Source organism: Salana multivorans, from assembly GCF_003751805.1.
Taxonomy (GTDB): Bacteria; Actinomycetota; Actinomycetes; order Actinomycetales; family Beutenbergiaceae; genus Salana; species Salana multivorans.
In genome coordinates this window covers 1,489,344-1,604,686 of sequence record NZ_RKHQ01000001.1, presented here as the reverse complement: position 1 = coordinate 1,604,686, position 115,343 = coordinate 1,489,344, and the positions used below count along the sequence as shown (strand labels likewise).

The window sequence follows — 115,343 nt, the reverse complement described above, 5'->3', positions numbered from 1 at the left end:
CGCGCTCGGCTGCGTCGTCACGCTGCCGTTCGTGCGGTCGTGGACGACGGCCGGCGTCACCCTGCTGGTCGGCCTGGCCGCCGGCGCGCTGTGGTGGTGGCGCTCGGACGCGCGGTCGGTGACGGTGGTCCTCGTCGTGGCGGCGGTCCTCGTGCTCGGCGCCTGGCGGCACTGGGCGGCGGTCGCGCCGTCCCCGCGCGGCAGCGACCCGGCGGAGCTCGCCCGTCAGACCGGCTGGCCCGGATGGTTCTGGGTGGGGACGCAGCTCGTCGTCATCGCGGCCGCGACCGCGCTCGCCGGCTGGCTCCTCTGGCGCTCCTTCGCCTGAGCGCCCCGGGACGACGGGCCGGAGCGCCGCGAAGCGGCCGGAAAGAACGAAACGCCCGGCCCCACGACGGGGACCGGGCGTCGACGACGTCAGGAGCCGTCGTGCGGAGCGGGTGACGGGAATCGAACCCGCGCTGTCAGCTTGGGAAGCTGAAGTTCTACCATTGAACTACACCCGCGCGGCGCCGCTCGGGGCGACGCCGGAGACCATCCTACCCGAGCTCGAGCCGCGACACGCTCGCGTACTGCACCTGCGCGACGCCGGACGGTCCCTGCTCGATCGTCCCGTACCCGCCGTCGTCGTACACGGCGATCTGCTCCCCGGTGTTCCAGTCGATCGCCGCGAGATCGCCGGCGATCTGGACGAGGACGACCTCGCGTCCGTCGGACAGGGTGACGACGGGCGGCATGGCGGGGTATCCGTCGCCCACCAGCGACCAGAGCGGCCGCCCCTCGTCGTCGAGCGCCGTCAGCCGCATCAGCGACGGGTCGTACCACGTCTCGACCAGCACGGGCCGGCCGGGCGAGCCGGAGGACCAGTACCAGGAGTCCGGGTCGTCGTCGGACGCGAGCAGCTCCACCCCGGTCCCCGTGACGGAGCCCGTCGACCAGTCCATCGCCAGGGTCTCGTCGGCGGGGTACTCGTTCCCGTCGCCGACGACGACCGGCGACGGCGTCGAGCTGTAGGGGTAGACGAGCTCGAGGCCCGTCGCCAGCCAGCGCTGCTCGGCCCGCGAGTCGTAGCTGACCACGCCCTGGTCCGGGTAGTACGACCGGCAGTAGAGCGCCTGCCCGTCGCTGGCCAGGAGCGGGCACGAGACCGGCGGCGCGACCGGCCCCGTCGCCGGGTCGACCGACACGAAGGCGCTCGTGGTCGTGAGCGCGACCGCCGAGTCCGCCAGCTCGAGCCAGGAGAAGGAGGTGACCTCGCTCTCGCTCAGGGTCGTCGGCTCGTCGCCGGCCAGCACCGGCGTCGACCACAGCACCTCGCCCGTCGGCGAGACGAGGCTCATCATCGCGTCGGCCCCCTGCGTGGAGTCGGAGTAGACGAGGAGCCCCTCGTCGGTCCGGTGGACCGAGCGGACGGACCCGAGATCGACGTCGTGGGACTCGGTGACGCCGTCGTCCATCCCGACGGCGACGAGCGACATCGCGGTGCTCCGCCCGCCCTGCGGCCCGAGGCCACCGGGCGCGTCGAGGCAGAGGATCTGCTCGAACCCGTCCTCGTCGGCGCACACGGCGCCCTCGAGCGTGGCCGACCAGACCTGCTCGCCCGTCGCGGCGTCGAGCCCGACGAGCGTGTCGACCGGGGTGTCGTACTCGCCGATGCCCACGACCCAGGTGCTCTCGCCGAGAATGATCTGCGGCTTCCACTCGGTCGAGCCGTCCAGCGCGTAGCGGATGGCTCCGTCGAGGTCGGTCGTCCACGACGGCTCGAGGGGGACGGGGTCGAGGAGCTGGTCCGCCGTCGGTCGCGTCGCGTCCCGGTCCTGGCTGTAGGTCGGCGCGGGGTCCGGGTCGACGACGGTCGTCGAGTCGCTGCCGCAGCCCCGCACCATGCCGCCGATGAACAGCATCGCGACGACCGCCATCCCGACGTAGAAGCCGACACCGGGCTTGCCGCTCCGCGGCTTGGACGTCGTCGCGTAGCCGGTCGTCGTCCCGGCCGTCGACGTCGCCGTCGACATCGATCGGGGGGCGCTCGACGACGGGCGGGAGGAGGGCGTGGGCGCACCCGTCCTCGGGGCCGGCCCCGGCGTCCCCCACGAGGGGACCGACGACGGGGCGGCGGGGCCCGGCGACGCGGGAAGCGGTGGGGTCGCGGGAGGCGGCGTCGGACTCACCGGCGACGACGGAGCGCTCGGCGCGAGCGGCGCTGCGCCGGCCGGGAACACGGGGGTTGGCCCGGGCGGGTCGGCGTCCGGGGCAGGGTCGAGGGCGGCCTGGTCCCACCAGTACAGGGGGTCGCTGCCACCCCCCGGCGTCTCGTCGCGCGGCTCCGTCATCCCGCTCCCCCTCTCGAGAAGAACGTTCGACCGTACCTCATCGGGCCGCGATGGCTCGACACCCGCGAACCCGTGGTGCCCGCAGCCGGGCCCCACTACCGTTGACCCGTGCTGCTCTCCGACCACGACATCCGCGCCGAGATCGAGTCCGGCCGGGTGGCCCTCGACCCCTACGACCCGGCGATGGTCCAGCCCAGCTCCGTCGACGTGCGGCTCGACCGGTTCTTCCGGCTGTTCGACAACCACAAGTACCCGGTCATCGACCCGGCGCAGGACCAGAGCGACCTGACCCGCCTCGTCGAGGTCGGGCCGGACGAGCCGTTCGTCCTGCACCCCGGGGAGTTCGTGCTCGGCGCGACCCACGAGCTCGTGACGCTCCCCGACGACGTCGCGGCGCGCCTCGAGGGCAAGTCGTCGCTCGGCCGCCTCGGCCTCCTGACGCACTCGACGGCCGGCTTCATCGACCCGGGCTTCACGGGGCACGTGACGCTGGAGCTGTCGAACGTCGCGACGCTGCCGATCACGCTCTGGCCCGGGATGAAGATCGGTCAGCTCTGCTTCTTCCGCCTGTCCTCCGCCGCCGAGCGCCCCTACGGCTCGGGCGCGACGGGCTCGCGCTACCAGGGCCAGCGCGGCCCGACGGCGAGCCGCTCGCACGTCGACTTCCACCGCACGCAGGTGCCGTGACCGGACCGCTCCCGGCGTCCGGGCCGTCCGGGTCGACGGAGCCGGGCGAGCCGACCGACCGGTCGCCCGGCGGACCGGCGTGGCCGCGGCTCACCCGCACCGCGGCCGGGGGTCACCACCTCCTCCTGCTCGACGACGACGTGACGTGGAGCGACCTCGACGCGCTCGTGGGCTCCAGCGTCGTCGGCGCCACGTGGCGGCCCGCCCCGACCGACGGCCCCCCGGGGCTGCCGGGCGTGCTCGACCTGCTCGCGGCCGAGCACGCCGAGATCCTCGCGGCGGGGCACGCCGTCCCGACCCTGCCCGACGGCACGCTGGAGCGCGCGACCCTGACCGGCCCCTGGCGCGTTGACATCGTCAACCGGGCCGACCTCGGCCTTCCACCCTGGGCGAGCACGGCCTTCGTCGTCGACGTGGGCGCGGAGCGGTCGGGCGCCGTCCCGCGGCTGCCCGACGGCTACGGCGACCTGCTCGACGCGTTCGGCGACCACCACCCGACCGGGCTCGAGCGTCAGGTGCTCGACGTCCTCGCGGCCTGCGCCCGACGCCTCGCCGGCGGGCTGCGCACGAGCGAGGGCGTCGTCGTCGAGCCCGACCCGGCCAGCGCCGTCGACATCACGCTCTACTCCCCCACCTGGCTCGAGCCCGCCGCCACCGCGGCGATCCTCGAGCCGCACCTGCCCGGTCTCGTCCTGCTGCGCGGCGTCGAGGAGGCGGCGGCCGCCGGCCTCGACGGGTACGGGGCGGACTGGCCGGTCCCGACCGCGACCCCGTCGAGCGTCACGCTCCACGTCGAGGCGGCCGAGGTGATCCCGGCGGCGCTCGCCGACTGCGCCTGGACGGGCGGCGGCGTCATCGCCTACCGGTTGCAGTGGCTCGCCGACCCCGCGGTGCGGGCGGCGGCGGCCGGCCGACTGCCCGGCGAGACGGCGGCGGCGCTCGAGACGCGCGAGCACGCGCGCGCCGCGATCTCCGAGGCGGCCCGCGCGCTCCACGCCGCCGCCGGGGGTGAGCTGGTCGACGAGGACGAGCTCCTGCTCGACCCGACCGACCTCGCCTGATCCACCTCGGGGGAGCTGATCCAGCTCAGGGCAGCTCGACGAGACGCACCCCGTCGTAGGCGAGCGAGAGGACCTGACGACCCTCGACCGGCCAGAGCGTGCCCTCGGTGATGCGCGCGACCTCGTGTCCGTCGGCCGCGTCCAGCACGACGTCCTGCCGCGGCGACGGGGAGTAGTCGGGCAGCACGACGCGGTCGCCGGCCACGAAGAGCCCGAGCCCGCCGTAGTCGCTGTCGAAGCCGCGGCGCCAGAGCGCCGAGCCGCCGTCGGGAGCCAGGACGACGAGGGCGTCGCTCCCGCGCAGCACCGGGACCTCGCGGGTCCCGTGGAGCCGGATGTAGTAGCCGCGCAGCCGGGCCAGCTCGGCGCCGGCCGCCCCGGTCGCCGGGTCGAGCGTCATGACGGCGGTGACGTCGTCCTCGGAGTCCTCCCCCAGCAGGAGCGGCGCGAGCAGCCGCTCCGCACCGACGGCGCCGACCTCCGAGACCCATCCCTCGCGCCAGTCGCCCGTCGCGGGGTCGGCGACGACCTGCGTCGCCCGCCACCCGTCGGCACACACGAGCGACGGACCAGCAGGCGCGAGCGTGCCGCAGGTCAGCTCGCGGTCGCCGTCGTCGAGCAGGACGTGCGGGCCGGCGGCGTCGAGCACGAGGGCGTTCCAGCTCATCGCGACGAGCAGCGCGTCGCCGTACCTGGTCCACTCGGTCTTGTAGAGCTTCGGCTCTGGGTCGTCGGGATCGGGGTCGTCGGGGACGAACCGGTCGGCCAGCTCACCGCTCACCTCGACCGCGTCGGCCGCCCAGAGCTCGCGGCCCGTCGCGTCGAACCAGTGCAGCCCGAGCACGGCCCCCTCGCCCGCGGCGGGGGCACCCGCGGTGCCGGGGAGCGCGAGCCGGTCCTGGACCACGAGACCCTGCGTGGCCGTCGCGATGCTCGCCGGGGGCGCGTCGAGCTCCTGGTCGAGGCCGATCCGGCCCGTCGTCGGGTTGAGGAACAGGAGCCGCTCGCCCGCGGGGGCGCCGTCCGTCGCGGCGTCGGCCGGCCGGTTGCCCGCGCACACGACCACCTCCTCCGCCTCGGACGCGTGCGCGACGGCGCCCGAGACGTGCAGGAGCTCGGTGGCGCAGATCACGCCGTCGAGCTCCAGCTCCCACGCGATGTTGCCGTCCTCGCGCCACAGCGCCATCAGCGCATAGGCCTCGGAGTCCTCGAACAGGTCCTCGCCGCGGCGCACGACGACGGTCTCCGGCGTCACGACGAACGGCGACGTGTCGTAGGACCCGCCGCCGATCCCGCCGTAGACGACGTCGCTCGGATACGCCTCCCAGACCGGGTCGAGGTCGACCAGCTCCGCGCGGGTCGGGTCGGCGTTCGGCACCGCCGGGCCGCCGAGGTCGCCCGGCGGACGGTCGCGGTTGGCGAACCAGATGCCGCCGCCGATGAGCGCGAGGACGAGGGCGACGACGACGAGGTACCCGGACGTCGGCCTCCGTCGGGCCGTCGCGGGGCCGCTCGCCGCGGCCGTCGGGGACGACGTCGACGGGCGTGACGACGCGGGCGTCGGCCGCGGCGCGGACGAGCTCGCCCCCGCCCCTCCGCTCGCCCCTCGCGCGCGGCGCTTCGACGCGCCGCGTCCGCCGTCGGTCCCCGACGGCTCCGGGTTCCGCTTGCCGCGACGCCGACGCTTCGACCCCCGCGATCCGGCCCCGAGCAGCGCCTCGTCGGACGCCTCCGCCCACGTCGGCGGGGTGCCGGGCGGCAGATAGGGGTTGGGCTCGTCGTCACCCTCGACGGCGGGCGAGGAGCTCTCGAGCCAGTCGGAGATCTCCCGGGCACCGGGCGAGCCGGTCGGATCGCCGCGACGGGAGCTGCGCTTGCCGATCCCCCACTGCCGCCAGCCCATCGTGCGATCGTAGACGGCCGCGGCCGGCGCAGGGGCCCTGGGCCCGGCCGCCCGCGACGGCCCGCAAGGGCTCAGCCCGCGGCGAGCACCTCGTCGATGCGCGTCGCGACGAGCGGGTCGGCGAGGTAGTACTCGACGGCGTGCCGGCCGTCGTCCGGGTTGACGATCCCGTCCTCCTCCAGCACCTCGGGCAGCCCGGGGCCGCCGGGGAGGAACGCGCCGACCAGCCGGCCACCGATGGCGACGGCGTCGAGCGGGTCGCGCGCGTTGACCCAGGTCCCGACGCACGCGGGCACGCGCGGCGTCTCGAGCCGGGCGAGCGCCCGCGCGACCGGGCGCCACGCCAGCGGCGCGCCCATCGTGACGAACAGCGGCACGTCCCACGACGCGGCCGAGGGGTGGGCCCGCAGCACGTGGTAGGCGATGACGGCGCCGAGCGAGTGCCCGAGCACGACCGACGGACCGCCGGCGTCGAGCACGCTGGCGACGCCGTCGTCGATCGTCTGGCGCAGCCGCGCATCCGTCAGGTAGCCGAAGCACTCGCGCGCGACGAACGCCACCGTCGCGCCGCTCATCCCCGGGACGAACCGGTCGACGGCGCCGAGCACGTTGCGCACGTATCCCCAGGAGCCGCGGGGCGCGCGCTCGTCGGCGGGCTCGGCGACGGCGTCGAGCTGCTCCTGGGTGAACCGGTAGGCCTCGGCCACCTGCTCGACGACGGCGAGGACGAAGGCCCGCTCGTCGTGCGGCAGGTCACCGCTGAGGGAGACGCGCTCGGCCTCGCCGCGGGTCACGCCGCCGACGAGGTGCGTGAGCGCGTCGCCGTACCAGGGCAGCTTCACCTCCTCGTCCGTGAACGGCGGGGTGAGCTCGGCTCCGGCGAACGCGCTGTCGAGCGCGACGAGCCACTGCTCGCGCATCTCCACGGGGCCGAACAGGGGTCGGCTGCGACCGTGGACGATGAGGACGTTGACCATCTGACACCACCTCTCCCGGTCGGCGCCGCAGGGGGAGGGGACGCCGACCTTGGCTCGCCCATGGTGCCACGAAAGGCCAGCGCTGACACCCCGTTGGCCGCGCCTTGAGAGTAGGCGGACCGATGAGGGACGACCCGGCGAGGCCCGGCGGCCGTCCGGCGGCCCGCGGACCCGTCCGGATGTCCACAGCCTCCGGCGAGCGCCCGTGACGTTCCGTAGAATGTGATCGCCCGCCACCGCAACCGACGACGGGACCATCCCTTGATCCAGATCCTGCTGCTGCATGGCGTGGCCGCCATCGTGAGCCCGCTCGCCATGCGCCAGTGGGGACGGCGGGTCTTCGCGGTCCTCGCGCTCGCCCCCGCGAGCGCCGCGGTCTACGCCCTCACGCTCACCTCCCGGATCACCTCGGGCGAGGTGGTCGAGCAGCGCTGGTCCTGGGTTCCGGGCCTCGATCTCGACATCGTCTTCCGGATCGACACGCTCTCCTGGTTCATGCTCCTCATCGTCGGGGGCGTCGGGGCGCTGGTCCTCCTGTACTGCTCCTGGTACTTCGCCGCGTCCTCGACGGGCAAGGGTCGGTTCGCCGGTGTGTTCGTCGCGTTCGCCGGGGCCATGCTCGGCCTCGTCGCGACCGACAACACCCTCATGCTCTACCTGTTCTGGGAGCTGACGACCGTCTTCTCCTACCTGCTCATCGGGCACTACTTCGACCGCAAGGTCTCCCGCCGGGCCGCGATGGAGGCGATCATCGTCACCACGTTCGGCGGCCTCGTGATGCTCGGCGGCATCATCGTGCTCGGGCAGATCCCCGGCGGGTCGTACTCGTTCCACGAGCTGACGACGTCGCCGCCGGAGCTGACGACCCTCAGCGGTGTCGCGATCGTCTGCGTGCTCGTCGGGGCGATCAGCAAGTCGGCGCTCGTCCCCTTCCACTTCTGGCTGCCGGCCGCGATGGCCGCGCCGACGCCGGTGAGCGCCTACCTGCACGCGGCCGCGATGGTGAAGGCCGGCGTCTACCTCGTCGCGCGCCTCGCGCCGGGGTTCGCGACGTGGGACGCGTGGCAGGTCCCGCTCCTCGTCCTCGCCTGCGTCACCATGCTGCTCGGCGGCTGGCGCGCCCTGCGGCAGTGGGACCTCAAGCTCGTCCTCGCTTACGGGACGGTCTCGCAGCTCGGCCTGCTCGTCATGCTCGTCGGCCAGCCGGACCGCGGGGTCGCGCTGGCCGGGATCGCGATGCTCGGCGCGCACGCGCTGTTCAAGGCGTCGCTGTTCCTCATCGTCGGGATCGTCGACGCCGCCACCGGCACCCGCGACATCCATCAGCTCTCCGGCCTGCGCCGCTCGATGCCGACCCTGTCGGTCGTGGCCGCGCTCGCCATCGCGTCGATGATCGGCCTGCCGCCGTTCGCCGGGTACGTGGCGAAGGAGGCAGCGCTCGAGTCGCTCCTCCACGCCGGGGGCCACGGGTCGTCCTCGGCCGGCTGGCTGCTGGCGGTCCTCGTGATCGGCTCGATCCTCACCGTCGCCTACGGGCTGCGGTTCTGGTGGGGCGCCTTCTCGGACAAGGACGGCCTGTCGGACACCGAGGTCGACCGCGAGGCCTGGCAGATGTACGTCTCGCCCGTCGTGCTGGCGCTCGGCGGCCTCGCGGTCGGGCTCGTGCCGTGGCTCGGCGAGCGGCTGCTCCTGCCCCACGCCGACCGGTACCCGGAGGGCACGGCGGGCCACCTCGTGCTGTGGGGCGGGTTCGGCGTGCCGCTCCTGCTGACCGGCGTCGTGCTGGTGGCCGGCATCGCGCTGTTCTGGCTGGGCGGGCGCTCGTCGTGGGTGCAGCGCCACGCGGGTCTCGGCGTCTCCGCCGACGAGGCGTACCGCCACTTCATGCGCCGGCTCGACCGGTTCGCCGGGTACACGACCTCCCTGGTGCAGCGCGGTTCGATCCCGTTCTACGTCGCGATCGTGCTCGTCACGACGACCGTCTTCGTGTCCTGGGCCTGGATCTCCGGGGAGGCCGCGCAGACCGCCGGCGGTGCCGCTGGCCCGGCGTTCGGCCCCGTCCGCCTGTGGGACTCCCCCGTGCAGGCCGTCGTCGGCGCGTTCGTCGTCGCCGCCGGCATCGCGGCCGCCAGGTCCCGCCGCCGGCTCAAGGCCGTCCTCCTGCTCGGCATCTCCGGGTACGGCGTCGCCCTGCTGTACGAGCTGCAGGGGGCTCCCGACCTCGCGCTGACCCAGGTGCTGGTCGAGACCATCACGCTCGTGGTGTTCGTCCTCGTGCTGCGCCGCCTGCCCGCGTACTTCTCCAACCGGCCCCTCACCGAGAGCCGCTGGCTGCGCGCCGGGCTGGGTCTGGCGGTCGGGACGCTCGTGAGCCTCGTCGCGATCCTCGCGATCTCCGCCCGCGTCGAGCAGCCGGTCTCGACGTACTTCCCGCAGGAGGCCTACGACTACGGGTACGGCAAGAACATCGTCAACGTGACGCTCGTCGACATCCGCGCCTGGGACACGATGGGCGAGATCTCCGTGCTCCTCGTCGCGGCGACCGGCGTCGCCTCGCTCGTCTTCCTCCGGGTGCGGACGGCGCGCGTCGAGCGCGCGGCCGACGCCGGCCCCGTCGCCGTGTGGACCGACGGCGCCGCCGGCGGCCCGACCCTCGTCACCCTCCAGCGCGCCGGGGCGCCCGAGCGCGCCGCCGCCCACCGGCCGGCCGAGGGGACGCGCGACGCCGACGTGGTCGGCGCCGGAGCCGGCGCCCCCGTCGTCAACCCCGTCCGCGACGACGCGGGCCACGCCGCGTTCAACGAGGCGCCGGCCAGCTCCGACGCGATGACCGAGCACTGGGTCACCCGGATGACGCGGCAGGCGAGCACGGCGCTGCGCAACCAGCGCTGGATCTCGGCGGCGGCGACGCTCGCGCCCCAGCGCCGCAGCGTCATCCTCGAGATCGCGACGCGGCTGCTGTTCCACACGATGATCGTGTTCTCGATCTTCCTGCTGTTCTCGGGCCACAACGCCCCGGGCGGCGGCTTCGCCGGCGGGCTCGTGGCCGGCATCGCGCTCACGCTGCGCTACCTCGCCGGGGGCCGGTACGAGCTCGGCGAGGCCGCGCCGGTCAACGCCGGTGTGCTCATGGGGCTGGGTCTGTTCCTCTCGGCCGGCGCCGGCGTCGTCCCGCTCCTGTTCGGCGGCACCGTGCTCCAGTCCGCGGTCGTCCAGTTCGACGCCGGACCGCTGGGGCACGTCAAGTTCGTCACGACGCTGTTCTTCGACATCGGCGTCTACCTCGTCGTCATCGGGCTCGTGCTCGACGTGCTGCGCACGCTCGGCGCCGAGCTCGACCGGCAGGCCGAGGCCGCCGGCACCGCGCGGCCCGAGATCGGGCACGACGAGCCGCGGCGGCCGGTCGGCGCGGGCGTCGCGGCCGGCGGTGCAGGGATCGGCGCCGAGGTGGGCGCCGGCGTCAGCATCCGGCCCGGTCGCGGGACGCCACCGACGGAACCGGCGCCGTCGGCCGGCACACCCGGCTCCGGCTCCACCGCACCGACACCACCGACGACCGAGGGAGGCGCATCGTGATCGTCACCGACCACACACCGTCGCTCGTGCTCGTCATCGTCGTCGGCGCGCTCGTCGCGACGGGGGTCTACCTGCTGCTCGAGCGCAGCCTCACCCGCGTGCTCATCGGGATCGCCCTCATCGGCAACGGCGTCAACCTGCTCATCCTCGTCATGGGCGGCGCGGCCGGCGCACCCCCGCTCATCGGGTCGTCCGACGAACCGATGAGCGACCCGCTCCCGCAGGCGCTCGTGCTGACGGCCATCGTCATCACGCTGGGTTTCACCGCCTTCATCCTCGCGATGGCCTACCGCTCCTGGCAGCTCACGGGTCACGACGAGATCCAGGACGACGTCGAGGACCGCCGCATCGCCCGTCGCGCCGAGCGCGGCGAGCTGGACCTGCGCTCGGACGAGGAGGGCCGGCGCAACGCCGCCCTCGAGGCCGCGCAGGTCCGCGACGAGACCGAGGACGACGACCTCCCGACGACACCAGCTCGGGACACGACGGACGAGGGGGGCGAGCGATGACCCAGTCCCTCTGGCTCGTGCCGCTGCCCGTCGTCGTCCCGCTCGTCGCCGCCGGCCTCGCGCTCACGTTCGCGCGTCGGCCGCGGCTGCAGGCCGTCATCTCGGTGTCCGCGCTCACCATCGTGCTCGGCGTCGCGATCGCGCTGCTGTTCCAGGCGGACGGCGGCCCGCTCGTCGTCAACGTCGGCGAGTGGTCGGCCCCGGTCGGGATCGCGCTCGTGGTCGACCGGCTGGCCGCGCTCATGCTGCTCGTGTCCAGCATCGTGCTGCTCGGCGTGCTCGCGTACTCGATCGCCCAGGGCGCGAGCGACGAGGCGAACACCGACGAGAAGGCCCCCATCTCGGTGTTCCACCCGACCTACCTCGTGCTGGCCGCCGGGGTGGCGGACGCGTTCATCTCCGGCGACCTGTTCAACATCTACGTCGCGTTCGAGATCGTGCTCGGGGCGAGCTTCGTCCTCATCACGCTCGGCGGCACGCGCGAGCGGATCCGGTCGGGCACGATCTACGTCATCGTCTCGCTGCTGAGCTCGGTCATCTTCCTCGTCGCGATCGCGCTCATCTACGGCGCGACCGGCACGCTCACGCTGGCCCAGCTCGCCGAGCGCCTGCCGGCCGTCGACCCGACGACGCAGCTCGTGCTCCAGACCATGCTGCTGCTCGGGTTCGGGATCAAGGCCGCCATCTTCCCGCTGTCGGCCTGGCTGCCGGACTCCTACCCGACCGCGCCCGCGCCCGTGACCGCCGTGTTCGCCGGGCTCCTGACGAAGGTCGGGATCTACGCGATCATCCGGACCCAGATGCTGCTCTTCCCCGGCGGCCGGCTCGACGACGTCCTGCTCGTCCTTGCCATCCTCACGATGCTCGTCGGGATCCTCGGCGCCGTCGCGCAGGACGACCTGAAACGTCTGCTGTCGTTCACCCTCGTCAGCCACATCGGCTACATGCTGTTCGGGATCGCGCTCGCCTCGGACGTGGGGCTCGCGGCGACGATCTTCTACGTCGCCCACCACATCACCGTCCAGACGGCGCTGTTCCTCGTCGCGGGGCTCGTCGAGCAGCGCGGCGGGACGACGTCGCTCGACCGGCTCGGGTCGCTCGCGAAGCTCTCGCCGGCGCTGGCGATCGTGTTCTTCGTCCCGGCGCTCAACCTGTCCGGCATCCCGCCGCTGTCCGGCTTCCTCGGGAAGGTCGGCCTGCTCCAGGCGGGCATCGACCGGGCGACGCCGCTCGCCTACGCCGTGGTGGCCGCGGGTCTCGTGACGTCGCTGCTCACGCTCTACGCCATCGTCAAGGCGTGGAACAAGGCGTTCTGGCAGCCCGCGCCGGAGCCCCTGCCCGAGGTGCGGACGCCGCGCTCGATGTTCGCCGCCGCCACGTCGATCGTCGCGGTCTCCGTCTCGATCACGGTGTTCGCCGGCCCGCTCTACGCCTACGCCGAGAGCGCCGCGGCCGATCTCACGGCCCGCTCGCCGTACATCTCCTCGGTGCTCGTCAACGGGGACCGCGGGGACGGGGTGTCCGACGGCGACTCGGCCGACGCCTCCGACTCCGCCGACGCGTCCGACTCGGCCGACGGCACCGCTGACGATGCGGGCACGGCGGGCACGGGGGGTGAGGACTCGTGACCGCGAAGGGCCACGTCGTCGACGGGGCGCACCGCATCGCCGTCGACCAGCTCCCGCCCGCGGCACAGCCGGCATCCGCGCCACGGCGCCGGCCGTCGGTCTCGGCGACGATCTGGCTCACGCTCGTGTGGATCCTGCTGTGGGGCGACCTGACGTGGGCGAACCTGCTCGGGGGCGTGGTCGTGGCGTTCGTCGTGTCGTGGGTGTTCCCGATGCCGCGGATCCCGTTCGCCGGACGGGTCTCGGCGCTCGGGTCGCTGCGGCTGCTCGGCCGGCTGGCCTGGGACATCCTCGTCGCGAGCATCTACGTGGCGCGGATGGCGCTCAGCTTCGGCAGGATCCCGCACGGCGGGGTGATCCGCGTGCCGCTGCGCTCGCACAACGACCTCTACCTGACGCTCACGGCCGACCTGTGCTCGCTCGTCCCCGGGTCGATCGTGGTGGAGGCGCACCGCGCGACGTCGACCCTCTACCTCCACGTCTTCGACCTGCCGGACGAGGCCGCCCTCGCCGCGGCCCGCGCCGCCGTCTACGAGCAGGAGACCATCGTGCTGTACGCGCTCGGCTCGCCCGAGGAGATCGCCGAGGCCGGGCTGCCGCCGCGGCGCTGGTGGGGCGGGCCGACGGGCGGCGTGTCCCGGGCGTCCGACGAGGCGGGGCAGGTGCCCTCATGAGCATCGTGGTCCTGGCGATCTGCGGCGTCTTCGTCGCGGTCGGCGCGGCGTTCGCGTTCTTCCGAGTCGAGCGCGGCCCGAGCATGCTCGACCGGGTCGTCGCGCTCGACGTCGTGACCGCCGCGGTCCTGGCGACCGTCGCGCTGGTGTCGGCGCACACGAAGCGGACCGACCTCGTGCCCGTGCTCGTCGTGCTCGCGCTCGTCGGGTTCATCGGATCGGTGACGATCGCGCGGTTCGCGGCGCAGGAGTCCGACGACGAGCGCCGCATCCTCACCCGCGAGGAGGCGCGCGCGCTCGAGGAGCAGCGACGTCGCGAGGAGGAGGACGAGGCCGCGCGCGAGCATCCCGACCGCGCCGGCTCGCGGCCGACCGGCCGACCGGCCGACGCGCGCGGCACGCGCGACGGGGTGCGGCCGGCGCGGGAGGTCTCGCGCGAACGAACGCTGCGCCGCCGGGACGGGGGGACCTGATGGACGCCTTCGCCATCGTGCCGGGCTCGACGCTCGCGCACGTGCTCGACACCGTCGCCGCCATCCTGTTCCTGGCCGGCTCGTTCCTCGTCATGGTCGCCGGCATCGGCATCGCCCGGTTCCCCGACCTGCTCGCCCGGATGCACGCGGCGACCAAGCCCCAGTCCCTCGGCCTCGCGATGCTCATGACCGCGCTCGCGCTCGAGATCCGGACCGGGAACGTCATCTGGACGCTGCTGCTGGTCGTCATGTTCCAGCTCTTCACGGCGCCCGTCTCGGCCCACATGGTGGGTCGCGCCGGGTACCGGACGCGCCGCGTCCGCGAGGACCTGCTCCGGATCGACGAGCTGACCGTCGACCTCGACGCGATCAACGCCGAGCGCGAGGCCCGCGACGCCGAGCTCGAGGCGGAGGCCGTGCGTCGCGCCAACGAGGACGAGGCGGTCCGCCGGGCCGACGACGAGACCGTCCGCGACTCCTAGCCCGCCGCGCGGGGACGGCGTACGGTCGAGGAGTGGGAGAGATCAGGCTCGAGCGCATCTACGCGCCCGCCGGGCCCGACGACGGCTACCGCATCCTGGTCGACCGTCTCTGGCCGCGCGGCATCAGCCACGAGCGCGCCGCGCTCGACCTGTGGCTCAAGGACGTCGCCCCGAGCAGCGACCTGCGCGAGCGCTGGCACCACGACCCCGCGACGTGGCCGACGTTCGTCAGCGAGTACGAGGCCGAGCTCAGGGACGACGACCACCGCGAGGCCCTCGCCACGCTGCGCTCGGCCGCGGTCGACCACCCCGTCGTCACGCTTCTCTACGCGGCCCGCGACACCGAGCACAACGAGGCCGTCGTGCTCCGGTCGGTCGTGCTCGACGAGCCCGTGCCGGGGGTCAGCTGACGATCGCCACCGGGCCGGCGAGCGTGAGCACGACCTCCGCGCTGACCGACCCCTGGAGGAACCGCCTCAGCACCCCGAGACCGCGGCTGCCCACGACAACGAGCGACGCCGTCGCACCCGCCTCGGAGAGCGCAACCACCGGCAGCTCCGACGTGATCCGGCCGGTGATCTCCAGGTCCGGGTGCGCCTCGCGCACGCGAGCGGCGATCGCGTTGACGGTGTCCCGCGCGGCGGCGACCACCGCGTCCTGCACCTCGTCGGCGTCGGCGTAGGCGGGAACGGCGCCAACCGGCAGCGCGGCCGCGTTGAGGAGCACCAGCTCGTCGCCGCTCGCCGCGGCCTCCGCCGCCGCCCACGGCACCGCCGGCGCGTCCTTGTCCGTCCCGTCGACGCCGACGACGATGCCGCGGCGCCCGCCCAGCTCGACGTCGGGGACGATGACGACGGGGACGGGCGCGTCGTCCGCCAGCTTGAGCGCCCGGGTGCCGCGGAGGCGGCCGACGACGCTCGGCGTGTAGTTCGTGCCGATGACGAGCAGGTCGGCGGTCGCGGCGCGAGCGAGGAGCGAGCCGACGACGTCGCCGTGCAGCAGCTCGGCCTCCAGCGCGGGCCGGGCGGGAGCGTCCGGGTCGTCGGTGTCCGGGCGGTCCGGTCGCGGCCCGGGGTCGGCGGCGTCGAGCGCCTCGACCGCGACGCGCGCCTCGCGGAGCCGCTCGGTCAGGGCGCGCTCGGCGTCGTCGTCGCTCTCGTGCGACGTGACCGTCCACGCGGCGACGACGCGCGCGCCGGTTCGGGCCGCGCGCCGCAGTGCCCACTCGAGCGCGCGCAGGCTCGGGGTCTCGGCGTCGACGCCCACGAGGATCGTCCCGGCGGTCGCCACGGTGGCCGGCGCGTCGGCGGTGCTCGCGGGGGTCGCGGTCGGATCCGTCATGATGCCCCTTCCGTCGGCTCCGACCGTACCCGGCGGACCTGGCCGGAGCGTGACGGCGCGCTTGCCGGGAGGTGTCCGGCGGGCGACCGGTGACGCCGCGGACGCTCGGGGGTGCCGGCCGACGTCCCGAGCGCGGCGTCGGCTGCGGCGACCGGCGGCGACCGGACGGGTCGGCCGGAGCTGCCGGCGACCCCGGCCGGCTACCGGACGATCGCGACCGGGCCGGTGAGGCTGAGGACGACCTCGGAGCTGACCGAGCCCTGGACGAACCGTCGGATCGCACCGAGCCCGCGGCTGCCGACGACCACGAGCGACGCGGTCCGGCCGGCCTGCGAGAGCGCCTGGACGGGCCACTCCGTCGTCACGTTGCCGCGCACGCGCAGCCCCGGCTCGTGCTCCGTCAGCTCGGTGGCGAGCCGGTCGACCGCCTCGCGCGCCTCCTCGACCAGCTCCGTGTGCAGGTTCCCGACCTCGACGTAGGCGGGGACCGAGCCGACCATGAGCGGCGTCGCCTGCAGGAGGACGAGGGTCTGCCCGCTGGCCGCGGCCTCGGCGGCCGCCCACAGCACGGCCTGGTCGGCGTGACCGGCGGCATCGACGCCGACGACGACGTCCGCGCGGCCGTCGAGCTCGACGTCCGGCACGACCACGACGGGCACCGAGGCGTCCGCGGCGAGGGTGAGGGCGCGGGTGCCCCTGAACCACCCGATGACGCCGTGGTGGAAGTTCGTCCCGATGACGAGGAGGTCGGCCTCGCTCGCGCGGCGGCGCAGCTCGTCGACGACGTCGCCGCTGACGAGCTCCTGCTCGACCGTCGGGGTCGACGCCGGCGTCAGGCCCGCCGCGGCGGCGGCGCGCTCGAGCTGATAGGCGAGTGCCTTGGCCGTGACGGGCTCGTCGGAGTGGCCCCGCTCCTCGTCGACCCACACGGCGCGGACCAGCGCACCCGTGTGACTCGCCCGTCGCAGCGCCCACTCGAGCGCGCGGCACGCGGGGACTCCCCCGTCGACCCCGACGAGGATGGTGCTCACCGATGCGGTGGGTGCGGACTCGGACATGTCGATCCCCTCCTTGGGTTCGCTCCGTCGGTCTCACCTCGACCGTACCGCCGTCGGGAGCTGGCCGGTGGGGCCTTCCGTCCCGGACTAGGCCGGCTCGGCGCAGGTGTCGACGCGATGACACCAGGGGGTCGCGCCCGGGAGACGGCGCCGGTTGGCCGCGACCCACCGGTACCCGCGCTCGATCACCCGGCCGAGCAGCGGCGCCCCGGCGATCGGCTCGAACAGGCGGATGCCGAGGGCCGTGTCGAGCGCGGCGCCGACCGCGCGGGCACCGCCGACCGGACGGGCGGTCCGACCGCCGCCGCGCCCGCCGTCGGCCGGGCGCGGCAGGAACCAGACCGAGGCGGCGACCTGCCCCGGAGTCAGCCCGTACCGGTCGAGGGCGCCGAGCTCCTGGGAGGGGACGATCGTGAGGTGCGCGCGACGGTCGAGGCGCACGAGGAGGTCGGCGCTGCGGGCGCAGACGCCGCAGTACCCATCGATGACGACGACTCCGGCCCGTGCGCTCATGCCCCCAGCATGCCGCGCCGCGGTCGCGAGGTCACGGAGTGGTGACCGAGCCCACGTCGACGGGACCGTCCCGGGCGGGGCGGACAATGACGGGATGACCGAGCCCACGCCCTCCCCCGACACCTCACCCACCACGCCGCCGACCACGCCGCCGCCGGACGGCAGCGTCCTCGTCTACGGTGCCGACTGGTGCGGGGACTGCCGCCGCACCAAGGCCCAGCTCCGGGCGCTCGACGTCCCGTTCACCTGGGTCGACCTCGTCGCCGAGCCCGAGCGGGCCGAGGAGGCGCGGGCCATCTCGGGGCGGACGAACATCCCCGTCGTCGTCTACTCCGACGGCAGCCACCAGGTGGAGCCGAGCAACGCGGACGTCGCGGCCAGGCTCGGCGAGCTCGGGATCCGCTTCTGGGACTGAGCCCGGCGGCTAGGACGCGCGGTCCGCGGCCGCGCCGCCGACCGCGGTCTCGCGGGCCAGCCGCGCCCGGCGGGCACTCCACGCCCCGAGCTGGACGACGATGCCGACGACGGCGAGCGCGAGCGTGACGAGCGACCACAGGACGCCGTGGTCGAGGGCGGCCGCGCTGCCCGCCTCCTCGAGCTGCGCCAGGTCGATGACGCCCGCCAGGACCATGACGCCGGCGACCGCCGCCTCGGCGCCCGCGAACGACGTGACGACGATGAGAAGGACCGCCGGCAGGTCGCCGATCATGCCGATGACGACGAGCACGAGCGCGAGCCCGATGCCGACCACCCACAGCAGCCAGTCCGGCGCGCCGCCCCAGAACACCTGGACGAGACCGACGCCGAGCGCGAACCCCATGACCGCGAGGACGACGAGCACGGCGACCTGGTAGAACGCGAACGCCAGCGTGCCGAGGATCAGCGCGCCGACGATCGCGGTGATCCAGACGGCGGTGGTCGCGAGGAAGCCCGTGCCGGTGATCGAGCCCATCAGCGCGGCCCCGAGGACGAATCCGAGCAGCGCGCCGTAGAGCGCGATCGCGAACCGGAGCACGGCGTAGCCGAAGAACGTCAGCACGAGGCCGACGACGATGGCGACGACGGACGTGGCGAGGACGTCGGCGGCGAGATCCATGGCCCAACGGTACGCGGCAGGCCCCCCGCGGGGACAGGGGGCGAGGGCCGGGCTGGGTCCGGGGAGATCACGGGGGATCCCGGCGAGGTCCGACGACCGGCGGGCACGGCCGTGCGGGCAGCCGCGTCGGCGGCGGGCGGCCTAGGGTTGTGAACGTGGACAACTTCCCCCGGTACACCCCGGCCCCCGACCGCTACGACCACATGCCGTACGCCCGCTCGGGCGCGAGCGGGCTCAAGCTCCCCCGCGTGAGCCTCGGCCTGTGGCACAACTTCGGCGACGACGCCGACCGCCGCACCCAGCGCGACATCCTCCGCACGGCCTTCGACCTCGGCGTCACGCACTTCGACCTCGCGAACAACTACGGCCCGCCGTACGGCGCGGCCGAGGAGAGCTTCGGACGCCACCTCGCCGCCGACTGGCGGCCGTTCCGCGACGAGCTCCTCATCTCCTCCAAGGCCGGCTACGACATGTGGCCCGGTCCGTACGGCGACGGCTCCTCGCGCAAGTACCTCGTCTCCTCGCTCGACCAGTCGCTCGCGCGGATGGGCCTGGAGTACGTCGACATCTTCTACTCCCACCGGCGCGACCCGGAGACTCCGATCGACGAGACGATGCGCGCGCTCGACCAGATCGTCCGCTCGGGCAAGGCGCTCTACGTCGGCATCTCGAGCTACAACGCGCAGGACACGGCGGAGGCCGCGCGAATCATGCGCGAGCTGGGCACGCCGCTGACCATCCACCAGCCGCGCTACTCGATGCTCGACCGCTGGATCGAGGAGCCCGGCGCGCACGACTCGACCGACTCCCGCTCGCTGCTGCGCGTCCTGGAGGAGGAGGGCATCGGCTCGATCGCGTTCTCCCCGCTGGAGCAGGGGCTGCTCACCGACCGCTACCTCGACGGGATCCCGGCCGACTCGCGCGCCGGGCACGACGGACGGTACTTCTCCGAGCGCAACATCACGCCGGAGCGGCTCGCGAAGGTCCGGGCGCTGGCGCCGACCGCGAAGGAGCGCGGGCAGACGATCGCGCAGCTCGCGATCACCTGGATCCTCCGTCCCGGCGGCGTGACGTCGGCGCTGGTCGGCGCCTCGTCGGCCGCGCAGCTCCGCGACACCGTGACCGCGGCGACGGCCCCCGAGCTGACGGCCGAGCAGCTCGCCGCCGTCGAGGAGGCGCTCGCCGTCTAGCGCGCCGGTGCCCGCGCGGGCGTCGGGCTCGACCTAGACGCCGACGCCCGCGCGGGCGCACAGGACCGCGAGCTGGACCCGGCCCTCGACGCCCGCCTTGAGGCAGGCGCTCTGGATGTGGGTCTTCACGGTCGCCTCGCTGACGAACAGGCGCCGGGCGATGTCCGGGTTCGACAGGCCCTCGGTCAGCGCCGTCGCGACGTCCCACTCGCGCTGCGACAGCCCGCGCAGCCGGGCGGCCGCCTCGCGTCGCACGACCTCGTGGGTCGAGTCCTGGATCGACCCGAGCACGACGCGGGCGGCCCGCGGCGAGAGCGCCCCGGCGCCCGAGGCCACCTGTCGCACGGCCTCGACGATCTCCTCCGGCGCCGCGTCCTTGGCCAGGAACCCGGCGACGCCGGCCGCGACGGCGTGGAGCACGGCCGTCGGAGCGTCGAACGACGTGAGCGCGATGACGCCGGGCGCCCCGGGCAGCTCGCGGACGAGGCGGGTCGCCTCGATCCCGTTCAGCCGAGCCATCCGCAGGTCCATGAGCACGACGTCCGGGTGGTGCACGCGAACCGCCTCGACCGCCCCGTCGCCGTCGTCCGCCTCACCGACCACCTCGATGCCGGCCGCGCCGAGGATGCGGGTGAGGAGCGTGCGCACGAGGGCGTCGTCGTCGACGATCACGACGCGGGTCGGCGCCACCGGCCCGCGCGCCGGTCCTGCGTCCTCAGCCATCGATCCGCCAGGGCAGCCAGGCGCGGACGACCCATAGGTCGGCGTGACGACCCGCGGCCAGCGAGCCGCCGAGCGCCGTCGCGCGCTCGCGCATGCCGACGATCCCGGCACCAGCCCCGGCTCCGAGCGACGGCCGCGAGGCGAGGCGCGAGGCATCGTCGACCCCGGCGTCGCGCGCCCCCCGGTCGACGGGCAACCAGCTCACCACCGCGACGCTGACCCCGCGGCCCGGCGCCGCCTCGACCTGCACGCTCACCCCCGAGCCCGACGCGTGCTTGAGCGCGTTCGTGAGCGACTCCTGGACGATCCGGTAGACCGCCCGCGTCACGGCGACGGGCACCTCGGGGACGCCGGCGCCGGGGGCTGGGACGTCGATCGAGGCCGCGATCTCCACCCCGGCCGCCCGCGCGTCGGCCACGAGCCGGCCGAGGTCGGCCAGCGTCGGCGGTGCGCCGGTGTAGCCGCCGTCGGCGGAGTCCCGCAGCGACGTGATGAGCCCGCGCATCTCCTCCAGCGCCTGGTGCGCAGAGGAGCGCATCGACCGCGCGGCGTCCGGGACGAGCGGGTCCTGCGACGTCACCTCGAGCGCGGCGGCGTGCAGCGACAGCAGCGAGAGGTGGTGCGCGACGGTGTCGTGCATCTCGCGCGCGATGTGCTCGCGCTCCTCCTGGCGGGTCAGCTCCCGCCGCAGCTCGACGGAGTGCTGCACCGCCTCCTGCGCGACGTCCTGCGCGACGCCGACCGCGGCGAGCGAGCGCCGCCAGAGACCCGCGAGCACCGCACCGCCCAGGAGCAGGACCCCGATGACGGCGTAAGCGACGGCGGACGGGGTGACCGGAGCCCCCGCCTCGTCGTTCAGCGCGAGCAGCGCCGAGTCCCCGGGACGCACCGCGTCGTAGCCGAGCGCGACCGCCACGGCAACGCCGGTGAGCGGGATCGCCCACGCGATCGTCCGGCGCGAGCCGCGCGCGAGGACCCAGGGCAGCGCGACGACGGGGGCCAGCGGCCCGATCGGCAGGACGAGGGTGGCCGCCGCCGTGGCCAGCAGCACCGGGACGGGACGGGACGAGCGCCACACCATCGCGACGGCGGCCCCGACCGCCGCCGCGGCGCCCGTCATGTGCCAGAGCAGGAGGGGCGGGAGATCTCCGTCGGTCGGCGGTGCGGGGACGACCGCGAACGACAGTCCGAGGAAGCCGACCAGCACGACCGCCGCGACCGTCCCCGCCACGCTCAGCACTCGGCGCACCGGCGACGGTGGGATCACGTCGCGCGCGCCGGAGGGGACGGCGACGAGCCCCGGCCCCGGCTGGTTCATCGTCATGCCGGAACCCTATGAGCGCGGACCGACCCTCTGCCTCCCCCGACCGGGCAGCGCGCTCCAGCCGGTCGAGGGAGGCGCCGGGCGGCGATCCGCCGGGAGGCTCGAGGACGTCACAGCCCGGCCGACCGGCCGGGGCCACACCGAGAAGACGAGGAGCCCCGCGATGACGGCGCAGCCTCCCCCCAGCGGACCCGACCATCCCCTCACGCCGCCCCTGACGCCGCCGCCCGGCGGGCCGCCGACGCGTCAGCCCGAACCGGCCCCGACCCCTGCCCGCAGCACGATCGGTCGGATCGCACTCGTCGCGGCGATCGTCGGCCTGGTCTTCGCGTGCATCCCCGGCGCGCTCATCGTCGGCTGGGTGCTCCTGCCGGTCGGGTTCGTCCTCGGCGTCGTGAGCCTGTTCCAGAAGGGGTCGAAGAAGCCGGGGACCTGGGCGATCGTCCTGTCGATCGTCGGCACGATCATCGCGACGATCGTGTTCCTCGTCGTCGTGAGCGCGGCGGTCGACGACGCGCTCGGCGGCACGGACTCCTCCGTCTCCCCGGCGGAGACGTCGCACGAGTCGGACGCGCCCGCGTCGCCGGACGGGGAGGAGAGCGGCGACGAGGCGGGCTCCGAGGACGGCGACGGGGCGGGGGGCGACGACGCGCCGGCCGCCGAGGTCGGGACGCGCGAGAACCCGGCGCCGCTCGGGTCCGTCGTGTCGGGCTCGGAGTGGGACGTGACGATCACGTCGTTCGAGCTCGACGCCACCGAGGCCGTGCTGGCCGCCAACCAGTTCAACGAGCCACCGGCCGACGGGATGGTCTACGCGGTCGTCGGCGTCTCCGCGACGTACACCGGAGCTGACTCGAGCACCTCGCTCATGGTCGGCGTCGACTACGTGACGGCGACCGGCGAGGTCGTCACGCGGGCCGACTCGATGGCGGTCGCGCCCGACCCGATGTTCGGCATGGCCGAGCTGTTCCAGGGCGGCACCGACACCGGGAACGTCGTGCTCCAGGTCCCCGCCGACGGCGGCGGCGTCCTGCGGGTCTCCCCTGGCATGTTCGTCGACCCGGTCTTCGTCGCCACGAGCTGACCGCCGCGGCCGCCCGGCGGTCGGCGGTGCCGTGGTCATCGGCCACCGCACCGCCGGCCGTCATCGACCGCCGGGAGAGCCGGGCGGGGGCAGCCGGATCCGTCGGCCCGCCGGCAGGAGGGCGACGACGACGAGGGCCGCCCCCAGCCCAGCGAACGCCCCGCCGACGAGGTCCGTGGCCCAGTGGATGGACAGGATCAGCCGACTGGTCGCCATCACCACGACCCACAGCGCCCCGACGAGCGCCGTCCACCGGCGCCAGGCCGGCGGGACGAGCACGACCGCGAGGACCGCGAGCGTCGCCGCGTTCGCCGTGTGGCCGGACGGGAAGGAGCCGTGGTCGCTCGTCACGAGCGTGGTCTCGGGTCGGACCCGGTCGAACGAGTTCTTGACGAGCTGAACCGCCCCGGCGCTGACGATCAGCGCGACGGCGGTCGTGACGGCCCCGCGCCACCGGCGGGCGAGCAGGAGACCGACGAGGATCGCGGCCGGCACGACCCAGATGGCGACGAAGCCGCCCCCGACCCAGTTCAGCCACAGCGCGACGGTCTCCGTCCACGGGGCGGCCGCCCGCACCGAGGCCGCCCACGTCGACGCCCCGAGGTCGAGCGCGACGGGCGCGCCGTCGTGCAGCCGGAGCTGGAGCCCGAGCAGCACCGCGAGCGCCAGGAGGACGGCGCCCGCCGTGCCGGCAACCCGACGGACCGACCCGACCGGAGCGCTGGGAGCGCTGGGAGCCGTCGGCGACACCGGTGCCGTCACGGGCGGCTCCGACGCCGCGGGCGATGGCACGTCGGCGGGCGCGGCGAGGGCGCCGGGAGGTGGTGAGGAGGACGACATGGAGCCACCGTAACCGCGGCCGCGCGCCTCGCGGACGGCCTGTGGACGGACGCCTGTGGACGACCGGTCGATGTCGGTCGGGCCGCCTACCCTCGAACCGTGCGCCAACTCATCGAGCTCCTCGGACTGGTCGGACCCGGGTCCTACCAGCGTGGGCTGGCGTACGCCCAGGAGCACCGCGCGACCGTGACGGAGTACGACCCGGTCGAGGGCTGGGTCGCCGGGGTCTGCCGGGGCAGCGGCGGCACCGTCTACCAGGCCAACGTCTACTTCACGATGAGTCGCAACGACGTGCTGCAGGAGTTCGACGGCGTCTGCTCGTGCCCCGTGCGGATGGACTGCAAGCACGCGGTCGCCCTCCTCCTGACGGCGCTCGAGGAGGACTCCATCGCTCGCGACGCCGGCGGGCCGACGGGCGGTCGCGCCGGGCCGCAGTGGCGCGCGGTGCTCCAGCGGGCGCTGCCGACGGCCGAGCCGGCCGAGGTCGAGCTGGCCCTCGCGATCCAGGTGACGCCGCCCGGGCAGGGGGGTCGGCTCGGGTACGGGTTCGCCACCGGCCGGGTCACGGCCCGACCGGTCCGCTCGGGCAAGCGCACCCGCTGGGTCCAGTCGGGCGTCACGTGGTCGACGATCCGGTCCGGTCACCTGCCCGGTGCAGACCGCGCCCAGCTCACCGCCCTCGAGCGGCTGCGCCGGCTCACGACGGTCGAGGACCGCTACCACGCCGACCCGAACGTCCTCGAGCTCGACCAGGTGGCGCTCGCGGAGCTGTGGCCGGCGCTGCGCGAGGTCGTGGCGAGCGGCGTGCAGCTCGTCGACGCGCGCGCGGTCGGGCAGGGGGCGCGGCAGGACGTCCCGGGCGTCGTCCTCGAGACGCGACCGGGACGGGCCGACCTCGCGGTGATGGAGGACGACGACGCCGACCTCACCCTCCACGCGGCGCTGGAGCACCCGGCGGCGGGTGAGATGAGCACGTCGGTGCTCGTGGGCGATCCGCCGCACGGCCTGGTGTGGGTGGACGAGCGCGGCACGCACCTGGCGGCGCTCGACCAGCCGGCGAGCCAGACCTGGGCCGCGCTGCACGAGGGCGGCGCCGTGCGCGTGCCGGCGCACGAGCGCGAGGAGTTCGAGCGCGAGTTCGCCCCGCGGCTCGCGGCGCACGGCTGGCGCTCGCCGGACGGGTCGTACGAGCCACCCCCGCCGCCGACGCCGACGCTGCACCTCGGGGTGCGGCTGACCGAGCGGGGCGATCCCGCGACGCCGCCCCGGGCGGTGCTCGGCTGGGGCTGGGTCTACGGGCAGGATGACGAGGCACCGGCCGAGACCTGGCTCCCCGTGGTCGCGCAGCCCCGGTTCGCGCCGGAGTCGGGGCGGGACGGTGCCGCCGAGGCCGACGTGCTGGCGCGGGTGTGCGCGGTGCTCGCCGGCTCGGACGAGGACGCCGACGACGCGGCCGGGCCGGACCGGACCGGCGCCCGGCCGAGCACCACCGTCGGGCCGAGCACCGAGCCGCAGCCGACCACCGCGGCGCAGGACGCGGCGACCGGCGGCCTGCCGGAGCTCCTGCTGGTGCCCGAGGGTCGCCGCGGCACGCCCGCGCTGCTGCCCGAGGCCACCGTCACCGGGATGGCGGTCGTCCGGCTCCTCGAGCTCCTGCCCGCGCTGACGGACGCGGGCGTCGTGATCCACCACGACGACCTGCCCAGCTACCGGTCCGGCGGCGCCCCGAGCGTCACGATCGCCGTCGCGCGCGAGAGCCGGGACTGGTTCGAGCTCGAGGTCATGATGGAGGTGGCCGGTCACCAGGTGCCGATCGGCCAGGTGATCGCCGCACTCGGGACGCGGCAGAGCACGCTGTTCCTTCCCGACGGCAGCTACGTCTCCCTCGACGTCCCGGAGCTCGAGCAGCTCCGGCAGCTCATCGCGGAGTCGCGGGCGCTGGCCGACGGGCGGCGCGCCGCGCTGCGCGTGCCGCGGATCAACTCCTCGTGGTGGGAGGAGCTGCTGGCGCTCGGCGTGGTGCAGGAGGCCGAGCACGCGTGGCTGCAGGCGGTCCGGCGTCGGGCGCTCGGCCCGGCCGCGGGCGGCGCGGACCACGCGGACGGCGAGCGCGAGCCGGAGCCCCCGCCACCCGTGCCCGCGGGCCTCGCCGCCACGCTGCGGCCCTACCAGCGCGAGGGCTACGAGTGGCTGGCGACGCTGCGCCGAGCGGGGCTGGGCGGCGTCCTCGCCGACGACATGGGCCTGGGCAAGACCGTCCAGACGCTCGCGATGATCCTCGACGAGCGCACCGACCCCGGCGCGCCGGCCGGCCGGGACGACGACGCCCGCGGGGAGGGTGCGGCCGCGTCGCCGGCCGGGCCGGCGAGACCGCGCGGGCCCTGGCTCGTCGTCGCGCCGACGTCCGTCGTGCCCAACTGGGCCGCCGAGTCGGAACGGTTCACGCCGGGGCTGCGCGTCGCCGTCGTCAGCTCGACGGGGGCCCGCCGCGAGGAGACGCTGGCCGAGCTGGCCGCGGACGTCGACGTCCTCGTGACGTCGTACGCGCTGCTGCGGCTGGAGGCCGAGGAGTACGCCGCGCTCGACCTCGCGGGGGTCGTGCTGGACGAGGCGCAGAACGTGAAGAACTACACGTCGAAGGCGTTCGCGAGCGCCCGTCGGCTGGGCGCGCCCGTCACGTTCGCGATCACCGGCACGCCGATGGAGAACGACCTCTCCGAGCTGTGGGCGATGTTCACCCTGACGGCGCCCGGCCTGCTCGGCAGCCCGCAGCAGTTCGCCGAGGTGTACCGGCGGCCGATCGAGCGGGAGTCGCCGGACGCGAGGTCGCTGCTGGCCCGGCTGCGTCGGCGGATCCGGCCGTTCCTGCTGCGCCGGACCAAGGAGCAGGTCGCGCGGGACCTCCCGCCCAAGCAGGAACAGGTGCTGCACGTCGACCTCGCGCCGGCGCACCGGCGGCTGTACGACCGTCACCTCCAGCGCGAGCGGCGCCGCATCCTCCGGCTGGCCGACGACCTCGAGGGCAACCGCGTCGAGGTCCTGGCGGCGCTCACCCGGTTGCGTCAGCTCGCCATCGACGCCTCCCTGGTCGACGACCAGGCGGACGACGTCCCCTCCTCCAAGCTCGACGTGCTGCTGCCGCTCCTGGAGGAGGCGGCGGCCGAGGGACACCGCGTGCTCGTGTTCAGCCAGTTCACCCGGTACCTGCGGATGATCGGCGCGCGCCTGGACGAGGCGGGGCTCGGCTACGCCTACCTCGACGGGGCGACTACCCGGCGGGCCGACGTCATCCGAGGCTTCGCGGAGGGCGACGACCCGGTGTTCCTCATCAGCCTCAAGGCGGGCGGGGTCGGGCTCAACCTCACGATGGCCGACTACGCGATCCTCGCCGACCCGTGGTGGAACCCGGCGGCCGAGGCGCAGGCTGTCGACCGCGCGCACCGGATCGGCCAGGAGCGACCGGTCATGGTCTACCGCCTCGTGTCGTCCGACACGATCGAGGAGCGCGTGATGGCGTTGCAGGAGGCGAAGCGGGCGCTGGTCGCCGGGGTCCTGGACGAGACCGGCGACGACGTCAGGCCCGGCGCGGGCCGGAGCACGGGTCAGGGCGCACGCCGCGGCGCGGGAAAGCTCAGCGCGGAGGACCTGCGCGGGCTGCTCGCCTGACGTCCACCCCGCCCGCCGGTCAGCCCTGTCGGCCGTCCCGCGGCCGGTCGCCCAACCAGCGACGTGCGCTCAGCGAGGGGCGGGGGCGATCGCCTCGGCGTAGGCCGCGAGGGTCAACCGCGCGGCCCCGGTCCAGCTCCGACCGAGCGCGAGCCTCCGGCCCGCCGCGCCGAGCTGCTCACGCAGCTCACGATCCGCGAGCAGCCCTCCCACGGCCTCCGCCCACGCCCGCGGCGACCGGGTGGCCAGCAGCACCCCCGTCTCACCGTCGATGACCGACTCGCGCAGCCCGCCGGCATCGCTCGCCAGGACCGGCACCCCGCTGGCGGACGCCTCCAGCGCGACCAGACCGTACGTCTCGAAGTGCGACGGCACGAGCACCAGCGTCGCCGCCCGCATCTCCTCCGCCAGCTCGACGCGGTTGCGCGGACCGAGCAGCTCGACGTCGTCGGCCACCCCCAGCCGGCGCGCCAGCTCGACGAGCGAGTCGACGAACGCCTCGTCGGCCGTCGCGCCGCCCGCCACGCGCAGGACCGGTCGCCTGCCCCCGGCCGGCCACGCCGCGAGCTCCCGCAGCTCGGCCAGCGCCTCGATCGCCAGGTCGACACCCTTCAGCGGCTCGAGCCGAGCCGCGATCAGCAGCCGCGGCCGATCCCTACCCCCGCCCTCGTCCACAGCCCCGCACTCGTCCGCGTGCCGCGGTCGGAACAGCTCCGCGTCGACCCCGGGGTGGACCACCAGGACCCGCGACGGATCCGCGCCGAGCCGCGCGACCGCGGTCGCCTGCTCGGCGTGGCTGACGGCGATGATCCCGTCGCTCCCCCGCGCGAGCATCGCCTCGCCCGCGAGCCGTCCCGGCGACTCCGGGCGCTCACCGTGCGCGAGCGACTCCCCGACGGGCGCGGCGATCGAGTGGAACGACTGCAGGTGCGGGACGCCCCAGTCCCGGGCCACCGGGAGCGCCGCGGCCCCGGAGAACCAGTGCTGGGAGTGCACGACGTCGAAGGGTCCGAGCTCCGCCAGCCGCTCGCCGAACTCCGCGACGAACGCCTCGTGCTCCCCCTTCGGCACGGCGCGCGCCGGTCCGACGGCGAGCCGATGGACGGTCACGCCGTCGATCACCTCGCGCCGCGGAGCAGCCGCGTCGGCGAGGCGCGTCACCACCTCGACGCCGACGTCCAGCTCCGCACCGAGCCGCGCCATCGCCGCGGCCGTCTGCCGCACGACGACGTTCATCCCGCCGACGTCGCCCGAGCCGGGCGCCGCGTAGGGATCGGTGTGCAGACAGACGAGCCCGATGCGGGTGCCGGGGGCGAGCTGGACGGCCATGGTGCCCCCATTGTCGGCCACTAGCCTGGCAGCGTGAGCAGCAGCGGTGCGGACGGGACAACGCGCACGGTCGCGCGCGTCCAGCAGACGGCCGCCCAGCAGACGGCCGACCGACAGACGGCCGACCCGCAGGGCACGACGCACCGCCGGAGGGCCGACCACGGCGCCGCGACCCCGGCGACCCTCGCGCTCACGGCGGCCGGCGTCCCGTTCGTCGCGCACACCTACGCGCACGACCCCCGCGCCACGAGCTTCGGCAGCGAGGCCGCGGTCAAGCTCGGCGTCGCCCCGGAGCGGCTGTTCAAGACGCTCCTCGCGGAGGTCGACGGCGAGCTCGTGGTCGCCGTCGTGCCGAGCTCGGGCAGCCTCGACCTCAAGGCGCTCGCCGCGGCGGCCGGCGGCAAGCGGGCCGCGATGGCCGACGCCGCGCTCGCGCAGCGGCGCACCGGCTACGTCGTCGGCGGGATCTCGCCGCTCGGCCAGCGGACGCGACACCGCACCTTCCTCGACCTGTCCGCCGTCCTCGCCCCGACGATCCTCGTCTCGGGCGGGCGGCGCGGGTTCAGCGTCGAGCTGGCGCCCGACGACCTCCTCACGCTCACCGGCGGCGAGTACGCCGAGATCGGAGCCCCGTGACCTCCTCCGACGACCCCACCCGCGCCATCCCGTTCGACGAGCTCCCCGGCCACCCGTCGCCCGGGCGCTCCACCGGCCGCTCGCCCGGGCGGTCCGTCGACCCCTCGCCCGGACGCTCCACCGACACCCGCACCGGCCAGCGCGCACCCCGTGGCCACCGGCGCGGCCGCACGGTCCTCGCCGTCGTGGTGAGCATCGTCGTGCTCCTCACGCTGGCGATCGGCGCGGACCGCGCGACGCTCGCCTGGGCGACCAGCAAGGCCGAGTCGCTGGTGACGCAGGAGCTCGGCGCGCGCGAGGTCGACGTCACGCTCCACGGCTTCCCGTTCCTCACCCAGGTCGCGTCCGGATCGCTCGACGACGTCGACCTGCGCGCCGCGAGCCTCACGGTCGACGGGCTCCTGCTCACCGACGTCACGGGTCGGGCGCACGGCGTGCCGACGAGCACCACGGGCACGATCACGAGCGTCGAGGCGGAGGCGGTCATCCCGACGGCCACGCTCCAGACGCTGCTCGACCGCGAGCTCGCCGAGCGCGACCTGAGCGACGTCGCCGAGGCGCTGACGGTCACGGTCGACGGCGGGCGCGTCGCGGTGGACGCGGACCTGGGCCTGGTCACGATCGGGGTCGACCTGGTGCCGTCGGCGGCGGAGCGGGCGATCGACCTCGACGTCGCGACCGTCCGCCTGGCCGGCGTCGTCATCGCCCCGAAGGACATCCCGTTCGGGCTGGGCGACCGGCTGCTGGAGATGCTCGGCGAGCTGTCCGTCCCGCTCGACGCGCTGCCGGCCGGCGTCTCGCTGGACGACCTGGAGATGATCGACGGGGGCGTTCGCGTCCGGCTGTCCGGATCGCAGGTCCAGCTCCCGCTGGGCTGACCGCTCGGCAACGCCCGCCCCCCGAACCACCGGCCATCGGCCATCGGCCCCCCTGGGCTGGGCGGCGGCAACCCCACCGCCGCCCAGCCCACCGCCCCGTCGCCTGACCGCGACGGGGCGGTGCGCCGGGGTCCCGGCCCGAACGGGCCGCGAACCCCAGAGAACCCCGCCTCGTGAGACGGGGCCGCCGGCCGAGCTTCCTCGACCGGCGTGGGGGGCCGGTCGAGGATGGGTCGTCAGGGGGGACTACGACCCGTGGCGCGCGCTCCCCCGAGCGCTGCCCCACCAGCTCGGCCGACGGGCCCGGCGGACCGGGCGGCTCAGCCGCCCGGTCCGGACCTCGTGGCCGTCACGACCTCAGTGCTGCCGCCTCGGGCGGAGCACCATGGTCGCGCCTGCCGCGAGCAGGAGCAGGGCCAGCCCGAGCAGCCCGAGCATCCCGCTGGAGCCGAGCGCCGGGATGAACGGCGTGGGCGGCGGGTTGATCGTGTGCGTGGTGGTGCAGGTGCCGGAGCACTCGCCACCGGGACCGACCGGGGCGACGACGTTCTTGAGCGTCGTCGTCTTCGTCACCGAGCCGACCGTCACCTTGTAGCTGACCGTCGCGGACTCACCCGGCGCCAGGTCCGGGATCGACCAGGTGAGCGTCGAGCCGGACACCGTCACCCCGCTCGGCAGGGTGCCGAGGGTGGCGTGGGGCAGGACGCCGGAGAGGTCGTCGACGCCCTTCGCCCCGGAGACCACGGCGTCGGAGACGTTCGTCGCCGTCAGCGTGTAGGTGATCGTGCGGCCCTTCGTCACGGTGCTGCCCGAGACGGGGTCGGACGTCTTGCTGATCGTCCACCGCGGCGTCGGGTGGTCGGTCGTGCAGCTCTCGATGCACTCGCCGCCCGTCCCCGGGGTCGCGACGTTGACCAGCGTGACACCGATCGCGTCCTTCGCCACCGTCACCGTGTAGCTGACCGCGGCCGACTCCCCGATGGGCAGGTCCGGAACGGTCCACGTGAGCGTCGAGCCGTCGAGCGTGAGACCGGCCGGGAGCGGCTGGGTCAGCTCGGCGTGGTCGAGCACGCCCGTGAGGTCGTCCAGCGCCACGGCGCCCACGACGGGTCGCTGACCCGTGTTGGTCGCCGTGAGCGTGTACGTCACGGTGGCGCCCGGCAGGACCGTGGAGCCGGAGGCCGGGTCCGAGGTCTTGGCCAGGGCCCACGCCTGCGGCGGGAGCACGGTCGTGCAGCCGTCGTCGTCCGCCTCGTAGGCGCCCGACCCGACGATCCCCACGTTGCGCAGGACGATCCCGCCGCCGCCCTCGACGTCCGGGCACTCGCCGAGCTCGTACGGGTCGCTGCCCGTGGCGACGGGTGCGACCGTGACGTCGGCGCTCACCCGGTAGGTGTAGCTCTGCCCCGGCTTCAGCGACCCGGTCGCGATCGTCCAGTCACCCGAGGCCGGTCGGTCGGCGTCCACCACGGCGGGCGCGTCGTCGGACTCGGCCGCCGCGTGCCAGGTGCCGGGGACGAGCGTGACGCCGGTCGGCAGGGTCACCGGGCTGTCCTTCAGCGTGAACACGACGTCGGGGTCGCCCGCCTCGCCCTCGCCGCCGGGCTCACCCTCGTGCGAGACCGTCACCAGGTAGGAGATCGTCCAGGACCCGTCCTCGTGCTCGACGGCCTGCTGGCCGGTCTTCTGGATGGTCGGGGCCTTCGGCTCCGAGCACGCCTCCTTCTCCACGTCGACGCCGCCCGAGGACAGCTGGACCGTGTTGAGGAAGCCGGAGCCGCCCTCGCCCTCGCCGCCGACGCACCGGTCGAGACCCGCGTCGAACACCGACGCCGGGACGGTGGCGCGCACCGTCACCTGGTAGACGTGCGGGGTGTCGCCCGGCGTGATCGTCACACCGGTCGCGAGGGTGGCGCTGCCGCCCTCGAACTCACCCGCCGCGTCGCCCGGGCCGGTCCACTCCGCCGACTCGATGTCGATGCCGTCGCCGAAGTCGAGCGTGTCGACGAGGTCGTAGGCCGCCGCGAGACCCTTGGGGTTAGTCTCCTCGTCGGTCGGGAGCGTGACCGTGACGTCGTACGTCACCGTCCAGACCCCGTCCTCGCCCTCGGTCGTGCTCGTCGCCGTCTTGGTGACGCTCGGGACGACCAGCTCGTCGATCGGGCCGCAGTCGGTGTCGTCGATCACGACGCCGCCGACCGTGATGGCCGCCTCGTTGAAGAAGCCGTGGCCCTGCGTCGGCACCTCGCCGCACTCGGCGAGGCCGGGCGCCGGGTCGCGCACGATCGTCACCGGCCAGAGCACCCGGTAGGTGTGGACCTCGCCGGCCGCGAGCGCCACGTCCGTCGCGATCGTCCCGTCACCCGCGATGGTGACGACGGGACCGTCGGGCAGGAGCTGCGCGGTTCCGGTGCCCAGCGTGACGCCGGCCGGGAAGCCCGGGACGTCGGCCAGGTCGTACACCGTGTCCTGGTCGCCGCCGGTCACCGTCACCGTGTAGGCGACGGTCCACCTCGTCGCGTCCGTCGTCGACTGGGTCGCGGAGACGAACTCCTTCTCGATCGTCGGCAGCGTCGGCGTCCCGCAGTCCTCGCCGTCGTCCGAGCCGCCGGGCCAGCTCACCGTCGCCCGGTTGAGGAACCCGCCGACGCGACCCTCCTCGGTCCGGGTGCACTCGAGCTGGCTGTCCTGCGACGTCCAGGCGGCCGGGTCGATCGTCGCCGTCACGGTGACGACGTAGGAGTCGAGGCCACCCGCGGCGAGCTGCCGGTCGGTCGCCAGCGTCGCGCTGGTCGCGCCGTCGGCGAACGCACCGCCGTCCTCGTCGCCCGGGCCCGTCCACGACGCGCCGGTGACCGTGATGCCGTCACCGAACTCGAGCGTGTCGACCAGGGAGTAGAGGGCCGTGTCGCTCTCGTGGCCGTTCGTCACGTCGACGTCGTAGACGACCGTCCAGACGCCGTCGGCGTCGAGCGAGGAGGAGACGTAGGTCTTGTCGACGTCGACCGGGACGGACCGGATCGGGTTGGTCACGACCGCGGCGACGCCGGTGTCGGCCGGCACCTGGAAGGTGACGCTGCCGTCCTCCGCCGGGGTGGTCGACACCCCGTCGAGCGTCCAGGTCGGCGTGCCCCACGAGCCGCCGGGCACCGCGCCGGGCGCGGTCTCCCAGACGGTCACGTCGACCAGCGTCGGGACGGTGATCGCGGCGGAGGTCGCCCCGGCCGCCAGCGGCACCTCGACCGGCTCGGCGCCGTCGATGCTGTACCAGAGGCTGTAGCTGCCCGGCAGGTTGCCGACGCCGTCGGGGTTGCTCACGACCTTGCCGACCGTGAACGTGCCCTTCTCCCGCTCGAGGGTGTTGGTGACGACGGCCTCGGCCGCCGTCTCCTCGGCGACCACGAACGTGTCAGCGGTCTCGCCGCCGATCGTGAACGTCGGCGTCCCGGTCCACCGCCACCCGGCAGGCGCCGTGTCGACCGAGGTCTCCGCGAGCGTCACCTCCGTGTCGATCGGGAGGGTCGGGCCGGAGACCGGCGTGCCGTCGCCCGGGATCGTGAGGATCTCGGACTGCGCGTCCCCGGCGAGGTCGGTCCACGACGCGGTGACGTCGAAGGAGAGGCCGTCGACGTCGGGCAGGACCTCGTCGCCGGCGGAGACGATGGACTTGCTCACCGTGAACGTCCCGGTGTGCTGCGTCAGCGTGTTGGTGAACGCGGCGAGCGTGACGTCGGTCGCGACGTCACCGAGCTCGAAGGTCGTGCTCGCGCCGTCCGTCGGGTCGGCCACGACACCGTTCTCGGTGAGCTGCGCCGAGGTGCTCCACGTGTAGGACGTGTGCGACGGGTCGGGCAGACCCACCTCGGTCACGGTGCACTCGCTCGAGACGGGGATGCCGTCCGGAGCGCTGAACGTCCCGCCGTCCGCGAGCGTGAAGGAGCCCGGGCCGTCCGCGGGGTAGAGGTCCCCGTTGTCGGCCGTGCACCGCCACTCGAAGTCGAACGTGCTGTCGGCGACGTAGCCGCCGTCCGGCTGGCTCACGGTCTTGGAGACCGTGAACGCACCCGCGAGCCGCACGAGCGGGTTGGTGACCCTCGAGACGGGCCGCTGGTCGACGGACTCGACGACGACCTCGTTCGCGGACCACGGGAGCCACTGGACCGACACGTCGCTGGCCACCGGGGCGATGCGCTCGCCCTCGGCGACGGTGCACGTGGCGCCCAGCGGGATGTCGCTGGCCACGACGGAACCGCCGTCGGGGATCGGCCCCCAGGTGCCGTTCCAGCTCTCGTCGCCGAGCTCGCAGGTCCAGGTCCCGGAGTAGCCGAGGCCGGCGTCGAGCGTGACGGTCTGCGAGCGCGTGTCGCGCTGGACCTGCTTGACGATGGTGAACGCGCCGAGCACACGGCTGGTGTCGTTCGTCACCGTCACGTCGGCCGTCTCGTCGACCGCCGTCGTGACCTCGCCGCTCGCGCCGCCGGTCGCGGCCGGCTCGTAGGCCGGGGTGGCCCACGCCCACGAGGAGTTGACGAGCAGGTCGTCGGACAGGGTGTCCTCGGTGACGGTGCACCGGGACTCGGCGGGGACGTCGTCGCCGTCGTCGGCCGGGTCGGCCGTCGCCAGCGTCACGGTCCCGCCGGAGGCCGGCAGCGACCACGTGCCGCCCGCCACCCGCGTGTCGGAGTCGGCCGGGTAGTAGCAGGCCCAGGCCCCGGTGACGGTGGCGTCGTCGGCGAGGGCCGCTGCGTCGCCCGCGTAGACCTTCGTGACCGACAGGTCGGTGAACACGCGGTGCGCGGCGTTGGTCACGGTGATCGTCGGCGTGACGCCGGCGGCGACCGTCACCTCCTCGCCGAGGTCCGGCGCGTCCCACGCCCACGACGTGTCGGGCAGGAACTCGTTCGTGCCCAGCTCGTCCTCGGACGTGACGGTGCACGTCGTGCCGAGCGGGAACGACGTCACGCCCGCCGGCGTGACCGGCGTGAGGGTCGCGGCGCCCGTCCCGTCGACGGACCAGGTGCCCGTGAACGTCGTGTCGGCGTCGTAGGTGCACAGGTACGCACCGGAGAAGGTGGCGTCGGAGGGCTCCGGCGTCCCCTCGCGCAGCGTCTTGGCGATGCCGAACCGGCCGAGCACCCGCTCGACGTCGTTGGTCACCACGACCTGCTGGCTCCGACCGACCGCGACCGTGACCGAGGAGGGCTCGATCGTGGTGTCGCCCCAGGCGAAGGACGCGTCCCGCAGGGCCGGTCCGTCGGGGTTGGTCGCGGCACCCTCGGTGATCTCGCACGTCCAGCCGCCGGGAACCCCGGAGATCAGGGTGACGAAGTCACCGCCGGCGGTCAGGTTCTGGCTCCCGGTGAAGGTCTCCGCGAGGTCGCCGAACCGGCAGATCGCGTTGACGGGGAACGTCGTGCCGGACGTGACGCCCGCGACCTCGCCCGTGAGCACCTTCTTGACGACGACGTCGCCCGTGTCGCGACGCAGCGTGTTGACCACCGTCATCGTCGCGATCCCGTCGCCCGTCACGGTGGCGGGCGTCAGGGTCGCGTCGTCCCAGGCGTAGGAAGGGTCGGTGGAGGGAGCGCCGAGCGTCGACTCGGTCGGCGTGCAGACGGAGCCGACGAGGACGTCGGTCGTCGTGGCGGACGTGCCGCCGCGGGTGAGGGTCTGGGCGGACCCGCCGTCGTTCACCGTCGCGTCGGTGCCGGCCCAGGTGCCGGTGACGCTCGTGGTGCCGCCGGCGCCCGTGTAGACGCAGGTCCACTCGCCGTCGAACTGCGTCGTCGGGTCGACGACGTCGACGAGGTCGCCGACCTGGAGGTCCTTGGTGAGCTGGACCGGGGCGTAGACGCGCCGGATCGGGTTCTTCACCGCGATGGTCCCGGAGGACCCGTTCTCCGTCGTCACGGTGACGTCGTCACCGATCACGGCCAGCTCCCAGGCGAACGAGCCGTTCGCCAGGCCACCCGAGAAGGCGAGCTCGCTCGCCGCGCAGCTCGCGCCGAGCGGGATGCCGGAGAAGGTGGTCGAGCCGCCGTTGGCGATGGTCTCGGGGCCGTAGGTGACGCCGTCGCAGACGAGCACCACCGGGAACATGGCCGTCGAGCCGCCGGTGAAGCCGGCCGTCTCGCCCGTGACCTGCTTGGCGACCGCGACGCTGCCGAAGCGCTTGGAGATCGCGTTGGTCGCGGTGACCGTGACGCTGGCGCCGTCGGTTGGCGTCGTGAAGCTCCACCCGCCGTCGGAGGCGCTGCCCCCGGCGCCGGCGAACGTCACGCCGTCCCAGCGGTAGGGGTCGATCGGGTCGGGCGTCGAGGTCTCCTTGACGACGCAGGTGCTGCCGTTCGGGATGTCGGCGACCGACTGGGACTGGCCGGCCTTGAAGGCGAGGCTGCCCGAGATCGGCTCACCGGTCTGCGGGGTGCAGACGTAGGAGAAGCCGAAGCTGTCGTCGGCGAACGCCGTGCCGGCCGCGCCGCCGGTCACGCTCTTGGCGACCGAGAACGATCCCGTGCCGTGGTTGAGCGTGTTCGTCACCGTCGCGGTGCCGCCGGCCGTCGTCGTGACGGGCGTGCTGCCCGGCTGCTGCACCGTCCAGGTGTAGGCCGGGTCGGTCGGGTTGGTCGGCGTCGTCTCGACCGCGGTGCAGACCGAGCCGAGCAGGACGTTGGCGGCCGGCGAGAGGGTCGCGGCGCCGCCGCCGGCGGGCGCGGTCCACGTGCCGGTCACCGGGCCGTCCTCGCCGTACACGCAGGAGTACGTGCCGGAGAAGCCACCGGTGGTGGGAGCGCCGGCGGGCTTGTTCACGACCTTCTGGATGGTGAACGGGGCCCGGACGCGGGTGATGTCGTTCGTCACGGTGACGAGCGTCGGCTGGGTGCTCTGCGGGACTGCGACCTGCTGGGCGGCGGGGGCGGGCGTCCACGCGTAGCTCGCGTCGACCAGCCCACCGCTCGGGTTGCTCTCCGTCACGGTGCACTGCGTGCCGACGGGGAGCAGGTCCGAGGTCCAGGTGTCCGAGGCGCCACCGGTCCAGGTGAGGGTCACGGGGATCGCCGGCGAGGTGCCGCAGGCGACCTGGACGGCGAACGTCGTGCCGTTCGCGACCGCCCCGGCGTAGTGCGCGATGTCCTTGGTGACGGAGATCCGGCCCTTGTCGATGAACGACGTGTTGGTGACGCCGACCGTGCGGGACTGCCCGACGGGGACGGTCACGACGCCGGACGTGAGGCCGGTGTACGTCGGAGCCTGCCAGGAGTACGCGTCCTCGAGCAGGGTGTCGGCCGGGGTCTGCTCGACCACCGTGCAGGCGACGCCGGCCGGGACCTGGACGGTCTTCGAGCCGCCGGAGGCGAGGCTGACCGTGCGGGTGACCTCGCTCGCGCCCTGGCCGCAGGTGACGACGACCGAGAACGGCTCACCCGTGCCGATGTAGCCGCCGCCCTGGACCGTCTTCGTGAGCGTCAGGTTCTGGTAGACCCGCTTGACGTAGTTCGTGATCGTGCCGGTCCGGGAGCCGTTGACCGGGATCGGGTCGAGGGTGACCGCGCCCGAGCTGCCGTCCCAGGCGTAGGAGCCGTCGGCGAAGTCGCCGCCCGCCGTCGACAGCGCGCCCTCCGTCACGACGCAGACCGAGGTGGCCGGGACGCCGGTGACGGTGATCGGCGTGCCGATCGAGAACGTGCCGCTGCCGGACTTGGTCTCGACGCCGCCGATCGTGCAGACGTAGCTGTAGGGGAACTGGCGGGTGTTGCCGCCGGTGTAGCCGGCCGCCGGGACGTCGGCCCGCGGCGAGACGACCTTGTTCACCGTGAAGGAGCCCAGGTTCTGCGACGTCGGGTTGGTGACGTTGACCGAGGCCGTGCCGCCCGCCGGAATCACGACGACGGCCGGGTTGGGGTTGAAGGCGGCCGTCGCCCAGACCCACGAGGAGTTGACGAGCCCGCCGGTCGGCGGCGTCTCGGTGACCGTGCAGGTGGCGCCGGCCGGGAGGTTCGTGACGACCACCGCGGAGCCGGCGGTGCCGTTGGCGCCGGCCGGGAACAGGGTGCGCGTGCCGCTGACCGTCCGGCCGTCGGCGACGCAGCTGTACTGGACGTCGAAGCCCTTCGTCGTGCCGCCGGTGTACCCGCCGCCCGTGACCGTCTTGGTCAGGCTGAGCGAGCCGGTCTGGTACTTGTTCTTGACGGTGCAGGTGGCGCTCTGGCCGTGGCTGAGCGTCACGCTCGTGACGCCGCCCGTCGTGCTGACGGTGCCGGCGGTGCAGATCCAGTCACCGTCCTGGACGTAGCCGCCGGTGTTGGCGGGGTTGTTCGGCGTCTCGCTGAGCACGTAGGTGCCGGCGATGACGCTCTGGCTCGTCACGGCGGCCGAGTTGCCCGGGCCGGAGATGGACTGGCTGGAGATGGTGCCCTGACCCTGCGCCCGCAGCGTCCAGTCGGCCGGGACGGCCTGCGGGGTGGGCTGGCCGGTCGCGGTCACGTTCTTCACCAGGGTCAGCGTCGCCCGGGGCGTGTACGTGTTCGTGTAGGTGCAGGTGATCGGGGCCGCGGCGGCGCTGCTCGCCGTCGATCCCCTCGGGATCGTGACCGTCTGGCCGCTGACCGTGCCGATCGCGGCGCCCGTGCCGTCGACGCAGCTCAGGCTCGTGAACGACCACGGAGCGCTCTGCGCGCCCTCGGAGATGGTGATCTGCTCGCCGGAGTTGTAGGCGCGGGTGAACGTGCCGTTGCTCGTCAGGCTCGCGGTGCCGGGGGCCGACCAGGGCGAACCGGCGAGGGTCGAGGTGCTGGTGAAGGCGAAGCTCTGGTTGGGCGCGGTGCCGTAGGGCGAGGCGACGACCTTCTTGACCGTGACCTGGCGGACCTGCTCGAGGGACGCGTAGAGGCACCCGTAGGTCCGGGTGCCCTCGACGGTGCGGAACTGGTTGATCGGGTTGACCGTGGTCGGGTTGGCCTGACACCCGGTGCTGCCCGAGTTGGGCGCCGTGAACCCGCGGACGACCAGGGTGTAGGTGAGACCGCCGCTGGTCACGGTCTGGTTGCTCACCTGGTTGAGGAAGTCCGTGAGGTCGTCGGAGCAGTTCGCGCCGGAGCAGTTGTTGGGCGTCTCGTTCATCCGCCACCGGTAGGACATGTCGGCACCCATGAACCGGATGTCGAGGTCGCCCTGGAACCAGTCGTTCGTGACGGTCACCGGGTTGTTGCTGTGGACCATCCGGCCGAGGTTGAAGATCTGGCCGGTCTCGACCTGCGTGAGGCTCGCCGGCTCGAAGCCGATGGCGCTCTGGTCGCTCAGGTGGAGGCGGGTCTCGGAGGCGGAGGGGTTGTTGTCGTAGCCGTGCGCCGTCCACGCGGTCGTGCCGTTGGACACCCACGCGGTGTTGCCGTCGGCGTAGTAGGGCGAGGTCCCGCCGAAGCCGCCGTTGCTCCCGTTCCCGGCGAAGCCGCCGGTGTTGCTGATGAAGCCGGTGGTCGTGCTGGTCGGAGCCGAGCCGAAGCGGTACCGGTCACCGTTCGCGGCGTTCGACGACCCGGTCGCCCCCGTCCACCCGTAGTGGGTGTCCATCCGCGCCTGCGGGGCCGAGACCGTGATGGTCGCGGCCTCGGCGGGCGCGGGCGCACCCAGCAGGCTCAGGGCCGTCACGACGGGCGCGGCGCCGAGGATGAGTGCCGCCGTCGTCAGTATCGAGACCCATCGATGGGGACGCGCTCCGATGCGCGAACGCAGGGATGGGGCCGATGTGGCGTGTCTCATGATTCTCCCTCAGCAACGACGTGATGCCGCGCCAAGGCCGTCGACAGGCCGGTCAGAGTCCCCCGTCGCCGTCCTCCCCCAAGGACGCTGCGCTCAGCATCCGAGGGCCCTCAGAGCCCAGTCAACGAGAACCCCGTAAAACCACCCCTGAGACCTGCGTGTGACCTGGGGTGGGTGAAAGGGTGGGTGAATCACCCGAATCTGAGCACACACCTTCATCTTTCCCAAATCGGCTCGCAACTTTTTTTCACGGCGCCTCTTTGCCATTTTTGGAGGGGATCTCATCGCCGAACGACGACGTTTCGATCGGGAGTTCCGGGGCTACTGGCGTCGCCCGAGAGGCATCGCGGGAGCCCGTCGCGGGGCAGGGATGCTTCGAGGCGCGCTCGGGCGGTCTGCGGGCTGATACCACGACGACGAGACCCCCGCATCTCGACGCGGGGGTCTCGGTGGTCTGGTGGTCGTCCGGGGCGGTCGGCGGCGGTCCGGCGCCGGGTGCGACCGGGGCAGCCCCTGCGCCGGTCAGTCGCCGGTCAGTCGTAGGTGATGAGCGACGTGATGAGGTCGACGTCGCGCCACTCCAGCCGCTCGCGCGGGGCGAGGAACGCGAGCTCCATGAGCACGGTCACGGCGACGAGCGAGCCGCCGAGCCGGTGGACGAGGTCAGCCGTCGCGGCGACCGTGCCGCCCGTGGCCAGGACGTCGTCGACGATGAGCACCCGGTCGCCAGCGCGGATCGCGTCGGTGTGGACGGCGAGGGTCTGCGTTCCGTACTCGAGGTCGTACGTGCTCTCGACGGTGTCCCGGGGCAGCTTGCCCGACTTGCGGACCGGGACGAACGAGGCGCCCAGCGCCAGCGCGACGGGGGCGCCGAAGATGAATCCGCGCGCCTCCATCCCGCAGACGACGTCGATCCCCTCCGGGGCCGAGGCCACCATCGCGTCGACGACCGCCTGGAACGCGTCCGGACGCGCGAGGACGGGCGTGATGTCCTTGAACGTCACCCCCGGCTTGGGGAAGTCGGGGACGTCCTGGATGAGCGCGGCGATTCCGTCGATGGTCACGACCCGAGTCTGCCGCACTCCCGACGGCGCGACCGGACCGAACGTCACGCGTCGGGCGTTGCCCGGTGGGCCGCGCTCGCGTCCGGCGTCGCCCCGTCGGACACGTCTTCACCGGGCGCTCCCCCACCGGGACCGGACCGCGCGGCGAGCATCGCGTTGTAGGCGGCGAGGTCGGCGTCCCCGTCGCGGTCGGCCTTGCGGTCGAGCCGGCGGGCCGTGCGGTCGTCGTCGCGGATCCACGCCGTCCCGAGCGCGATCGCGAGCAGCAGCGACGGGACCTCCCCGAACCCCCAGGTGAACCCGCCACCGAGCTTCTGGTCCGCCAGCGCGTCGACGCCCCACGGCAGACCGAGCGCGCCGTACCAGGGTGCCGCGAGCAGCTGCGTCCCCTCCATGAGCGCGAGCCCGAAGAACGCGTGGAACGCCATCGTCGCGAAGAGCAGGAGGAGCCGGAGCGGGTACCCGGGGCGCCTCGGCCCGGGGTCGATCCCGATGAGCACGTTGACGAACATGTACCCGGCCAGCGTGAAGTGCACGATCATCCACAGGTGCACCCAGTGGTTGGTGAGGGCGAGCAGCAGGAGCGGGGTGTAGTAGAAGAGGATCATGCTGCCGACGATGTTGACGGCGGCCACGACCGGGTTGGCGAAGAAGCCGGCCCAGCGCGAGTGGACGAGCCCGAGCAGGAGCTCGCGCGGGCCGCGGGAGCCGTCGTCGCGTGCGGGAAGCGCCCGGACGGCCAGCGTCACCGGAGCCCCGAGCACCAGGAAGATCGGCGCGAGCATGACGAGCACCATGTGCTGGACCATGTGCGCGCTGAACAGCAGGTGCCCGTACAGCGCCGGCCCGCCGCTGCTCACCCACGCGATGAGGAGGAGGCCGACGGCGAGGCTGACGACGCGCAGCACCGGCCAGTGGTCCCCGCGCGCCCGCAGCCGGCGGTACCAGGTGAGGACGACGACGAGCGCGCTCACCACCCCGATCAGCACGAGCAGGTCGGGGCGCCAGGTGGTGAACCAGTCGAGGCCGCTCGGTCCGTGGTCGGGCACGGGGTAGCCGGTGATCCACTCAGCGGGCGGGACGTCGACGAGGGGAGTGTCCGGGACGGGCGGCGCCGTCGAGGACAGCGCGACGGCGAGGCCCATCACCCCACCGGCCAGGAGGACCTCGCCGACCACGAGCCGCCAGAACGCTGCCGTCCGTCCCTGCGTGAGGCGCGGGATGGTCCGTCGCCGGTGCCACCAGCCGGCGACCCCGAGCGCGAGCGTCGCGGCGGCCTTCGCCAGCACGAGACGGCCATACGGGGTCGCGAGCCCGTCGAGGCCGCCCAGCCGGATGGCGGCGTTCGCGACGCCCGAGACCGCGACCAGCGCGTACGCCCAGATCGCCAGGCTCGAGTAGCGCGCGGCCGCCGGACGCAGGTCCCGCCCGAGGGCCCCGGCGACCGCGACGAGGATTGCGAGCCCGCCGATCCACAGCGTCACCCCGGCGAGGTGGAGCCACAGGCTGCTCACGGCCACCTCGTGGTTCGCCGCGCCCGACGCGTGCCCGGTCGAGGCGACCGGGGCGAGCGCCACCATCGCGAGGACCACCGCGAACGTGGCGCTCAGCGTCCCGCCGACCGCCACCGCGAGGAGCGCGACGAGCGCCGTCAGCACGAGTCCCGTCAGGAGGAGCCGGCCCAGCTCGATCTGGCCGAGGAAGACGGAGATCTCCTCGCCGAAGGTCGGCCCGCCGATCGGCCGGCCGGACACCCGCGCGTAGGTGAGGACGAGCTGCACCGCGAGCGCGAGCGTCCACACCACCCCGGCCGCCGCGGCGATCCGCTGGCTCAGCCGCCACGCGGCACCGACGGGACGGACCCGGGCCGGGCGCCCTGACGGCGGGGCGTCCGGCGGCGGGGGTGGCAGGATCACCGCGCACAGGACGAGGGCGCCGACGGTCGTGGCGGCGGCGAGCTCGACGACGAGGTCGACGACGGGCAGACCCCAGCGCACGAGGGGGCCGGGGTCCGCGAGCAGCGTCGGGGTCGCGGCCCCCGTCAGCGCGATCGCGACGACGAGCGCGACGACGCCCACGACGGCCGACGCCGCGAGGATCCGCCACCGGCCGACCGGGGTCGCGATCCACCGCGGCGGGCCGTCGGCGCGGACGGCCCCGGGACGGGTGTCGACGGCCGTTCGAGTCACCTCATCACCCTAGTTCCGGCGCGCGCCCGCGGCCGGCGTGCCGGCGGGCCTACTGACGGTCCGCGGGGTTCGTTCCCGTGCGCCGCCCCGTCTCCAGCCCGGCGATCGCCGCCATGTCCTCGCCGGTGAGCGCGAAGCCCTCGAGGTCGATGTTCTGGGCCAGGCGCTCGCGGTGCGTCGACTTGGGGACGGCCGCGCCGCCGAGCTGCAGGTGCCAGCGCAGCACGACCTGCGGCACGCTCACGCCGTGCTCGGCCGCGATCCGCAGGAGCACCGGGTCGTCCATGAGGCGGCCGCGACCGAGCGGGCTCCACGCCTGGGTGAGGATGCCGTGGGCGTCGTGGAACTCGCGCAGCCCGTGCTGCGGCAGCCACGGGTGCGACTCGACCTGGTTGAGCGCCGGCACGACGCCGGTCTCGTCGATGAGCCGGGTCAGCTCGGTCTCGCCGAAGCTGCAGACGCCGATGGTGCGGACGCGGCCCTCCTCGCGCAGGCGGATCAGCGCGCGCCACACGTTGACGTACTCGTTGCGCGACGCGCGGGGCCAGTGGATGAGGTAGACGTCCGGCGAGAAGCCGAGGTCGCGCTCGGTGGCGTCGAACTCGCGCAGCGTCTCGTCGTAGGACATGACGGGGTCGCCCCACGCCTTGCTCGTCACGCGCAGCTCCCCACGCAGCCCCGACTCGCGCACGGCATCGCCGACCTCGCGCTCGTTTCCGTAGAAGGCCGCGCCGTCGATGAGGCGGTAGCCGACGTCGAGGGCGTCGAGCACCACCCGCTCCGTGTCGGACGGCTCCACCTTGTACAGGCCGAGCCCGATGAGCTGGAGGGCGGTGCCGTCGTTGAGGAGCGCGGAGCCGGGGGTGTCGGGCAGCATGCCGACCAGTCTCCCAGGGGAGGCGCTGCTCGGCGGCCCGGACGGCCGAGCCTCGCAAGCACCGTCCGTCCAAGACGCGTCGTACGCGTCGCGTCTCTCGCGAGCGGGCAGGGCCGTGACCAGCGGAGACGCGTGGAGGAGACGCGTCGTACACGAACGTCACCCACCGCGGCCCCGGCTCCCCGACGAGCGCGGTCGCACCCGCCGCGCACGCGCCCGGACGCCAGGGAGGCGTCCAGCGCGGGCCCGATTCGTCCACGTCGCTTCCTCGACGACCCCCACGGGTCGCCAACCTGCGACGATGCCGCAGGCGCCACCATCACGATCCGACGCACGCGATGCATCTCTCGTCGCGGGTGCCCTCAGCCCTGGCACGGCCCGGTTCGCCTCGTCCCGCCTCGTCCCGGCTCGGCCCCCGTGACCGCTGCGACCACCGCCCGGACCGAGCCCACCGGTCCGACCCCGGAAAGAGCTGGACCTCCCGCCGCGCGACCCTGGGAGAATGGTCGGCGATGTCCGACGAGCGCCCACCCGAGCCACGCCGCGCCCGCGGCCGTCGCGGCTCCGGTCGGCCCGGTCGGGGCCCCCGGCGCGGCGACCAGCACAAGCCCCGCGGGCCCAAGCAGCTCACCCCCGAGCAGGTCGAGGCCCGGCAGGCCACCCGCGACGCGCTCCGGATCAGCTACCCCGACCTGCCCGTCAGCGACCGCCGCGACGACATCGCCGCCGCCCTCGCCTCGCACCAGGTCGTCGTCGTGGCCGGCGAGACCGGGTCGGGCAAGACCACCCAGCTCCCGAAGATCGCGCTCGAGCTCGGCCGGGGCGTCGCGGGGACGATCGGTCACACCCAGCCGCGCCGGATCGCCGCCCGCGCGGTCGCGGACCGGATCGCCGAGGAGCTGGGCGTCGAGCTGGGCCAGGCCGTCGGCTACCAGGTCCGGTTCACCGACCGGGTCAGCGCGACCAGCCTCGTCAAGGTCATGACGGACGGCATCCTGCTCGCCGAGATCCAGCGCGACCCCGAGCTGCGCCAGTACGACACGATCATCGTCGACGAGGCCCACGAGCGGTCGCTCAACATCGACTTCATCCTCGGCTACCTCCGCCGGCTCCTGCCACGCCGCCCCGACCTCAAGGTCGTCATCACCTCGGCGACCATCGACACCGAGCGGTTCGCCGGCCACTTCCGCCTCGGCCCCGACGGCCTCGCCGTCCCGGACGGCAGCGACTCGGGCGAGCCCGCGCCGATCATCGAGGTCTCCGGGCGCACCTACCCGGTCGAGATCCGCTACCGCCCGCTCGTCGCCGACCAGCTGACGGACGCGGAGGCCGACGACGACGGCGCCGGCCCCGCTCCGGCTTCCCCCGCGCCCGCCGGCCGGGCGAAGCCGGCCCCCGCCGCGGCGCCGGAGGAGGACGTCGACCAGCCGACCGCGATCTGCCTCGCCGTCGACGAGCTCGTGCGCGAGGGCCCGGGCGACATCCTCGTGTTCTGCTCCGGTGAGCGGGAGATCCGCGACGCGGCGGACGCCCTGCGCGAGCACCTCGGCCCACGGTTCACCCACCCGGGCGAGACCAGCACGACCCCCGGCGCCGTCGAGGTGCTCCCGCTGTACGCCCGGCTGTCGGCGGCGGAGCAGCACCGCGTCTTCGAGTCGCACCGGTACCGGCGGGTCGTGCTCTCGACGAACGTCGCCGAGGCCTCGCTCACCGTCCCGGGCATCCACTACGTCGTCGACACGGGCTACGCGCGCGTCTCGCGCTACTCCCACCGCACGAAGGTCCAGCGGCTGCCGATCGAGCCGGTGAGCCAGGCGAGCGCGAACCAGCGCTCCGGCCGCTCGGGCCGCGTCGCCGACGGCATCGCGATCCGGCTCTACTCCGAGAACGACTTCGAGCGCCGTCCCGAGTTCACCGAGCCGGAGATCCTGCGCACCTCGCTCGCGAGCGTCATCCTGCAGATGGCCGCGCTCGGGCTGGGACGGATGGAGGACTTCCCGTTCGTCGAGCCGCCCGAGCTGCGGGCCATCCGCGACGGTGTCACCCTGCTCACCGAGCTCGGCGCGATCGACGACGACGCGGACGGGTCGGACGCGCGAGGCGGCGAGGTCAGGCTGACCCGGACCGGACGCGTCCTGGCCCAGCTCCCGATCGACCCGCGGCTGGGCCGCATGCTCATCGAGGCCGACCGGCTCGGCGTCGTCGACGAGGTCATGGTCATCGTCTCGGCGCTGTCGGCGCAGGACGTCCGCGAGCGCCCGCTCGACGCGCAGCAGCAGGCCGACGAGGCGCACCGCCGGTTCGTCGTGCCCGGCTCCGACCTGCTCGCGCTCGTCGTGCTGTGGGACTACCTGCAGGACCAGCAGTCGGTCATGGGCTCGAGCGCGTTCCGGCGGACGTGCCGGCGGGAGTACCTCCACTTCCTCCGCGTCCGGGAGTGGCAGGACGTCCACGCCCAGCTCCGACAGCTCGCCGCGGCCGCCGGCATCCGGGGCCGGGGGGCGCGTCACCTCGACGGGACGGCGGAGGCGGGCGTCGTGCGCCGGCGGCGGATGGACGCCGACGGCATCCACCAGGCGGTGCTGTCCGGCCTCCTGTCCCACGTCGGGAGCTGGGACGAGCGGCGCCGCGAGTACGCCGGCGCACGCGGGGCGCGGTTCGTCCCGTGGCCGGGGTCGAGCATCGCGCGCAAGCCGCCGGCCTTCGTCATGGCGGCGGAGCTGGTGGAGACCTCGCGCCTCTTCGGACGGCAGAACGCGCGCATCGAGCCCGAGTGGGCGGAGAAGCTCGCGCCGCACCTGGTGAAGCGCACGTTCTCCGAGCCGTACTGGTCGAGCAAGCAGGGCGCCGCGATGTGCCACGAGAAGGTGACGCTGTTCGGCGTCCCGATCGTCGCCGACCGGATCGTGCCCTACGCGCGCGTCGAGCCCGAGCTGGCGCGCGAGATGTTCATCCGGCACGCGCTGGTCGAGGAGGCGTGGACGACGCACCACCGGTTCGCCGCGCGCAACCGCGAGCTGCGGGCCGACGCGGCCGAGCTGGCCGAGCGCACGCGTCGCCTCGACCTGCTGGCCGACGAGGAGACGCTCGTCGACTTCTTCGACGAGCGTCTGCCGGAGCACGTCACGACCGCGCGCGCGTTCGACGCCTGGTGGAAGGACGCCCGGCGCGCGACGCCGGACCTGCTCACCTACGACCTCGACCTGCTCGTGCCCGGCCACGCCGAGGTCGACCAGTCGGGGCTGCCGGCCCTGTGGCGCCAGTCGCTCGTCGGCGGCGGGGAGGTCGAGCTGCCGCTGACCTACCAGTTCACGCCGGGCCAGGACGCGGACGGCGTCACCGTGCACGTGCCCCTCGCCGTCCTGCCGCGGCTGCGGCCCGACGGGTTCGACTGGCTGGTCCCCGAGCTGCTGCCCGAGCTGGCGACGGCCACGATCCGGGCGCTGCCCAAGCAGGTCAGGGTCCAGCTCGTCCCGGCCCCGGACACGGCCCGCGCCGCCCTCGCCCACCTGCCGGCCTGGTCGGAGGTCGCGCCGGCCCCGGAGGGCGCCCCGTCGTTCGTCGACGCGTTCGCGGCGGCGCTGCGCGAGGTCCGCGGGGTCGTGGTCGACCGGGCGGCGTTCGACGACGTCCCCGACCGGCTGCCGTCGCACCTGCGGATGACGTTCCGGGTGCTCGGCGAGCGCGGGGCGGTCCTCGGGGAGTCGGCGGACCTGGCCTACCTCCAGCGCCGGCTCGCCGCGCAGTCCCAGGCGGCGGTGCAGTCGGCCGTGCGCCGGGCGCTGCGCGACGCGCGCACCGACGCGGGCCCGACGGACGCGAGGGCGGCCTCCGCGGAGTCCGCCCCGGGACGCCCGGGTCCGCCGCGGGCCGGCGGCCTCACCACCAACGAGGCCGTGGAGCTCGACCGGGTGGCGACCTGGGCCGACCTCACCGGGCGCAGCATCCCGCGCGAGGTGTCGACCGTGACCGGCGGGCTCGAGGTCACGGGGTATCCGGCGCTGGTTGTCGAGCGGCGCGGCGACGGGCCGGGAGGCGAGCCGACGGTCGCGCTGCGGGTCCTGGCCGACGCCGAGCAGGCCGACGCCTCGCACGCGGCCGGCGTGCGGGAGCTGCTCCTCGCGGAGCTGGCGCTGACCGAGGGGCGCGTGACCTCGCGCTGGACCGGCCGCGAGGCGCTGACGCTCGCCGCCAGCCCGTACCGCAGCACCGCCGACCTCGTCCGCGACGTCCAGGCCGCGGCGATCGCCCAGCTCACGGCCGGCGTCGATCTCGCGGCGGTCCGCGGCGACGTCGCCTACCGGACCGTCCGCTCCGACGTGCGCGACCACCTGGAGGACGCGGTCTACGGAGTGGTCGCCCGCGTCGTCGAGGCCCTGGTCGCGTTCCGCGAGCTGGAGGCGCTGGTCAAGCGCACGACGTCGATGGCCCTGCTCCGGACGCTCCAGGAGGTGCGCGAGCACGCCGCGTCGCTGGTCTACCCGGGGTTCGTGGCGCGAACCCCGCCGGAGCGGCTGCGCGACCTCGTGCGGTACCTGCGAGCGGACGCCTCCCGCGTCGAGAAGGCCGCGGCGAACCCGAGCCGGGACGCGACGCTCGCCTGGGAGGTCGAGCAGCTCGCCGGCGAGATCGACGCGGTCGACGCGCCGTCGCTCTCCCCCGTCCGGCGCGCGCGGGTCGCCCAGGCGCGGTGGCAGCTCGAGGAGCTGCGGGTGTCGCTGTTCGCGCAGCAGCTCGGCACGCGCGAGACGGTCTCGGCCAAACGGATCCGCAAGGCCCTCGCCGAGGTCTGACCGGTCCGACTCGCGGTGCGAGACTGTGGTGCCGCATCACGTCGAGGGAAGGGGGCACGCGTGGTCACGATCGCCGACGTCGCACGCGAGGCGGGCGTCTCCCTCTCGACGGTGAGCTACGCCCTGTCCGGCAAGCGCCCCATCTCGGAGAAGACCCGGGAGCGGATCGAGCGCGCGGTCGAGGTGCTCGGCTACAGCCCGCAGGCCTCGGCGCGCGCGCTCGCGATGGCGCAGACGAACGTGCTCGGGCTGATGGCACCGCTCCGGCCCGGGGTCGACCTCAGCGTCATCATGCAGTTCGTCGCCGGCATCACGGCCGAGGCGCACGAGCGCAGCTACGACGTCCTGCTCGTGACGCACGGCGACGACTCCCACCTCGCCCGCGTCACGCGCTCGGCGATGATCGACGGGCTCGTCGTCATGGACATCGAGTCCGAGGACTCCCGGCTCGCGACGCTGCGCGAGCTGCCGGCCCCGGTCGTCCTGATCGGTCTGCCGAACGACCCGACGGGGCTGAGCTGCATCGACCTCGACTTCGAGCGGGCGGGCGGGCTCGCGGCGCGCACGCTCGTCGAGCACGGCCACGGCTGCGTCGCGCTGCTCGGCGCACCGCAGGAGGTGCTGGCCCGGCACGCGTCGTACGCGGAGCGGATGCGCACCGGGTTCGCGCGCGGGGCCGAGGAGGCCGGCGTCGCCCACGTCGAGATCGCCATGGAGAGCACGTCGGCCGGCGCCGTCCGCGCGGTCGACGCCCTGCTCGCGCGGCACCCGGACGTCACGGGGATCGTCGTGCACAACGAGCTGGCGCTGGAGCACGTGGTCTCGCACCTGGACCGACGCGGCCTGCGCATCCCGCGCGACGTCTCGCTCATCTCCGTCGGCCCGCAGGACGTGGCCAGCTCCCACGCCGTGCCGACCACCGGCATCGACCTGCCCGGCGAGCTGATCGGGCGGCTGGCCGTCGGCATGCTCATGGAGCGCCTGGCCGGCGGCGCGGACGACGACACCCCCGCCGACGTTCGGCTCCTTCCCCCGCAGCTCACCGACCGCGGCTCCGTCGCGGCCCCGCCGGCCGAGTCCTAGGCCCGGTCGGCGAGCGCCGCCGCGACGGCGCGCTCGAGGTTCCCCGGGCCCTCGCGAAGCGCGACGGCTGGCGGTGTCCCGTCGGGCGTGATCCCGACGACGCGGGCGACGCCGCGCTCCAGCAGCAGGTCGGCGCCCGGTCCGACGCGCCCCGCGAACGCGAGCACCGGGACGCCGTGCCGGAGCGCGAGCGCCGCGACACCCGCGGGCGTCTTCCCGGCGAGCGTCTGCTCGTCGATCGCGCCCTCGCCCGTGAGCACGAGGTCGGCGCCGGCCACCGCCGCCGCCAGCCCGACCGCCTCCGCCACGACCTCGACCCCGGGCCGCCGGGCCGCGCCGAGGGCGAGGAACGCGGCGCCGAGACCACCGGCGGCTCCGGAGCCCGGCAGCGTCCGGACGGCGCGGCCGGTCGCCGCCTCCAGCGCGTCGGCCCAGGTCGCCAGCGCCGCGTCGAGCAGCGCGACGTCGCCGGCGCGCACGCCCTTCTGCGGACCGAAGACGGCGGTGGCGCCGGACGGGCCGAGCAGGCGGTTCGTCACGTCGCAGGCGAGCGTGATCTCGACGTCGGCGAGCCGCGGGTCCAGCCCGGACAGGTCGAGCGCGGCGACACCGGCCAGGTGGTCCGGGCTGGCCGGCACCGCGCGGCCGGTCGCGTCGCGCAGCACACCGCCGAGGGCGGCGACCATGCCCGCGCCGCCGTCGTTGGTCGCCGAGCCGCCGAGCCCGACGAGGAGGCGGGCGACACCGGCGTCGAGCGCCGCCCGGACGAGGTCGCCGACACCGTGCGACGAGGCGCGCAGCGGGTCCCGGTCGGCGGGGGCGATCACGCCGAGCCCCACCGCCGAGGCCACCTCGATCACGGCGAGGTCGTCCACGAGGCCGAGGACGCCGACGGCCGGGCGGCCCAGCGCGTCGCGCACCCGCGCCGGGACGAGGCGGCCGCCGCGCGCGTCCACGACGGCCTCGGTCGTGCCCTCGCCGCCGTCCGCCATCGGCACGGTCCTGACGTCGAGGTCCGCGACCGCGCGAGCCAGCGCCCGGCGCACGCCGCGGGCCATCGCGGCCGCGGCCTCGGCCGCCGTCATCGACTCCTTGAACGAGTCGGGCGCGCAGACGACCCTCATGGCGCGGGCGCCGCTAGACCCGGAACCGCTCGACGAGCGAGTCGAGGCGCGCCTCCCAGACCGGGTCGACGACGCGACGCGCAGGGTCCGCGTCGTACCAGGCGAGCATCTCGCGGGCACCCAGCTCGAACGGGATGGTGGCGCGGTAGCCGGGCACGAGCGAGCGGAGCTTGGCGTTGTCGAAGATCATCGAGTGCGCCTTGTCGCCGAGCAGGCTCTCGCCCCAGCGCTCGTCGACGGCGTGGATCGCGTCCGACGGCACGTGGACGATCCGGGGCTCCGGCGCACCGGCGGCATCGGCGAGGACGCCGACGATCTGGTTCCAGGACAGCACGTCGTCGGACGTGATGTGGACGGCCTCGCCGATCGCCCGCGAGCTGCCCAGCAGCGGGACGAACCCGCGCGCGAAGTCCTCGTGGTGCGTGAGCGTCCACAGCGACGTCCCGTCCCCGTGGACGACGACCTCGGCGCCGCGGCGCAGCCGCTCGACGAGCGTCCAGCCCTCGCTGAACGGCGGCTTCGTGCGGTCGTAGGTGTGGGAGGGGCGCACGATCGTCATCGGGAAGCCGCGCTCGCGGTAGGCCTGGACGAGCACGTCCTCGACGGCGATCTTGTTCCGCGAGTACTCCCAGAACGGGTTGCGCAGCGGCGTCGACTCCGTCACGGGCACCCGCCGCGGCGGCGTCTCGTACGCGGACGCCGAGCTGATGACGACGAGCTGGCCCGTGCGGCCGTCGAACGTCTCGAGGTCGTCGCGGACGTTGTCGGGGTGGAAGGCGAGCCAGTCGACGACGACGTCCCACTCCCGCCCGCCGAGCGCCTCGCGCAGCGCGCGGGGGTCGCGCACGTCGGCCTGGAGGTGGTGGGCGCCCTCGGGGATCGCGTGCCGCGATGACTGGCCGCGGGTGACGAGGGTCAGGTCGATGCCGCTGGCCACCGCGAGCGGGGAGACCGCCGAGGAGATCGTGCCGGTGCCGCCGAGGAAGAGGACTCGCAGTGCGCTCACACGCCCTACGCTACGCGGCATGAGCACCCCGTCGCCCGGCCCGTCCCCCGGGCCGTCGCGCGGGCGCGCGAGCGGGCCGTCGCGCGAGGCGATGCGCGCGGCGCGGGGCCGTCGGACGCTCGAGCGCAACCGCGCGCGACGGCTCGCGGCGGACGGCCCGGACGTACCGGACGGCCCGGGGACGACGCCACCGGCGCACCCGGCGGCGCGGCGGTGGCCGCTGGCGGTCGGGGCGGGTCTCGTCCTGGTGCTCGGCGTCGTCGCGGCGACGCCGGGCGGACGCGCCGCCGTCGCCGGCTGGTTCGCGCACCGGGCAGACGACCTCACCTGCGGCTCCGGCTTCGAACGCCTCGACCGGCTCGGCATCGTCCACGACGACCCGGTCGTCCCGATCCTCGACCCGGCGAGCGTGGCCGGCCCGCCGCCCGGGCTGGTCTCGGCCCTCGCCGAGCTCGGCGTCACCGTCGGCCCGGTCGTCGCCGCGCTCGACGCGAGCGTCGCGGACGCCTCGCCGGCTGGGCACGCCGTCGTCGCGGCGACGGGCTCGCTGCGCACCGCCGACCCGGCGACGACGGTCGTCGTGCACCCCCGGCTGCTCGCGTCCGTCGACGGCGCCGACGAGGCCTCCGACGAGTCGCCGGGCGACCAGCTCGCGGACCCCGTCGAGCCGCCGCGGACCTGGGCGTGGCGTGACGCGAGCTACGCCGGGTACGACGGCGTCGACGTCGTGGCGGTCGTCTGGCACGACCACGACGCCGAGGTCGTGACGCTCGACCTCGACACCGGGAAGATGATCGGCTGCGCACCGGTCGCGCTTCCCGACGACCTGCCGGCCGGGTCGCCGGTCCTGGCGGTCACCGGGCTGCCGCTGGCCGGGGCCGAGGTGGCCGGGGAGCCGGCACCGACCGTCGTCATCGCCCGGACGCTCGTCCAGGTGGTGCGCGACGGTCACGTCACGGGGTCGTTCGAGCTGACGCGGGCGCCGTCCTCGGCGGCGGTCGCCGGCGACCTCCTCCTGCTGTCGGACGACGCGGGCGCCGTCACGGCCGTCTCGCTCGCCGACGGGGCGACCCGGTGGACGGCGCCGTCGGCCGGCATCCGGGTCGGGGACGCGAGCCCGCTCGGGGAGGCGGGGGGCGCGGGCGCCGCCCTCGTCGTGCCGGTGACCGAACCGGCCCCGGCACTGCGCGTCCTCGACGTCGCGACCGGGTCGGTGCGCGACGTCCCCGTCGCGCTCGACGGCGACGCGGACGGCACGGGTCGCCCGACGGTGCTCGGCCTGTCCCCCGACCTGCTCACGACGCTCGCGCCGAGCGGCGGGGGTCTGGTCGTCGACGTCGGCTAGCGGCTGGTGGCCGTCGGCCGGCGGCCGGCGGCCGGCGGACCCGGCCGCCCCCGGACGCCCCCGGACGCGGCGACGGCGGGCACCCGATCCCGAGGGGTGGGTGCCCGCCGTCGCGGACTAGCTGTGTGGAGCGCTCCGGCTCACTTGCCGTCGGTGTCGACCGCGCTGTGCGCGGCGTCGGCGGCCTTGTCGACGAGGGCGTCGATGTTGTCAGGCGTCTTGTCCTTGATGAACTCGCGCGCCTGCTCGATCTTCTCCTCGACACCCTCCTCGCCACCGAGAGCGTCCTTGGCCTTGTTGATGATGTCGTCGATGCCCATGCTGGCCTCCGATCCGGTCGTGCCACGATGCGCGGGCCGCCCCCTGCGAGAGGCCCTGGACCCGTCGGGTCGCACGATCCACCGCGAGCATAACGCGCGTCGCCCGCGGCGCCAGAGGGTGCGCCGGGGGCCTAGACGAGCCAGGCGACCGACTCCCAGGGACGCAGCGCGAGGCGACCGTCCCGGTCAGGCACGCCCGCCACCGCGTGGGACGCGACGACCACCGGACCGACCGTCGCGTCGTCCTCGTCCCGCGCGGCGAACGCCGCACGCACGCGTCCGGCGAGACCCTCGCCCAGCTCGGCGGCGAGGTCGACGTCGAGCGGCTGCGACGAGAGGTTCGCGACCAGCAGGACGGAGCGTCCCGCGACCTCGCCGGCCCCGCCGTCGGCGTCCGCGTCGCCCTCGGCGACGGGCAGCGTCCGCACGAACGCCCAGAGCCGCTCGTGGTCGGGGGCGAGCAGCTCGAAGTCGCCGTCGATGACGATGTCGGCGACCAGCCCCTCGCGACCCGCGCGCCCCTTGCGGAGCGCGACGAGGCGTCGGTAGTGGGCGAGGACCGAGCCGGGGTCGCCGGCCTGGGCCGCGACGTTGACGGACTCCCAGCCCGGGGTCAGCCCGATCCACGGGGTGCCGGTGGTGAAGCCCGCGTTCGGCGAGGAGTCCCACGCGACCGGCGTCCGGGCGTTGTCCCGCGAGGTGGCGGCGAGCCCGGCGATGAGCGCGTCGTCCGTCATGCCCATCCGCGCCGCGTCGGCGACGAAGTTGAGCGACTCCAGGTCGCGGTAGGAGTCGAGCGAGGTGAAGCCGGCGTTCGGCATCCCGATCTCCTCGCCCTGGTACACGTACGGCGTGCCGCGGTGCAGGTGCAGGACCGTGCCGAGCGTCTTGGCCGAGGCCACGCGGTGCTCGGCGGAGTCGTCGCCCCAGCGGGAGAGGACGCGCGGCTGGTCGTGGTTGTTCCAGTAGAGCGAGTTCCAGCCGCCGACCTTCGCGAGGCCCTTCTGCCAGCGCGCGAAGTTGCGCTTGAGGTCGGGCAGGTGGAGCGGCTTCGGGTCGAACTTGCCGAGCGGGCCGTGGTCGAGGCCGACGTGCTCGAACTGGAACACCATGTCGACCTCGCGGCGCTCCGGCGCCGTGTACCTGCGCGCCTCCTTGACGGTGACCCCCGGCGTCTCGCCCACCGTGAGGTAGGTGCCGGGGAACGCGTCGAACACCTCGCGGTGCATCTCGGCCAGGAACTCGTGCATCCGCGGACCGTCGACGTACTGGGGCGAGCCGTCACCCCAGCCGTCCGGCCGGGCGGGGCCGTCGGTGAGTGCGCCCGCCGCGTCGACCCGCTTCGAGATGAGGTTGATGACGTCCATCCGGAAGCCGGCGACGCCCCGCTCGAGCCACCAGCGCATCATCGCGTGGACGGCCCGGCGGACCTCGGGGTTCTCCCAGTTGAGGTCCGGCTGCTTGCGACTGAACAGGTGCAGGTAGTACTGCTGCGTCGCCTCGTCCCACGCCCACGTCGAGCCGGAGAAGAACGATCCCCAGTTCGTCGGCTCGGCGCCGCTCGGCCCCTCGCCCGGCTCGTGACCGTCGTACCCGGCGACGGGGTCGCGCCACCAGTACCAGTCGCGCTTCGGGTTGTCCCGGGAGGACCGGCTCTCGACGAACCACGGGTGCTCGTCGCTCGTGTGGTTGACGACGAGGTCCATGACGATGCCGATGTCCCGCGCCGCCGCCTCCGCGATGAGCGTGTCCATCGCGGCGAGGTCGCCGAACAGCGGGTCGATGTCCTGGTAGTCGGAGATGTCGTAGCCGTTGTCGTCCTGCGGCGAGCGGTAGGCGGGGCTCAGCCAGATGACGTCGACGCCGAGGTCGGCCAGGTGGTCGAGCCGCTGCGTGATGCCGGCGATGTCGCCGATGCCGTCGCCGTCGGAGTCGGCGAAGCTGCGCGGGTAGACCTGGTAGACCGTCGAGCGGTGCCACCACGGCCGCTCGCGGTCGGTGCCGGTCCGGGCGCGGCGCGGCCGTGCGGCCACGGCCTCGCCGTCGGAGGCGGCGGCGTCGGTCCCGCCGTCGGTCCCGCCGTCGGGGGCGTCGGCGGGGGGTTCGACGGCGTTCGAGTCGGAAGTCATCGCCCGATCATGACAGCGCGCGCCCGGGCGAGTCACCAGGGAACCGCTGACGTGCCCGGGCGTGTCGGCGTCACGGACCGCACGTGAGCGGCGTCCGATTCCCGAGACCTCGGCGCGATGTCGGAGACCAGTCTCACGAATTCTGCACTTCCATCCACTTTTGTGGAACAATCGGGTCCGTCCCGGGCGAGAGGAGGCGGCACATGCGACTGCAGAACCCGTTCGCGGCGATCGCCCCCACCGGTCTGGACTCCCAGGTCCTCACGATCCTGTCGCGGACCGAGCAGCACCTCACCGTCGACGAGATCCACCGACTGCTTCCCGAGAGCGGTTCGAGCCAGGGCGTGCGCAACTCGGTCGCCCGCCTGACCGACCAGGGCGTCCTCGATGAGCGCATCCACGGCCGGGTTCGCGCCTACGCGCTGAACCGCGACCATCTGCTGGCACCCGCCGTCCTCCAGATCGCCGATGCCAAGACCGCCCTGATCGCACGGATGTCCCAGGCCGTGGCCGAGTGGCCGGTCCAACCGCTGACCGTGGCGATCTTCGGCTCCGCCGCCCGCGGGGACATGCAGACGTCCAGCGACATCGACGTCCTCGTGGTCGCGCCCGACGACGCGGACGAGGACACGGTCGCCGACGAGGTCGCCCGGCTCGCGCATCAGGTGAGCCGCTGGACCGGGAACGACGTCAGGCCGCTCGTCTACCGCGCGACCGAGGTCGCTCCCGCCGGCGTCTTCGACTCGGTCCTGCGCGAGGGCATCGACGTGGCCGGCGATCCCACGTGGCTCCGACGACACCTCCGTCGCCGCGCGGTCGACGCATGACCCGCGCGCCCGGCCTCCAGCGCACCGTGCCGGCAGACCGGACGGTCCAGCAGGGTCGCCTCACGAAGGCGAGGCAGTTCCTCCAGGTCGCCGACGACGCGCAGGAGCTGGCCGATCTCGCGGAGGTCGCCGACGCGGCCGTCACCCTCTACGTCCATGCCGGGATCGCGGCCGCGGACGCGATCTGCGCCGGCGCGATCGGCCGCCACGCCAAGGGCTCCGACCACCAGGACGCGGTGGCGCTCCTGGCCACGGTCGACAAGCAGGCCGCGAGCGCCCTGAGCCTGCTCCTCGGAATGAAGACGAGAGCGGGCTACGGCCACGCCCCGATCAGTGGCACCAACCTCGTCCGCGCGCAACGAGCTGCGCGCTCGCTGGTGACACGGGCATCGATCTAGCGTCGCGGCGACGCCTCAGCGCGTCGGGAGCCACACCCGCATCGTCGCCGGACCGCGTTCGCCCCAGCCGAAGCAGGGGCGCAGCACGACCGTGACCCGGCGTCCGCCCTCCTGCTCGGTCGGTGCTCCCGGCCCGTACGGCCACGCCGCGTCCTCCGGGTCCAGCAGCACGCCGTCGACGAGCGCCGTTCCCGGCTCCTCGCCCGCCCGGACGGTCGCGGGGTCGACGCGCAGCAGGCCGACGTCGGCACCGTCCAGGTCGACGGACTCGGCGGCCAGCACGAACGGGCCGCGCTCGACGGCCACGCAGCCGCGCACCGCGTCGACGCGCGGATCGGCGCCGACCACCCGCGGCGCCATCGGCAGCGCCAGCCGGACCGTCTCACCGGACCGGAACGTCCGCCGCACCCGCGCGACACGACCGTCCCCCGGGACGGGCTCGCCGTCGAGCGTCGCCGCCCCGACCGCCCACGCCGGCACCCGGATCGCGAGCTCCCACGGCGCGTCGAGGCTCTCCAGCACCCGCACCTCGACCTCACCGGCGTACGGGTAGCCGGTCACCACCTCGAGCCGGAGGCGCCCCGCGTCGGGCAGCTCGACGTCGATCGTCGCGGGCGCGAGCTGGTGGAGCTGGATGCCGTCGTCGCTCGCCGTCGCGACGTAGGTCGCGAGCTGGGCCAGCGTCCGCGCCACGTTCGTCGGGCAGCACGAGACCTCGAACCACGGCGCCCGCAGCTGCGCGTGCGCCCGGGGACTGAGCTCGTCCGGGTCGACCGGCGCCCCCTCGACGCGCATCTGCAGCGGGTTCGTGTAGAAGAACGAGCGACCGTCGGCCGCCGGGGACGTCACGACGACGTTGTGCAGCGCGCGCTCGACGACGTCGCCCCAGGCGGCGTCGCCCGTCGCCAGCAGCAGCCGCCACGCCACCATGATCGAGGCGACCGACGCGCAGGTCTCCGCGTACGCCCGGTCCGGCGGCAGCTCGAAGTCCTCCCCGAACGCCTCGTCCTGGTGGTGCGACCCCATCCCGCCGGTGAGGTAGGTGCGACGCGCGAGCGCGCGGCGGTACTGCTCGCGCACGACGTCGAACAGCTCCTCGTCACCGGTCTCGACGGCGACGTCGAGCGCCCCGGCCGACAGGTAGAGCGCCCGGACGGCGTGGCCGCGCAGGTCGGACGCCTCACGGACCGGCACGTCGTCCTGGAAGTAGGCGCGCCCGAACTCGATGTCGGCCAGCGTCCGGTGCCCGCGGCGCTCGACGAAGGCGCGGGCCGTCTCGAGGTAGCGCGGCTCCCCCGTGACCCGGTAGAGCTCGACGAGCGCCGGCTCGATCTCCGGGTGACCGCACACGCCGTCGCGCGGACCGCCCGGTCCGAACTCGGCGCAGACGTGGTCGGCGGCACGCAGCGCGACGTCGACGAGCTCGTCGTGCACCCCGGTGCGCAGGCGGGCGACGGCCGCCTGGACGAGGTGGCCGTAGCAGTACAGCTCGTGCCCCCACTCCAGGTCGGAGTACCGCTCGCCCTGGCCCGGGCGGCCGAACCTCGTGCTGAGGTACCCGTCCGGCTCCTGCACCCGGGCGACGAGCGTGGCGACCTCGCGGATGCGCGCGTCCAGCGCGGCGTCACCCGTGCGGCCGTGCTCCCAGGCCATCGCCTCGAGCAGCTTGTAGACGTCGGAGTCGGAGAACTCGCGGCCGGTGCGGTGACCGACGAGCGTGCCGTCGAGCGCGCGACGGAAGTTGTCGACCCAGCCGACGCGCTCCTCCCAGGCGTCGGCGTGCGGGATGATCCCGGTCGCGTTCACCTCCTGCCAGCCGCCCCAGAAGCCGCCGGTGAGGCGGACGTCGCCGAGGCCGAGCGGGCGCAGGGCGCCGCGGCCGGGGGCGACGGGGGCGGCCGGCGGGGCGGGTGCGGCGGGTGTCGCGGGTGTCGTCGGCGCGACGGGCGTCGCCTCCGGCGTCGTCGGTGCGGAGGTTTCGGAGATCGACATCGTTCAGCCCTTCAGAGCCCCGGACATGAATCCGTTGACGTAGTGCCGCTGCAGCAGCAGGAACAGGAGGACGCAGGGGACGGTCAGGACGACGACGCCGGCCTGGGTCGAGCCGTAGTCGATGACGCCCATCACCTGCTGGCGCATGTTGACGAGGGCGAGCGGCAGCGGGGCGCTGTCGCCGCCGACGAGGAAGAGCGGGACCATGAAGTCGTTCCACGCGGCGAGGAACGCGAACAGCCCGATCGTGATGAGGCCCGGCTTGACGGCGTGGAGCAGGACCCGGCGCAGCGCCCCGAAGGCACCGCAGCCGTCCATGAGCGCCGCCTCCTCCATCTCCTTCGGCACGGCCTCGAACGAGATCCGCATCATGAACGTCGCGAAGGGGAGCTGGAAGACCGCGAGGACGAGCCCGACCCCGACGAGCGTGTTGTTCAGGCCGAGGGCCTTGAGCCAGATCGTGAGCGGGATGAGCAGCGTCGCGTACGGGACCATGAGGATCGAGAGCGTCAGCAGGAAGAGCACGTTCTTGCCCGGGAAGCTGAACCGCGCGAACGCGTAGCCGCCGAGGGTGGCGACGACGAGCGTCACGACGACCGCGACCCCCGAGATCGCGGCCGAGTTCCACAGGTAGTGGGGCAGCCCGTTCCCGTGCTGGGCCAGCGCGACGTAGTTGCCGAGGCCGTACCCGTCGACCTGCGCCGACCCGGGCAGCGGCGACACCGACCCGACCGTCGTCCACAGGAGCGGGTAGAGGAAGACGATGGCGAGGGCGCCCGTCAGGACGTAGCGCGGCATGCGGAGCCAGCTCGGAGTTCTCATGTCGGCGGTCCTCTCAGTCGTCCGTCGAGCGCATGGCGCGCAGCTGGAACACGTTGACGACGACGAGCGCGAGGAGCGTGATGACGGACAGCGCGGCCGCCATGCCCAGGTCGCGCTTGGACTCGAACGCCAGGTTGTAGATGAGCTGGACGATCGTCATGGTCGAGGAGTCCGGGCCGCCCTTGGTCAGGATGTAGAACTGGTCGAAGGCGAGCAGCGAGCCGGTGACGCACATGATCGTCGAGAGCGCGAGCGAGGGGCGCAGCAGCGGCAGCGTGATGGTCCGGAACGTCTGCCACCGCTTGGCCCCGTCGAGCGTCGCCGCCTCGTAGATGTCGCCGGGGATGCCCTGGAGACCGACGAGCAGCAGCAGCATGTAGAAGCCGGAGAAGCGCCAGACGATGAGGAACACCGTTCCCCAGAGCGCGCCGGCCGGCGTCCCGAGCACGCTCACCAGGCCCTCGGTGATCCCGAGCCGTTCCAGCCACTGCGACACCGGCCCGACCTGCGGGGAGTACAGCGCGTAGAACAGGAGCGAGGCGCTCGCCAGGCCGAGCGCCGTCGGCAGGAGGAACGCGGTCCGCAGGAAGCCGTTCCACCGCGAGCTGACCTGGACGAGCATCGCGAGCCCCAGGCCGAGCCCGATCAGCAGGACCGTCGCGATCACGGTGTAGAGCACCGTGAAGCTGATCGACGGCCAGAACAGGCGGTGCTCGACGACGGCGGCGAAGTTGGCCGGGAAGTTGGCGCCCTGGTTGCCGCCCAGCAGGCTCCAGTCGGAGCCGGACATGACGACGACGAGCACGATCGGCACGATGAACAGCGTGAGCACCAGCACGGCCGTCGGCGCGGCGTAGAGCCAGCCGGTGAGCGACCTGGCGCGTCGGCGACGACGGGCCGAGGCCGTCGCCACCTGGATGTCGGGCAGTGTTGCCACCATCTCGTCCTCCTCGGGTCGGAGCCGTCGGGCCGCCGGCGACCGGCGGCCCGACGGCGATGGCCTACTGGTCGAGGACCGACGTGATGGCGTCGTTGTCGGCGTCGACGGAGTCGGTGCCCTCGAACACGGCGTTGCGCACGAGCGTCACCCACGGGCTCCCGGACGCGTTGAACGCCTCGGAGAAGTTCGCGGCGACCGGCGTGCGGCCGTTCGCGACGACGGAGTTGATCGCGAGGGCGATCGGCTCGGCGGCGGCGTACTCGTTGTCGAGCAGGCTCTTGAGCGCCGGGACCTCGCCGTTCTTGGCGAGCACGTCGAGCTGCGCGTCCGGGGAGACGAGCCAGGCGAGGAAGTTCCACGCCTGGTCCACGTGCTCGGAGTCGCGCGAGACGCCCATGGCGTCACCGCCGAGGAACGTCGAGCCGTTCCCGTCGACGCCGGGGATCGCCGTCACACCGACGTCGATGCCGGCCTCGATGGCCGCCCACACCGCGGTGTTCGGGTACTGCATCACGCCGACCTTGCCCTCGGAGAACGGGCCGGTCCACGTCGCGCCGGTCTCCTCCTTGGACCCCGGAGCGAGCGCGCCAGCGTCGTTGAGCTCGCGGTACGCGGCGTAGACGTCCTTGGCGGCGTCGCTCGCGAGCAGCGACTCGCGGCCGTCGTCGGAGAGCACCTCCTCGCCGGAGGCCCAGATCATCGGGAACCACGTGAAGACGAGGCAGCCGCCGCAGTTGCCGCCGACGTAGGTGCCGGAGACGCCGTCGCCGCCCTTCTCGTTGACGGCCTTGGCCTGGTCGACGAACTCCTGGACGGTCGTCGGGCCCTTCTCCGGGTCGAGCCCGGCGGCCTCGTAGAGGTCCTTGTTCCAGACCATGACGGAGACGTCCGTGACGAACGGGAGCGTGTGGAGCTCCCCGTCGACGGTCCTGCCGGCGTCGATGTGGCCGACCGCGATGTCGTCGAGGTTCTCCAGGCCCGAGATCTGGCTGGTCAGGTCCGTGAAGAGCCCGTTCTCGACCCAGTACGGGAGCCGCACGACGTCGCCCGCGAGCAGGTCGGGCAGGTCGTTGTTCTGAGCCGCGGCCCCGACCTTGCCCTCCATGTCGTCGTTCGGGATGATCTCGAGCTTCACCTGGTTCTCGTGCGAGGCGTTGTACGCCTCGACCAGCAGCTTCGCCTGCCGCTCGAGCGGCGCGCGGGTCCACATGGTGAGCTGGGTGCCGTCGTCGACGCCCTCGCCCGAGGCCGCGGCGCCGCCGCCGTCGGTCGACGTGCCGTCGGTGCTCCCCGACCCGCCCGTCGCGTCGTCGCCACCGTTGCCGCCCGAGCACGCGGTCAGCACCAGCGCGACCCCGAGGACGGCGGCCCCCGCACGCATCACCTTGAGATGGGACTTGCCCATGGCCTCTCCTTGCCTTCTCCATCGAAGCACGCACCGCGACTGCGGCGGTGACCGTCTGCGAAACTACAGAAACGGTTTTCGGTCACGGTACTGACGGGACGAGAGAGCGTCAAGACACCGTGACCGAACCGTTATGAAGGTCTTGCGCTCCGAGTATCGGCGCACGGGCCGGGCCGCGGGTCGCCTATAGTCGCGTCACGACTGAAACGCTTTCGGAGCGGAGGGCGACATGGCGACAGAGCGAGCGGCCACCCTGGCCGACGTCGCCGCGCTGGCGGGGGTCTCGATCGCGACGGCCTCGAAGGCGCTCAACAACCGCGACCAGGTCGCGGCGGCCACCCGGGCGCGCGTGCTCGAGGCGGCCAAGGAGCTGGCGTTCCAGCCGAACGCGCTCGCCCGCAGCCTCCTGTCCGGGCGCACCGGGACCATCGGCCTGGTCACCCACGACCTCGACGGCCGCTTCTCGATCCCGATCCTGCTCGGCGTCGAGGACGCCGCCGGGCTGGGGAAGATGTCGGCGCTCCTGTGCGACGCCCGCGGCGACTCGCTCCGCGAGGCCTACCACCTGGAGGCGCTGCAGGGTCGACGGGTGGACGGCCTCGTCATCGTCGGTGCCCGCAACGACCCGCGGCCGAGCCTCGGCGAGCTGAGCGTCCCGGTCGTCTACGCCTACGCGCCCTCGACCGGGCCCGACGACATGTCGGTCACCGTCGATCACGAGACGGGCGGGCGGATCGCGGCCGAGCACCTTCTCGCCTGCGGCCGGACCCGGATCGCGATCGTCACGGGCGACCCGACCTACGGGGCGGCACACGCCCGCGCCGAGGGCGCGCTGGCGGCGATCGCGGCCGCCGGGCTCGAGCCCTGGGGGACGACGCCGCTGTTCGGCGCGTGGTCCGAGGCGTGGGGGCGCGCGGCCGTCGAGCTGCTCATCGCGTCCAACCCCGGGTTCGACGCGGTCCTGTGCGGCAGCGACCAGATCGCGCGCGGGGTGCTGGACGCGCTGCGCGAGGGGGGCGTGTCCGTCCCGCGCGAGGTGTCGGTCGTCGGCCACGACAACTGGGAGATCTTCGCCGCGGGCTCGCGGCCGTCGCTCACCAGCGTCGACATGCACCTGGAGACGGTCGGCCGGCGCGCGGCGCAGCGGCTGTTCGACGCGATCGACGGACGCGGGACACCCGGCATCGAGTACGTCGAGTCCTCGCTCGTCCTGCGGGAGTCGACGGTGCCGACCGGCTGACTTGCGCTTGACGTGACGTCAAGCGGCAGAGTCACGTCCCGAGCACACCAGAGGGGCGGGAGGACACGTGAGCCGTCGAGACATGGTCGGCTGGAGCATCCAGGACGTGGTGCGCCGCACCGGCGTGACCAGCCGGACGCTGCGCCACTACGACGCGATCGGGCTGCTGCCGCCGTCGTTCGTCGCCGCCGGCGGCATCCGTCACTACGACGACGACGCCCTCGTCCGGCTCCAGCGCATCCTCCTGCTGCGCGATCTCGGCCTCTCGCTGGCCACGATCGGCCGCGTCGTCGGGTCGACGGCGGCGGGGGGCGGGCCGGCGCCGGGGGACGGGACCGCGGCGCGGCCCGCACCGGCGACCTCGGAGACGGAGGCCCTCACGGCCCACCTGGAGCTGCTCGAGGTCGAGCGCACGGCGCTCGACCGGAGGATCGCCGCCGTCCGGCGGACGATCCGGGCACGCGAGGAAGGAAGCGCCATGACGAGTGAGATGTTCGACGGGTTCGACCACACGCAGTACGAGGAGGAGGTCACCCGCCGCTGGGGGCGCGACGCCTACGAGACGTCGACCGCCTGGTGGGAGGGCAGGTCCGACGACGAGAAGCGCGACCTGCAGCGCGAGGTCGCCGACCTCAACGCCGCGTGGGTCGCGGCGGCCGTGGCCGGCGAGGACCCGGCCGGGGCGGCCGCCCAGGCGCTGGCGGAGCGGCACGTCGCCTGGCTGACGTCGGTCCCGGGCACGCCCGCGCGCAGCGGCGACGCCGGGGAGAGGACCGCGTACGTCCTCGGCCTCGCCGACATGTACGTCGGCGACGAGCGGTTCCGGGCCAACTGGACCGGCGACCCGGTGCACGCCGTGGAGAACGGCCCCGCGTTCGTGCGGGACGCCCTGCGGGCCTGGGCGGCGCGGCAGGGGTAGCCGGCGGGCCGGCGGCTACCCGTCGGCCGGACGCGCTGCCGCGGCGGCCCGCGCCGCCCGCGGCAGCGCGTCCAGCACCCGAGCCACGTCCTCCTCGCCGTGCGCGGCGGACAGGAACCACGCCTCGAACACGCTCGGCGGCAGCGACACCCCGTCGGCGAGCATCGAGGCGAAGAACGGCGCGTAGCGCCAGGACTCCTGGTCCCGGGCGTCGTCGTAGTCGCGCACGGCACCCGAGCGGAACGCGAGCGAGAACAGGCTCCCGGCCCGGGAGACGGTCACCGGCTGCCCGACGGTCGCGAACGTCTCCTCGACGGCGTCGGCCACCACCCCGGCCGCCGCGTCGATCCGCCGGTACACCTCGGCGTCGGCGAGCCGCAGCGTCGCCAGCCCGGCCGCGACGGCCAGCGGGTTACCGCTGAGCGTGCCGGCCTGGTACACCGGCCCGAGCGGGGCGAGCAGCTCCATCAGGCTCGCCCGGCCGGCCAGCGCCGCCAGCGGCATCCCCCCGCCGATCACCTTGCCGAACGTGAGGAGGTCGGGCTCCCACGCCGCCCCCGCGGCGGTCTCGAGCCCCCACCACCCGGCGGGTCCGACCCGGAAGCCGGTGAGCACCTCGTCGAGCACGACGAGCGCGCCCTCGGCACCCGCGAGACGCGCGAGCGCGGCGTTGAACCCGGGCTCGGGCGCGAGGACGCCAGCGTTGGCCCCGGCCGCCTCCGTGATGACGGCCGCGATCCGGCCGGGGTGCGCGTCGAACGCCGCGCCGAGCGCCGCCAGGTCGTTGTAGGGCAGCACGATCGTCTGGGCCGCGATCGCCGCGGGCACGCCCGACGACGCCGGGAGCGCCTGCGTCGCCAGTCCCGACCCGGCCTCGGCCAGCAACCCGTCGGAGTGGCCGTGGTAGTGGCCGGCGAACTTCACCACCAGGTCGCGGCCCGTCGCGGCGCGGGCGAGCCGGATCGCCGTCATCGTCGCCTCGGTGCCCGTCGAGACCAGCCGGACGCGCTCGGCCACGGGTCGCGCGTGCTCCGCCAGCCGCGCGAGCACGAGGGCCGCGAGCTCCGTCTCACCGTGGGTCGGCGCCCCGAAGGACAGCCCGCGCGCGGCCGCCGCCTGGACGGCCGCCACGACCTCCGGGTGCGCGTGCCCGAGCAGCGCCGGTCCCCACGACCCGACGAGGTCGACGTAGTCCCGCCCAGCCACGTCCGTCACCCGGGCCCCCGACGCGCTCGCGACGAACCGCGGCGTCCCGCCGACCGACGCGTAGGCGCGGACCGGCGAGTTCACGCCGCCGGGGATGACCCCGCGAGCGGCGTCGAACTCGGCCTCGTTGCTCGCCGACCCCGCGGCGTCGCGCACCCCCGGATCGAGCCCGGGCGATCGGTCGCTCAGTCCAGCCATGCCGCGGCCTCCAGCGCGTAGTAGGTGAGGATCGACTCGGCGCCCGCCCGCCGGATCGACGTGAGCGACTCGAGCACGGCGCGCTCGCGGGCGATCCAGCCGTTGGCGGCGGCGGCCTCGAGCATCGAGTACTCCCCGCTCACCTGGTAGGCCCAGACCGGCACGGGCACCACGTCGGCCACGCGGCGGAGCACGTCGAGGTAGCCGCCAGCGGGCTTCACCATGACGACGTCGGCCCCCTCCTCGACGTCGAGCACCGCCTCGCGCACGCCCTCGCGCCCGTTGCCGGGGTCGAGCTGGTAGGTGAGCCGGTCGCCGCGCAGGCTGGAGCCCACGGCCTCGCGGAACGGCCCGTAGAACGCCGACGCGTACTTCGCGCTGTAGGCGAGCAGCGCCGTCCCGGTGAAGCCGGCGCGGTCCAGCGCAGCGCGGACGGCCGCGACCTGGCCGTCCATCATCCCGGACAGGCCCAGCAGCGCGGAGCCGGCCTCCGCCTGGGCGAGCGCCATCGCCTCGTAGCGGGCGAGGGTCGCGTCGTTGTCGACGACGCCGCGGTCGTCCAGGACACCGCAGTGCCCGTGGTCCGTGAACTCGTCGAGGCACAGGTCGGTCTGCACGACGAGCGCGTCGCCGACCTCGGCGACCGCGACCCGGCTGGCGACGTTGAGGATGCCGTCGGGGTCGTCCGCACCCGAGCCGCTGGCGTCCTTGCGCTCGGGGACGCCGAAGATCATGACGCCGCCGATCCCGGCGTCCGCGGCCTGGACGAGCACGCGGCGGAGCCCGTCGAGCGAGTGCTGCTGGACGCCGGGCATCGACGCGATCGGGCGCGGGGCGTCGATGCCCTCGCGGACGAACAGCGGCAGCACGAGCTCGCGCGGGTGCAGGCGCGTCTCGCGGGCTGCGGCGCGCAGCGCGGGCGTCGCGCGCAGGCGACGGGGGCGGATGGTGGTCATGGGCTCTCCGCGGGTCGGTCGGTTCTCAGGACGTCTGCGAGCTCTGCGACGACCACGCCGGGAACCGGCCGGCTCGCCACCAGCGTCACGTCGAGGCCCGCGGCGCGCGCCGCGGCGGCGGTCGACTCGCCGATGCAGGCCACGACGCGGGGCAGCCACGGGGCCACCGACACCAGCCGTCGCGCTGACGAGGCCGAGCTGAGCACGACGGCGTCGACCGCCCGCTCGGCAAGGGCCGCGCGGGCGGGGCCGGGCAGGGGCGACGGCTCGACCCGGTAGGCCTCGACGCGCACCGGCGCCAGTCCGCGGTCGGCCAGGCCCCGGGCGAGCGTGTCCGGCGCGAGCGAGGAGAGCGGGAGCAGCGCGCGCGTCCCGCTCGCGGTCTCGGGCCACGCCGCGAGCAACCCGGCCGCGGACGCGTCGTCGGGAGTCAGCTCCGGCTCCAGGCCGATCTCACGCGCCGCGTCGCGTGTCCCGGGACCGACGACGGCGACGCGGATCCCGGCGGGGACGGCTCCGGCCGCGGCGAGCGCCGAGACCGCCGACGGGCTGGTGAGCACGAGCCAGTCCCCCGGTTCGAGCCCACCGAGCGCACGGGGGAGCCCCGCGGGATCGATGGCCGGCTCGACCGTCTGGACGGGCGCCACGAGGGCGACGCCCCCGCGCGCCTCGACCTCGGCCACCCACCGCTCAGGACGGTTCTGCGCGAGCAGCACCGTCCGGCCGACCAGGGACGTCACCGTCCGACCCCGAGCGGCGCGAGATCGGCGGCGCCGGCCGCGAGCAGCTCCTCGACGACGGCGCGCGCCGAGCCGGGTCCGAGCGGGGCCCTCGCGTCGATCATCGCGGTGCCGTCGAGCGCGTAGACCCGGGCCAGGAGCACCGGGGGGTCGAGCTCGGCCGTCGGCCGGGTCGACCCGGGTGGTCCGACGGGTCGGTCCGGGCGACCGTCGACCACGGCGACGCCCAGTGGCGCGGCGCAGCCCGCCTCGAGCAGCCGGAGCACCTCCCGCTCCGCGGTGGCGGCCGCCCGGGCCTCGGCATCGTCGAGCTCCCCGACCACGTCCCGGACGTCCGCGGCCGCGTCGTCGCGAATCTCCACGGCGAGCACGCCCTGCGCGGGGGCGGTCGGCCAGGCGTCGAGCGCGAACCGCTCGGTCACCACCTCCCCGCGACCCAGCCGGTCCAGCCCGGCGCCGGCGAGCACGACGGCGTCGAGCGGCTCGTCGTCACCGCGGGGGGCGAGCACGCGGCGCAGCCGCGTGTCGACGTTGCCCCGGATGTCGCGGACGACGAGGTCGGGCCGTGCGCGCAGGACCTGGGCGCGGCGGCGCGGCGACCCCGTCCCGACCACGGCCCCGGCCGGCAGGTCGGCGAGCCCGGCGCCGGTGGCGGTGACGAGCGCGTCCCTGGCGTCGGCGCGACGCGGCAGCGCGGCGAGCTCGATCCCGGCGTGGGGCGCCGTCGGCAGGTCCTTGCAGGAGTGGACGATCGCGTCGACCTCACCGGTCAGGAGCGCCTCGCGCAGGGTCGTGACGAACACGCCGGTGCCGCCGAGGGATGCCAGCGAGGCCGTCGTCCGGTCGCCGGCCGAGACGATCGGCACGACCTCGACCTCGACACCACCGGCCCGGACGCCGGCGAGGAGCGCGGTGCACTGCGCCAGCGCGAGCGCGCTCCCGCGCGTCCCGACCCGCAGACGCCCCCCGACCCGCAGGGTCACGGGGCGAGCCCGGCGGCCGCCGGCTTGAAGCCCGCCCGGACGTTCTCGCAGCAGCCCGGGCGGCAGACGTCGTACCAGGGACCGAGAGCTGTGAGCGCCTGGCGCCGCGCGGCCGGGGTCCCCTCGAGCCGCTCGACGACGAGATCGACGAGCCCGCTCACGTAGGTGGGGTCGACGCCGGGCGTCGGCGTCCGGACGGCGGCGAGCCCAGCCTCCTCGGCGGCCTCGAGCGCCTCGGTGTCGAGGTCCCAGAGCACCTCCATGTGGTCGCTCACGAACCCGAGCGGCACGATCACCACGGCCTTGACCCCGGCCCCGGGCAGCTGCTCGATCGCGTCGTTGATGTCCGGCTCGAGCCACGGCTGCGAGGGCGGGCCGGACCGCGACTGGTAGACCAGGTCCCACGGCACCTCGACTCCCTGCCGCTCGGCCACCCGACGCATGACGTGCGCACCGACGGCCAGGTGCTGCGCGGCGTACGCCCCGCCGTCGCCGAGCCCGAGCGAGGACGGGCCGGAGCGCTCGGCGTCGGTCATCGGGATGGAGTGGGTGGAGAACAGCACGCGGATCTCCTCGGGCGCGAGCCCGCGGCCGAGGAACCCCGCGACGCCGTCGTTCACCCCCTCGACGAACGTGTGGACGAACCCCGGGTGGTCGAAGAACGGGCGCACCTTGTCGATCGTCACGCGGTCGCCGAGACCGGTCGAGGTCAGCACCCGCGCGAAGTCCTCGCGATACTGCCGGCAGGAGGAGAAGCTGGAGTAGGCGCTCGTCGCGATCGCGATGAGCGTGGTGTCCCCCGCGTCCGCCGCCTGGGTCACGGCCTCCTCCAGGTAGGGCGCCCAGTTGCGGTTGCCCCAGTAGACCGGCAGGTCGATGCCTCGCCGGGCCAGCTCCGCCTCCAGCGCCGCCTTGAGCTGGCGGTTGTGCTCGTTGATCGGGCTGACGCCCCCGAAGGCCCGGTAGTGGTGGGCCACCTCCTCGAGCCGCTCGTCGGGGATGCCCCGCCCGCGGGTGACGTTGCGCAGGAAGGGGATGACGTCGTCCTGACCCTCCGGCCCGCCGAAGCCGGCGAGCAGGATCGCGTCGTAGTCGACGGGTGTCTCGACGTGCTCGGGGCCGTCGGCCGCAGCCGGCGACGCGAACGGCACCCGCGCCCCGCAGCCGGCCTCGTCGACCGTCTCGGGGCCGGCCGCGGAGGGGACTGCGACCCGGTCGAGGCCCGACGCGCTCACGACACGACCTCCGCGACCTCGTCGTCACCGAGCATCCGGCCCGTGAAGAACGGCAGCTCCTCACGCACGTGCAGTCGAGCCCTGGTCGCGCGCAGGTGCCGCATGAGGTCGACGAGGTCGAGCGGGTCGTCCGCCTCGAGCGCGAGCAGCCACTCGTAGTCGCCGAGGGCGAAGGACGCGACCGTGTTGGTCTGGACCTGCGGGTAGGAGCTCCCCTTGCGGCCGTGCTCGGCGAGCATGTCGCGCCGCTCCTCCTCCGGCAGCACGTACCAGTCGTAGGAGCGCACGAACGGGTACACGGTGACCCACGCCCGAGGCGGCAGTCCGCGCAGGTAGGCGGGCGCGTGGTGGCGTGCGAACTCCGCGTCGCGATGCACGCCGAGCGCGTTCCAGGTCCCGCTCATCGAGGCGAACGGCTCGACGCGCCGCAGGACCCGCAGCGCCGCCTGCAGCGCCGCCGCGTCCGAGCCGACGAGCCAGACGAGGAGATCGGCGTCCGCGCGCAGGCCGGAGACGTCGTACAGCCCGCGGATCCGGACGCCGAGCGCCTCGACGTCGCGCCGCGCGGCTGCCAGGTCGCCGACGTCGTGGCGACCGACGCGTCGGAAGGTCGCCCAGAGGGCGTAGCCGATCCGGTCCGGGGTCGCCGCCGGACCGGTGTCATCGGTGCCGTGCTCGCTGGTCATGGGAGAGACGTCCTTTCGTCGATGGTCCGGGGGGTGTGCGCGCGCGCCGGGGTGCCGGCCGGCGCGCGGATGGCGGGGACCGCGCCCGCCGGGTCGAGGGCCCGGACGACGTCGTCCCCGCGGACGTGCGCGAGGATCGCGGCGAGGCCGGACCTGCCCGACGCCTCGCCGACGACGAGGGGGCCGGGGACGGCCGCGGCCCCGGGCGGCCGCACCCCGACGGTGCGGGTCCAGGTGCGGGTCACGACGTCGAGCACCTCGACGTCACGCGCGCCGGTGAGGCGCGCGACGTCGGCGGCGACGACGCCGGCGAGTCGCTCGGGTCCGGGCGGGACGTCGTAGGACAGCCGGAGGAGGTGGACGCCGTCCCACGCGGCGAGCCACGACCACTTCACGCTGGAGTGGGTGAGCGCCCGCGCGGTGATCCCGCGCGCGCCCGGAGCCACGAGCACGCCCGTCCCCCGCGGAGCCGCGTCGAGCTCGCGGGACCTGACCGCTGCGGCGACGACGGTGATGGTGCGCCGCGCGGTCACCTCACCGACGAGACCGGGCGCGGCGACGACGACGAACCCGTCGATCCGCTGACCGTCGACGACCACGTGGTCCGCCGCGACGGCGGTGACGTCGGCTCCGAGCCGGACGCGGGCGCCGAGCCGCTCCAGGTCGCCGGCGAGCGCCGCGACCAGGCGCCCGATCCCGCCCCGGACGCCCGCCACCGCGGAGCCGGCCGGCGACGAGGCGCGGACCGCGGCCGCCGCGGGAGCGAGCCGCCCGTGCTCCGCGAGCGCCCGGGCGAGCTGCGGTGAGGCGGTCGCGAGGCGGAGGTCCGCCGCGCGCGCCGAGTAGACGCCCCGGACGACCGGGTCGACGAGTCGCTCCGTCGCGCGCCGCCCCATCCGCCGGCCGACGACCTCGCCCAGCGTGCGCTCCCCGATGGTGTCCGCACCGGCGCGCAGTCGCGGGAGCACGCGGTCGGCGGCCGCCCTGATGGCGCCCGGCAGGCCGAGGGCCAGCCGGACGTCGGAGGCGAGCGGCCTGGTCGGGATGCCGAGGAGACCGGTGGCCGGGAGCGGGTACGGACGCGGGTCGGCGTGCACCCACGCAGCGGCGGGACGGGGCAGCGTCAGCTCGTCGCCGAGGCCGAGCTCGTCGAGCAGCTCGGCGCCGGCGCCCCCGCGGACGGCGAACGACTCCGCGCCCAGGTCGATCTCGCGGCCGCCGACACCGGCGAGCTCGATCTGGCCGCCCACGCGGCCGGAGCGCTCGAGGACGACGACGGTGCGGCCGAGCGACGCGGCGCGCTGCGCGAGCGCCAGGCCGCCGATCCCGGCCCCGACGACGATGACGGGTGCCTCGGTCATGGTCGGACGGGGTCCGGCCCGTCGGCATCCTGCTGGGGGACGTCCTGCTCGTGGACGAGAGCGACGATGCGGGTCAGCACGTCCGGGTCGGTCTCCGGCGGCACGCCGTGGCCGAGGTTCACCACGTGGCCCGCCGCCGCGCGACCCCGGCGGACCACCTCGAGCACGTGCGACCGCACGGCGTCGTCGTCCGCGCCGAGGATCGCCGGGTCGACGTTCCCCTGGAGCGGGCGCCCCGGCACGCGCGCGGCGACGACGTCGAGCGGCGTCCGCCAGTCGACCCCGATGACGTCAGCCCCGTACCGGGGCAGGTCGGCGGCGAGCCGGTCCATCCCGAGCCCGAAGTGGACGCGCGGGACGGGCAGCCCGTCCAGCGCCCCGAACGTGCGGGCCGTGTGGGGCGCGACCTGACCCAGCCACGTGTCACGGCTCAGCGAGCCGCCCCAGGAGTCGAAGAGCTGCGCCGCGCTCGCACCCGCCTCCACCTGCGCGGACAGGAAGGCCCCCGAGACCGACGCGCACCACGCGAGGAGCGCGTCGAAGGTCGCCGGGTCGGCCGCGGCCATCGTGCGGGCGCGCAGCTGGTCCTTGGAGGGGCCGCCCTCCACCAGGTAGGAGGCGAGGGTGAACGGGGCGCCGGCGAAGGCGATGAGCGGGGTCCGCCCGAGCTCGGCGACCGCGATGGACACGGCCCGCCGGATCGGCGCGAGCGCCTCGGGGTCGAGCTGGGGCAGGGCGGCGACGTCGCCGGGCGTGCGCACGGGAGAGGCGAGGACGGGGCCGCGTCCGGGGACGATCGAGACCTCGACCCCGGCGAGGAGGACGGGAACGACGATGTCGCTGAAGAGGATCGCCGCGTCGACGCCGTGGCGTCGCACGGGCTGGAGCGTGATCTCCGCGACGAGTGCCGGGTCGAGGCAGGCGGCGAGCATGTCACCACCCGCGCGCAGCGCTCGGTACTCGGGCAGCGAGCGGCCGGCCTGGCGCATGAACCACACCGGGAGATGCTGGGGAGGCTCGCCCCGGTAGGCGCGCAGGAGTGGAGCATCAGATGTCGCTCCCGTGGCCAGCGGGTGGTTCTCCGGCAGGGTCACGCCGCCATCCTCGCACCTTCTCGGCGGCGGCGAGCGCGTCCTGACGAACTGTCGTGACGCACCGTCATATCCCTCTGACCTGCGGCTTTACTGAGGCTTGCCTTCGCACGGGGCCGCCGCCGGAGTCCTTAGCATGGTCGTGTGCTGCTGGCCGTCTCCCTCACCCACACCACCGCTGGCTTCGACCTGCTCGAGCAGGCGACGGCCGCCGTGGCGGGGACCGACGCGCCGGGTCTCGCGCTCGCGTCGATGCGTCCGGACGGGGTGCGCGGTGCCGTCGTCCTCTCGACCTGCAACCGGCTCGAGGCCTACCTCGACGTCGATCCGGACCGGGTCGAGGACGTCGACCGCGAGCTGGTCGAGGCCCTCGCCCGACGCCTCGGCATGAGCGCGGCCGACCTCACGACGCGGGTGGGCCACCACGTCGGCCCGGCGGTCGCGCAGCACCTGTTCGCCGTCTCCGCCGGCCTCGACTCGCTCGTCGTGGGCGAGGACGAGATCGCCGGCCAGGTGCAGCGGGCTGTCGCGGCGGCTCGATCGGCCGGCACCTCGACCGCCGACCTCGACCAGCTCTTCCAGCGAGCCGCATCGACCTCCCGCCAGGTCCGCCGCACGGCGGGGTGGGACGGCTCCCAGACCTCCGTCGCCCATCTCGCGCTCGAGCTGATCTCGACCCGCGTCGCCGACCTCGCGAGCTCCCGGGTGCTGCTCGTCGGGACGGGCGCGCACGCCCGGACGGCGGTGCGCGCCCTCGCGGCGCGGGGAGTGCGCGACGTCACCGTCTACTCCCCGTCCGGCCGCGCGGACGCGTTCGCGGCGCGGCACGGGCTGAGGGCCGTGGCGGCGGACGCCGGCGCGCTCCGGGGCGCCGTGGACGCGAGCGACGTCGTCGTCTCGTGCACGTCGCGGCACGCGCTCGGCACCGGAGACGTCGACGCCGCCGGCCGGACCCGCCAGCTCCTCGTCGTCGACCTCGGCCTGCCGCGAACCGTCGACCCCGCCCTCGGCCGCCTCCCCGCCGTCACGGTCCTCGACCTCGCGACGATCGGCCGGCACGCCGACCTGCCGGGACTCGGACGCGACGTCGTCGCCGAGTCGCTGGTGGGCGAGGCCGTCACGCGCTACTCGGCCGCCGCCGACGCCGGGCCGGCGGTCGCCGCGCTGCGCCGGCACGTCGGCGACGTGCTCGAGGACGAGATCACGCGGGCCCGCTCACGCGCGCGCGACGACGACGAGGCGGCCCGCACCGAGGCGGCGCTGCGGCACCTGGCCGGGGTGCTGCTGCACGAGCCGTCGATCCGCGCCCGAGAGGCCGCGGCCACGGGCGGGCTGGAGACGTTCGTCGCCGGGCTGCGGTCGGTGCTCGGCGTCGAGGTCGCCGACGCCTGAGGCGCCGAGCCCTCGGCGACGGCCCGGGGCGCGCAGCTCTCGCGGCGCATCTCCGACGCGGCCGGGCTGGGCCGGGCTAGGCCGGGACGCGTCGGGCGGGGCCGCGAACGACCTCGTCGAACGACCGCGATAGATGTCAGACCCCGCCCGTAGCCTCGAACACAGGTACCACCACCGGGGTGGTTCGGTCGGAGGTGAGACGGATGGAGCTGTTCGAGGTTCGCAGGATGGCGGTCGAGCTGCTCGCGCGGCACGGCCTCGGCGGGTGGCGCGTGACGTTCGACCGCGCGAAGACCCGGGCCGGTCGGTGCAGCTTCTCGACCCACGAGATCTCGCTCTCGGCACCGCTCATGCGGCTCCAGGAGTACCCCGAGGTGCGGGACACGATCCTGCACGAGATCGCGCACGCGCTCGTGGGGCCGGCGCACGGCCACGACGAGGCCTGGCGCACGACGGCGCAGCGCATCGGGGCGTCGGGCGACCGCGTGCTGCGCACGGACGCGCTGCCGGTCCAGGACTGGGTCGGGACGTGCCGCGCCGGTCACCGGGTCGCGCGCCACCGGCGGCCGATCCGCCCCATGCTCTGCGAGACCTGCGCTCGCGCGGGGCAGGGGGCGGTGAGCGGCGGCGGCGGGGCGACGAGCGCCATGGACGCGATGCTCGTCTGGCGGTACAAGGGCAGGCCGGTGCCGATGACGCCGGCCTACCGCGCGGCCGAGGCGGCCATGCGGGCGCGGGCGACGTCGAACGCCCCGGGCCAGCGCGGCGCCTGAGCCCGCGGTCGCCAGGGCTGCGTCCGACGCCCGGGTCGGCGGCGGGCGGACCACGGGTCGGCGTCGCGCGGGATCGGATGGCGCGCCTCGGTCCCGGTCGGGCACGCGGGGTCGCCGGGCGCGGAGCCGCGGACAGCGGGTCGGTGAGTCACCCGCGGCGCCCCCGGGCTAGTCCTCCGGGAAGGGCTCGGCCGCGGGGCTCTCGTCGTCCTCGACGGTCTCCTCGACCGCCTCGGGGGCCACGGCGTCGAGGTGCGCAACGCCGAAGGGCTCGTCGTGCCACGAGACGAGGCGCCAGTCGCCCGGCTCGCCCTCCAGCAGGACGCCGCCGGTGTTCGGGAGCGGGCGTCGCGCGGCCATCCCGTCCAGGATGCCGACGCTGCGGACGCCGGCCCACACGCGGATGATCGCGCCGTGGCTCACGGCGGCGGCCGTCTCGACACCCGTGCCGGCGAGGCGCTCGACGGCGGCGTCGAACCGCTCGAACACCTCCTCGCCCGACTCCCCGCCGGGCATCCGGACGCCCAGCTCGCCGTCGAGCCAGGCCCCCGCCACCTCCAGGTAGCGCAGGACCGACACCTCGTCGCCCTGCATCTCCATGCTCCCGGCGGAGATCTCGCGCAGGCCGTCCTGGACCTCGGGCGTGAGGCCGAGCGCCGAGACCAGGGGCGCGGCGGTCGCGTGCGTGCGGCGCAGGGTCGACACGTGGATCGCCTCGATGCCGCTCGACCCCAGCGCCGGGACGAGCGCCCGCGCCTGGAGGCGTCCGAGGTCCGTCAGCTCGGCACCCGGAACGGCCGTGTCGAGCAGCGAGCCGACGTTCGAGTGGGTCTGTCCGTGCCGGACGAGGTAGAGACGCATCGCCCCAGTCTCCCCCACCGGACGGCCTCACCGTCGTCCCGGTCGAGGACCGCTCCGCGCGGCCGTCCGGTCCCACCGCCCGTCCGGCCGGCTCGGTCGGCTCGCTCGACCCCGGTGGTGCGTCCGGCACGTCCGGGCGGGACCGGTCCGATCCCCGTCCGACCGTCCGCCGACGACAACGGCTCCGGTCGCGGCGACGGTGTGGTCGGCGCGACCGGAGCCGTTCGGGTCACCCGGGCAGCGTCGGATCGCTTCGCGGCCGGGTCGGCCCAGGGGCCGGGTCAGCCCCAGATCAGGCCGCGGGCCGGGTCCTCGAGCACCTGCGCCACGTCGGACAGCACGCGCGCGCCGAGCTCGCCGTCCACGAGCCGGTGGTCGAACGAGAGCGCGAGCTGCGTCACCCAGCGGGGCTTGACCTTGCCCTTGTGCACCCACGGCTGTCGTGTGATCGCGCCGAACGCGAGGATCGCGGACTCACCGGGGTTGAGGATCGGCGTGCCGGTGTCGATGCCGAACACCCCGACGTTGGTGATGGTGACGGTGCCGTCGGTCATGTCGGACGGCCGCGTCCGCCCGTCCCGGGCCGTCCGGGTGAGCGCGCTGAGCTCCGTCGCCAGCTCGCGCAACCCGAGCCGGTGGGCGTTCTTGATGTTCGGCACCACGAGGCCCCGCGGCGTCGCGGCGGCGATCCCGAGGTTGATGTAGTGCTTGTAGACGATCTCCTGGCGCTCCTCGTCCCAGGCGGCGCTGATCTCGGGGTGTCGCCGGATCGCCAGCAGCAGCGCCTTCGCGGCGATGAGCAGCGGCGTGATGCGGACGCCCTCGAACTCGCGGTCGGAGCGCAGCGCCTCGACGAGGCGCATGGTGCGCGAGACGTCGACCGTGTGGAACACCGTGACGTGCGGCGCCGTGAACGCCGAGGCCACCATGGCCTCGGCCGTGCGCCGGCGCACCGACCTCACCGGGACGCGGGTCTGCCGCCCGTCGGCCGAGACGACGCCGTCGGCGAGCCACGGCGAGTCGTCGCCCGGGTAGGTGGCGAGCGTGCGCGGCTCACCGGAGCGGGCGCGCGCGATGACGTCGTCGCGCGTGATGATGCCGCCCGGACCCGACGGTGTCACCGTCTCCAGGTCGATCCCGAGGTCCTTGGCGAGCTTGCGCACCGGGGGCTTGGCCAGGATGTTGCCGCCGGAGGCCGACGGCGTGGAGACCAGCGCGAGCTGCGTCGGCACCGCGACCGGCTCGGGCTCGGGCACCGGGGCGGGCGCGGGTGCCTGCGGGGCGCGCACCGGGGCCGGAGCCGCCGGGGCGGCCGGGGCCGTCTCCGGCGCCGGTCCGCCGCGGCGCGCCCGGCGGGCGGTGGGGGCGTGTCCCGTGCCGTAGCCGACGAGCACGTCGCCCGAGGCCTCCGTCTCGCCGGCGGCCTCCGCCGCGTCGGCGCCGGTGGCGTTGGCGTCGGCGTCGGTCGCGTCGCCCCCGTCGTCCGGCTCGCCCTGCGGGTCGACGTCGACGACGACGATCGGGGCGCCGACGTCGACCGTCGTCCCCTCGCCGACGAGGAGCTCGACGACGACGCCGTCCCACGGGCAGGGCAGCTCGACGAGCGACTTCGCCGTCTCGATCTCGACGATCACCTGGTTGACCGCGACGGTGTCACCGGGCGCGACGCGCCACGCGACGATGTCGGCCTCGGTCAGGCCCTCCCCGACGTCGGGAAGGGCGAAGCGCTGGAGCTTGGGCACGATGGTCCTCGGGTCTCGGGGGATCAGGGAGTACGGCGACGTCGGTCGACGTCAGTAGCTGAACGCGCGGTCGACGGCGTCGAGCACGCGGTCGAGCGAGGGGAGGTACTCCTTCTCGATCGACGACGGCGGGAACGGCGTGAAGAACCCGCCCACCCGCAGCACCGGCGACTCGAGACTGTGGAAGCACCGCTCGGTGACGCGCGAGGCGAGCTCCGCGCCGATCCCGTGCTGCGTCGGCGCCTCGTGCACGACGACGAGGCGGCCGGTGCGCTCGACCGACTCCACGACCGTCTCGGTGTCGAGCGGCGCGATGGAGCGCAGGTCGATGACCTCGACGTCACGCCCCTCCTCGGCCGCCACCTTCGCGGCGGCGAGGGCGAGCGGCACGGTCGGGCCGTACGCCGCGATGGTGAGGTCCTCGCCGGCGCGGACGGTGCGGGCGCGGTGGAGCGAGGCCCAGCCGTCGGGGCCGACGTCGGGCGCGCCCTCGTCGGTCAGGTCGACCTCGGCCTTGTCCCAGTAGTGGCCCTTGGGCTCGAGGAAGACGACCGGGTCAGGCGACGCGATGGCCTGCTGGATCATCGTGTAGGCGTCGTGCGGGTTCGCGGGGGTGACGACGCGCAGACCGGCCGTGTGCGCGAAGTACGCCTCGGGCGACTCGCTGTGGTGCTCGATCGCGCCGATGTGGCCGCCGTAGGGGATCCGGATGACGATCGGGAGCTCGAGGCGGCCGCGCGAGCGGTAGTGCATCTTGGCGAGCTGCGTCGTGATCTGGTCGAAGGCGGGGAACACGAACCCGTCGAACTGGATCTCCAGGACGGGGCGGTAGCCCGCGAGCGCGAGCCCGATCGCCGTGCCGACGATCCCGGACTCCGCCAGCGGGGAGTCGACGACGCGCTGCGGGCCGAACTCCGCCTGCAGACCGTCCGTGATCCGGAAGACGCCGCCGAGCTGGCCGATGTCCTCCCCCATGAGCATGACGCTCGGGTCCGTGGCGAGCGAGCGGCGCAGCCCCTCGTTGAGCGCCTTGGCCAGCGGGATGCGGGTGGCGCGTCGCTGCCCCGCGTCACCGGCGGGGGCGACGTCGGCCCCCGCGGGCGCGGGCGTGGTGGTCTGGAGCTGCGTCGACATCGTCACTCCCCCTCCGTCACGAACGACGCGGCGTACTCGGCGTACCAGGCGCGGTCGGCCTCGACGTCCGGGTGCGGAGTCGCGTAGACGTGCTCGAACATGGACTCGACCGGCGGCGGCGTGAGCGAGCGGCAGTACGCGCGCAGCTCGGCGGTGAGGTGCGTGGCCTCCTCGCCGACCTCGGCGAAGTAGGACTCGTCCGCGTGGCCCTCGGCCAGCAGCAGCGTGGCGAGGCGGTTGATCGGGTCACGCCCGCGCCAGGCATCCTCCTCCGCGCGCTCCCGGTAGCGGGTCGGGTCGTCCGACGTCGTGTGCGCGCCCATCCGGTAGGTCACGGCCTCGATGAGGACCGGACCCCGGCCGGAGCGGGCGCGCTCGAGCGCGACCTCGGTCGCGGCGCGGGAGGCGAGGACGTCGTTGCCGTCGACGCGGATGCCGGGGATGCCGAAGCCGGACGCGCGCTCGACGAGCGGGACCGTGGTCTGGACGGCGGTCGGTGCCGAGATGGCCCAGTGGTTGTTCTGGATGAAGAAGACGACGGGCGCGCTGGTGGTCGCCGCGAAGACGAGGGCCTCGTTGACGTCGCCCTGCGCCGTGGCGCCGTCGCCGAAGTAGACGACGACGGCGCGGTCGCGCTCGGGGTCGCCCGTGCCGACGTCGCCGTCCCGCTGGATGCCCATGGCGTAGCCGGTGGCGTGCAGGGCGTGCGAGCCGATGACGAGCGTGTAGAGGTGGAAGCCGTAGGCGGTGGGGTCCCAGCCGCCGTGGTCGATGGCGCGGAACAGGTGGAGCAGCTCGCCCGGTCCGACGCCGCGGGAGAGCGCAACGCCGTGCTCCCGGTAGGACGGGAAGACGTGGTCCCGAGGCCGCAGCGCGTGGGCGGACCCGATCTGGGCGCCCTCCTGGCCGCGGCACTCGGGCCACAGCGCGAGCTCTCCCTGACGCTGCAGGCTCGTGGCCTCGCCGTCCAGGGCGCGGGTGAGCACCATCTCGCGGTACAGCTCGCGCAGCTCGGGGGTGGAGAGGCCGTCGACGACGGCTCGCATGCTCTCCGGCACCTCGCGCGCGTCGAGCTGCGCCTGGTCGAGGCGCGTCCCGTCGGGGGCGAGGAACCGCACCGTTCCCGCGACGTCGCAGGGGTCGGGGTGCGTGGGACCGGTCGGCGCCGTCCCGGGCTGGTCGGCCTGCGGCGCGCGGTGGTCGAGGGGGACGTCGGACATGGCCTCTGCGGTCAAGGTCACTCCAAAGATCTGGCGGTGGGACGTCGGGCGTCACGCTAACCTACGGAAGCGTAACTTACGGCATCGTAGCCTACGGTCGCGTAGGAATGGAAGCGGGTCCGCACGACCGGTCGTCGGTCGTTCCCCGTCGCCCGCGCTCGTGCCCGTCGCTCCAGGGTGGACGCGCTGGAACGGCCGGGACGCGCTCGGGCATGCTGGTCCCCATGGCCAAGGTCCGCCTCCGTGAGTCGATCGCCCAGCTGCCCGCCTACGTCCCGGGCGCCCGGCCCGACGGCGCGATGGTGGAGAAGCTCTCCTCCAACGAGAACCCGTTCCCTCCCCTGCCCGGCGTCGTCGCCGCCGTCTCGGACGCCGCAGCCGATCTCAACCGCTACCCCGACCTCGCCGCGAGCCGGCTCGTGGGGGAGCTCGCGACGCGGTTCGCGCTGGAGCCGGACCACGTCGTCGTCGGCAACGGGTCGGTCGCCGTGCTCGAGACGCTCCTCCACGCGCTGCTCGAGCCCGGCGACGAGGTCGTCTACGCCTGGCGCTCGTTCGAGGCGTACCCGATCGCGGTGGCGGTCGCGGGCGGGATCTCCGTTCCCGTGCCGCTGACCGCCGACGCCCGGCACGACCTTCCCGCGATGGCCGCGGCCGTGACCGAGCGGACGAAGGCCGTCATCGTCTGCTCGCCGAACAACCCGACCGGGACCGCCGCCACCCACGGCGAGGTCCGCGACCTGCTCGACGCGCTTCCGGAGGGCGTGCTCGTGCTGCTCGACGAGGCCTACGTCGAGTTCGTCCGCGGCCCCGAGCGGAAGAGCGCGGACGAGGACGGCGCGGACGAGGCCCGCGGAGAGGACGAGGCGGGCCTGGCACGGGCCGGCGGCGACCGAGCGGAGGCCGACGCCAACGAGGACGACCACGGGAACGCGGCCGGCGACCGCGCGGAGGGCGTCGACAACGGCACGCACGACGACGCGACCCGCCCACTCGACGCCCTGGCCCTGCTGCGCGCGGACCCGCGCGTCGTGGTGCTGCGGACGTTCTCCAAGGCGTACGGCCTCGCGGGGCTGCGGGTCGGGTACGCGCTCGCGAGACCGCGGATCGCGAAGGGCCTCCGCGCGGCGGGCACGCCGTTCGGGGTCAACGCGCTCGCCCAGGTGGCGGCCGTCGAGTCCCTGCGGGCCGAGACCGAGCTGTTCGCCCGGGTCCAGGAGCTCGTCGAGGAGCGCGAGCGGATGGTGCTCGCGCTCCGGGCGGCGGGCTGGGACATCCCGGAGGCGCAGGGCAACTTCGTCTGGTTCCCGGTCGGCGAGCGCACCGGACTGCTCGCCGAGGCGTTCTCGCGGGCTGGGCTCATCGTGCGGCCCTTCGCCGGCGACGGCGTGCGCGTGTCGATCGGCGACCCCGAGGCCAACGACGCCGTGATCGCCGTCGCGGCGGAGTTCCTCGCCACGCAGTAGTCCGAGCAGTAGACCAAGCGGCGCGGTGCGACGATCCCGACGCGCCCGACCGGACCGGGGAGTGGCGCAAACGGCCGCCGAGGTCGTCGGGCACGACGGCCCTCGCACCCACCGCACCCGGCACTCGCGAGCCACCACCCCGGACGATCCGCCGCAACGATCCCGACACCCTCCCGGCGCGGCGCCGGCGAGCCTGCGATCCCGACCGCCGAGGGTGCCCGCACCGTTACGGGAGCCGTCACAGACGCCGTCACCAGCACCGGCCGGCCCGACCGCCGTCGCGCTCCCGGGACCGGGAGGCATGGCGGATCCCGAGGCCCGGCGGAGCGTCGTGTCACGATGGTGGGATGAAGGAGCTCTTCTGGCGCACCGTCGCCACCGCCGTCGGGGTGTGGGTCGCGGACTCGATGATCCGCGGCATCGCCGTCACCGAGGCCGAGACCTGGTGGCAGCAGGTGCTCGTCTACCTCGTGGTCGGCCTCGTCCTCGCCATCGTCCAGATGTTCGTGAAGCCGCTGGTCCAGGCGCTCACGTTCGTCCTCTACATCCTCACGCTCGGCCTGTTCGGGATCGTCGTGAACGCCCTCATGCTCCTGCTCTGCTCGTGGCTCACGAGCCACTTCTCCTGGGGCATCACGGTCGACGGCTTCTGGCCGGCAGCCGTGCTCGGTGGTCTGGTCATCGCCATCACGACGAGCATCGTGACGATCTTCCTTCCCCGGCCGGGGCGGGGCGACTCGCGCCGCTGACCTCCGCGCCAGCACGGCTCAGCCCACCCGTCCCACGTGGAGGGTCGACGTCACGGTGTCGCCCTCGCCCGCGAACAGGTCCTTCGTCGCGTCCTCCCACGCCGTGAGGCCGAGCGGCCGGTCCGCCTCGAGCTCCCGCGCGGTCTCCTCGTAACCCCCGATGGCGTGCGCGACCCCCATGACCGGGTCGCCGCCCAGCTCCTTGACCACGACCACCTCGCCCGGCGCCGACCCGCCGTGCCGCGAGCCGGAGACTCCGCTGAGCGACGGCGTGCCGTCCTCCGCGTGCCGCACGTGCAGGGTGGGGGCGGACGCGGGCGGGAGGTGGCCGACCGGCGAGCCGAAGGTGACGACGGCCGCAACGGTGTAGCGCTCCGTCACGGCCGGCGACGTCGCCAGGTGCATCACCACCATCCCGGCGAGCGAGTGTCCCGCGAGCACGACGGGCTCGTCCGGGCCGATCCCCGCCTGCTCCATCGCCGCGAGCACGAGCGCGTCCGGCGGTCCCTGCATCCCGAGGTAGGCGGCGACGTTGACGTCTCCGGCCATCGGCACGTCGCTCGCCCCGTACGAGGCGCCGAACCCCTGCGTCCCCGGCACCGACACCGTCCAGCTCACCCGGCCATCGGCATGCTCGATCCGCTGGACGTCGACCGCTCCGGCCCCGTCGGGGGCCTCGTCGTACGCGACACCGATCCGGCTCGCGAGGTCGCCGATGCCGGCGGCGGCCGTCGACGAGCCGGGGGTCGGCGGGTCGACCTCGATCCGGGCGTCGAGGCGCTGCAGCATGCCCGGGACGAGACCGCCCCAGACCGGTCCGACGACACCGGGCAGCACCAGGCCGGCCGCCCTGAGCCACGTCGACATCCCGCCGACCGGGTCGGGGCCCCAGCCCACCCCGGCGACCAGCCGGCCGAGCGTGCCGATCCCGCTCCACCGGACGATGGTGGTGACCCAGGCGCCGCGCATCCGCAGCCCGCCAGCCGACGCGGTGTCGGCGGCGATCCCACCGAGCCCGACGATCGGAAGCGCCAGCGGGGCCAGCGGCGGGCCGAGTGCCGGGACGAGATCGAGCGCACGATCGACCGCCACCAGGCTGTCCGCACCGTCGTACTCCCGCAGGGCCGCGTGCACGGCGTCGGCTCGGCCCCGGATCGCGCGCCGGGCGCCCTCCGCGGCCGTCAGCGCCTCCGCCACGGCGGAGACGACGCCGGGCAGCGTGCCCAGCGCCCCCTCGGGGCCGGAGCCGAGCAGGTCGACCTGCCACCGCGCCACCCGCAGCTGGCGGCACGACTCGTCCAGGTCATCGGCGCAGGACGAGACGTCGCCGGCCAGCGCCTCGATCTCCGCCCCGTCGACCATGACCCACGTCCCGCCCATCACCCCCACCAGCCCGCGGTCCCGCTCGAGCCGCCGGCCGCCAGGGCGCCGGCCAGCTCGCGTCGAGCCGCCCGGTGCGCCGCGGCGGCCGCCGTGGCGTCGTCGATCGCCCGGGCGACCCGGTCGAGGCGCGCGAGGTCGAGGTCACGCGCATCGAGGAACTGACCCGACGCCTTCCCCCGCCACAGCTCCGGCTCGGCGTCGCAGAGGTGCTCGCGGGCTCGTCGAGACGCGTCGGCGGCGGCGGAGAGCGAGCGCGAGACCGCGTCGGTCCCGCCCGCGTCGCACCACGGGAGCGGGAACACAGACGACGAGCCGGTCGGGGCCGGCGGCGGACCGAGCCCCGACGACGGACCGGGAGAGAAGGGCGAGCTGGTGGGCATGTCGGCGACGCTAGGACGAGGACCGCGCCGTCCGCTCGGCCCCTGGAGACGGCCCCGGAACAGCCGCGTCTCACGGCTCTGTGGACAGCGCCGACCCCTCGATCGGCCCGGATCGCCGTCGTCGCACGCCCACCCTCCGGCCACCGCCTCGGCGCTCGGCCGGCGAGTGGAAGAATGAGCCCATGCCCCTCGACACGACGCCCTGGGTGAGCCTTGCCGCCGACCCCGCGATCGCTCTCGGCCCGCTCGACGGGCGCTACCGCGCCGACGTCGCACCGCTCGTCGACCACCTCTCCGAGGCGGCGCTCAACCGCGCCCGCCTCGCGGTCGAGGTCGAGTGGATCATCCACCTGACCGAGCAGGGCGCGATCCCCGGCGCCCCGGTCCTGACCGATGCGGAGAAGGCCTACCTCCGCGACGTCGTCGCCACCTTCGGGCCTGCGGAGATCGCCGAGCTGGCGGCGATCGAGGCGGAGACGCGACACGACGTCAAGGCCGTCGAGTACTTCCTCAAGCGCCGCATGGACCACGCGCCCGAGGTGCTGGGCTCCGACACCGCCCTGCCCGCGGCGAGCGAGCTGGCGCACATCTTCTGCACGAGCGAGGACATCAACAACCTGTCTTACGCGCTCACCGTCCGATCCGCCGTCCACGACGTCTGGCTGCCCGCGGCGCGTGTCCTCGTCGACGCCGTCGCCGACCTCGCCCGCGCGCAGGCGGCCATGCCGATGCTGGCCCGCACGCACGGCCAGCCCGCGACGCCGGTGACGCTCGGCAAGGAGCTCGCCGTCGTCGTCCACCGCCTGCGTCGCCAGCTCGCGCGGATCGAGGGCGACGAGACACTCGGCAAGATCAACGGCGCGACGGGCACGTACGGGGCGCACTCCGTCTCCGTCCCCGGCACCGACTGGGAGGACGTCGCGCGCGGGTTCGTCACCGGCCTCGGCCTCACCTGGAACCCGCTCACGACGCAGATCGAGAGTCACGACTGGCAGAGCGAGCTCTACGACGACATCGCCCGCTTCAACCGCATCCTGCACAACGTCGCGACCGACGTCTGGACCTACATCTCGCTCGGCTACTTCGTGCAGAACCTGAGCGCGCAGGGCTCGACCGGATCCTCGACGATGCCGCACAAGGTCAACCCGATCCGGTTCGAGAACGGCGAGGCCAACCTCGAGATCTCCAGCGCGCTCCTCGGCAACCTGTCGAGCACGCTCGTCACCTCGCGCCTGCAGCGCGACCTCACCGACTCCTCGACGCAGCGCACGATCGGCATCGCGCTCGGGCACTCGCTGCTCGCGATCGCCAACGTGACGCGCGGCCTCGCCGGCCTCGGCGTCGACCCCGCCGCGATGGCGCGCGACCTCGACGCCAACTGGGAGGTCCTCGGCGAGGCCGTCCAGTCGGCGATGCGCGCGGCGGGGATCGCCGGCGTCACCGGCATGGCCGACCCGTACGAGCGGCTCAAGGAGCTGACCAGGGGCCGCCGCGTCGACGGGGCCGGCATGCGCGAGTTCATCGCGGGTCTCGGGCTCCCGGACGACGTGGAGGCTCGCCTCCTCGCGCTCACTCCGGCCGACTACACGGGCTACGCCGAGCGCCTGGTCGCCCACCTCGACTGAGTCGGGGTTGTCCGGTTCGCGGCCGTCCGCTCTCCGCGGAAGAGTCCACGCGGCATCGGACCGTCCGGGATCCGGCGGCCCGCTGACCTGCGTCGACGCCGGGTTCGCCCCGGTGCGAGGGCGGCTGATCCGCAGAGAGCGGACGTCAGGGGGCGGACCCGTCCGACGGCGATCCTCGCCTACGCCCGGACGAGGACGAACAGCCGCGGGCGATGCCCCTTCGCGAAGAGCTGCGGGCGTGCGATGAGCCGCCAGCGGGCGTCGTGGTCGAGGACCCGCTCGAACCGGCGGATGTCGTGCGTGAGGACGCCGACCACGACGTCGTCCGCCCCGATCCGGTCGGCCGCGTCCAGGAGGTCGCGGGAGAGGCGCTCGTTCGTCGCGTGCGCCCCGAGCAGCTCGCCCCACGGCGGGTTCGCCACGACCACGTCGGCCGTCCCCGCCAGGTCGGCGAGCACGCCGCCCGTCCGCGCGACGTCGGCCACGTCCGCCACCACCGCCTCGATCCGGCCCTTGATCCGGGACGCCCGCTGGTGCCGCTCGAGGATCGCGATCGCCTCGGGGGCGACGTCGACGGCGACCGCCCTGGCCACCCGTCCGCGCGCCAGGCGCTCCAGCGTGAGCGTCCCGCTCCCGCACATGAGGTCGACGACGACCGGCGCGTCGCCCTCGTCCCCGTCGACCCCACCGTCGGAGCCGCCGAGCTGCCAGCGGACGTGCTCGACCTCGTCGACGACGACCGCGGCCAGCGTCGCGTTGAGCGCGCCCGGGTAGCGCTCGGTCCGCCAGGGCCGGGTGGCCAGCGGCCGCGGCGTCGTCCGGACGAGCGCCTCCCAGCCGGCACCCCGCGCTCGCCGGACACGCACGACGAGGTCGCCGTCCTCGGACACCGGCACGCCGGCGCGCTCGGCCAGCTCGGCGGCGATCCGCAGCATCTGCGGCGTCTCCGCCCCCGCCGCCTCGAGCCGCAGCCCGGAGAACGTCACGCGCGGGCGCTGCCACGAGATCGCCTCGAGCACCCGGTCGACCTCACCGAGCGACTCGGAGGACAGCAGCCCCGTCGGCCGGCCGGTGTCGGTCGCGACGGCGAGCGAGGCGGACACGGCGGTGCGCAGCCGCGCGAGCGTTCGGAGGGTCTCGGCCGTGCGGGGAAGCGTCAGGCGCAGCTCGTCGGCGTCGGCGTCGTTCGGCCCGTCGCCCGGCGCTCCGTCGTCGGCCTCAGGAGCCCCGCCACCCTCGGGTGACGTCGTCAACCCGGAGCGGACGAGCTCGCGACGCAGCGCGGGGAGCGCGCCGGGCAGGACGGTGAAGACGACGTCGAGGTCGTCGGCGGCCATCGGACGCCCTAGCGGTAGCGGCGCTGGAGGATCTGGGAGAGCACGATGCCGAGGATCGCGAGCAGCAGCATGCCGCCGGCCACGAGCATGAGTCCGGCGGGCAGGCCGAGGATGATGCGGTCGACGACCTTCGTCTCGGTCCCGGCGTCGAACGGCCCGTAGGTCGAGACCGAGAACGTCAGGTCCTCGGTGATCCGACTCGGGCTCGGGAAGGTCTGGACCGACTTCGTGAGCACGGCGCTGCCGCCGAACGGCTCGAGCCAGTCGGACAGCTCCGGGTACTGCCGCGCCGTCACCGGACCCGAGAACAGGAGGGTGGAGTTGCCGCGCAGCGGGTCCGAGCGGTCCATCCGCTCGGCGGCGAGAACGTAGGAGGTGTAGGTGAGCGACTGCGAGCCGGTCGACGCGAGCACCATCGGGACGACGGGCGTCTCGGACGCGAAGCTGACGTCGATCGGGGGCGGGCCGCCGTTGACGGTCCCCGCGGGCATCTCCACCTGCACGACCGAGATCGCCCAGCCGGCACCGGCATAGCGCTGGATGAGCGAGACGTCCTGGTCGGCGAGCTGGTACCCGCGCTCGGACAGCCAGGAGATCCACGAGTCGGCCGACTCGGCCGGGTAGGCACCGATGCCGTCAGGAGCGATGGGGTAGACGGCCTCGCGCGCAGCCGCCGCCTCGTCGCTGGACCCGCCGAACGACTCCAGGTCCGGCCACCACCGCTCCTCGACGACCTCCTCCGGGGCCGAGGCGGCGGCGACGGCCGTGATGACCTCTCGCGAGCCCTCGGTGATCGTCGGCGTGGTCGGCGTCGCGAGGATCAGCATCGACTGCGCGCCCGACTCCAGCTGGCCGACGGCGCGGACGTCGACGAGCAGGCGCTCGACGCCGTCGACCCAGGAGACGACGGTGGTCTGGTCGACGACGTCGAGCGCGCCTGCGGTGGCGATCGGGTCGACGGCGGCGGCCGGAACCGCGACCCCGATCCCGCCGACCGCGAGCACTGTGGCTGCGGCGACTCGACGCAGGCGGCGCGCGGGGCGGTCGGCACGGGGCTGAGGCGTCATGGGGATCACCGTAGAGGGGCGAGGTCCATCTCCTCGACCCGGGACCGCGCTCGGCAGGAGATCTTCACAGGTTCGTTGCGTGAGATACCCCCTAGGGGTACCATGGACGTCATGACCGACCCGACCACCACAGCGGAACCACCCGAGGCCACGGCCGAGGCCGCCCCCGGGCACCGCCACGGCTATCACGACGCGAAGGACGCCTACGCGCGCCGGATGCGCCGGATCGAGGGGCAGATCCGCGGCATCGCCCGGATGATCGACGAGGACGTCTACTGCATCGACATCCTCACCCAGGTCTCGGCCGCGACGCGCGCGCTCCAGGCCGTCGCGATCGGCCTCGTCGAGGACCACCTCGGCAGCTGCGTCGTCGAGGCGGCGCGATCCAGCCAGGAGGAGGCGGACGAGAAGGTGCGCGAGGCGTCCGAGGCCGTCGCGCGACTCATCCGCAGCTAGCCGACCGACCCGACCACCCAGACCGTTCCGAATCCGTTCCAGACCGAGGAGTCCCCATGAGCACCATCACCACCGTCGACGTCACCGGCATGACCTGCGGCCACTGCGTCAGCGCCGTCACCCAGGAGCTCGAGGCGCTCGACGGCGTCGGCAACGTCACCGTCAACCTCGACGCGGGTGGCACGTCGCACGTCACGGTCTTCTCCGACGGCCCGCTGGCCGAGGACGCCGTCCGCGGCGCGATCGACGAGGCCGGCTACGACGTCGCGGGGCTGAGCACGCGCGGCGCCGCCGAGGAGTTCAACCGGCTCGCCGACGTCCGCGACGAGGTCGCCGGCGTCGGCCCGCAGGCCGTCGAGATCGTCTCGAAGGACGAGGCCACCGCGTCCCAGCCCGCCGGCGAGGCCGGCGGCTGCGGGTGCGGCGGGTGCGGCTGCGGGGCCTGAGCCCCGCCTGCCGACCCCGCGTCGACCTCCCGCCACGACCCGCGCGACCCCCCGCCGAGCCACCGGCCGGCGGCGGGTCCGTCGGGCGCGCCCACCGCACGCCACCAGACACCCGAACGCACCCGACCGAGCACGCCGCCAGACGTAGGAACGAGCCCGCCATGACCAGCACCCACCCCGAGACCGGGACCGAGCCGACGCCCGTCGCCGAGGTCGACCTCGCCGTCAGCGGCATGACCTGCGCGAGCTGCGTCAGCCGCGTCGAGCGCAAGCTGGGCAAGGTGCCGGGGGCGACGGCGGAGGTCAACCTCGCCCTGGAGAGCGCGCACGTGCTGCTCACCCGGCCGGTCGCGAACGCCGAGCTGCTCAAGGCGGTCGAGAGCGCCGGCTACACCGCGCGCGTCGTGTCCCGCACCGATCTCGCCCCGGCCGGCGCCGGGTCGTCGCACGACCACCACCACGACGCGCACGACGCCGACCCCCACGCGCACCACGCCGACCCCGAGCACCACGGACACCCGGAGCACGACGCCGACCCGCTCTCCGGCCACGCCCACGGCCCCGGGCACGATCCCGACGGCGACACCTCGGCGCCCGACCCCGACCGCGGCGCGGTGCTCCGCAGCCGCCTCGTCGTCGCCGCGATCCTGTCGACCCCGGTGATGCTCCTCTCGATGATCCCTCCGCTGCAGTTCCCGGGCTGGCAGTGGGTCGTCGCGGTCCTCGCCCTCCCGGTCGTCACGTGGGCGGCGTGGCCGTTCCACACGGCCGCGTTCCGCGCCGCGCGCCACGGCTCCTCGACGATGGACACGCTCGTCTCGCTCGGCGTCATCTCCGCGTCGCTGTGGTCGCTGTGGGCGCTCCTGCTGGGCGGCAGCGGCGAGATCGGCATGCGGATGACGCCGACGTTCATCCCGCGCCTGTCCGACGTCGGCTCGGCCCACGCGAGCGGTCACCCCGAGATGTACTGGGAGGTCGCGGCCGTCGTCGTCACCTTCCTGCTCGCGGGGCGCTACGCCGAGTACCGGGCCCGCCGCTCGTCCGGCGACGCCCTGCGCAGCCTGCTCGAGCTGGGCGCGAAGGAGGCGACGCTGGTCACGCCCACGGCGGACGGCGGCCGCACGGAGCGGCTCGTCCCGATCGGCGACCTCCGGGTCGACGACCTGTTCCTGGTCCGGCCGGGCGAGAAGGTGGCGACGGACGGCGAGGTCGTCGACGGCACGTCCGCCGTCGACACGTCGCTGCTGACGGGCGAGCCCGTCCCCGTCGACGTCACCCCGGGCGACACCGTCACCGGTGCGACCGTCAACACCTCGGGCGCCCTGCTGGTGCGCGCGACGCGGGTCGGGTCGGACACGGCGCTCGCCCAGATCGGCCGGCTCGTCTCGCGCGCGCAGACCGGCAAGGCCCCGGTCCAGCGCCTCGCCGACCGCATCTCGGGCGTGTTCGTCCCGATCGTCATCGGCCTCTCGCTGCTGACGCTGGCCGTCTGGCTCGTGCTCGGCGCGACCAACGGCGGCGGCCTCACCACCGGCGAGATCCAGGCCGCGTTCACGGCCGCTGTCGCCGTCCTCATCATCGCCTGCCCCTGCGCGCTCGGGCTCGCGACGCCGACCGCGCTGCTCGTCGGCACGGGCCGCGGCGCCCAGCTCGGCATCCTCATCAAGGGCCCGGAGATCCTCGAGGCCACGCGCCGCGTCGACGTCGCCGTCCTCGACAAGACCGGAACGGTCACGCAGGGGGCCATGACACTGGGCGAGGTCGTGGCCGGCCCCGGCACGGCGCGCGAGCAGGTCCTCGCCGTCGCGGCGGCGGTGGAAGGCCCCTCCGAGCACCCGATCGCGCGGGCCGTGGTCGCCGGCGCCGACGGGCTCACCACGCCCGCGGTCACCGACTTCCGCGGCGAGGCCGGCTTCGGCGTCCGCGCGCGGGTGACGCTCGACGGCGCCACCGTCCCCGTCGTCGTCGGCCGGCCCGGCTGGGTGGCCGAGCAGGTGACGCTGCCGCGCGCGGTGAGCGACGCGGTCGGTCCGCTGGAGGCGACGGGCGCGACGACGGTCGTCGTCGCGTGGGGGGCCGACGACGCGGGCGCACCGGCGGGCTCGGGCGTCCTCTCGGTGACCGACGCGATCAAGCCGACGAGCGCGCGGGCCGTCGAGGAGCTGCGGGCCCTCGGCATCACCCCGCTCCTCCTCACCGGTGACCAGGAGGCCGCGGCACGCGCGGTGGCCGCCCAGGTCGGCATCGAGGACGTCGTGGCCGGCGTCCTGCCCGAGGGCAAGGTGACCGAGATCGAGCGGCTGCAGCGGGAGGGCCGCGTCGTCGCCATGGTGGGTGACGGCGTCAATGACGCCGCCGCCCTTGCCCAGTCCGATCTCGGGCTCGCGATGGGCTCGGGCACGGACGTGGCCATCGAGGCCAGCGACATCACGCTGGTGCGCGGCGACCTGCGCAGCGTCCCGCAGGCGATCCGGCTCTCCCGCGCCACGCTGCGGATCATCAAGCAGAACCTGTTCTGGGCGTTCGCCTACAACGTGCTGGCGATCCCGCTGGCGGCGCTCGGCCTGCTCAACCCGATGATCGCCGGCGCCGCGATGGCGCTCAGCTCGGTCATCGTCGTGACGAACTCGCTGCGCCTGCGCACCACGACCTGACGGACGAGCGCGCCGAGGCCGACCCGGGGGTCCGCCTCGGCGCGCTCGTCGGCTCAGCGGTAGCGACGCCCCTCGTCGCCGCGGTAGGCGAGCACCGCCATGACGGCGAACACGAGCGTCCACCCGAGGAACACCGGGATCGTCGACGCCGGGAGCTGCTGGCCCGACGTCACCCAGACGAGCAGGTCGCGCCCGGCGCGGGAGGGGAGCGCGAGCGAGATCGAGTTCATCCACGGCGGGAAGACCTCGGGCGGCATGAACAGGCCGCCGGCGAACGCGAGCGGGAACAGCACGACCTGGACGATGGCGATCGCGGCCTTCGACGAGAGCCAGTACCCGATCGACAGCCCGAGCAGGGTGAACGGGATCGCGACGAGCAGCACCACCCCGACGGACGCGGCCAGCCGGCCGAGCGGCAGGGTCGCGGAGGTGAGGAGCCACCCGACCAGGACCAGCGGCACCAGCGCGAGCGCCGTGAGGCACAGCCCGGTGAGGATCCGACCCATGAGCCGCGGCATCGCGCCGGCCGGCAGGGCGCGGACGAATGTGTCGAACGGGAGCGCGCGGTCCTCCGCGACGCCGACGCCGTGCGTGAACATCGCCACCGACATGACGGAGAACATCCCGAGCTGGGCGACGGCGGCGGTGGCGAAGACGGGGTTGTCCGCCACCTCCCGCTGCGGGACGACGAAGAAGAGCAGCGCAAGGGCGGGGAACACCAGGTTGCCGACGAGCGCGATCGGGATGCGCACCGTCTCGAGGATCTGGAACTTCGTGTGCGTGAGGGCGAGACGCCAGCCGGGACGCGGGGTCGGCGCTGCGGTCGTCGGTCGCTCGGTTGACGTTGTCACCGTGCGCTCCTTCCGTTGGTGGTGGTCGCCGGGTTCGGCGCGGCCGGGCTCGTCATGGCGACGAACGCCTCCTCGAGGGTGGCGCCGCGGACGTCGAGGCCCGTGAAGGGCACGTCCGCTGCGACGAGCGAGCGGACGAGGTCGTCCGCCTCGGGCGTCACGACCGTCCACCGGTCGCCCTCCCGCTCGGCGTGCTCGAGCAGGGCGAGGACGCCGGCGTCGGCGATCGCCGCCGCGTCCGCGAGCCGGAACCGGACCGTGCGCGACCCGACGCGGGACAGGACGCTCGCGAGGTCGTCGTCGGCGAGGATCCGACCCCCGTCGACGACGACGACCCGCTGCGCCAGCGCCTCGATCTCCTCGAGGTAGTGGCTGGTGACGACGATGGCGGCGCCCCCGGCGTGGTAGGCCTGCACCGCGTCCCAGAGCACGCGTCGCGCGTCGACGTCGAGGCCGGTGGTCGGCTCGTCCAGCAGCACGACGCGGGGTCGCCCGACGATCGAGAGCGCGACCGCGAGCCGCCGCTTCTGTCCGCCGGACAGCGACCCGGTCTGCCGTCGGGCGAGGTCGCCGAGGCCGAACATGTCCATCACCTCGGCGGTCGGCATCGGGTCGGGGAAGTGCCCGGCGACGAAGTCGATCACCTCGCGCACCCGCAGCGTCGCGGGCAGTCCGGTCTCCTGCGGCGTGGTCCCCAGGCCGATGCGGGCGACCGGGTCGCGCGGATCGCGGCCCATGAGGCGGACCGTGCCGCTCGTCGGCTTGCGCAGCCCGGCGATAAGGGAGAGCAGCGTCGACTTCCCGGCGCCGTTCGGGCCGAGCATGCCGACGAGCTGGCCGGCGTGCAGGTCGAGCGACACGTCGTCGAGGGCGACGACGTCGCCGAACGTGCGTGTCACGCGATCGAGCGTGACGACGGGCGACGACGCGGCGGACGACGCGGGCGGCGTGGCGGGTGGGGCGGTCATGAGGCACCTCCGAGGAGCTGGGTGAGGGTCGCGCGGTACGCGGTGAGCGCGGCGCGGCCGGTGTCGGTGAGGGCGAGATAGGTGACCGGGGTGCGCTTGAGGTAGGTCTTCTCCTGCGCGATGTACGCGGCGTCCTCGAGCTTGCGGGCGTGCGTGGAGAGGTTGCCGGCGGTCATCCCGAGCTCCTCCTGCAGCCGCGGGAACGAGACCTGGTCGCCGGCGGGCAGGGCCGCGAGCGCCACCATGATCCGCAGCCGGGCCGGGGCGTGGATGACGGGATCGAGGTCCATCACGCCCGCCCCCCGTCGGCGCGAGGGCCGCCACCGCGCGAGGTCGATCGACCTCGCACGGACGAGAGCGCGGCCGCGGCGAGCATGCCGCCCCCGCCCGCCAGCGCCATGACGAGGTAGAGCTGGGCGATCGGCAGCGCCGTCGTGAAGCCCCCGACGGCCGCGATCCAGGCGCCGAGCACGAACCACGTCCGCTGGCGGGTCATCGCCGCGCCGGCCATGTAGAGGGCGCCGACCACGAGGCAGGAGACGCCGTTGGAGAGGACCGCGATCTGCGGACCGGACAGGCCGTGCTGGGCGAGCCCGCCGATGATGAAGGAGACGGCGATGAAGGAGAACGTCCACGAGAGGCCGTAGAGCAGGCCCGAGTCGGCCGAGACGCCCCGGACGCCGCGGCTGCGCCGGGCGATGTGCACGGCCGTCACGACGCCGGCCGAGACCAGCAGGCCGAAGAACGTCGCGAGCGCCCACCCGGGCGCGGTGTCGTCGGCGCTCTCGCGGCCGGTGAACCACAGGAGCAGGTAGCCGACGAGCCACGCGAGACCCCAGGCGGTGAAGAGGACCGCTCCGTCGATGGTGAGGCGGCGCGTGACGTCCGGCTGCGCGTCGAGGATCGCCTGGGCGAGCGCCGGGTCGAAGGCCGGGTCGACGCCGGGCTCGGCCACGGCGTCCGGGCCAGCCGCCGCGTCGCGGTCGGCCGCGGCAGCGGCGCCAGCGACAGCGGGGTCGGGGACGTTGGCTGCGTCGCCGCCGCGGGTGTCGTCGAAGTCGTTCGTGCTCATGCCGAGTACTTTGCACTACAAAGTTCTTGGCAGTCAACCCCCGGTGTCCCCCCGGGGGAGCTCCGCCGGCGCGGTGCCCGCCGAGCGTCCCGCGAGCTCGCGCGGTCGGACCCACCTCTCGCCCAGGAATCCCTGGTAGAACCTGGTCATGGCCGACGCCGCCGACGCCGCACCCCTCCCCAGCCGCGCCCAGCGGCGCCGCTGGACCTACGAGATCTGGCTCGTGCTCGGCGTCACCGTCCTCGCCAGCGCGACGTACGCGATCCTCAACCTCGTCGACCGGTACACGATCGACGTCCCGCTGGCCGACCAGACGGCCTCGATCAACACGACGATCAACGCCCGCCCCTGGCTCGACCTCCTGTACCAGCTCCGCCGGATCGCGTTCATCGCCCTGCCGGCGCTGCTCGCGATCTACCTCCTCGCGCCGACGGTCCGCGCCGCCTTCCGGCGCATCGGCCTCGACCTCACCCGGGTCCGCACCGACCTCCTGCACGGGGTCGCGCTCGCGGCCTGCGTCGGCATCCCCGGGCTCGGCGTCTACCTGCTCGGCCGCGCGCTCGGCGTCACCGTGCAGGTGCAGCCGACCAACCTGACGGCGGTGTGGTGGACCGTCCCCGTGCTCGTCCTGGCGGCCCTGGCGAACGGCTTCCTCGAGGAGAGCGTCGTCGTCGGCTACCTCACCACCCGCCTGGGCGACCTGCGCTGGGGCCTCGTCGCGACGATCGCCGCGAGCGCCCTCCTGCGCGGCAGCTACCACCTGTACCAGGGACCGGGGATGGCCATCGGCAACGTGTTCATGGGCGTCCTGTTCGCCTGGTACTTCCTCGTCCCGAGCTGGGGACGCCGCACCATGCCGCTCGTCGTCGCGCACACGCTGATCGACGTCGTCGCGTTCGTCGGCTACGCCCTCGTGCCCGCCGCCTGGCTCGCGGCCCTTGGTCTCGCCTGAGTCGTCTCCCCCGGGCGGAGGAGACCCGCCTCACCCGACATCCACCCGCGGAACCACGCCCCGGCGAGGGGGTCGCACCTACACTTCCAGCGTGACCCAGCCCTCGGACGAGCACCCGGAGAGCGGCGACGCGACGTCGTCCGTCCCCGGGTATCAGCCGACCGAGCGGCTCGACCTCGCCCAGCTCGCCCGCGCGGTCGCCGATCGGACCGGGGACGACGACGCGGACGACGCCACCCGTCCCGCCGGATCGGCTCACGAACCCCTGGAGGAGGCCGCCGGCCCCCGGCCGCGGCCCTCGACCGAGCGGGACGCCCCCGCCGCGCCCGAAAACGACGAGGACGGGGTCGACCCCGACGACGAGCCGGTCGCCGAGGACGACGAGCAAGGCGCCGTAGAGCCGACCGACGACGACGAGCCGACCGAGCAGCAGCCGACGACCACCGCAGCCCCGGCCCTCCCCGCGCAGCTCGTGCCCTCGCCGTCCACCGGGACCGCGGTGATCGAGCGCGAGACGGCCGAGATCGTCCGGCGCCTCCCGCGCCCCGCACCGCTCGAACCGTCGCCGGAGCGCCGCGTGACCGTCGTCGACCTCCCCGTCTACCGGCTGCGCCGGCCCGGCGACCTGGTCGCGGCGGCCCTCGCCCTCCTCGGCGTCGTGCTGGTCCTGCTCCTCGCCGTGTTCGCGCACGCGACGACCGAGGGCGTCACCCAGGACGTCTCGGACGCGCTCCCCCCGGCGGTGAAGGCGTTCCTGCTCGCCCCGCTCAACATCCTCGAGGGCGTCGTCACCCTCGTGCTCCCGCTCGTCATCGCGGTGGTGGCGTTCATCGGACGGCGCCCGCGCCAGGTCGGCGAGGGCGTCATCGCTGGCGGTCTCGCCGCCGCCATCGTCGTCGGCGGCAACTGGCTCCTCGCCACCGTCGGCCCCGAGGCCCTGGTCAACGGCGTCCAGGGAAAGAGCAGCACGGCGTTCATCCCGGTCATCGGCGCGCTCGCGGCCTACCTCACCGTCATGGGCACGAGCGACCGGCGTCGCTTCGTCACCTGGACCTGGAACCTCCTCTGGCTCACGCTCGTGCTCCAGGTGCTCCGCTCCGGCATGTCGCTGCCCGGCGCGCTCGCCTCCGTGCTCGCCGGCCGCGCCGTCGGGCTCGGCGTCCGGTACGCGATGGGCGTCCTCGGCGACCGCGCGTACGGGGAGGGTCTCGTGGTCGCGATGCGCCGCTGCGGCATCGACCCCGAGCGCATCCTGCGCATCGTCGACGGTCGCCCGCTCGAGGGAGTCGAGCCCGAGACCGTCGTCACCGACGCCCCGATCGGCTACGTGACGGAGGAGCCGGACGCGAAGGGCAACGGCGACGCGGCCCGTCGCGCAGCCCCCGCCGACGCAGCTCCCGCCGGCGACGACGCGGTCGGCGGTCCGGGTGAGGACGACGCGGGCACCGCCCCCGTCGCGCCGCCGCGACCCCGCGCGCGCGACCTGCTCGCCCAGACCTGGGACTTCTCGACCGAGCTGCCGCCCGTCCGCGAGGAGATCCCGGAGGAGCTGACCGCGCAGGTGCCGCAGACGCCGGAGCCGCGCGAGCGCCAGCGTCCCCCGCTGCGCGCGGCGACGGCCGTCGTCGGCGAGGAGGAGGGCGAGAACCGCATCTACTCGGTCCGGGACGTCGCCGGACGCGTGTGGGACGTCGGCGTGCTCGACGGGGACCGTCAGGTCGTCGGCACCCTCGCCGCGACCTGGAACACGCTGCGGCTGCGCGGCCCGTCCCACCGCACGACCGTGTCACTGCGCGCCTCCGTCGACCGCGCCGCGCTCATGGCCTACGCGGTCGAGGCCGCCGGCGTCCGGACCCCGCGACTGCGCGGGCTCACGCTCGAGGACGACTCGGCCGTCCTCGTCTCGGAGCACGTGCCGGGCACCCAGGTGCTCGCCGACGTCCAGACCCGCCGGCTCACCGACCACGTCCTCGACGGCATGTGGCGCCAGCTCCGCACGGCGCACGCCGCCGGCATCGCGCACCGCAACCTCGACGACCACGCGATCCTGCTGGACGGGGACGACCAGGTGCTGCTCACCGGCTGGTCGCAGGGCGAGACGTCCTCGCCCCGGCTGTCCCGCCGGCTCGACGTCGTGGCGCTGCTCGCGCTGCTCGCGCTCCGCGTGGGGCCGGAGCGCGCGATGGCCAGCGCCGTCCGCAACCTCACCCGCGAGGACCTGCAGGCGATCGCCCCGATCTTCCAGATCGTCGTGCTCCCCGAGCGCACCCGGCCGGAGGCGCGGCGCAACAAGAAGGTGCTCAAGGAGGTCCAGGGCGTCCTGCTCGGCATCCTGCCGAGCGGCACCGAGGTCGCGCCCGTCCAGATGCGCCGGTTCTCCGGCCGCACCGTCATCACCGCGACCGTCGCCTCCGTCGCCGCGGTGATCGTCCTCACCCAGTTCAACATCAGCGAGATGATCGGGTTCGCCAGGGGGGCGAACCCCTACTTCATGGCGGTGGCGTTCCTGCTCGGCCTCGCGACCTACGTCGGCTCGGCGATGGCGCTCGTCGCGTTCTCACCCGAGCGGCTCAGCCTGTGGCGGACGACGCTCGTGCAGGTCGCCGCCAGCATCGTGGGACTCGTGGCGCCGGCCGGCGTCGGACCCGCAGCGCTCAACCTGCGCTTCCTGCAGAAGAACCGGCTCGACACCCCCATGGCCGTCGCGACCGTCGCCCTCGTCCAGGTCTCGCAGTTCATCACCACCGTGCTCCTGCTGCTCTCGCTCGCGCTCGTGACGGGCTCGACCGGTGCGCTCGACGGCCTCCCGTCGGGCGCGGTGCTCCTCGTCGTGCTCGGCGTGGTGCTCGTGCTCACGGCGGCGCTGTTCGTCCCGAGGGTGCGCCGGTGGGTGCTCGCCAAGATCATGCCGACTGTCCGCCAGATCTGGCCGCGTCTCGTGTGGGTCATCGCGCAGCCGGGCCGGCTCGTCGCCGCGCTCGTCGGGAACGTCATCATGACGGTCGGGTACATCGCGGCGTTCGGGTTCACGCTCCTGGCGTTCGACCAGTCGCTGCCGGTGACCTCGCTGTCGATCGTCTACCTCGCGGGGAACACGGCCGGCGCGATGGTGCCGACGCCCGGTGGTATCGGTGCCGTCGAGCTCGCGCTCACGTCCGGCCTCACGGCCGCTGGCGTCGGCTCCGCCGTGGCCCTCGCGACGGCGTTCGTCTTCCGTCTCGTCACGTTCTGGGTCCGCATCCCGCTCGGGTGGCTCGCCCTGCAGTGGCTGCAGAAGCGCAACCTGGTCTGAGCCCCCATCGGTCCCGTCCAGCCGCTCGGACGGGCCCGCGGTTCGTGTTCGGGTCCCGCGTGCGACAGAATGGCGCCACGATGACCATCCCCTTGAGCTTCCGTGCCGCGGGGGCGACGGACCTCGGCACCGTGCGCACGAACAACGAGGACGCCGCGCTCCTGAGCGAGCGCCTCGTCGCGCTCGCGGACGGGATGGGCGGCCATGCGGCCGGGGAGGTGGCCTCCGCCGTCGTCGTCGACCGGCTCACGACGCTGGTGGGCCCGGACCCCGGCGACCCGGCCGGACCGGCCGGCGCGAGCGACGCGGCCGGCCTCACGCGGGAGGCCCTGACCGACGCCCTGACGCGGGCCAAGGGCGAGCTGCGGGCGCTGTCCGCCGTCGACCCGTCGATGACCGGCATGGGCACGACGCTCGTGGCGCTGGCGCTCACGCCCGAGGGGGTCGTGCTCGCCCACGTCGGCGACTCGCGCCTGTACCGCCTGCGCGACGGCGATCTCGAGCAGCTCACCGTCGACCACACGCACGTCCAGCGGCTCGTCGACGCCGGCCGGCTCGCGCCCGAGGCCGTGCGCGAGCACCCGTTCCGCAGCGTCATCCTCCGCTCGCTCGACGACACCTCGGACGACCTGCCCGACGTGTCGGTCACCGATGCCGTCGCGGCCGGCGACCGGCTGCTCCTGTGCAGCGACGGGCTGTCCGACTACGTCACCGACGACGCGATCCTCGGTGCGCTCGCCGAGGGATCGCCGCAGGAGGCGGCCGACCGGCTGGTGGCCCTCGCGCTCGACCACGCGACGCGGGACAACGTGACCGTCGTGGTCGTGGACGCGGCGACCGGAGCGGGGGACGACGAGGGCGACGTCGAGCCGGACGCCGAGGTCGGCGAGCCCGGCGAGCCGACTCCGGCGGCGGGCGTGGACGCGACGGCGACGCCGCTGCGTCTGCTGGGCGCGACACTGGCGACGGCCGACCTGGGCCCCGAGGCGCGCGAGGTGCTCGACGCGTACGACTCCGACGCGGACGCGAGCGTCGAGGAGAGCGACGGGGCCGACGTCGAGCAGAGCGACATCGAGGCCGAGCGCGACGACGTCGAGCGCGACGAGGACGGGGCGGCGGCCGGTCCCGGCACCGGAGCCGAGGAGACCGAGGACGCCGACGAGGCAGCGGCGGCGAGCGCGGCGGTGCCCGAGGCCGGACCCGGCACGTCGTCGCGCGCCACCGGGCTCTGGCTGGGGCTCGTCGTGCTGACGTTCCTTCTCACCACCGGCGTCGTCTGGCTCACGCAGTCCTGAGCCCTCGCCGGAGCACGACAACGGCGGCGGGACGACGCACGAGCTGGTCGTGCCCCATCCCGCCGCCGTGACGGTGTGCCGGTCCACCCCCCTGCGGTGGTCCGACCGTCCGGCGTCCCGGTCCGCGCCCCCCTGCGGCGCAGACCGGCGGACTCCGGTGTGTCTCGGTCCCGCACGCCCTCACGTGCTGGACCTCTCACCTGACTGGACGGACGAGCGGGCCGGACATGACGCGACCCCGCATGTGATCTGCATCACATGCGGGGTCGCGTCGTCGGCGTGAGGGACATGCCTCCTCCGACATCGGGGGGGAGCAGCGGGTCATGGACGGGGGAGCCCACCGGTCGGAGCCGGGCGGCGCCGTCAGGCCGCGAGGACCGGCCCGGAGTGACCGGCGCCCTGCGCGGCGTCGCGCCACAGCCGGGCGTACGCGCCACCGGCGGCCAGCAGCTCGGCGTGGCTGCCGCGCTCGAGGATCCGGCCGTCGTCGACGACCGCGATGACGTCGGCCTCGACGATCGTCGAGAGCCGGTGCGCGATCGTGATGGTGGTGCGGCCCCGCCGGGCCAGCTCGAGCGCCTGCTGGACGGCGCGCTCGGTCGTCGTGTCGAGCGCGGCGGTCGCCTCGTCGAGGACGAGCACGCGCGGGTTGCGCAGGAGCGTCCTGGCGAGCGCGAGGCGCTGCCGCTCGCCGCCGGAGAACCGGTGGCCGCGAGCGCCGACGATCGTGTCGTACCCGTCGGGCAGGGCGACGACGACGTCGTGGAGCCGCGCGGCCATCGCCGCCTCGACCAGCTCGGCGTCGCTCGCGTCCGGGCGGGCGACGCGCAGGTTCTCCGCGACGCTCGCGTGCAGCAGGTAGGGCTCCTGGGACACGACACCGACGACGGCCGCGAGGTCGGTCAGCGAGACGTCCCGCACGTCGACGCCGTCGATCCGCACCGCGCCGGACGTCACGTCCATGAGGCGGGGCAGCAGGCTCGCCAGCGTCGTCTTGCCGGAGCCGGTCGCGCCGACGAGGGCGAGGTGCGAGCCGGCGGGCACGTCGAGGGTGACGTGACTGAGCGCGTCGCGGTCGGCGCCGGGGTAGCGGAAGGTCACGTCGTCGAACGTCACCGCGCCGCGGACCGCGTCGGCGTCGAGCGGCACGGGGTCGACGGGGTCGGCCACCGAGACCGGGAGGTCGAGGTACTCGAACAGACGCGAGAACAGGGCCGACGAGGCGGTGAGCTGGACCCCGACGTCGAGCAGCCCCATGAGCGGGCGGAAGAGCGCGCCCTGGAGCGCCGTGAAGGCGACGAGCGTGCCGATCGTCATGCCGGCGGACGTCGCCGGCAGGCCCGCGGCGAGGTAGAGGAGGGCGGGGATCGCCGCGAAGACGATCGACATGGTCGCCATGCGCCACCGGCCGGCGAGCTGCGCGGCGACCTCGAGACCGAGGATGCCGTGCGAGGTCGTCGTGAACCGCTCGGCGAGCGCCGGGCCGGAGCCGAGCGTCTTCGCGAGCGTCGCGCCGCCGACGGAGAGCGACTCCTCGACCTGCCCGTGCAGCGAGGCGAGCGCCGCCTGGCGTCGCGCGGAGACGTCGCGGCGCATGGTCGCGACCTTGCGCGAGACGTAGATCGCCGGCGGCAGGACGAGGAGCGAGATGAGGGTGAGCCGCCAGCTCAGCGCGAGCATCGCGACGAGCGAGCCGACGACCGTCGTGAGGTTCGCGGCCGCCGAGGTGGCGGAGGAGGTGACGACGTTCTGGACGCCCGAGACGTCGTTGGTCAGGCGGCTGGTCACCTCGCCGGAGCGGGTCCGGGTGAAGAAGCCGACGTCCTGGCGCTGGAGGTGCGTGAACAGGTCCGTGCGCAGGCGGTGCATGATGCGCTGGCCGACGCGGGTGGCGAGCCAGGTCTGCACGACGCCGAGCACGGCCGTGGCGGCCGCGACGCCGATGAGGCCCGCGACGAGCCGGAGCAGGAGCTGGACGTCCTGGTGGGGGATCGCGTCGTCGACGGCGGCGCGGGTGAGGAACGGCGTGGCCAGGCCGATGATCGACGAGGCGACGATGAGGACGACGACGACCGCGAGGCGGCCCGTGTGCGGGGCGAAGAGCCGGGCGATGCGTCGGTAGGAGACGGGGTGCGCGGCGAGCTGGGCGACGTCGGCCGGGTCGCGCTGCGCCGGGCCGCGGCCGTGCTGGGCCGTGGCGGAGGTCTGGGTGTCGGGGCGGGCCATAGGCCTCACCTCCTGTTCGTCTGGTGCTGGGTGGTGGTGCTGCGTCGAGCGCGGGGTTCGGCACCCGTTCGATGTCCGAACCCCGCACTCGTCGACGGGGCTACTCCGAGAGGAGGCGGTAGGCCTCGCGGCGCAGCTCGTCCATCTTGCTGACGAGCTGCTCGCGCTGCTCCGGGGTCCCGTTGATGGTGACCTGCTTGAGCGCCTCCATGAGCTTGCGGGCGGAGACCCACAGGTCGCCGACCTCGGCCCACTCCTGCTCGGCGGGGGCCCAGACCTTGGCGAGCTCCTCGGCGTTCTCGGCCACGTGGGTGCGGCCCGCCTCGGTCAGCTCGTACTCGGTGCCGCTGGCCGAGGAGCCCTCGACCGGCGCGATGAGGCCCTCGTCGGAGAGCTGCGCGAGCGTGGGGTACACCGAGCCGGGGCTGGTGCGCCAGACCCCGCCCGTGTGCTCCTCGATCGCCTTGATGATGCCGTAGCCGTTCGAGGGGCCCTCGGACAGGACGGCGAGGATCGCCTGCCGGACGTCGCCACGACGGGCGCGCCGCCCGCGGCCGCGGCCGCCGGGGCCGCCCATCGGGCCCATGGGCCCGAAGCCGAAGGGGCCGAAGCCCCGGCCGCCGGTCTCGAAGCCCGGGCCCATCGGCCCACGGCCCATGCCGCCGGTGCCGAAGCCGGGACCGCGTCGACCGCCGCGGCCTCGCCCGCGACCGCGACCGTCGCCATCGGCCCGAGGGTCGAAGCCGTCGCTGAAGTCGCCGTCGAAGGTGCCGAAGTCGTCGGACGTGCGGCCGCGACGGGGACCGTCGTTCCCGAGGCCCCCCTCGCGGTGGTGGGGCTGGTTGCTGTGCTGGTGTCGCATGAGAACTCCTTGGTTCGTCGGTGTCGCGAGCGAGTGGGTCGCTATCGCGATCGGTACCGACATATCGTCGCACGCTCCATCGAGATCTGTCAACGATGTATCGCTTGCGCTTCTGTGTGGCGTGGGTCACAGCGATGACGGCCAGGGCGGCCGGCGGCACCCACGGCCGCTGGCGGCGAGACGATGCAGCGGCGGGCGGTAGGGCAGCAGGGAGCAGGACGGCAGGGGCAGGGTCCAGCGGCAGCGACACCCGAGGGCCGGTCGGTGGCGGACGAGGCCGACGGTCGGTGGCGGAGGGATCGAGCGGTCGGCGCCAGGCACGACCAGCAACCGCGGCCAACGCGGCCCCCGCCAGCGGCGACGACGGACGGTGTCCGCCTCCGGCGCTACCAGCCGCGAAGCGGCGGCGGTTCGTCCGTGTGGGCGGCGAAGACCTCGCGCTGCGCATCGTCGAACGGGCGCGGCCGACCCGTCGAGCGATCGATCTGGACCATGCGCGACAGCGCCCGCAGGAAGGGCGTGGCCGCGGGGCCGCCGGCACCGGGCCGCGCCTCGGCGTCCGTCCCGTCGGTTCCGACGCCGGCACCCATCGGCCCGTCGCCACCCGGCCCATCCGCGGCCACCGCGCCGATCTCGTAGCCGAAGTCGACGGACGACGTCCCGACGCGGCTCACCCACACCTCGACGGCCAGCGGCTCGGACGTGAACCGCACGGGCGCCAGGTAGTCGATCTCGTGCTTGACCACCACGAGCACGGACTCGCTGATCTCCCCCGCGTCGTCGACGCCCATCCCCGGAAAGGCCGCGAACCGCGCATCGTCGAGGAAGCGCAGGAACGCGGCATTGTTGACGTGCCCGAACAGGTCGACGTCCGACCACCGCACCGGCAGCACCACGACGGCTCGTGATCCCATGACGCTCCCCTATCTCGCCCCGAACAGCGCACTGCCGACGCGGACGGTGGTCGACCCCTCGGCGATCGCCAGCTCGAGGTCTCCCGACATCCCCATGGACAGCTCGTCCAGCACGACCCCGTCGATCACCGCGTCGCGCACCAGCTCCCGCACCCGCACCAGCTCGCGGAAGCAGCGCCGGGTCTCCGCCTCGTCGCCCCCACGCGTGCCGATCGTCATGAGCCCGCGGACGCGCAGCCGATCGCGGCGCGCGACCTCCCGGACGAGATCGAGCGCCGCGTCGGGCGCCACCCCTGACTTGCTCGCCTCGGCCGACGTGTTGACCTGCACGAGCACGTCGAGGATGCGACCGGCCTGGTCGAGCCGGCGCTGCAGCGCATCGGCGAGCTCGACCCGGTCGAGCGACTGGACCTCGTGCGCGTACCTCGCGACCTCGCGGGCCTTGTTCGTCTGGACGGGGCCGATGAACACCCAGCGCGGTCCGCGCTCCGCCAGCGCCTCCGCCTTGACCGTCAGCTCCTGCGCCCGCGACTCGCCCAGGTCACGGCAGCCGAGGTCCAGCGCCGACTCGACGACCTCGGCCGGAACGGTCTTGCTCACCGCCAGCATCCTGATCTCGGACGGGTCGCGCCCGGCGGCTCTGCTCGCCCGCGTGATCCGACGACGGACGACGGCGAGGCGGTCCGCAACGGTGTCGGCGCTCCCACGATCGTTCACGCCACCAGGATCGCACCTCACGGTCGGCGCGGGGCGACCCGCGTCCGGGTGACGGCGCGCTCAGTCGAGGTCGGCGCGGACCTCGAGGGCGATCTGCTCGGCGTCGAGCGCCTCCAGCGCCCCGGTGAGGACGACCGAGGAGTAGCGCCCCTCGTCGCGAGCCCGCAGCAGGGCGTGACGCTGCGCCTGGACCAGCCGCAGCCGCATCTGCCGCATGGCAGCTCCCAGCGCCTCGCCGTCCGGCCTCTCGTCGCCGGACCCGGGCGCGGCTCCGGGGGGCACCTCGCGAACGGCCGCCTCGGCACCGGGCCCGCCGGACTCGCCCTCGCGACCCTCGTCCTGGCGACCCTCGTCCTCGCGACTCTCCGCCCCGGCGCCGGCCGCCTCGGCCGCGATACCGCCACCGGGTCCGGCGCCGAGGACCGCGCCGCTGGCCTCGCGCCGGCGGACGAGCTCGCGCAGCCGCTGCATGACGACCTCCTGCCCGGGCGTCGCGGATCCCTCGCCGGCCTCGGCCACCACCTCCGCGAGGCCCTTCTCGAGCATCTCGGCGTTGAGCTCGCGGTACTCCTGGGCGACCCGGTCCGCATCCACCGCCGAGGGCCGCAGGACCCGCACGAGCCAGGGCAGCGTGCCGCCCTGGACGAGCAGCGACACGGCGGCGACGACGAACGCGATGAGCACGAGCAGGCTGCGGTGCGGGAACGTCGCGGGCAGCGTCTGGGCCGCCACGAGCGTGACGACGCCCCGCATGCCGGCCCAGACGAGCACCCCGCCGTCGCGCCAGCCGAAGCTCTCCAGCTCGTAGAAGTCGAGGTCGGAGCGCAGACGCACCACGCGCCGGCGGACCTTGGGCGGCACGTCATCGCCCAGCGCCTGCTCGAACGCCCCGACCCGTCGCCGATGCTCGCCGAGCCGGCGCTTGCGCCGCTGCAGACCGCTCACCAGCACCGCCACGTACACGGCACGGACGAGGAGGACCACGACGATCGCGAGCAGCCCTGCCATGACCCCGCGCCAGGCGGCGGAGGCCGAGCCGAGCCCGTCGAGCACCGCCGAGAGCTCCAGGCCCATGATGAGGAAGACCGCGCCCTCGAGCACCAGCTCGACGGTCCGCCACGTCCGGGCGTCCGCCGCGCGCTGCGTCGGCGGGAAGTACCGCGCGGCACCGTGACCGGTCACGAGGCCCGCCACGACGGCGGCGACCAGCCCCGAGGCGTCGAGCACCTCGGCGGGGATCGACGCGAGGAACGGCACCGCGAACGACAGCACCGTGTTCGCCGCGGTGTCCGTCACCCGGCGACGGATCATCAGGTTGGCGCGACCGACGACCCAGCCGATCGCGATGGCGATGGCGAGCGAGCGGAGGAAGTCCCACGCCACCGTTCCGGCGGACAGCTCGGCCGACTGGATGACGGCGACCGCCACGGCGGAGCGCAGGAGCGCGAGCGCGGTCGCGTCGTTGAGCAGCGACTCGCCCTCCAGCACAGCGGTCAGCCGGTGCGAGACGCCGACGTCCTTGACGATCGACGTCGCGACCGCGTCCGTCGGGCTGACGATCGCCCCGAGCGCGATGGCGGCGGGCAGCGGCAGCGAGGGGATGAGCGCGTGGAACACGAAGCCCAGCGCGACGGCGCTCACCACGACGAGCACGATCGCGAGCCCGGAGATCGTGCGCAGGTCGCGTCGGAAGTCCATCGCCGGCATCGACACGGCCGCCGAGTACAGCAGCGGCGGCAGCACCCCGGCGAGGATCCACTCGGGGTCGACCACGACGTCCGGCACCCCCGGCAGCAGCGAGATCCCGATGCCGAGCACGACGAGGACGAGCGGCGAGGCGATCCGCAGCTTCGGCGCCAGCGACGCCGAGAACGCGATGACCACCAGACCGATCACACCGATCGCGAGCGTCTCCATCGCCCAAGAGTGCCACCCCGGACCGACGTGACGCCGAGCGCGACCCCACGCTGGGGACAACTCTGGGGACGACCATCCGCGGCGTCGCCCGCGGTCCACAGGGCGCCCGTCGGCTCGGTCCCCTGGGGGAGACTGGACCCGTGACCCCTGACATCCGACTCGTGGCCATCGATCTCGACGGGACGCTGCTGGACTCCGACAAGCGCCTGGACCCCGACTTCCCCGCCGTGCTGCGCGAGCTTCGCCGGCGCGGCGTGGCCGTCGTCCCGGCGAGCGGACGGCAGTGGGAGAGCATCCGCCGCGTCGTCGTCCCCGACCACGACACCGAGGCGGGGGCCGACCTCCTGCGCGAGCTCGACGTCATCGCGGAGAACGGGGCGCTGCTCGCCCGCGGGGAGGAGGTCGTCGCGATCGACCCCACCCCGCGCGGCACGCGCGCGACCGTCCTCGACGGCGTCGCGCGGTACGAGGCGGCGGGCGGCAACGCCGGCGTCGTCGTGTGCGGACGGCGCAGCGCCTACACCCACCGCGCGGACGAGGAGTTCCTCGCGGTCGCCCGTCCGTACTACCCGCTGCTCGAGGTGGTCGAGGACCTGCGCGCGGTGGACGACGACGACCTCAAGCTCGCCGTCTGGGACCCCAGCGGCGCGGAGGACGGCGTCCTCCCCGCGCTCGGGACGATCCCCGGCGCCCGGCTCCTGTCCTCGGCGCGGGTGTGGGTCGACGTCATGAGCCCGACGGCGGACAAGGGCCGCGCCCTCGGCGAGCTCCAGGACGCGCTCGGCATCGCCCCCGAGCAGACGATGGCGTTCGGGGACTACCCCAACGACATCGGGATGCTCCGGCGCGCCGCCTGGTCGTTCGCGATGGCGAACGCGCACCCCGACACCGTCGCCGTCGCCCGCCACCGCGCGCCCGGCAACGACGAGCGCGGCGTCACCCGCACCATCCGCGAGGTCCTCGCGCTGTAGCCGGCTCGCCAGCCTCAGGTCGCCGCGCCGGACCGGGGTGTCTCGCGCCGGTCACCGAGGACGGGCGCCGGTCGCAGCCTCCAGGCCCGCGATCCGACGACGACGGCACCATCGCCCACGTCGACGTGCGCACCCTCGCGGGTGCCCGGTCGCGCCCAGGCCCGCGTCGTCGCGACGACACGGTCGCCGAGGAACGCCTCGACCAGCGAGTGGTCGGCCATCACCCGCAGCCGCACCCGACCGGGAAGGTCCGCGCCGACGTGCCGGGACGGACGCTCGCGGGGACCAGCCACGTGCAGGACCACCTCCTCGTCGTCGCGGCGCGTGACCGTCAGCCTCGTCGTCTCGTCGCCACCCGGGCGGACGGCGACGACGACGCTGCCGCCCCGCGGCAGGTCGAGGTCCACCTCCAGCTCCCACATGGCGCCGTCGCTGAGCTCGAACCCGGCGCCACCCTCGGGCGAGGACGTCACCTCCGCCGACCCGTCGCGCAGACGGGTCACCTCACGGACCGGCGCCACGGCCAGCAGACCCTCCCGCAGCGACAGCTCGAGCGGCAGGCCCGCGCCACCGGCCCAGCCCCGGTCGCGATGCTCCTCGTCCGACAGCAGATCCTGCGTGATCGACCACAGCAGCACCCGGCCGTCCTCCGTGACACTCAGCGTTCCTCCGGTCAGGTAGCCGCCGACGTCCAGCGACCGCGGCGCGGTGTCGTCGGGTCGGAACCGACGCGCGTCCCGATCCCAGACGCCGACCCAGTACCAGACGTACTGAAGCCAGTGCGGCCCGGGCTCCGCCCACCAGGGCGAGACCAGGAACAGGTGGCGCTCGACGCCGTCCAGGCCTCGACCGATCGGGACGAGGCCGGGAAGCTCCCACATCACGCCGGTCTCCGGCTGCGCCGCGGCGTCGCCGACGAGGAGGGGCCCGACGGCGTCCCACGGGCCGTCCGGTCCCGGGGCGGCGAAGAGGAACGCGGTGCCGCCCCGCCCCTCGACACCCGTGCCGACGAGCTGGAACCACTCCTCGCCCTCGCGCCACACGAACGGGTCGCGGAACTCCCTCAGCAGGGTGAGGCCCAGCCCGGCGGCTGCCGCGGCTGCGTCGTGCCAGGTCGTCACGGGGCGTCGATCGGCCACCCACTCGCTCAGGTCGGCGGTCACGGGGCGGGCGACGACCGTCCGCTGGTTGGGGTCGTCGCGTTCGTCGCCCCCGGTGAAGAAGAGGTAGGGCGACCCCTCCGCGTCCTTCGCCGAGCTGCCCGACCAGATGCCGTCGGGCGCACAGGGAACGAGGTGCGGCTCGAGCGCGTGGCCGACGTCGCGCCACGTCACCAGGTCGTCGCTGACCGCGTGTCCCCAGGTGATGGCGCCCCAGAAGGGGCCGAGCTCGTTGCGCTGGTAGAAGAGGTGGTGCCGTCCCCCGTGGTGGAGCGCGCCGTGCGGCTCGTTCATCCACCCCGTGGGCGGCGAGAAGTGCCAGCGCGGACGATCGAGATCCGTGAGCGGCGCCGGCGGCCACGCCGAGCGCGGGTCGAGCGTCGGCGCGGGGAGGTCCTCGTCCTCCCCGTCCGCGAGGCGACCCACCTCGACCCTCCCGCACAGGCCGACGAACCCGTCGTACCAGGGCCGGCCGTCCACGAGCGGCCCGGACCACCCGCGGTCGCCGTGAACGCCGATCCGCACGCGCCACGCGGGGGCACCGTCGTGGCCCGCCGCCGGGAGACGCGTTGGCTCACCGGACACCGTGACGACGAGGACCCCGTCGGCGTCGACCGCGATGTCGACGAGCGCCCAGGTGAACGGCTCGAGCCGCGCGGGCACCGGATGATCGGTCCACCCGGCGCGGCCGTCACCCCTCCGGAGGACCCAGCGTGCGTCGCGGTCGATCCCGAGCACCCACCACGCATCGGCCGACTCCCCGGACGCGACGGCAAGGAGGGTCCCGGGCGGTCCCCCGGCGACCGTCGGCGCCACCCACGTCCGGGCGCGTTCACCAGGTGCCAGCTCGAGCTGGTCGCAGGCCGGGTCGGTCGTCGCGGCGCGGGTGCGCGTCGTCATGGTCTTCTCCGCGGGTTCGGTGGTGGAGGTCAGGATGCGGGCACGGACGCGGCGGCCGGCAGGTCGATCGCGCTGCGCTCGAGCCGCAGGGTGCCGTCCGTCTCGACGAGCACGGGGATGGGGTCGGACAGGCCCCCGACGAAGGGGCCGCCGTCGACCCACTGCAGGAACGCGAGGAAGACCAGCCGCCCGTCGGGGTCGCGCTCGAACCGTCCGGCGTACAGCTCTCCGTCGCCGCCGCACAGGAACCGATCCCCGGGGGAGCTCCACGGTCCGTCCTCGCTCGGCCCCATGACGTAGTGGGTGCCCGTCTCCCGGGCGGCCCGCCGGAGCCGACGGTGGGAGTGCTGGTCCCCGTAGACGCTGTAGCTGAGATACCACGTGCCCCTCTCCTCGACGAGCTGCGGCACCTCCATGTGGCCGAACTCCCGCGGGGCAAGGGCGGGCGGGATCGCCTCCCAGTCCAGCAGGGTCCGCGCGCGGGCCCGGCCGATGACACCGCGCTCGTCCACCGTCCCGGCGGTCCCTCGCGCGGTGAGCAGCATCCGGTGCTCGCCGTGCTCGGGCGACCAGTAGACCCACGGGTCCCGCCAGTCGATCGACTCCCAGCCGGGGACGCGCCCCTGGTACCAGCGCTCGTCGAGCGTCAGGACCGGCTCCGGGTGCTTCGTCCAGGTGACCAGGTCGTCGCTCGTGGCGACACCGATGCGCTGGGTCGCGCCCCCGTCGCGCCGGTCGACGCCGGTGTAGAACATGTACCAGGTCCCGCTCTCCTCGAGCACGGACCCGGTCCAGGTGGCGAGATCGTCCCACGACCCCACCGCGCCGGGACCGAGCGCGTCCGGAAGCTCCGACCAGGTGCGCAGGTCGGTCGACGTCGCGTGACCGACGCGCGCGTTGACGTGCCTCAGGTCGGGGTCGCCGAGGCTCTTGGGCGCCTTGAGGTAGAAGAGGTGGTAGACGTCCCGGTCCCGGGTCGTCCAGAAGTCCCACGTCCAGTGGTCGTCCAGCAGCAGCATGTGTCGGGCAGTCCTCGATGATCGGGCCCGGTGGCCGCGAGGGCGCTCGCGGCCACCGGGTCGGGCGGCAGGAAGTCGGTCAGGATGCAGCGTTGAAGCGGTCGAGAGCGGTCTGGTAGAGCTCCACGAGACGGTCGAGCCCCATCGCCTTCAGCTGGGACTCGTAGGCGTCCCACCCCTCCTCGACGCCGCCCTTGGCGATCCACTCGGCTCGCTGCGTGTTGACGAAGGTCTTCAGCTCCGTCTCGATCTGCGCGATCTCGCTGGACTCCTCGGCCGAGAAGCTGACGTTCGGGTACCACTCGGGCTCCGCCGCCGGCAGGTAGTACTCCTCCAGGTCGGCGAGCCGCTGGCTGGCGCGGGGCTCGGGCAGGACGACGGTGACGAAGTCCTCCTTGAGCACCACGTGCGGACCACCCGGGGCGACCTTCTGGCGGTACTCGCCCGCGGAGACCCCCTCCGGCATCTCCATCTGCTCCAGGACGCCGTCGGCGTTCTCCTCGAGCGTCACCCCGATCGGCCCCCAGGAGACCTGGGCGGACATCACCGGCTCGTAGAGCCGGTCGACCCAGCGCATCGTGACCTCCGGGTACTCGTTCGCCCGCGTGATCGCGAAGGCACCGGGCGCGTAGTCGCCACCGTTGGCGTGCCCGACCAGAGGGCCGGCGACGCCGTCGAGCGCGGGGACGAGGACGTAGTCCGCGGCACGGTCGGGTCCGACGACCTCCTCCGTCTCCCACCACACGTAGGCGCCGAGCGTCGGCTCCTCGGTCTTGCCCTTGGCCAGGTACGTCTTGTCGTCCTGGGTCAGCGCCTCCGGGTCGATGAGGCCCTCGGCGTACCAGTCCGCGAGCTGCGCGACGGCCTCGCGGTACTCGGGCTGCGCGGCCGTGTAGACGACCTTGCCGTCGCGGACGATCCGGTGGTCGAGGTTGTCCGGCATGCCGCCGAGCGCCGCCATGACGTCACCGACGTCCGCGCACCACCAGTCGCTGATGAAGCTGAACGGGATCTCGTCGTCCTTCCCGTTGCCGTTCATGTCGTTGTCGCGGAACGCCTCGAGCGCGGCCCGGAACTCCTCGATCGTCTCGGGGACCTCGAGACCGAGCTGGTCGAGCCACGTCTTGTTGATCGAGAGGAAGAAGGGCACCGCCCCGATGCCCAGCTCCTCGGCCTGGGGCAGGGTGTAGATGTGGCCGTCGGAGGACGTCACGGCCGCCTTGATCTCCGGCCGCTTCTCGAAGATCGCCTGAAGGTTCGGCGCATACTCCTCGATCAGGCCCTCGAGCGGGATGAGCGTGCCGTTCGACCCATAGGTGCTGATGTCGGCAAGGCTGAAGCCCGTGTTGTAGAAGGCGTCGGGCAGGTCCCCGCTCGCGAGCAGGAGGTTCTTCTTCTCCTGGTACACCGAGTCGGGAAGGTTCTCCCACTCGATCGTGACGTTGGTGTCCGCCTGCCACTCCTGGACGAGCTGCATCGTGGAGTAGTCCGGCGCGAGGGTCGACTTCTGGCCCGAGAACGTGAGGGTGACGGAGTCCTCGACGATCGGCAGACCCTCGACCTTGAAGCCCACCGACTCGGCAGCGCTGCCGTCGGCGTCCTCGGGTGTCGACCCCCCGCCCGAGCAGGCGGTGAGGGTGATCGCGGCTGCGCAGACGCCGACGATGGCGCCTCGGTGCATCCGATTCATGGTGTTCCTTTCACTGGGTGGAGCTGGAGGATCTGGTGGCCGGCGTCGGCGGGAGTCGTCAGCTCTTGACGGCCCCGAGCAGCGCACCCTTCGTGAAGTGCTTCTGCAGGAAGGGGATGAGGGCGATCACCGGGAGCGTGGAGACGACGATGGTTCCGTACTTGACCAGCTCGCCCACGCGCTGCGCCTGGGCATAGGACTCGATGTCCCCCGTGGTGGCGCCGAGCTGGGACAGGTCCGACTGGATGAGGATGTTCCGCAGGACGAGCTGGAGCGGGTACTTGTCCGCGTCGTTGAGGAAGATGAGTGCGTCGAAGAAGGCGTTCCAGTTCGCCACCTGGTGGATCATCGCCATGAGCACGATGAGCGACGTGGCGAGCGGGACGGCGATCCGGAAGAAGAAGCGGAAGTCGCTCGCACCGTCGAGCTGCGCCGCCTCGCGCAGCTCGTGCGGGATCGTCACGTCGAAGAAGGACCGGGCGATGAGCAGGTTCCACACGCCGACAGCGGCCGGGATCACCATGGCCCAGATCGTGTTGAGCATCCCCAGCTCCTTGACGACGAGGTACCGGGGGATCATTCCGCCGTCGAAGAAGAGGGTGATGACGAGCAGGAACGTGATCGTGCGCCGTCCCGGCAGGTCCCGCCGGGACAGGGCGTACCCGCCGCTCACGATGAGCACGACCGAGATGGCCGAGGCGAGCGCCGTGTAGAGCACGGAGTTGCCGAACCCGCGCAGGATCGTGGGATCGCTGAAGATCCGCTCGTACCCCTCGAGCGTGAACCCAGAGGGTGCCAGCAGGACCTGGCCGTTCTGCACGGCGTTCGGGTCGCTCACCGAGGCGATGACGATGAAGTAGATCGGGTACGCCACCGCGAGGATCGCGACCGACATGAGCAGGACGGACGCCCGGTTGAACGCCCGGTCGCTCACCCGGCCGCTGAGAGGCTGGCGGGGGCGCGGGGTGCGGGCGGCTGTGGCAGTGGCCATCTCAGATCACCGAGCTCTGCTGGAACCGGCGGGCCACCCAGTTGAAGGTGAGCAGCAGGCCGAGGTTGATGAGGGAGTTGAACAGCCCGATCGCCGCCGAGTAGGAGAACTGCGCCTGCTGCAGACCGGCCTGGTACACGTAGGTCTGGATGATCTGGGACGTGCTCATGTTGAGCGGTGTCTGCAGCAGGAGCGCCTTCTCGAACCCCACGTTGAGCAGGTTGCCGACGGCGAGGATGAACAGGATCGAGACGACGGGCAGGATGCCGGGGACGTCGACGTGCCGGATGCGCTGCAGAGCGCTCGCTCCGTCGATCTTCGCGGCCTCGTGGAGAGAGGGGTCGATGCCGGCGAGCGCGGCGAGATAGATCACCATCGAGAAGCCGGCGTCCTGCCAGACGCCCGATCCGATGTAGAGCGGGCGGAACCAGCCCGGTTCGGCGAGGAAGTTGATCGGGGTTCCACCGACGAGCGATATGACGTGGTTGACGAGACCCGACCGCGGGGAGAAGAACACGTAGATGATGCCGACCACGATGACCGTGGAGATGAAGGCCGGGGCGTAGAGCACCGTCTGCACGACGTTGCGGAACCGCTGCGACACGAGCTGGTTCACCAGCAGCGCGAGCAGGATCGGGATCGGGAAGACGACGAGCAGGTTGAGCACCGCGAGCACGAGGGTGTTGGTGAGCAGCAGGTCGAACTGGAACGAGGAGAAGAAGCGCTCGAAGTGCGCCAGGCCGACCCAGGGGCTGCCCGAGAACCCGTCGGACGGGTTGTAGTCCCGGAACGCGATCTGGACGCCGTACATCGGCCAGTACTTGAAGACCGCGAAGTAGAGGAGCACGGGTGCTAGTAGTACGTATAACTGCCAGGCGCGAAGAACGCGTCGCAGGCGGAGCGCGGTTCGCGAGCGGGTCACCGGGACGCCTCTCGGCGACTCGGAGCTCGCGGGCACATCCGGGGTGTTCAGCTGGGCTGTCATCTCACCTTCCTCGGTGACGCGACCGACTCGCGCTCGACGAGCGGACAGGGCACTCGGATCGACCGAGCGGGTTGGCCGGGGCGATCCTCGGCCTCGTCGGCGAGCAGGATCTCCACGGCGGTCCTTCCCATCTCGCGGAAGGGAAGACTCATCGTCGTCAGGCCCGGGCGGGTCTCGGCGGCGATGAGCTCCTGGTTGTCGAAGCCGACGATCGACACGTCGCCCGGCACCGACAGGCCGAGCTCCGCCAGCGCCTGCAGAGCACCCCACGCGGTGCGGTCGTTCGCGCAGAAGATCGCCGTCGGGGGCTCGTCGAGCGCCATGAGCTCATGCGTCCGCACGTAGCCGGACCCCGTCCCGCCCCCGCCGGAACGAACCAGCACCGGAGAGTAGGTGAGGCCGGCATCGCGCAGCGCCTCCCGGTAGCCGTCGTGGCGACCGGTGACGGCCGGCAGACCCGACTCCAGCTCACCGATGTTGATCATCGCGATGCGACGGTGCCCGTGGTCGAGCAGGTGCTGCGTCGCCTCGCGGCCGCCGCGCACCTCGTCCGGCGCCACCGACCAGGCCTGCCCCGAGACGTCCTGCGCGTTCAGGACGACGACGTCATAGGTCCGCAGCGCCGTCGGCACCGTGACGGCGCGGTTGTACATCGACGCGTAGACGAACTGCCGGATCTGGTGGCCGAGCATCTGCTCGACCGCGGCGGACTCGAGCCGGGCGTCGGCCTCCGTGTTGGCGACGACGAGCAGCCGCTCGTCGTCCCACGCCCGCTCCTGCGCTCCCTCGACGATCGATCCGGCGAACGGCGAGCTGGCCACCCGGTCGCCGATGAAGCCGATGATGGTGGAGTAGCCCTCGCGCAGCGCCTTGGCCATCTCGTTGCGCCGGTACCCGAGGGTTCGCGCGGCCTCTCGAACACGCTCGGAGGTCTCCTTGGAGATCCTCGAGTTGTCGCCGGCGCCCAGCACGATGGAGGCCGTGGCCTGCGAGACGCCCGCGGCGCGCGCCACGTCCCACATCGTCACCCGAGCCTGCATCGTTCCCTACCTTCGACGTCTCCGACGACGTCAGCGACAGCACCGTCGGACGTCAAGTTATAGGTATAACTTGACGGCGTCAAGAAGGTCCGGGCGCGAGCCGGGGTCCCGGGCTAGAGCCGGGCGTCACCCACCTCGTCGACGCCGGGCAGCCGACGCGTCGCGAC

Annotated in this window: 90 protein-coding genes and 1 tRNA gene (2 of these 91 cut by a window edge); 35 read left to right on the top strand and 56 right to left on the bottom strand. The window is 74.2% G+C overall.

Features of this window, described 5'->3' with window-relative positions; genetic code table 11:
* On the top strand, positions 1-328 hold the end of the coding sequence (locus tag EDD28_RS07105; protein ID WP_245967952.1) for a M50 family metallopeptidase. It extends 467 nt beyond the left edge of the window; only the last 328 of its 795 coding nucleotides appear in the window; its start codon lies off the left edge, out of view; it ends in the stop codon at positions 326-328.
* A 107-nt stretch (positions 329-435) separates the two neighbouring features.
* Here EDD28_RS07105 and EDD28_RS07100 read toward each other — a convergent pair.
* Positions 436-506, bottom strand: a tRNA-Gly gene (locus tag EDD28_RS07100).
* Between the two features lie 33 nt (positions 507-539).
* On the bottom strand, positions 540-2,015 hold the full coding sequence (locus EDD28_RS07095) for an outer membrane protein assembly factor BamB family protein (protein ID WP_170169381.1): 1,476 nt from the start codon (positions 2,013-2,015) through the stop codon (positions 540-542).
* A gap of 426 nt (positions 2,016-2,441) precedes the next feature.
* On the opposite strand from EDD28_RS07095, the gene dcd reads away from it, so the two are divergent.
* Positions 2,442-3,020: a dCTP deaminase gene (dcd, locus tag EDD28_RS07090; protein ID WP_123738965.1), complete on the top strand. Its 579-nt coding sequence runs from the start codon at positions 2,442-2,444 to the stop codon at positions 3,018-3,020.
* Complete coding sequence (locus tag EDD28_RS07085; RefSeq protein WP_123738964.1) at positions 3,017-4,081, top strand: hypothetical protein; 1,065 nt, start codon at positions 3,017-3,019, stop codon at positions 4,079-4,081. Before dcd ends, EDD28_RS07085 begins: the two co-directional genes overlap by 4 nt.
* Before the next feature lie 25 nt (positions 4,082-4,106).
* On the opposite strand, the gene EDD28_RS07080 is transcribed toward EDD28_RS07085, so the two are convergent.
* Both EDD28_RS07080 and EDD28_RS17300 read right to left on the bottom strand, forming a co-directional pair.
* Positions 4,107-5,984, bottom strand: a complete 1,878-nt coding sequence (locus EDD28_RS07080) for a hypothetical protein (protein ID WP_170169380.1) — start codon at positions 5,982-5,984, stop codon at positions 4,107-4,109.
* A 71-nt stretch (positions 5,985-6,055) separates the two neighbouring features.
* Positions 6,056-6,961 carry a hypothetical protein gene (locus tag EDD28_RS17300; RefSeq protein ID WP_170169379.1) on the bottom strand — a complete coding sequence of 302 codons (906 nt, stop codon included), beginning with the start codon at positions 6,959-6,961 and terminating at the stop codon, positions 6,056-6,058.
* A 261-nt stretch (positions 6,962-7,222) separates the two neighbouring features.
* Here EDD28_RS17300 and EDD28_RS07075 point away from each other — a divergent pair, with 261 nt between their 5' ends.
* Genes EDD28_RS07075 through EDD28_RS07045 form a run of 7 tightly spaced genes read left to right on the top strand, consistent with a single transcriptional unit; the run spans position 7,223 to position 14,713 of the window.
* On the top strand, positions 7,223-10,537 hold the full coding sequence (locus EDD28_RS07075) for a Na+/H+ antiporter subunit A (protein ID WP_123738962.1): 3,315 nt from the start codon (positions 7,223-7,225) through the stop codon (positions 10,535-10,537).
* Entirely contained in the window at positions 10,534-11,046 is a 513-nt protein-coding gene (locus EDD28_RS07070; protein ID WP_123738961.1) for a Na(+)/H(+) antiporter subunit C, read from the top strand. Before EDD28_RS07075 ends, EDD28_RS07070 begins: the two co-directional genes overlap by 4 nt.
* Positions 11,043-12,674, top strand: coding sequence for a Na+/H+ antiporter subunit D (locus tag EDD28_RS07065; protein ID WP_123738960.1), 1,632 nt, complete (start codon positions 11,043-11,045; stop codon positions 12,672-12,674). The genes EDD28_RS07070 and EDD28_RS07065 overlap by 4 nt, the downstream gene beginning before the upstream one ends.
* Positions 12,671-13,348 (top strand): Na+/H+ antiporter subunit E, encoded by a 678-nt coding sequence (locus tag EDD28_RS07060; protein ID WP_245967951.1) that lies wholly within the window; start codon positions 12,671-12,673, stop codon positions 13,346-13,348. The genes EDD28_RS07065 and EDD28_RS07060 overlap by 4 nt, the downstream gene beginning before the upstream one ends.
* Positions 13,345-13,821, top strand: coding sequence for an MrpF/PhaF family protein (locus EDD28_RS07055; protein WP_123738959.1), 477 nt, complete (start codon positions 13,345-13,347; stop codon positions 13,819-13,821). Before EDD28_RS07060 ends, EDD28_RS07055 begins: the two co-directional genes overlap by 4 nt.
* The gene (gene mnhG, locus EDD28_RS07050) at positions 13,821-14,303 is read left to right on the top strand and encodes a monovalent cation/H(+) antiporter subunit G (protein WP_123738958.1); all 483 of its coding nucleotides are present in this window, start codon (positions 13,821-13,823) and stop codon (positions 14,301-14,303) included. Before EDD28_RS07055 ends, mnhG begins: the two co-directional genes overlap by 1 nt.
* Before the next feature lie 32 nt (positions 14,304-14,335).
* Positions 14,336-14,713, top strand: a complete 378-nt coding sequence (locus EDD28_RS07045; RefSeq protein WP_211339133.1) for a DUF488 domain-containing protein — start codon at positions 14,336-14,338, stop codon at positions 14,711-14,713.
* Here EDD28_RS07045 and EDD28_RS07040 read toward each other — a convergent pair.
* The 3 genes from EDD28_RS07040 to EDD28_RS07030 all read right to left on the bottom strand — a co-directional run bounded on the left by EDD28_RS07040 (position 14,706) and on the right by EDD28_RS07030 (position 17,215).
* Positions 14,706-15,644 (bottom strand): universal stress protein, encoded by a 939-nt coding sequence (locus EDD28_RS07040; RefSeq protein WP_123738957.1) that lies wholly within the window; start codon positions 15,642-15,644, stop codon positions 14,706-14,708. The genes EDD28_RS07045 and EDD28_RS07040 overlap by 8 nt on opposite strands.
* Before the next feature lie 200 nt (positions 15,645-15,844).
* Positions 15,845-16,702 carry a universal stress protein gene (locus tag EDD28_RS07035; RefSeq protein ID WP_123738956.1) on the bottom strand — a complete coding sequence of 286 codons (858 nt, stop codon included), beginning with the start codon at positions 16,700-16,702 and terminating at the stop codon, positions 15,845-15,847.
* Positions 16,703-16,789: 87 nt separating this feature from the next.
* Positions 16,790-17,215 carry a thiol-disulfide oxidoreductase DCC family protein gene (locus EDD28_RS07030; protein ID WP_123738955.1) on the bottom strand — a complete coding sequence of 142 codons (426 nt, stop codon included), beginning with the start codon at positions 17,213-17,215 and terminating at the stop codon, positions 16,790-16,792.
* 94 nt (positions 17,216-17,309) lie between these two features.
* Here EDD28_RS07030 and EDD28_RS07025 point away from each other — a divergent pair, with 94 nt between their 5' ends.
* Positions 17,310-17,630 carry a glutaredoxin domain-containing protein gene (locus EDD28_RS07025; RefSeq protein ID WP_123738954.1) on the top strand — a complete coding sequence of 107 codons (321 nt, stop codon included), beginning with the start codon at positions 17,310-17,312 and terminating at the stop codon, positions 17,628-17,630.
* A gap of 9 nt (positions 17,631-17,639) precedes the next feature.
* Here the strand turns inward: EDD28_RS07025 and EDD28_RS07020 are convergent, their stop codons facing one another.
* A complete protein-coding gene (locus EDD28_RS07020; protein WP_123738953.1) occupies positions 17,640-18,311 on the bottom strand; it encodes a TM7S3/TM198-like domain-containing protein in 672 nt (223 codons plus the stop codon).
* Positions 18,312-18,514: 203 nt separating this feature from the next.
* On the opposite strand from EDD28_RS07020, the gene EDD28_RS07015 reads away from it, so the two are divergent.
* Positions 18,515-19,501, top strand: coding sequence for an aldo/keto reductase (locus tag EDD28_RS07015; protein ID WP_123739985.1), 987 nt, complete (start codon positions 18,515-18,517; stop codon positions 19,499-19,501).
* Between the two features lie 33 nt (positions 19,502-19,534).
* On the opposite strand, the gene EDD28_RS07010 is transcribed toward EDD28_RS07015, so the two are convergent.
* Both EDD28_RS07010 and EDD28_RS07005 read right to left on the bottom strand, forming a co-directional pair.
* Positions 19,535-20,224 carry a response regulator transcription factor gene (locus tag EDD28_RS07010; RefSeq protein WP_123738952.1) on the bottom strand — a complete coding sequence of 230 codons (690 nt, stop codon included), beginning with the start codon at positions 20,222-20,224 and terminating at the stop codon, positions 19,535-19,537.
* Positions 20,217-21,548: a sensor histidine kinase gene (locus tag EDD28_RS07005; protein WP_123738951.1), complete on the bottom strand. Its 1,332-nt coding sequence runs from the start codon at positions 21,546-21,548 to the stop codon at positions 20,217-20,219. Before EDD28_RS07005 ends, EDD28_RS07010 begins: the two co-directional genes overlap by 8 nt.
* 163 nt (positions 21,549-21,711) lie before the next feature.
* Here EDD28_RS07005 and EDD28_RS17295 point away from each other — a divergent pair, with 163 nt between their 5' ends.
* Positions 21,712-22,632 (top strand): DUF308 domain-containing protein, encoded by a 921-nt coding sequence (locus EDD28_RS17295; RefSeq protein WP_170169378.1) that lies wholly within the window; start codon positions 21,712-21,714, stop codon positions 22,630-22,632.
* Between the two features lie 60 nt (positions 22,633-22,692).
* On the opposite strand, the gene EDD28_RS06995 is transcribed toward EDD28_RS17295, so the two are convergent.
* On the bottom strand, positions 22,693-23,472 hold the full coding sequence (locus EDD28_RS06995) for a phosphatase PAP2 family protein (protein WP_211339132.1): 780 nt from the start codon (positions 23,470-23,472) through the stop codon (positions 22,693-22,695).
* A gap of 99 nt (positions 23,473-23,571) precedes the next feature.
* On the opposite strand from EDD28_RS06995, the gene EDD28_RS17900 reads away from it, so the two are divergent.
* Complete coding sequence (locus EDD28_RS17900) at positions 23,572-27,138, top strand: DEAD/DEAH box helicase (RefSeq protein WP_245967950.1); 3,567 nt, start codon at positions 23,572-23,574, stop codon at positions 27,136-27,138.
* 69 nt (positions 27,139-27,207) lie between these two features.
* On the opposite strand, the gene EDD28_RS06985 is transcribed toward EDD28_RS17900, so the two are convergent.
* A complete protein-coding gene (locus EDD28_RS06985) occupies positions 27,208-28,467 on the bottom strand; it encodes a glycosyltransferase (protein ID WP_123738950.1) in 1,260 nt (419 codons plus the stop codon).
* Positions 28,468-28,500: 33 nt separating this feature from the next.
* Here EDD28_RS06985 and ybaK point away from each other — a divergent pair, with 33 nt between their 5' ends.
* Together ybaK and EDD28_RS06975 are read left to right on the top strand one after the other, a co-directional pair.
* Positions 28,501-29,103 (top strand): Cys-tRNA(Pro) deacylase, encoded by a 603-nt coding sequence (gene ybaK / locus EDD28_RS06980; RefSeq protein ID WP_123738949.1) that lies wholly within the window; start codon positions 28,501-28,503, stop codon positions 29,101-29,103.
* Positions 29,100-29,981 carry an LmeA family phospholipid-binding protein gene (locus tag EDD28_RS06975; protein WP_123738948.1) on the top strand — a complete coding sequence of 294 codons (882 nt, stop codon included), beginning with the start codon at positions 29,100-29,102 and terminating at the stop codon, positions 29,979-29,981. The genes ybaK and EDD28_RS06975 overlap by 4 nt, the downstream gene beginning before the upstream one ends.
* A 357-nt stretch (positions 29,982-30,338) precedes the next feature.
* On the opposite strand, the gene EDD28_RS06970 is transcribed toward EDD28_RS06975, so the two are convergent.
* The 4 genes from EDD28_RS06970 to EDD28_RS06955 all read right to left on the bottom strand — a co-directional run bounded on the left by EDD28_RS06970 (position 30,339) and on the right by EDD28_RS06955 (position 43,870).
* Entirely contained in the window at positions 30,339-39,740 is a 9,402-nt protein-coding gene (locus EDD28_RS06970; protein ID WP_170169377.1) for a DUF5979 domain-containing protein, read from the bottom strand.
* 533 nt (positions 39,741-40,273) lie between these two features.
* Positions 40,274-40,804, bottom strand: coding sequence for an adenine phosphoribosyltransferase (locus EDD28_RS06965; RefSeq protein ID WP_211339131.1), 531 nt, complete (start codon positions 40,802-40,804; stop codon positions 40,274-40,276).
* Between the two features lie 44 nt (positions 40,805-40,848).
* Positions 40,849-42,993, bottom strand: a complete 2,145-nt coding sequence (locus EDD28_RS06960; protein WP_123738946.1) for a bifunctional copper resistance protein CopD/cytochrome c oxidase assembly protein — start codon at positions 42,991-42,993, stop codon at positions 40,849-40,851.
* Positions 42,994-43,042: 49 nt separating this feature from the next.
* Entirely contained in the window at positions 43,043-43,870 is an 828-nt protein-coding gene (locus EDD28_RS06955; protein WP_123738945.1) for an aldo/keto reductase, read from the bottom strand.
* Between the two features lie 512 nt (positions 43,871-44,382).
* Here EDD28_RS06955 and hrpA point away from each other — a divergent pair.
* Positions 44,383-48,663, top strand: a complete 4,281-nt coding sequence (gene hrpA / locus EDD28_RS06950) for an ATP-dependent RNA helicase HrpA (protein WP_123738944.1) — start codon at positions 44,383-44,385, stop codon at positions 48,661-48,663.
* 60 nt (positions 48,664-48,723) lie between these two features.
* A complete protein-coding gene (locus EDD28_RS06945) occupies positions 48,724-49,746 on the top strand; it encodes a LacI family DNA-binding transcriptional regulator (RefSeq protein WP_123738943.1) in 1,023 nt (340 codons plus the stop codon).
* Here EDD28_RS06945 and EDD28_RS06940 read toward each other — a convergent pair.
* Together EDD28_RS06940 and EDD28_RS06935 are read right to left on the bottom strand one after the other, a co-directional pair.
* Positions 49,743-50,870, bottom strand: coding sequence for a glycerate kinase (locus tag EDD28_RS06940; RefSeq protein ID WP_123738942.1), 1,128 nt, complete (start codon positions 50,868-50,870; stop codon positions 49,743-49,745). The genes EDD28_RS06945 and EDD28_RS06940 overlap by 4 nt on opposite strands.
* 13 nt (positions 50,871-50,883) lie before the next feature.
* A complete protein-coding gene (locus tag EDD28_RS06935) occupies positions 50,884-51,876 on the bottom strand; it encodes an NAD-dependent epimerase/dehydratase family protein (RefSeq protein ID WP_245967949.1) in 993 nt (330 codons plus the stop codon).
* A gap of 19 nt (positions 51,877-51,895) precedes the next feature.
* On the opposite strand from EDD28_RS06935, the gene EDD28_RS06930 reads away from it, so the two are divergent.
* Entirely contained in the window at positions 51,896-53,221 is a 1,326-nt protein-coding gene (locus EDD28_RS06930) for an outer membrane protein assembly factor BamB family protein (RefSeq protein ID WP_123738940.1), read from the top strand.
* Between the two features lie 140 nt (positions 53,222-53,361).
* Here the strand turns inward: EDD28_RS06930 and EDD28_RS06925 are convergent, their stop codons facing one another.
* Complete coding sequence (locus EDD28_RS06925) at positions 53,362-53,541, bottom strand: Rv0909 family putative TA system antitoxin (RefSeq protein WP_123738939.1); 180 nt, start codon at positions 53,539-53,541, stop codon at positions 53,362-53,364.
* Positions 53,542-53,672: 131 nt separating this feature from the next.
* Positions 53,673-55,670: a glycoside hydrolase family 13 protein gene (locus EDD28_RS06920; RefSeq protein WP_123738938.1), complete on the bottom strand. Its 1,998-nt coding sequence runs from the start codon at positions 55,668-55,670 to the stop codon at positions 53,673-53,675.
* A 203-nt stretch (positions 55,671-55,873) separates the two neighbouring features.
* On the opposite strand from EDD28_RS06920, the gene EDD28_RS06915 reads away from it, so the two are divergent.
* Together EDD28_RS06915 and EDD28_RS06910 are read left to right on the top strand one after the other, a co-directional pair.
* The gene (locus tag EDD28_RS06915) at positions 55,874-56,497 is read left to right on the top strand and encodes a nucleotidyltransferase domain-containing protein (RefSeq protein WP_123738937.1); all 624 of its coding nucleotides are present in this window, start codon (positions 55,874-55,876) and stop codon (positions 56,495-56,497) included.
* A complete protein-coding gene (locus EDD28_RS06910; protein ID WP_123738936.1) occupies positions 56,494-56,895 on the top strand; it encodes a hypothetical protein in 402 nt (133 codons plus the stop codon). The genes EDD28_RS06915 and EDD28_RS06910 overlap by 4 nt, the downstream gene beginning before the upstream one ends.
* A gap of 15 nt (positions 56,896-56,910) precedes the next feature.
* Here the strand turns inward: EDD28_RS06910 and EDD28_RS06905 are convergent, their stop codons facing one another.
* From EDD28_RS06905 to EDD28_RS06890, 4 genes are all read right to left on the bottom strand, one after another.
* Positions 56,911-58,887 carry a glycoside hydrolase family 127 protein gene (locus EDD28_RS06905; protein ID WP_123738935.1) on the bottom strand — a complete coding sequence of 659 codons (1,977 nt, stop codon included), beginning with the start codon at positions 58,885-58,887 and terminating at the stop codon, positions 56,911-56,913.
* Between the two features lie 3 nt (positions 58,888-58,890).
* Positions 58,891-59,709 carry a carbohydrate ABC transporter permease gene (locus EDD28_RS06900; protein ID WP_123738934.1) on the bottom strand — a complete coding sequence of 273 codons (819 nt, stop codon included), beginning with the start codon at positions 59,707-59,709 and terminating at the stop codon, positions 58,891-58,893.
* Positions 59,710-59,722: 13 nt separating this feature from the next.
* Positions 59,723-60,649, bottom strand: coding sequence for a carbohydrate ABC transporter permease (locus tag EDD28_RS06895; RefSeq protein ID WP_123738933.1), 927 nt, complete (start codon positions 60,647-60,649; stop codon positions 59,723-59,725).
* A 61-nt stretch (positions 60,650-60,710) separates the two neighbouring features.
* Positions 60,711-62,054, bottom strand: coding sequence for an ABC transporter substrate-binding protein (locus EDD28_RS06890; protein WP_123738932.1), 1,344 nt, complete (start codon positions 62,052-62,054; stop codon positions 60,711-60,713).
* Positions 62,055-62,283: 229 nt separating this feature from the next.
* On the opposite strand from EDD28_RS06890, the gene EDD28_RS06885 reads away from it, so the two are divergent.
* Together EDD28_RS06885 and EDD28_RS06880 are read left to right on the top strand one after the other, a co-directional pair.
* Positions 62,284-63,294 carry a LacI family DNA-binding transcriptional regulator gene (locus EDD28_RS06885; protein WP_123738931.1) on the top strand — a complete coding sequence of 337 codons (1,011 nt, stop codon included), beginning with the start codon at positions 62,284-62,286 and terminating at the stop codon, positions 63,292-63,294.
* Between the two features lie 67 nt (positions 63,295-63,361).
* Positions 63,362-64,213, top strand: a complete 852-nt coding sequence (locus EDD28_RS06880) for a MerR family transcriptional regulator (protein ID WP_342769928.1) — start codon at positions 63,362-63,364, stop codon at positions 64,211-64,213.
* Positions 64,214-64,228: 15 nt separating this feature from the next.
* Here the strand turns inward: EDD28_RS06880 and EDD28_RS06875 are convergent, their stop codons facing one another.
* The 8 genes from EDD28_RS06875 to hemE form a co-directional block, all read right to left on the bottom strand.
* Positions 64,229-65,617, bottom strand: coding sequence for a glutamate-1-semialdehyde 2,1-aminomutase (locus EDD28_RS06875; RefSeq protein ID WP_123738929.1), 1,389 nt, complete (start codon positions 65,615-65,617; stop codon positions 64,229-64,231).
* Positions 65,605-66,573, bottom strand: a complete 969-nt coding sequence (hemB, locus tag EDD28_RS06870) for a porphobilinogen synthase (RefSeq protein ID WP_123738928.1) — start codon at positions 66,571-66,573, stop codon at positions 65,605-65,607. Before hemB ends, EDD28_RS06875 begins: the two co-directional genes overlap by 13 nt.
* Positions 66,570-67,313 carry a uroporphyrinogen-III synthase gene (locus EDD28_RS06865; RefSeq protein ID WP_123738927.1) on the bottom strand — a complete coding sequence of 248 codons (744 nt, stop codon included), beginning with the start codon at positions 67,311-67,313 and terminating at the stop codon, positions 66,570-66,572. Before EDD28_RS06865 ends, hemB begins: the two co-directional genes overlap by 4 nt.
* Positions 67,310-68,296 (bottom strand): hydroxymethylbilane synthase, encoded by a 987-nt coding sequence (gene hemC / locus EDD28_RS06860; protein ID WP_123738926.1) that lies wholly within the window; start codon positions 68,294-68,296, stop codon positions 67,310-67,312. Before hemC ends, EDD28_RS06865 begins: the two co-directional genes overlap by 4 nt.
* Complete coding sequence (locus tag EDD28_RS06855; protein WP_123739981.1) at positions 68,293-69,447, bottom strand: ferrochelatase; 1,155 nt, start codon at positions 69,445-69,447, stop codon at positions 68,293-68,295. Before EDD28_RS06855 ends, hemC begins: the two co-directional genes overlap by 4 nt.
* A gap of 80 nt (positions 69,448-69,527) precedes the next feature.
* Positions 69,528-70,217 (bottom strand): hydrogen peroxide-dependent heme synthase, encoded by a 690-nt coding sequence (gene hemQ / locus EDD28_RS06850; RefSeq protein WP_123738925.1) that lies wholly within the window; start codon positions 70,215-70,217, stop codon positions 69,528-69,530.
* Positions 70,214-71,578, bottom strand: coding sequence for a protoporphyrinogen/coproporphyrinogen oxidase (locus EDD28_RS06845; protein WP_123738924.1), 1,365 nt, complete (start codon positions 71,576-71,578; stop codon positions 70,214-70,216). The genes hemQ and EDD28_RS06845 overlap by 4 nt, the downstream gene beginning before the upstream one ends.
* Positions 71,575-72,672, bottom strand: a complete 1,098-nt coding sequence (hemE, locus tag EDD28_RS06840) for a uroporphyrinogen decarboxylase (RefSeq protein WP_123738923.1) — start codon at positions 72,670-72,672, stop codon at positions 71,575-71,577. Before hemE ends, EDD28_RS06845 begins: the two co-directional genes overlap by 4 nt.
* Before the next feature lie 141 nt (positions 72,673-72,813).
* Between hemE and EDD28_RS06835 the strand changes: the two genes are divergently transcribed.
* The gene (locus EDD28_RS06835; protein ID WP_123738922.1) at positions 72,814-74,061 is read left to right on the top strand and encodes a glutamyl-tRNA reductase; all 1,248 of its coding nucleotides are present in this window, start codon (positions 72,814-72,816) and stop codon (positions 74,059-74,061) included.
* Between the two features lie 203 nt (positions 74,062-74,264).
* Positions 74,265-74,834, top strand: coding sequence for a SprT-like domain-containing protein (locus EDD28_RS18070; RefSeq protein WP_123738921.1), 570 nt, complete (start codon positions 74,265-74,267; stop codon positions 74,832-74,834).
* Between the two features lie 168 nt (positions 74,835-75,002).
* On the opposite strand, the gene EDD28_RS06825 is transcribed toward EDD28_RS18070, so the two are convergent.
* The 4 genes from EDD28_RS06825 to EDD28_RS06810 form a co-directional block, all read right to left on the bottom strand.
* Positions 75,003-75,695 carry a histidine phosphatase family protein gene (locus EDD28_RS06825; protein WP_123738920.1) on the bottom strand — a complete coding sequence of 231 codons (693 nt, stop codon included), beginning with the start codon at positions 75,693-75,695 and terminating at the stop codon, positions 75,003-75,005.
* Between the two features lie 281 nt (positions 75,696-75,976).
* Positions 75,977-77,437, bottom strand: a complete 1,461-nt coding sequence (locus EDD28_RS06820) for a dihydrolipoamide acetyltransferase family protein (protein WP_123738919.1) — start codon at positions 77,435-77,437, stop codon at positions 75,977-75,979.
* A gap of 51 nt (positions 77,438-77,488) precedes the next feature.
* The gene (locus EDD28_RS06815; protein WP_123739980.1) at positions 77,489-78,571 is read right to left on the bottom strand and encodes an alpha-ketoacid dehydrogenase subunit beta; all 1,083 of its coding nucleotides are present in this window, start codon (positions 78,569-78,571) and stop codon (positions 77,489-77,491) included.
* Positions 78,572-78,573: 2 nt separating this feature from the next.
* A complete protein-coding gene (locus EDD28_RS06810) occupies positions 78,574-79,791 on the bottom strand; it encodes a thiamine pyrophosphate-dependent dehydrogenase E1 component subunit alpha (protein WP_211339130.1) in 1,218 nt (405 codons plus the stop codon).
* A 224-nt stretch (positions 79,792-80,015) separates the two neighbouring features.
* Here EDD28_RS06810 and EDD28_RS06805 point away from each other — a divergent pair, with 224 nt between their 5' ends.
* A complete protein-coding gene (locus EDD28_RS06805) occupies positions 80,016-81,257 on the top strand; it encodes an aminotransferase class I/II-fold pyridoxal phosphate-dependent enzyme (protein WP_170169376.1) in 1,242 nt (413 codons plus the stop codon).
* Positions 81,258-81,604: 347 nt separating this feature from the next.
* A complete protein-coding gene (locus EDD28_RS06800; RefSeq protein WP_123738917.1) occupies positions 81,605-82,006 on the top strand; it encodes a phage holin family protein in 402 nt (133 codons plus the stop codon).
* Positions 82,007-82,024: 18 nt separating this feature from the next.
* On the opposite strand, the gene EDD28_RS06795 is transcribed toward EDD28_RS06800, so the two are convergent.
* Both EDD28_RS06795 and EDD28_RS06790 read right to left on the bottom strand, forming a co-directional pair.
* Positions 82,025-83,386 carry a hypothetical protein gene (locus EDD28_RS06795; protein WP_123738916.1) on the bottom strand — a complete coding sequence of 454 codons (1,362 nt, stop codon included), beginning with the start codon at positions 83,384-83,386 and terminating at the stop codon, positions 82,025-82,027.
* Entirely contained in the window at positions 83,386-83,769 is a 384-nt protein-coding gene (locus EDD28_RS06790) for a hypothetical protein (RefSeq protein ID WP_148059565.1), read from the bottom strand. The genes EDD28_RS06795 and EDD28_RS06790 overlap by 1 nt, the downstream gene beginning before the upstream one ends.
* 182 nt (positions 83,770-83,951) lie before the next feature.
* Between EDD28_RS06790 and purB the strand changes: the two genes are divergently transcribed.
* Positions 83,952-85,394, top strand: a complete 1,443-nt coding sequence (purB, locus tag EDD28_RS06785; RefSeq protein ID WP_123738914.1) for an adenylosuccinate lyase — start codon at positions 83,952-83,954, stop codon at positions 85,392-85,394.
* 179 nt (positions 85,395-85,573) lie between these two features.
* On the opposite strand, the gene EDD28_RS06780 is transcribed toward purB, so the two are convergent.
* Entirely contained in the window at positions 85,574-86,731 is a 1,158-nt protein-coding gene (locus EDD28_RS06780; RefSeq protein WP_123738913.1) for an RsmD family RNA methyltransferase, read from the bottom strand.
* Positions 86,732-86,739: 8 nt separating this feature from the next.
* Positions 86,740-87,798: a DUF2330 domain-containing protein gene (locus EDD28_RS06775; RefSeq protein WP_123738912.1), complete on the bottom strand. Its 1,059-nt coding sequence runs from the start codon at positions 87,796-87,798 to the stop codon at positions 86,740-86,742.
* 111 nt (positions 87,799-87,909) lie between these two features.
* Here EDD28_RS06775 and EDD28_RS06770 point away from each other — a divergent pair, with 111 nt between their 5' ends.
* The 3 genes from EDD28_RS06770 (at position 87,910) to EDD28_RS06760 (ending at position 91,354) form a co-directional block, all read left to right on the top strand.
* Complete coding sequence (locus tag EDD28_RS06770) at positions 87,910-88,254, top strand: metal-sensitive transcriptional regulator (RefSeq protein ID WP_123739978.1); 345 nt, start codon at positions 87,910-87,912, stop codon at positions 88,252-88,254.
* Positions 88,255-88,310: 56 nt separating this feature from the next.
* Positions 88,311-88,700, top strand: a complete 390-nt coding sequence (locus tag EDD28_RS06765) for a heavy-metal-associated domain-containing protein (RefSeq protein ID WP_123738911.1) — start codon at positions 88,311-88,313, stop codon at positions 88,698-88,700.
* Between the two features lie 161 nt (positions 88,701-88,861).
* Positions 88,862-91,354, top strand: coding sequence for a heavy metal translocating P-type ATPase (locus tag EDD28_RS06760; RefSeq protein WP_123738910.1), 2,493 nt, complete (start codon positions 88,862-88,864; stop codon positions 91,352-91,354).
* 53 nt (positions 91,355-91,407) lie between these two features.
* On the opposite strand, the gene EDD28_RS06755 is transcribed toward EDD28_RS06760, so the two are convergent.
* From EDD28_RS06755 to EDD28_RS06740, 4 genes are read right to left on the bottom strand one after another with little or no spacing between them, the layout of a single operon-like run.
* Complete coding sequence (locus EDD28_RS06755; RefSeq protein WP_123738909.1) at positions 91,408-92,205, bottom strand: ABC transporter permease; 798 nt, start codon at positions 92,203-92,205, stop codon at positions 91,408-91,410.
* Positions 92,202-93,173 (bottom strand): ABC transporter ATP-binding protein, encoded by a 972-nt coding sequence (locus EDD28_RS06750; protein ID WP_123738908.1) that lies wholly within the window; start codon positions 93,171-93,173, stop codon positions 92,202-92,204. The genes EDD28_RS06755 and EDD28_RS06750 overlap by 4 nt, the downstream gene beginning before the upstream one ends.
* Positions 93,170-93,463 carry a transcriptional regulator gene (locus tag EDD28_RS06745; protein ID WP_123738907.1) on the bottom strand — a complete coding sequence of 98 codons (294 nt, stop codon included), beginning with the start codon at positions 93,461-93,463 and terminating at the stop codon, positions 93,170-93,172. The genes EDD28_RS06750 and EDD28_RS06745 overlap by 4 nt, the downstream gene beginning before the upstream one ends.
* Entirely contained in the window at positions 93,463-94,245 is a 783-nt protein-coding gene (locus EDD28_RS06740; RefSeq protein WP_123738906.1) for a hypothetical protein, read from the bottom strand. Before EDD28_RS06740 ends, EDD28_RS06745 begins: the two co-directional genes overlap by 1 nt.
* 148 nt (positions 94,246-94,393) lie before the next feature.
* On the opposite strand from EDD28_RS06740, the gene EDD28_RS06735 reads away from it, so the two are divergent.
* From EDD28_RS06735 to EDD28_RS06725, 3 genes are all read left to right on the top strand, one after another.
* Complete coding sequence (locus EDD28_RS06735; RefSeq protein WP_123738905.1) at positions 94,394-95,197, top strand: CPBP family intramembrane glutamic endopeptidase; 804 nt, start codon at positions 94,394-94,396, stop codon at positions 95,195-95,197.
* A 91-nt stretch (positions 95,198-95,288) separates the two neighbouring features.
* Entirely contained in the window at positions 95,289-98,489 is a 3,201-nt protein-coding gene (locus EDD28_RS06730; RefSeq protein ID WP_123738904.1) for a lysylphosphatidylglycerol synthase transmembrane domain-containing protein, read from the top strand.
* An 80-nt stretch (positions 98,490-98,569) separates the two neighbouring features.
* On the top strand, positions 98,570-99,784 hold the full coding sequence (locus EDD28_RS06725; RefSeq protein ID WP_123738903.1) for a PP2C family protein-serine/threonine phosphatase: 1,215 nt from the start codon (positions 98,570-98,572) through the stop codon (positions 99,782-99,784).
* Positions 99,785-100,147: 363 nt separating this feature from the next.
* On the opposite strand, the gene EDD28_RS06720 is transcribed toward EDD28_RS06725, so the two are convergent.
* The 5 genes from EDD28_RS06720 to EDD28_RS06700 all read right to left on the bottom strand — a co-directional run bounded on the left by EDD28_RS06720 (position 100,148) and on the right by EDD28_RS06700 (position 106,420).
* Complete coding sequence (locus tag EDD28_RS06720; RefSeq protein WP_123738902.1) at positions 100,148-102,010, bottom strand: ABC transporter ATP-binding protein; 1,863 nt, start codon at positions 102,008-102,010, stop codon at positions 100,148-100,150.
* Between the two features lie 100 nt (positions 102,011-102,110).
* Entirely contained in the window at positions 102,111-102,872 is a 762-nt protein-coding gene (locus EDD28_RS06715) for a PadR family transcriptional regulator (RefSeq protein ID WP_123738901.1), read from the bottom strand.
* 386 nt (positions 102,873-103,258) lie between these two features.
* On the bottom strand, positions 103,259-103,786 hold the full coding sequence (locus EDD28_RS06710; protein WP_123738900.1) for an acyl-CoA thioesterase: 528 nt from the start codon (positions 103,784-103,786) through the stop codon (positions 103,259-103,261).
* A 9-nt stretch (positions 103,787-103,795) separates the two neighbouring features.
* On the bottom strand, positions 103,796-104,503 hold the full coding sequence (locus tag EDD28_RS06705; RefSeq protein ID WP_123738899.1) for a YggS family pyridoxal phosphate-dependent enzyme: 708 nt from the start codon (positions 104,501-104,503) through the stop codon (positions 103,796-103,798).
* 60 nt (positions 104,504-104,563) lie between these two features.
* Positions 104,564-106,420: a cation:proton antiporter gene (locus EDD28_RS06700; RefSeq protein WP_123738898.1), complete on the bottom strand. Its 1,857-nt coding sequence runs from the start codon at positions 106,418-106,420 to the stop codon at positions 104,564-104,566.
* A gap of 140 nt (positions 106,421-106,560) precedes the next feature.
* Between EDD28_RS06700 and EDD28_RS06695 the strand changes: the two genes are divergently transcribed.
* Positions 106,561-107,391 carry an HAD hydrolase family protein gene (locus EDD28_RS06695; protein ID WP_245967948.1) on the top strand — a complete coding sequence of 277 codons (831 nt, stop codon included), beginning with the start codon at positions 106,561-106,563 and terminating at the stop codon, positions 107,389-107,391.
* A gap of 14 nt (positions 107,392-107,405) precedes the next feature.
* Here EDD28_RS06695 and EDD28_RS06690 read toward each other — a convergent pair whose 3' ends face one another.
* The 7 genes from EDD28_RS06690 to EDD28_RS06660 all read right to left on the bottom strand — a co-directional run.
* Positions 107,406-109,451: a glycoside hydrolase family 32 protein gene (locus EDD28_RS06690; RefSeq protein WP_123738896.1), complete on the bottom strand. Its 2,046-nt coding sequence runs from the start codon at positions 109,449-109,451 to the stop codon at positions 107,406-107,408.
* A gap of 29 nt (positions 109,452-109,480) precedes the next feature.
* The gene (locus EDD28_RS06685; RefSeq protein WP_123738895.1) at positions 109,481-110,470 is read right to left on the bottom strand and encodes a family 43 glycosylhydrolase; all 990 of its coding nucleotides are present in this window, start codon (positions 110,468-110,470) and stop codon (positions 109,481-109,483) included.
* A gap of 79 nt (positions 110,471-110,549) precedes the next feature.
* Positions 110,550-112,151 (bottom strand): ABC transporter substrate-binding protein, encoded by a 1,602-nt coding sequence (locus tag EDD28_RS06680; protein ID WP_211339129.1) that lies wholly within the window; start codon positions 112,149-112,151, stop codon positions 110,550-110,552.
* 67 nt (positions 112,152-112,218) lie between these two features.
* On the bottom strand, positions 112,219-113,151 hold the full coding sequence (locus EDD28_RS06675; protein WP_123738893.1) for a carbohydrate ABC transporter permease: 933 nt from the start codon (positions 113,149-113,151) through the stop codon (positions 112,219-112,221).
* Position 113,152: 1 nt separating this feature from the next.
* Positions 113,153-114,073, bottom strand: coding sequence for an ABC transporter permease (locus EDD28_RS06670; RefSeq protein ID WP_245967947.1), 921 nt, complete (start codon positions 114,071-114,073; stop codon positions 113,153-113,155).
* Between the two features lie 59 nt (positions 114,074-114,132).
* A complete protein-coding gene (locus EDD28_RS06665; RefSeq protein ID WP_245967946.1) occupies positions 114,133-115,176 on the bottom strand; it encodes a LacI family DNA-binding transcriptional regulator in 1,044 nt (347 codons plus the stop codon).
* Positions 115,177-115,289: 113 nt separating this feature from the next.
* Positions 115,290-115,343: the final stretch of a GH1 family beta-glucosidase gene (locus EDD28_RS06660; RefSeq protein WP_123738891.1), read on the bottom strand. 1,416 nt of this gene lie beyond the right edge of the window; only the last 54 of its 1,470 coding nucleotides appear in the window; the start codon falls outside the window, past its right edge; the stop codon is at positions 115,290-115,292.

Bases quoted from the DNA above. Each gene is read 5' to 3' on its own strand.
- hrpA (WP_123738944.1), top strand. From the start codon at position 44,383: ATGTCCGACGAGCGCCCACCCGAGCCACGCCGCGCCCGCGGCCGTCGC.
- EDD28_RS07040 (WP_123738957.1), bottom strand. From the start codon at position 15,644: ATGACGGATCCGACCGCGACCCCCGCGAGCACCGCCGACGCGCCGGCC.
- EDD28_RS07010 (WP_123738952.1), bottom strand. From the start codon at position 20,224: ATGGCTGAGGACGCAGGACCGGCGCGCGGGCCGGTGGCGCCGACCCGC.
- EDD28_RS06750 (WP_123738908.1), bottom strand. From the start codon at position 93,173: ATGACCGCCCCACCCGCCACGCCGCCCGCGTCGTCCGCCGCGTCGTCG.
- EDD28_RS06665 (WP_245967946.1), bottom strand. From the start codon at position 115,176: ATGCAGGCTCGGGTGACGATGTGGGACGTGGCGCGCGCCGCGGGCGTC.
- EDD28_RS06955 (WP_123738945.1), bottom strand. From the start codon at position 43,870: ATGCTGCCCGACACCCCCGGCTCCGCGCTCCTCAACGACGGCACCGCC.
- EDD28_RS07025 (WP_123738954.1), top strand. From the start codon at position 17,310: ATGACCGAGCCCACGCCCTCCCCCGACACCTCACCCACCACGCCGCCG.
- EDD28_RS06700 (WP_123738898.1), bottom strand. From the start codon at position 106,420: ATGGAGACGCTCGCGATCGGTGTGATCGGTCTGGTGGTCATCGCGTTC.
- EDD28_RS06735 (WP_123738905.1), top strand. From the start codon at position 94,394: ATGGCCGACGCCGCCGACGCCGCACCCCTCCCCAGCCGCGCCCAGCGG.
- EDD28_RS06885 (WP_123738931.1), top strand. From the start codon at position 62,284: ATGGCGACAGAGCGAGCGGCCACCCTGGCCGACGTCGCCGCGCTGGCG.
- EDD28_RS07035 (WP_123738956.1), bottom strand. From the start codon at position 16,702: ATGTCCGAGTCCGCACCCACCGCATCGGTGAGCACCATCCTCGTCGGG.
- EDD28_RS06680 (WP_211339129.1), bottom strand. From the start codon at position 112,151: ATGCACCGAGGCGCCATCGTCGGCGTCTGCGCAGCCGCGATCACCCTC.
- EDD28_RS06745 (WP_123738907.1), bottom strand. From the start codon at position 93,463: ATGGACCTCGATCCCGTCATCCACGCCCCGGCCCGGCTGCGGATCATG.
- EDD28_RS17295 (WP_170169378.1), top strand. From the start codon at position 21,712: ATGACGGCGCAGCCTCCCCCCAGCGGACCCGACCATCCCCTCACGCCG.
- EDD28_RS06790 (WP_148059565.1), bottom strand. From the start codon at position 83,769: ATGCCCACCAGCTCGCCCTTCTCTCCCGGTCCGTCGTCGGGGCTCGGT.
- EDD28_RS06940 (WP_123738942.1), bottom strand. From the start codon at position 50,870: ATGAGGGTCGTCTGCGCGCCCGACTCGTTCAAGGAGTCGATGACGGCG.
- EDD28_RS07005 (WP_123738951.1), bottom strand. From the start codon at position 21,548: ATGACGATGAACCAGCCGGGGCCGGGGCTCGTCGCCGTCCCCTCCGGC.
- EDD28_RS06825 (WP_123738920.1), bottom strand. From the start codon at position 75,695: ATGCGTCTCTACCTCGTCCGGCACGGACAGACCCACTCGAACGTCGGC.
- EDD28_RS18070 (WP_123738921.1), top strand. From the start codon at position 74,265: ATGGAGCTGTTCGAGGTTCGCAGGATGGCGGTCGAGCTGCTCGCGCGG.
- EDD28_RS06920 (WP_123738938.1), bottom strand. From the start codon at position 55,670: ATGACTTCCGACTCGAACGCCGTCGAACCCCCCGCCGACGCCCCCGAC.
- EDD28_RS06815 (WP_123739980.1), bottom strand. From the start codon at position 78,571: ATGTCGACGCAGCTCCAGACCACCACGCCCGCGCCCGCGGGGGCCGAC.
- EDD28_RS06900 (WP_123738934.1), bottom strand. From the start codon at position 59,709: ATGAGAACTCCGAGCTGGCTCCGCATGCCGCGCTACGTCCTGACGGGC.
- EDD28_RS07095 (WP_170169381.1), bottom strand. From the start codon at position 2,015: ATGTCGACGGCGACGTCGACGGCCGGGACGACGACCGGCTACGCGACG.
- EDD28_RS06715 (WP_123738901.1), bottom strand. From the start codon at position 102,872: ATGCGACACCAGCACAGCAACCAGCCCCACCACCGCGAGGGGGGCCTC.
- purB (WP_123738914.1), top strand. From the start codon at position 83,952: ATGCCCCTCGACACGACGCCCTGGGTGAGCCTTGCCGCCGACCCCGCG.
- EDD28_RS06895 (WP_123738933.1), bottom strand. From the start codon at position 60,649: ATGGTGGCAACACTGCCCGACATCCAGGTGGCGACGGCCTCGGCCCGT.
- EDD28_RS06810 (WP_211339130.1), bottom strand. From the start codon at position 79,791: ATGTCCGACGTCCCCCTCGACCACCGCGCGCCGCAGGCCGACCAGCCC.
- hemQ (WP_123738925.1), bottom strand. From the start codon at position 70,217: ATGACCAGCGAGCACGGCACCGATGACACCGGTCCGGCGGCGACCCCG.
- EDD28_RS06775 (WP_123738912.1), bottom strand. From the start codon at position 87,798: ATGACGCCTCAGCCCCGTGCCGACCGCCCCGCGCGCCGCCTGCGTCGA.
- EDD28_RS06760 (WP_123738910.1), top strand. From the start codon at position 88,862: ATGACCAGCACCCACCCCGAGACCGGGACCGAGCCGACGCCCGTCGCC.
- EDD28_RS06690 (WP_123738896.1), bottom strand. From the start codon at position 109,451: ATGACGACGCGCACCCGCGCCGCGACGACCGACCCGGCCTGCGACCAG.
- EDD28_RS17300 (WP_170169379.1), bottom strand. From the start codon at position 6,961: ATGGTCAACGTCCTCATCGTCCACGGTCGCAGCCGACCCCTGTTCGGC.
- EDD28_RS06800 (WP_123738917.1), top strand. From the start codon at position 81,605: ATGAAGGAGCTCTTCTGGCGCACCGTCGCCACCGCCGTCGGGGTGTGG.
- EDD28_RS06910 (WP_123738936.1), top strand. From the start codon at position 56,494: ATGACCCGCGCGCCCGGCCTCCAGCGCACCGTGCCGGCAGACCGGACG.
- EDD28_RS06925 (WP_123738939.1), bottom strand. From the start codon at position 53,541: ATGGGCATCGACGACATCATCAACAAGGCCAAGGACGCTCTCGGTGGC.
- EDD28_RS06675 (WP_123738893.1), bottom strand. From the start codon at position 113,151: ATGGCCACTGCCACAGCCGCCCGCACCCCGCGCCCCCGCCAGCCTCTC.
- EDD28_RS06725 (WP_123738903.1), top strand. From the start codon at position 98,570: ATGACCATCCCCTTGAGCTTCCGTGCCGCGGGGGCGACGGACCTCGGC.
- EDD28_RS06875 (WP_123738929.1), bottom strand. From the start codon at position 65,617: ATGGCTGGACTGAGCGACCGATCGCCCGGGCTCGATCCGGGGGTGCGC.
- mnhG (WP_123738958.1), top strand. From the start codon at position 13,821: ATGGACGCCTTCGCCATCGTGCCGGGCTCGACGCTCGCGCACGTGCTC.
- EDD28_RS06890 (WP_123738932.1), bottom strand. From the start codon at position 62,054: ATGGGCAAGTCCCATCTCAAGGTGATGCGTGCGGGGGCCGCCGTCCTC.
- EDD28_RS06845 (WP_123738924.1), bottom strand. From the start codon at position 71,578: ATGACCGAGGCACCCGTCATCGTCGTCGGGGCCGGGATCGGCGGCCTG.
- EDD28_RS06720 (WP_123738902.1), bottom strand. From the start codon at position 102,010: ATGGCCCGCCCCGACACCCAGACCTCCGCCACGGCCCAGCACGGCCGC.
- EDD28_RS07020 (WP_123738953.1), bottom strand. From the start codon at position 18,311: ATGGATCTCGCCGCCGACGTCCTCGCCACGTCCGTCGTCGCCATCGTC.
- EDD28_RS06995 (WP_211339132.1), bottom strand. From the start codon at position 23,472: ATGTCGTCCTCCTCACCACCTCCCGGCGCCCTCGCCGCGCCCGCCGAC.
- EDD28_RS07030 (WP_123738955.1), bottom strand. From the start codon at position 17,215: ATGAGCGCACGGGCCGGAGTCGTCGTCATCGATGGGTACTGCGGCGTC.
- EDD28_RS06770 (WP_123739978.1), top strand. From the start codon at position 87,910: ATGACCGACCCGACCACCACAGCGGAACCACCCGAGGCCACGGCCGAG.
- EDD28_RS06765 (WP_123738911.1), top strand. From the start codon at position 88,311: ATGAGCACCATCACCACCGTCGACGTCACCGGCATGACCTGCGGCCAC.
- EDD28_RS06970 (WP_170169377.1), bottom strand. From the start codon at position 39,740: ATGAGACACGCCACATCGGCCCCATCCCTGCGTTCGCGCATCGGAGCG.
- EDD28_RS07055 (WP_123738959.1), top strand. From the start codon at position 13,345: ATGAGCATCGTGGTCCTGGCGATCTGCGGCGTCTTCGTCGCGGTCGGC.
- EDD28_RS06915 (WP_123738937.1), top strand. From the start codon at position 55,874: ATGCGACTGCAGAACCCGTTCGCGGCGATCGCCCCCACCGGTCTGGAC.
- EDD28_RS06905 (WP_123738935.1), bottom strand. From the start codon at position 58,887: ATGTCGATCTCCGAAACCTCCGCACCGACGACGCCGGAGGCGACGCCC.
- EDD28_RS06930 (WP_123738940.1), top strand. From the start codon at position 51,896: ATGAGCACCCCGTCGCCCGGCCCGTCCCCCGGGCCGTCGCGCGGGCGC.
- EDD28_RS06685 (WP_123738895.1), bottom strand. From the start codon at position 110,470: ATGCTGCTGCTGGACGACCACTGGACGTGGGACTTCTGGACGACCCGG.
- EDD28_RS06805 (WP_170169376.1), top strand. From the start codon at position 80,016: ATGGCCAAGGTCCGCCTCCGTGAGTCGATCGCCCAGCTGCCCGCCTAC.
- EDD28_RS06780 (WP_123738913.1), bottom strand. From the start codon at position 86,731: ATGGCCGCCGACGACCTCGACGTCGTCTTCACCGTCCTGCCCGGCGCG.
- EDD28_RS07015 (WP_123739985.1), top strand. From the start codon at position 18,515: ATGCCGTACGCCCGCTCGGGCGCGAGCGGGCTCAAGCTCCCCCGCGTG.
- EDD28_RS07065 (WP_123738960.1), top strand. From the start codon at position 11,043: ATGACCCAGTCCCTCTGGCTCGTGCCGCTGCCCGTCGTCGTCCCGCTC.
- EDD28_RS07080 (WP_170169380.1), bottom strand. From the start codon at position 5,984: ATGGGCTGGCGGCAGTGGGGGATCGGCAAGCGCAGCTCCCGTCGCGGC.
- hemB (WP_123738928.1), bottom strand. From the start codon at position 66,573: ATGACCACCATCCGCCCCCGTCGCCTGCGCGCGACGCCCGCGCTGCGC.
- EDD28_RS06795 (WP_123738916.1), bottom strand. From the start codon at position 83,386: ATGGGCGGGACGTGGGTCATGGTCGACGGGGCGGAGATCGAGGCGCTG.
- EDD28_RS06740 (WP_123738906.1), bottom strand. From the start codon at position 94,245: ATGAGCACGAACGACTTCGACGACACCCGCGGCGGCGACGCAGCCAAC.
- EDD28_RS06985 (WP_123738950.1), bottom strand. From the start codon at position 28,467: ATGGCCGTCCAGCTCGCCCCCGGCACCCGCATCGGGCTCGTCTGTCTG.
- EDD28_RS06710 (WP_123738900.1), bottom strand. From the start codon at position 103,786: ATGGGATCACGAGCCGTCGTGGTGCTGCCGGTGCGGTGGTCGGACGTC.